88 protein-coding genes and 1 tRNA gene (1 of these 89 running past the window's edge) are annotated in these 115,343 nt (G+C 70.8%); 47 read left to right on the top strand and 42 right to left on the bottom strand.

The window, feature by feature from the left end:
* From U8525_RS19550 to U8525_RS19535, 4 genes are all read left to right on the top strand, one after another.
* A protein-coding gene (locus U8525_RS19550) for a YebC/PmpR family DNA-binding transcriptional regulator (RefSeq protein WP_374267781.1) crosses the window boundary here: on the top strand, positions 1-267 show its end. 483 nt of this gene lie to the left of the window's left edge; 267 of the gene's 750 nt are visible here — the last part of the coding sequence; the start codon falls outside the window, past its left edge; its stop codon occupies positions 265-267.
* Positions 268-301: 34 nt separating this feature from the next.
* Positions 302-883, top strand: a complete 582-nt coding sequence (gene ruvC, locus U8525_RS19545; RefSeq protein WP_374267780.1) for a crossover junction endodeoxyribonuclease RuvC — start codon at positions 302-304, stop codon at positions 881-883.
* On the top strand, positions 880-1,494 hold the full coding sequence (gene ruvA / locus U8525_RS19540; RefSeq protein WP_374267779.1) for a Holliday junction branch migration protein RuvA: 615 nt from the start codon (positions 880-882) through the stop codon (positions 1,492-1,494). Before ruvC ends, ruvA begins: the two co-directional genes overlap by 4 nt.
* Before the next feature lie 286 nt (positions 1,495-1,780).
* Complete coding sequence (locus tag U8525_RS19535; RefSeq protein ID WP_374267778.1) at positions 1,781-3,262, top strand: ELWxxDGT repeat protein; 1,482 nt, start codon at positions 1,781-1,783, stop codon at positions 3,260-3,262.
* A 13-nt stretch (positions 3,263-3,275) separates the two neighbouring features.
* Here U8525_RS19535 and U8525_RS19530 read toward each other — a convergent pair whose 3' ends face one another.
* Positions 3,276-4,361, bottom strand: coding sequence for a hypothetical protein (locus tag U8525_RS19530; RefSeq protein WP_374267777.1), 1,086 nt, complete (start codon positions 4,359-4,361; stop codon positions 3,276-3,278).
* A 119-nt stretch (positions 4,362-4,480) separates the two neighbouring features.
* Here U8525_RS19530 and ruvB point away from each other — a divergent pair, with 119 nt between their 5' ends.
* The 6 genes from ruvB (at position 4,481) to U8525_RS19500 (ending at position 11,576) form a co-directional block, all read left to right on the top strand.
* Positions 4,481-5,518, top strand: a complete 1,038-nt coding sequence (ruvB, locus tag U8525_RS19525; RefSeq protein ID WP_374267776.1) for a Holliday junction branch migration DNA helicase RuvB — start codon at positions 4,481-4,483, stop codon at positions 5,516-5,518.
* An 18-nt stretch (positions 5,519-5,536) separates the two neighbouring features.
* Complete coding sequence (locus U8525_RS19520; RefSeq protein WP_374267775.1) at positions 5,537-7,021, top strand: hypothetical protein; 1,485 nt, start codon at positions 5,537-5,539, stop codon at positions 7,019-7,021.
* Positions 7,022-7,467: 446 nt separating this feature from the next.
* Positions 7,468-8,412 carry a UDP-3-O-acyl-N-acetylglucosamine deacetylase gene (lpxC, locus tag U8525_RS19515; protein ID WP_374267774.1) on the top strand — a complete coding sequence of 315 codons (945 nt, stop codon included), beginning with the start codon at positions 7,468-7,470 and terminating at the stop codon, positions 8,410-8,412.
* Between the two features lie 56 nt (positions 8,413-8,468).
* Positions 8,469-9,563 (top strand): thioredoxin domain-containing protein, encoded by a 1,095-nt coding sequence (locus tag U8525_RS19510; protein WP_374267773.1) that lies wholly within the window; start codon positions 8,469-8,471, stop codon positions 9,561-9,563.
* A gap of 28 nt (positions 9,564-9,591) precedes the next feature.
* Entirely contained in the window at positions 9,592-10,830 is a 1,239-nt protein-coding gene (locus U8525_RS19505; RefSeq protein WP_374267772.1) for a DUF4388 domain-containing protein, read from the top strand.
* Positions 10,831-10,955: 125 nt separating this feature from the next.
* Positions 10,956-11,576, top strand: coding sequence for a hypothetical protein (locus U8525_RS19500; RefSeq protein WP_374267771.1), 621 nt, complete (start codon positions 10,956-10,958; stop codon positions 11,574-11,576).
* 50 nt (positions 11,577-11,626) lie between these two features.
* Here U8525_RS19500 and U8525_RS19495 read toward each other — a convergent pair whose 3' ends face one another.
* Entirely contained in the window at positions 11,627-13,213 is a 1,587-nt protein-coding gene (locus tag U8525_RS19495; RefSeq protein WP_374267770.1) for a leucyl aminopeptidase, read from the bottom strand.
* Between the two features lie 141 nt (positions 13,214-13,354).
* Between U8525_RS19495 and U8525_RS19490 the strand changes: the two genes are divergently transcribed.
* The 3 genes from U8525_RS19490 to U8525_RS19480 all read left to right on the top strand — a co-directional run bounded on the left by U8525_RS19490 (position 13,355) and on the right by U8525_RS19480 (position 15,638).
* The gene (locus tag U8525_RS19490; RefSeq protein WP_374267769.1) at positions 13,355-14,254 is read left to right on the top strand and encodes a hypothetical protein; all 900 of its coding nucleotides are present in this window, start codon (positions 13,355-13,357) and stop codon (positions 14,252-14,254) included.
* A 125-nt stretch (positions 14,255-14,379) separates the two neighbouring features.
* Positions 14,380-15,162 (top strand): sulfite exporter TauE/SafE family protein, encoded by a 783-nt coding sequence (locus U8525_RS19485; RefSeq protein WP_374267768.1) that lies wholly within the window; start codon positions 14,380-14,382, stop codon positions 15,160-15,162.
* Positions 15,159-15,638, top strand: a complete 480-nt coding sequence (locus U8525_RS19480; RefSeq protein WP_374267767.1) for a hypothetical protein — start codon at positions 15,159-15,161, stop codon at positions 15,636-15,638. Before U8525_RS19485 ends, U8525_RS19480 begins: the two co-directional genes overlap by 4 nt.
* 34 nt (positions 15,639-15,672) lie before the next feature.
* Here the strand turns inward: U8525_RS19480 and U8525_RS19475 are convergent, their stop codons facing one another.
* The 3 genes from U8525_RS19475 to fabF all read right to left on the bottom strand — a co-directional run bounded on the left by U8525_RS19475 (position 15,673) and on the right by fabF (position 19,717).
* Complete coding sequence (locus U8525_RS19475) at positions 15,673-16,542, bottom strand: tetratricopeptide repeat protein (protein WP_374267766.1); 870 nt, start codon at positions 16,540-16,542, stop codon at positions 15,673-15,675.
* 1 nt (position 16,543) lies between these two features.
* On the bottom strand, positions 16,544-18,151 hold the full coding sequence (locus U8525_RS19470) for a short-chain fatty acyl-CoA regulator family protein (RefSeq protein ID WP_374267765.1): 1,608 nt from the start codon (positions 18,149-18,151) through the stop codon (positions 16,544-16,546).
* Between the two features lie 312 nt (positions 18,152-18,463).
* Positions 18,464-19,717: a beta-ketoacyl-ACP synthase II gene (gene fabF, locus U8525_RS19465; protein WP_374267764.1), complete on the bottom strand. Its 1,254-nt coding sequence runs from the start codon at positions 19,715-19,717 to the stop codon at positions 18,464-18,466.
* A gap of 79 nt (positions 19,718-19,796) precedes the next feature.
* Here fabF and U8525_RS19460 point away from each other — a divergent pair, with 79 nt between their 5' ends.
* The 7 genes from U8525_RS19460 (at position 19,797) to U8525_RS19430 (ending at position 25,394) form a co-directional block, all read left to right on the top strand.
* Positions 19,797-20,321, top strand: a complete 525-nt coding sequence (locus tag U8525_RS19460) for a PaaI family thioesterase (RefSeq protein ID WP_374267762.1) — start codon at positions 19,797-19,799, stop codon at positions 20,319-20,321.
* Positions 20,322-20,326: 5 nt separating this feature from the next.
* Positions 20,327-21,085, top strand: a complete 759-nt coding sequence (locus U8525_RS19455) for a TetR/AcrR family transcriptional regulator (protein WP_374267761.1) — start codon at positions 20,327-20,329, stop codon at positions 21,083-21,085.
* Positions 21,086-21,199: 114 nt separating this feature from the next.
* Positions 21,200-22,621: a hypothetical protein gene (locus U8525_RS19450; protein ID WP_374267760.1), complete on the top strand. Its 1,422-nt coding sequence runs from the start codon at positions 21,200-21,202 to the stop codon at positions 22,619-22,621.
* 93 nt (positions 22,622-22,714) lie between these two features.
* Positions 22,715-23,338, top strand: a complete 624-nt coding sequence (locus tag U8525_RS19445; RefSeq protein ID WP_374267759.1) for a YceI family protein — start codon at positions 22,715-22,717, stop codon at positions 23,336-23,338.
* A gap of 58 nt (positions 23,339-23,396) precedes the next feature.
* Positions 23,397-23,660: a hypothetical protein gene (locus tag U8525_RS19440; RefSeq protein ID WP_374267758.1), complete on the top strand. Its 264-nt coding sequence runs from the start codon at positions 23,397-23,399 to the stop codon at positions 23,658-23,660.
* A 130-nt stretch (positions 23,661-23,790) separates the two neighbouring features.
* The gene (locus U8525_RS19435) at positions 23,791-24,639 is read left to right on the top strand and encodes a DUF692 domain-containing protein (RefSeq protein ID WP_374267757.1); all 849 of its coding nucleotides are present in this window, start codon (positions 23,791-23,793) and stop codon (positions 24,637-24,639) included.
* Positions 24,636-25,394 carry a DUF2063 domain-containing protein gene (locus U8525_RS19430; protein ID WP_374267756.1) on the top strand — a complete coding sequence of 253 codons (759 nt, stop codon included), beginning with the start codon at positions 24,636-24,638 and terminating at the stop codon, positions 25,392-25,394. Before U8525_RS19435 ends, U8525_RS19430 begins: the two co-directional genes overlap by 4 nt.
* Positions 25,395-25,416: 22 nt before the next feature.
* Here the strand turns inward: U8525_RS19430 and U8525_RS19425 are convergent, their stop codons facing one another.
* From U8525_RS19425 to U8525_RS19410, 4 genes are read right to left on the bottom strand one after another with little or no spacing between them, the layout of a single operon-like run.
* Positions 25,417-25,869: a hypothetical protein gene (locus U8525_RS19425; protein WP_374267755.1), complete on the bottom strand. Its 453-nt coding sequence runs from the start codon at positions 25,867-25,869 to the stop codon at positions 25,417-25,419.
* Between the two features lie 44 nt (positions 25,870-25,913).
* Entirely contained in the window at positions 25,914-28,919 is a 3,006-nt protein-coding gene (locus tag U8525_RS19420) for a tetratricopeptide repeat protein (RefSeq protein ID WP_374267754.1), read from the bottom strand.
* A gap of 7 nt (positions 28,920-28,926) precedes the next feature.
* On the bottom strand, positions 28,927-29,718 hold the full coding sequence (locus U8525_RS19415; protein WP_374267753.1) for a sigma factor-like helix-turn-helix DNA-binding protein: 792 nt from the start codon (positions 29,716-29,718) through the stop codon (positions 28,927-28,929).
* A 27-nt stretch (positions 29,719-29,745) separates the two neighbouring features.
* Positions 29,746-31,332 carry a C39 family peptidase gene (locus U8525_RS19410; protein ID WP_374267752.1) on the bottom strand — a complete coding sequence of 529 codons (1,587 nt, stop codon included), beginning with the start codon at positions 31,330-31,332 and terminating at the stop codon, positions 29,746-29,748.
* A 594-nt stretch (positions 31,333-31,926) separates the two neighbouring features.
* Between U8525_RS19410 and U8525_RS19405 the strand changes: the two genes are divergently transcribed.
* The 3 genes from U8525_RS19405 (at position 31,927) to U8525_RS19395 (ending at position 35,134) form a co-directional block, all read left to right on the top strand.
* Positions 31,927-32,490, top strand: coding sequence for a chalcone isomerase family protein (locus U8525_RS19405; protein WP_374267751.1), 564 nt, complete (start codon positions 31,927-31,929; stop codon positions 32,488-32,490).
* A gap of 229 nt (positions 32,491-32,719) precedes the next feature.
* Positions 32,720-34,855, top strand: a complete 2,136-nt coding sequence (locus tag U8525_RS19400; protein ID WP_374267750.1) for a M13 family metallopeptidase — start codon at positions 32,720-32,722, stop codon at positions 34,853-34,855.
* A 30-nt stretch (positions 34,856-34,885) separates the two neighbouring features.
* Complete coding sequence (locus U8525_RS19395; protein WP_374267749.1) at positions 34,886-35,134, top strand: GlsB/YeaQ/YmgE family stress response membrane protein; 249 nt, start codon at positions 34,886-34,888, stop codon at positions 35,132-35,134.
* Positions 35,135-35,151: 17 nt separating this feature from the next.
* Here the strand turns inward: U8525_RS19395 and U8525_RS19390 are convergent, their stop codons facing one another.
* Entirely contained in the window at positions 35,152-36,186 is a 1,035-nt protein-coding gene (locus U8525_RS19390) for a PA0069 family radical SAM protein (protein ID WP_374267748.1), read from the bottom strand.
* 50 nt (positions 36,187-36,236) lie between these two features.
* The gene (locus U8525_RS19385) at positions 36,237-37,895 is read right to left on the bottom strand and encodes a DUF4135 domain-containing protein (protein WP_374267747.1); all 1,659 of its coding nucleotides are present in this window, start codon (positions 37,893-37,895) and stop codon (positions 36,237-36,239) included.
* A gap of 187 nt (positions 37,896-38,082) precedes the next feature.
* Between U8525_RS19385 and U8525_RS19380 the strand changes: the two genes are divergently transcribed.
* On the top strand, positions 38,083-38,769 hold the full coding sequence (locus tag U8525_RS19380) for a hypothetical protein (protein ID WP_374267746.1): 687 nt from the start codon (positions 38,083-38,085) through the stop codon (positions 38,767-38,769).
* 58 nt (positions 38,770-38,827) lie between these two features.
* Here the strand turns inward: U8525_RS19380 and U8525_RS19375 are convergent.
* Both U8525_RS19375 and U8525_RS19370 read right to left on the bottom strand, forming a co-directional pair.
* Positions 38,828-38,900: transfer RNA gene (locus U8525_RS19375), tRNA-Gly, on the bottom strand.
* A 259-nt stretch (positions 38,901-39,159) separates the two neighbouring features.
* Positions 39,160-41,124 (bottom strand): ABC transporter substrate-binding protein, encoded by a 1,965-nt coding sequence (locus U8525_RS19370; RefSeq protein ID WP_374267836.1) that lies wholly within the window; start codon positions 41,122-41,124, stop codon positions 39,160-39,162.
* Positions 41,125-41,335: 211 nt separating this feature from the next.
* Between U8525_RS19370 and U8525_RS19365 the strand changes: the two genes are divergently transcribed.
* Positions 41,336-42,181: a hypothetical protein gene (locus tag U8525_RS19365; RefSeq protein WP_374267745.1), complete on the top strand. Its 846-nt coding sequence runs from the start codon at positions 41,336-41,338 to the stop codon at positions 42,179-42,181.
* A 39-nt stretch (positions 42,182-42,220) separates the two neighbouring features.
* Here U8525_RS19365 and U8525_RS19360 read toward each other — a convergent pair whose 3' ends face one another.
* The 5 genes from U8525_RS19360 to U8525_RS19340 all read right to left on the bottom strand — a co-directional run bounded on the left by U8525_RS19360 (position 42,221) and on the right by U8525_RS19340 (position 47,567).
* The gene (locus tag U8525_RS19360; RefSeq protein WP_374267744.1) at positions 42,221-42,613 is read right to left on the bottom strand and encodes a zf-TFIIB domain-containing protein; all 393 of its coding nucleotides are present in this window, start codon (positions 42,611-42,613) and stop codon (positions 42,221-42,223) included.
* A gap of 136 nt (positions 42,614-42,749) precedes the next feature.
* Entirely contained in the window at positions 42,750-44,021 is a 1,272-nt protein-coding gene (gene murA, locus U8525_RS19355) for a UDP-N-acetylglucosamine 1-carboxyvinyltransferase (protein WP_374267743.1), read from the bottom strand.
* 53 nt (positions 44,022-44,074) lie between these two features.
* On the bottom strand, positions 44,075-44,938 hold the full coding sequence (gene prmC, locus U8525_RS19350; RefSeq protein WP_374267742.1) for a peptide chain release factor N(5)-glutamine methyltransferase: 864 nt from the start codon (positions 44,936-44,938) through the stop codon (positions 44,075-44,077).
* The gene (gene prfA / locus U8525_RS19345) at positions 44,935-46,026 is read right to left on the bottom strand and encodes a peptide chain release factor 1 (RefSeq protein ID WP_374267741.1); all 1,092 of its coding nucleotides are present in this window, start codon (positions 46,024-46,026) and stop codon (positions 44,935-44,937) included. Before prfA ends, prmC begins: the two co-directional genes overlap by 4 nt.
* Before the next feature lie 284 nt (positions 46,027-46,310).
* Positions 46,311-47,567, bottom strand: coding sequence for a CapA family protein (locus U8525_RS19340; RefSeq protein WP_374267740.1), 1,257 nt, complete (start codon positions 47,565-47,567; stop codon positions 46,311-46,313).
* A 61-nt stretch (positions 47,568-47,628) separates the two neighbouring features.
* Here U8525_RS19340 and U8525_RS19335 point away from each other — a divergent pair, with 61 nt between their 5' ends.
* Complete coding sequence (locus U8525_RS19335; protein ID WP_374267739.1) at positions 47,629-48,444, top strand: tetratricopeptide repeat protein; 816 nt, start codon at positions 47,629-47,631, stop codon at positions 48,442-48,444.
* Between the two features lie 12 nt (positions 48,445-48,456).
* Positions 48,457-49,830 carry a hemolysin family protein gene (locus tag U8525_RS19330; protein ID WP_374267738.1) on the top strand — a complete coding sequence of 458 codons (1,374 nt, stop codon included), beginning with the start codon at positions 48,457-48,459 and terminating at the stop codon, positions 49,828-49,830.
* A 4-nt stretch (positions 49,831-49,834) separates the two neighbouring features.
* Here the strand turns inward: U8525_RS19330 and U8525_RS19325 are convergent, their stop codons facing one another.
* Entirely contained in the window at positions 49,835-50,494 is a 660-nt protein-coding gene (locus U8525_RS19325) for a hypothetical protein (RefSeq protein WP_374267737.1), read from the bottom strand.
* 360 nt (positions 50,495-50,854) lie between these two features.
* On the opposite strand from U8525_RS19325, the gene smc reads away from it, so the two are divergent.
* Positions 50,855-54,463 (top strand): chromosome segregation protein SMC, encoded by a 3,609-nt coding sequence (gene smc / locus U8525_RS19320; protein WP_374267736.1) that lies wholly within the window; start codon positions 50,855-50,857, stop codon positions 54,461-54,463.
* 102 nt (positions 54,464-54,565) lie between these two features.
* Here smc and U8525_RS19315 read toward each other — a convergent pair whose 3' ends face one another.
* From U8525_RS19315 to groES, 6 genes are all read right to left on the bottom strand, one after another.
* Positions 54,566-55,774, bottom strand: a complete 1,209-nt coding sequence (locus U8525_RS19315) for a hypothetical protein (RefSeq protein WP_374267735.1) — start codon at positions 55,772-55,774, stop codon at positions 54,566-54,568.
* A 47-nt stretch (positions 55,775-55,821) separates the two neighbouring features.
* The gene (locus U8525_RS19310; RefSeq protein ID WP_374267734.1) at positions 55,822-57,204 is read right to left on the bottom strand and encodes a sigma 54-interacting transcriptional regulator; all 1,383 of its coding nucleotides are present in this window, start codon (positions 57,202-57,204) and stop codon (positions 55,822-55,824) included.
* A 204-nt stretch (positions 57,205-57,408) separates the two neighbouring features.
* Complete coding sequence (locus tag U8525_RS19305; RefSeq protein WP_374267733.1) at positions 57,409-57,795, bottom strand: hypothetical protein; 387 nt, start codon at positions 57,793-57,795, stop codon at positions 57,409-57,411.
* Positions 57,796-57,893: 98 nt separating this feature from the next.
* Positions 57,894-58,151 carry a glutaredoxin 3 gene (grxC, locus tag U8525_RS19300; RefSeq protein WP_374267732.1) on the bottom strand — a complete coding sequence of 86 codons (258 nt, stop codon included), beginning with the start codon at positions 58,149-58,151 and terminating at the stop codon, positions 57,894-57,896.
* Between the two features lie 169 nt (positions 58,152-58,320).
* The gene (groL, locus tag U8525_RS19295; protein WP_374267731.1) at positions 58,321-59,973 is read right to left on the bottom strand and encodes a chaperonin GroEL; all 1,653 of its coding nucleotides are present in this window, start codon (positions 59,971-59,973) and stop codon (positions 58,321-58,323) included.
* Between the two features lie 47 nt (positions 59,974-60,020).
* Positions 60,021-60,311 carry a co-chaperone GroES gene (gene groES, locus U8525_RS19290; RefSeq protein WP_223644793.1) on the bottom strand — a complete coding sequence of 97 codons (291 nt, stop codon included), beginning with the start codon at positions 60,309-60,311 and terminating at the stop codon, positions 60,021-60,023.
* 441 nt (positions 60,312-60,752) lie between these two features.
* Between groES and U8525_RS19285 the strand changes: the two genes are divergently transcribed.
* The 3 genes from U8525_RS19285 to U8525_RS19275 are packed head-to-tail and all read left to right on the top strand — an operon-like array spanning position 60,753 to position 62,528.
* On the top strand, positions 60,753-61,352 hold the full coding sequence (locus U8525_RS19285) for a hypothetical protein (RefSeq protein WP_374267730.1): 600 nt from the start codon (positions 60,753-60,755) through the stop codon (positions 61,350-61,352).
* Positions 61,342-62,013 carry a hypothetical protein gene (locus U8525_RS19280; protein WP_374267729.1) on the top strand — a complete coding sequence of 224 codons (672 nt, stop codon included), beginning with the start codon at positions 61,342-61,344 and terminating at the stop codon, positions 62,011-62,013. The genes U8525_RS19285 and U8525_RS19280 overlap by 11 nt, the downstream gene beginning before the upstream one ends.
* Positions 62,014-62,051: 38 nt before the next feature.
* Positions 62,052-62,528: an NUDIX hydrolase gene (locus tag U8525_RS19275; protein WP_374267728.1), complete on the top strand. Its 477-nt coding sequence runs from the start codon at positions 62,052-62,054 to the stop codon at positions 62,526-62,528.
* Between the two features lie 6 nt (positions 62,529-62,534).
* Here the strand turns inward: U8525_RS19275 and rpoZ are convergent, their stop codons facing one another.
* Positions 62,535-62,774, bottom strand: coding sequence for a DNA-directed RNA polymerase subunit omega (rpoZ, locus tag U8525_RS19270; protein WP_374267727.1), 240 nt, complete (start codon positions 62,772-62,774; stop codon positions 62,535-62,537).
* Between the two features lie 433 nt (positions 62,775-63,207).
* Between rpoZ and U8525_RS19265 the strand changes: the two genes are divergently transcribed.
* Complete coding sequence (locus U8525_RS19265) at positions 63,208-64,077, top strand: SDR family oxidoreductase (RefSeq protein ID WP_374267726.1); 870 nt, start codon at positions 63,208-63,210, stop codon at positions 64,075-64,077.
* A 6-nt stretch (positions 64,078-64,083) separates the two neighbouring features.
* On the opposite strand, the gene U8525_RS19260 is transcribed toward U8525_RS19265, so the two are convergent.
* The 8 genes from U8525_RS19260 to U8525_RS19225 form a co-directional block, all read right to left on the bottom strand.
* A complete protein-coding gene (locus U8525_RS19260) occupies positions 64,084-64,440 on the bottom strand; it encodes a DoxX family protein (protein WP_374267725.1) in 357 nt (118 codons plus the stop codon).
* Positions 64,441-64,499: 59 nt separating this feature from the next.
* Positions 64,500-66,137 carry a phosphoglucomutase (alpha-D-glucose-1,6-bisphosphate-dependent) gene (pgm, locus tag U8525_RS19255; RefSeq protein WP_374267724.1) on the bottom strand — a complete coding sequence of 546 codons (1,638 nt, stop codon included), beginning with the start codon at positions 66,135-66,137 and terminating at the stop codon, positions 64,500-64,502.
* A gap of 145 nt (positions 66,138-66,282) precedes the next feature.
* Complete coding sequence (locus U8525_RS19250) at positions 66,283-67,572, bottom strand: AmpG family muropeptide MFS transporter (RefSeq protein ID WP_374267723.1); 1,290 nt, start codon at positions 67,570-67,572, stop codon at positions 66,283-66,285.
* 117 nt (positions 67,573-67,689) lie between these two features.
* Entirely contained in the window at positions 67,690-68,649 is a 960-nt protein-coding gene (locus tag U8525_RS19245) for a hypothetical protein (protein ID WP_374267722.1), read from the bottom strand.
* A gap of 11 nt (positions 68,650-68,660) precedes the next feature.
* Entirely contained in the window at positions 68,661-70,304 is a 1,644-nt protein-coding gene (locus tag U8525_RS19240) for a caspase domain-containing protein (protein ID WP_374267721.1), read from the bottom strand.
* Positions 70,301-71,089 carry an ACP synthase gene (locus U8525_RS19235; RefSeq protein WP_374267720.1) on the bottom strand — a complete coding sequence of 263 codons (789 nt, stop codon included), beginning with the start codon at positions 71,087-71,089 and terminating at the stop codon, positions 70,301-70,303. The genes U8525_RS19240 and U8525_RS19235 overlap by 4 nt, the downstream gene beginning before the upstream one ends.
* Positions 71,086-71,628 carry an RNA polymerase sigma factor gene (locus U8525_RS19230; RefSeq protein ID WP_374267719.1) on the bottom strand — a complete coding sequence of 181 codons (543 nt, stop codon included), beginning with the start codon at positions 71,626-71,628 and terminating at the stop codon, positions 71,086-71,088. The genes U8525_RS19235 and U8525_RS19230 overlap by 4 nt, the downstream gene beginning before the upstream one ends.
* 28 nt (positions 71,629-71,656) lie before the next feature.
* The gene (locus U8525_RS19225) at positions 71,657-72,655 is read right to left on the bottom strand and encodes a hypothetical protein (RefSeq protein ID WP_374267718.1); all 999 of its coding nucleotides are present in this window, start codon (positions 72,653-72,655) and stop codon (positions 71,657-71,659) included.
* A 242-nt stretch (positions 72,656-72,897) separates the two neighbouring features.
* On the opposite strand from U8525_RS19225, the gene U8525_RS19220 reads away from it, so the two are divergent.
* Positions 72,898-73,722 carry a nucleotidyltransferase gene (locus tag U8525_RS19220; protein ID WP_374267717.1) on the top strand — a complete coding sequence of 275 codons (825 nt, stop codon included), beginning with the start codon at positions 72,898-72,900 and terminating at the stop codon, positions 73,720-73,722.
* Positions 73,706-74,410 (top strand): metallophosphoesterase, encoded by a 705-nt coding sequence (locus U8525_RS19215; RefSeq protein WP_374267835.1) that lies wholly within the window; start codon positions 73,706-73,708, stop codon positions 74,408-74,410. Before U8525_RS19220 ends, U8525_RS19215 begins: the two co-directional genes overlap by 17 nt.
* Positions 74,411-74,417: 7 nt before the next feature.
* On the opposite strand, the gene U8525_RS19210 is transcribed toward U8525_RS19215, so the two are convergent.
* The 4 genes from U8525_RS19210 to U8525_RS19195 are packed head-to-tail and all read right to left on the bottom strand — an operon-like array spanning position 74,418 to position 78,995.
* Positions 74,418-75,878: a DUF4340 domain-containing protein gene (locus tag U8525_RS19210; RefSeq protein WP_374267716.1), complete on the bottom strand. Its 1,461-nt coding sequence runs from the start codon at positions 75,876-75,878 to the stop codon at positions 74,418-74,420.
* Positions 75,875-77,428 carry a GldG family protein gene (locus U8525_RS19205; RefSeq protein ID WP_374267715.1) on the bottom strand — a complete coding sequence of 518 codons (1,554 nt, stop codon included), beginning with the start codon at positions 77,426-77,428 and terminating at the stop codon, positions 75,875-75,877. Before U8525_RS19205 ends, U8525_RS19210 begins: the two co-directional genes overlap by 4 nt.
* A gap of 2 nt (positions 77,429-77,430) precedes the next feature.
* Entirely contained in the window at positions 77,431-78,234 is an 804-nt protein-coding gene (locus tag U8525_RS19200) for an ABC transporter permease (protein ID WP_374267713.1), read from the bottom strand.
* Positions 78,235-78,251: 17 nt separating this feature from the next.
* Positions 78,252-78,995 (bottom strand): ABC transporter ATP-binding protein, encoded by a 744-nt coding sequence (locus U8525_RS19195; RefSeq protein WP_374267712.1) that lies wholly within the window; start codon positions 78,993-78,995, stop codon positions 78,252-78,254.
* 42 nt (positions 78,996-79,037) lie between these two features.
* Between U8525_RS19195 and U8525_RS19190 the strand changes: the two genes are divergently transcribed.
* Together U8525_RS19190 and U8525_RS19185 are read left to right on the top strand one after the other, a co-directional pair.
* On the top strand, positions 79,038-80,231 hold the full coding sequence (locus U8525_RS19190) for an aspartate kinase (protein WP_374267711.1): 1,194 nt from the start codon (positions 79,038-79,040) through the stop codon (positions 80,229-80,231).
* A gap of 164 nt (positions 80,232-80,395) precedes the next feature.
* Positions 80,396-82,984 carry a N,N-dimethylformamidase beta subunit family domain-containing protein gene (locus tag U8525_RS19185; protein ID WP_374267710.1) on the top strand — a complete coding sequence of 863 codons (2,589 nt, stop codon included), beginning with the start codon at positions 80,396-80,398 and terminating at the stop codon, positions 82,982-82,984.
* Here U8525_RS19185 and U8525_RS19180 read toward each other — a convergent pair whose 3' ends face one another.
* Together U8525_RS19180 and U8525_RS19175 are read right to left on the bottom strand one after the other, a co-directional pair.
* Positions 82,985-83,926: an ATP-binding protein gene (locus U8525_RS19180; RefSeq protein ID WP_374267709.1), complete on the bottom strand. Its 942-nt coding sequence runs from the start codon at positions 83,924-83,926 to the stop codon at positions 82,985-82,987.
* Between the two features lie 80 nt (positions 83,927-84,006).
* Complete coding sequence (locus tag U8525_RS19175) at positions 84,007-84,657, bottom strand: hypothetical protein (protein ID WP_374267708.1); 651 nt, start codon at positions 84,655-84,657, stop codon at positions 84,007-84,009.
* Positions 84,658-84,952: 295 nt separating this feature from the next.
* Here U8525_RS19175 and U8525_RS19170 point away from each other — a divergent pair, with 295 nt between their 5' ends.
* The 11 genes from U8525_RS19170 (at position 84,953) to U8525_RS19120 (ending at position 112,843) form a co-directional block, all read left to right on the top strand.
* On the top strand, positions 84,953-88,552 hold the full coding sequence (locus U8525_RS19170) for a tol-pal system YbgF family protein (protein ID WP_374267707.1): 3,600 nt from the start codon (positions 84,953-84,955) through the stop codon (positions 88,550-88,552).
* Positions 88,552-89,991: an adventurous gliding motility TPR repeat lipoprotein GltE gene (gene gltE, locus U8525_RS19165; RefSeq protein WP_374267706.1), complete on the top strand. Its 1,440-nt coding sequence runs from the start codon at positions 88,552-88,554 to the stop codon at positions 89,989-89,991. Before U8525_RS19170 ends, gltE begins: the two co-directional genes overlap by 1 nt.
* A 143-nt stretch (positions 89,992-90,134) precedes the next feature.
* Positions 90,135-90,395 (top strand): adventurous gliding motility protein CglF, encoded by a 261-nt coding sequence (gene cglF, locus U8525_RS19160; protein ID WP_374267705.1) that lies wholly within the window; start codon positions 90,135-90,137, stop codon positions 90,393-90,395.
* A gap of 85 nt (positions 90,396-90,480) precedes the next feature.
* Positions 90,481-92,448, top strand: coding sequence for an adventurous gliding motility protein GltG (gene gltG / locus U8525_RS19155; RefSeq protein WP_374267704.1), 1,968 nt, complete (start codon positions 90,481-90,483; stop codon positions 92,446-92,448).
* Positions 92,449-92,563: 115 nt separating this feature from the next.
* Entirely contained in the window at positions 92,564-93,205 is a 642-nt protein-coding gene (gene cglE, locus U8525_RS19150) for an adventurous gliding motility protein CglE (RefSeq protein WP_374267703.1), read from the top strand.
* Between the two features lie 198 nt (positions 93,206-93,403).
* Positions 93,404-95,152, top strand: a complete 1,749-nt coding sequence (locus tag U8525_RS19145) for a tetratricopeptide repeat protein (RefSeq protein ID WP_374267702.1) — start codon at positions 93,404-93,406, stop codon at positions 95,150-95,152.
* Between the two features lie 108 nt (positions 95,153-95,260).
* A complete protein-coding gene (locus tag U8525_RS19140) occupies positions 95,261-107,536 on the top strand; it encodes a tetratricopeptide repeat protein (RefSeq protein WP_374267701.1) in 12,276 nt (4,091 codons plus the stop codon).
* A gap of 136 nt (positions 107,537-107,672) precedes the next feature.
* The gene (gene gltJ, locus U8525_RS19135; RefSeq protein ID WP_374267700.1) at positions 107,673-109,808 is read left to right on the top strand and encodes an adventurous gliding motility protein GltJ; all 2,136 of its coding nucleotides are present in this window, start codon (positions 107,673-107,675) and stop codon (positions 109,806-109,808) included.
* A gap of 235 nt (positions 109,809-110,043) precedes the next feature.
* Positions 110,044-110,931: a hypothetical protein gene (locus tag U8525_RS19130; protein ID WP_374267699.1), complete on the top strand. Its 888-nt coding sequence runs from the start codon at positions 110,044-110,046 to the stop codon at positions 110,929-110,931.
* 225 nt (positions 110,932-111,156) lie between these two features.
* Complete coding sequence (locus U8525_RS19125; protein ID WP_374267698.1) at positions 111,157-111,639, top strand: toxin-antitoxin system YwqK family antitoxin; 483 nt, start codon at positions 111,157-111,159, stop codon at positions 111,637-111,639.
* Positions 111,640-111,742: 103 nt separating this feature from the next.
* Complete coding sequence (locus U8525_RS19120; protein WP_374267697.1) at positions 111,743-112,843, top strand: TIGR04552 family protein; 1,101 nt, start codon at positions 111,743-111,745, stop codon at positions 112,841-112,843.
* Positions 112,844-112,954: 111 nt separating this feature from the next.
* Here U8525_RS19120 and U8525_RS19115 read toward each other — a convergent pair whose 3' ends face one another.
* Positions 112,955-113,551, bottom strand: coding sequence for a hypothetical protein (locus U8525_RS19115; protein WP_374267696.1), 597 nt, complete (start codon positions 113,549-113,551; stop codon positions 112,955-112,957).
* 41 nt (positions 113,552-113,592) lie between these two features.
* Positions 113,593-114,936, bottom strand: a complete 1,344-nt coding sequence (locus U8525_RS19110; protein ID WP_374267695.1) for an Ig-like domain-containing protein — start codon at positions 114,934-114,936, stop codon at positions 113,593-113,595.
* Positions 114,937-115,343: the final 407 nt, after the last annotated feature.

The raw sequence follows: 115,343 nt of genomic DNA, 5'->3' as shown, positions 1-115,343 counted from the left end.
GACGTCGTGGACCAGGGGCCGGACGGCTTCGAGGTGCGCACCGCGCCGGCGGACCTGCACGCGGTGGGCGCGAAGCTGGAGGCCGCGGGCCTGCCCCTGGGCGAACAGAAGTGGACCTTCGTGCCGCAGAACACCGTGAAGGTGGAAGGCGACAACGCGAGGCGCTTGTTGAAGCTGATGGACGCGCTCGACGACAACGACGACGTGCAGCACGTGCACGCCAACTTCGAAATCGACGAGTCCCTGATGGAGTCGCTGTCCACGTAACGCCCTGACGGGCGCGTGGGAAAGGAACGGGCCGGTGCGGGTACTCGGCGTGGACCCTGGCAGCCGCTTCATGGGCTTCGGGGTGGTGGAGGAGAAGAAGGGCCGGCTCGTGCACCTGGGCCATGGCGTCATCAAGGTGGTGGAGTCCGCGCCCCTCGCTGAGCGCCTGAAGGACCTGCACGCCGCCCTGAGCGCCGCGCTCCAGCGCTACCGGCCGGAGGCCGTGGCCGTGGAGGGCCTCTTCACCTTCCGCAACGCCCGCAGCGCCCTGGTGCTGGGACACGCGCGCGGCGTGGCGCTGCTCGCCGCGGCGCAGGCGGGCCTCACCGTGCACGAGTACGCACCCGCCAGCGTGAAGAAGTCCGTGGGCGCCAGCGGCGCGGGCGGCAAGGACGCCGTGGCGCGCATGGTGCGCACGCTGCTCGACGTGGATGAGGCGACGTTGGAGCGCGCGGACGCCAGCGACGCGCTCGCCGTCGCGCTCTGCCATCTCAACCACTTCCGCGTGGGCCTGCCCCGCGCCGTCGCGCCCGGAAGCCGCAGGCGCAAGGGGGCCGCGTCGGTGCTCGCGGACCGCCTGTCGTCCGCCTACCAGCGCCCGGAGGCCCGCCGATGATCGCCCGGCTGCGTGGCAACGTGTTGGAGAAGGGCCCCGAGGACGCCGTCATCGACGTGCACGGCGTGGGCTACCGCGTGAACCTGTCCACCGTCTCGCTGGGGAAGCTGCCCGCGGACGGCCAGCCGGTGGACCTGCGCATCCGCACCGTGGTGCGCGAGGACGCCTTCGAGCTCTTCGGCTTCCTCTCCCCGGCGGAGGAGGAGCTCTTCCAACTGCTCAACACCGTGTCCCGCGTCGGTCCGCGCATGGCCCTGGGCGTGATGTCCGGCATGGAGGTGGGTGAGCTCATCGCGGCGCTGTCTCGCGGCGAGGTGAGCCGGCTCGCGAAGATCCATGGCGTGGGCAAGAAGACCGCGGAGCGCCTGGTGCTGGAGCTCAAGGAGAAGGTGCGCAACCTCCACTCGGAGGGCATCGCGCGCGGCACCACCCCCCGCGCCCCCGTCACCTCGGGCAGCAAGGCGGACCTCGTCTCCGCGCTGCTCAACCTGGGCTACAAGCAGCCCCAGGCGGAGAAGGCCGCGGACGTCGTCATCGAGCGGCTGGGCCCGGACGCCCCCTTCCAGGCCCTCTTCCGCGAAGCCCTCAAGTCCCTGCGCTCCAGCCCGTGACTTCCAGACACCGCGCCGCGCTCCAGGGCGAGACGCGGTGCTCCGGGGGGTGGGAACTCCTCGGAAAATACGCGCAAGGCTTTTTCCTGTAGGAATCCGCTGTCGTCACACAGTGGACGCGCGCTTCGTCCGTTTGCCGTCAAAAGGCGATCCACGCCGCTCACGGCCTGACACCCCTGAGCAATCCTGGCCGGCCATGAGCTGGCCCATTCCGCTGAAAATATCAATTTCCAGCGCCGGCGCGGCGGTCCTCTCGGGACCGGGTCGTTCCGAGGAGGCGTGTGTCATGGCGGCGTGGCGCGGTGTTCCGGTCCTCGTACTGCTGCTCACGGGCGCCCTCGGGGTGGGGTGCGGCAGCGCGGAGGAGGGCGCGGACGTGTCGGCGGTGGGCGAGGCGTCGGGGGCGTTGGAGTCCTTCGGAGGACCGCAGCCCTGTGGCCCGTCGGCGCGGCCCGTGGGGGACCTGCGGAGCGGCGCGGAGGGCTCGGCGCCGGAGGCGCTGGTGGCGCTGAACGGGCGCGTCGTCTACGTGGCGAACGACGGCGTGTCGGGCCGCGAGCTGTGGGTGACGGAGGGGAGCGGCGCGGAGTCGCGGCTCGTGAAGGACCTGTGGCCCGGGGCGTATGGCAGCACGCCGCGCTTCCTCACGCGGATGGGCGGGCGGCTGTTCTTCGTCGCGGATGACGGCGCGCACGGGCCGGAGCTGTGGCGGACGGACGGCACGGCGAAGGGCACGGTGCTGGTGGCGGACATCCGGCCCGGGGCGCAGGGCAGCGCGCCGGACGGGCTGACGGTGGTGGGCGGGCGGCTGTACTTCACCGCGGATGACGGCGTGCGCGGCCGCGAGCTGTGGCAGACGGACGGCACGGCGAAGGGCACGCGGCTCACGCAGGAGTTCGCGCCCGGGGCGGCCTCGCTGTTCCTGGATGACCTGACGGAGTGGAACGGGAGCCTGGCGCTGGTGGCCTACGGCAGCACGGTGAGCCTGTGGGTGGTGGACGGGCGCTCCGGCAGCGCGCGGGTGCTCTTCAGCGCCTCGGAGCAGTCCGTCATCTTCTCGCTGACGCCGGCGGGGAAGGACCGCCTCTTCTTCCTCGCGGACACGGGCCTGGGCGAGGCGGACCTCTGGGTGACGCGGGGCCAGCTCCTCTCCACCTTCCCGCTCCTGCACTTCCCGGGGGACTACCCGGCGGAGCTCACGCCGCTGGGCAACGCCGTCTACTTCATGGCCGGCGCGGAGGGCTTCTTCGGCGAGCCCGGCGACCTGCTCCACGGCGGCGAGCTCTGGAAGAGCGACGGCACGCTGCTGGGCACCGGCCTGGTGAAGGACATCCAGCCGGGACCCGGGAGCTCGCTGCCCTCCGGGCTGACGGTGCTGAACGGACGGCTGTACTTCGCGGCGGATGACGGCGTGCACGGCCGCGAGCTGTGGCGCACGGACGGCACGGCGCAGGGCACGCTGCTCGTGCAGGACCTGGAGCCGGGCCCCCAGGGCAGCGCCCCGGCGGCCTTCGCGGCGGTGGACGGGTGGCTCTTCTTCTCCGCGACGACGTCCGGCCGGGGCCGCGAGGGCTGGTACTCCAACGGCGACCCGTGCCGCGTGGATCCGATGCGCGACATCGCGCTCGCGGGGCTGGACGCGAACCCCCGGGGCTTCGTGCGCGCGGGGGCTTCTGTCTTCTTCACCGCCACGCGTCCGGAGCAGGGCGAGGAGCCCTGGCTGCTGCCCTTCCTCCCCGCGGCCCGCTGCGCCCGCCTGGAGCGCTGAGGCGCCTCACGCCTCACGCCGCGCGCCGCACCGCGGGCGTGGGGTGCAGCTCCCCCGTGTTCGGCGCGGGCAGCACCAGGGTGGGCCCCAGGCCCGGGGCCAGGAGGTGCGCGGTGAGCTGCGACGACGGGTGGAAGTTCACGAACGACGGGTCGTGCGCGGACGGGCCCGCGAAGAGCTTCTCCACCACCATGGACGCGTACTGCTCCAGCGAGTCCTCGCGCGTGTTGCCGTTGAGCACCACCTCCCAGCCCATCTGCTCCGCGAAGCGGCGCACGCCGGGGATGCGCGACAGCAGCGGCGTGTAGCTCTCCGTGCTCACGCCGTTCTCGCTCACCACGAACACCTCGCTCGCGGTAGCCACCGCCAGGGACATGTTGCCCTGCGTGTGCCCGGGCGTGCTGAGCAGCGCCACGCCCTGGCCCAGCCACGTGTCCCCGTCCAGGAGCACCACGCGCTCCTCGGGGATGTCCGCGCCGCCGGGCACGAACCACACGTGCTGCATGGGGTGCAGGTGCTTCACCATGGTCCACTCCGCGCGCTGCACCAGCAGCTTCGCCCGGGGGAAGACGGGCGGGGTGCCGGCGCCGCCCAGCCAGCCGCGCAGGTCCTGGATGTGCAGGTGGTCGAAGGCCAGGTAGTCCACGTCCGACGGCGTCAGCCCCAGATGCTCCAGGTGGGCCTGCACCGTGCCGTGGCGGGTGGACATCACCTTGTCGGAGAGGAACGCGCCGTAGCGCTCGCGCAGCGCGCGGTAGAAGGGCGCCGCGTGGCCCCGCTCGTAGTCCGTGGGGTTGAAGAGCAGCGTGCGCCGCTGGCCCGTGCCTCCTTCCGCGAACTGCACCACCTGCATCCGGTTCGTCATCATCACGTAGGGGGCCGGGGACAGGGCCGCCCCGCTGAAGGCGAACAGGGTGGGGTAGGGGAACGTGATGAGGTCGCACGTGGCCACCGCGGCCACCGGCCCCTCCCGGGCGAAGGCCTCCCGGGCCTCCAGGGTGGCGCGGCGCAGCTTCTGCAAGCGGAGGCCGGGGGAGCGCTCGGCGCGGGCCTCCGGCAGCAGGGGGAGGGGACGGAACGGGGCAGAAGCGGAACTCATGACGCGACTCCCTTCGAGCAGGGGGGCAGCCCCCCTGGCTGGCCGGTCGGCGTGCCGCTCCGAGTCTAGCGCCGCCAGAAGGGCAGCGACACGCGCCCCCTTCGCTGTATAGGGTCGGAATGGCGATGGCGAGGAAGTCCGACGACACCCTCTCGGGAGATGTTCAGCCGGAAGACATCCGGCTGGAGGCCTCCCTGCGCCCTCGCACCTTCGACGAGTACGTGGGGCAAGGGGCGGTCGTCGGGAAGCTCAAGGTGTACGTGGCCGCGGCGAAGAGCCGGGGTGACGCGCTGGACCACTGTCTCTTCTCCGGCCCCCCCGGCCTGGGCAAGACGTCGCTCGCGCACCTCATCGCGAACGAGCTGGGCGTGGGCATCCACGTCACCAGCGGCCCCGCGCTGGAGCGCAAGGGCGACCTGGCGGGCCTGCTCACCAACCTCAACGAGCGGGACATCCTCTTCATCGATGAAATCCACCGCCTCAACGCCGCCGTGGAGGAGTACCTCTACCCGGCGATGGAGGACTTCCGGCTGGACATCACCATCGACACCGGGCCCGCCGCCCGCGCGATGAAGATCGACCTGCCGCCCTTCACGCTGGTGGGCGCCACCACGCGCACGGGCCTGCTCACGTCCCCGCTGCGCGACCGCTTCCAGATCCAGGAGCGCCTGGAGTACTACGAGCCGAAGTTCCTGGAGCAGATCCTGGACCGCTCCGCGCGCATCCTCGGCGTGCCCATGGACCGCGCCGCCAGCCGAGAGATCTCCACCCGCTCGCGCGGCACGCCCCGCATCGCCAACCGCCTGCTGCGCCGGCTTCGCGACTTCGCGCAGGTGGAGGGCAACGGCCGCATCACCTACGACCTGGCGCACGACTCGCTGAGCCGCCTGGGCGTGGACGCCAGCGGCCTGGACGCGATGGACCGGAAGATCCTCCTGACCATCCTGGAGAAGTTCGGCGGCGGCCCGGTGGGCGTGGAGACCATCGCCGCGAGCGTGGGCGAGCAGCGCGACACGCTCGAGGACGTCTACGAGCCCTTCCTCATGCAGGAGGGCTTCCTCATGCGCACGCCCCGGGGCCGCACCGCCACGCTGCGCACCTACCAGTACTTCAAGAAGACGCCGCCCCCGAGCTCCCCGCAAGGGGCGCTCTTCTAGCCCGCACCACCTCCCGCCATGAGCCAAGCCTCCGCGCCCGCCGTGCCCACGGTCCTCCCCGGTCCCCGCGACTTCTACGGCGACCTGATGCGTGCCTCGCAGGCCTCGCGCGCGGGCTTCCTCGCCGAGCGCGAGCGCTGGCTGCGCGGCGTCCCGGTGGAGGGCCGCGAGGAGCTGCTCTTCGAGTTCGAGATGTGGCTGCGCGCCGTGGAGCGCTACCTGAACCTCCACAACGCCGTGGTGGACGCCCGCGCGCGGCCGCTCGTCACGCGCGACTTCCACGAGGAGCTGGTGGACGTGCGCGACGCCATGGAGCGCGCGGTGCGCGTCGCCCGGAGCCTGCAGGACCCGGACAGCGACCCGAAGATGGTCTTCCGCAAGTACGTGGAGACCCAGCTCGCGGACGACCGGGTCCGCCGGCTGATGATTGAGGAGGAGCTGGACCAGGAGACCCCGCCGGAGAGCCTCTTCGTCGTGCGCGAGGCCTTCGACGCGCTGAAGAACCTGCTCGACAACCTGCTCCAGCTGCCGCTCATCGGCCTGTCGCTGTTCCAGGACGTGGGCAAGCTGACGCTGCGGGAGATCGTCCTCAACCGCTACTTCCGCCCCTTCCGCCCGCTGGAGTTCCGCGTCGAGTACGACCGGCTGCGCTCCGTGCGCCTGCTGGATGTCCTGGGCACGATGCCACAGGACACGCGGCCCCTCTTCACCACCGCGTTCCTGGGCCTCTTCCGCGTGCTGCACTACCTGACGCACGTGGACCCGGAGGCGCAGCCGCCCGTGCCCCGCCGGATGCGCGTGCTCTTGTCCCTGGTGCGCGGCGAGGTGTCCGCCGTCGCCAGCTACCTGCACACGGAGCTGTCCCCCAAGGCGGGCCCCAAGCACCTCCAGGCCGCCACGCTGCGCGCCGCGCGCGACCTGGCCCGCGAGGCGGACCGCATCTCCCGCGAGGTGCTGGTGGACCTGGACCGCGACCCCGCCGCTCCCCTGCGCGCCGCGGAGGCCTTCACCACGCTGCTGCGCCAGCAGATCGTCGCGCTGGTGGACGCGCTGGCCCCCAACGGCTCGCTGGGGGACGAGGCCTTCGCCCACCTCACCAGCGCCCAGGACGCCGCCCTGCGCCTGCGCAAGGACCTGTGGGTCTACGCCCAGCTGTGCCGCGCCGCCGAGAGCCACCTGCGCGCGGAGGACGTGCCCGCCGCCGAGCGCGTGCTGGAGGCCCTCAAGTCGTTCCTCGACTACTTCCACGACGGCGGCTACCAGCTCCTGCGCTACGCGGACTACGACGCCTTCGACCGCTTCACCTCGCTGCTGGTGGAGCTGCCCTGGCCCCCGGAGGGGCCCGGCATCCGCAGCCGCCTGGCGGAGGACCTCCGGCGCTTCTCACAGACGCTGGAGACCACCTTCCACGCCGTCAGCCGCCGCTCCCTGCTCCAGGGCCGCGGCTTCGACCGGCCGGACGCGGAAGCCCTGCGCGACCGCTTCCTGCCGCCTGCCCGCTGACCCACCCGCCCGGTCCCGATTCCCGTCAAGCCCCGGACTCCCCGTGAGACCGGGATAGGCGTTTGCTTCCGGGCAGTCGCCTGGGATAGAGACGCGCCCCTGTCACGTGGGCGACACGCACTCCCGGTTGGCGCGAGACCAGTCGGGTGCCCCGGAGTTCCAAGGGTGAATTCCGGACATCGCTGTCACGGTGGGAGGAGCGGTGGTGGGTTTCCCAAGAGGGGTGTCCGGGCCCTGGCCCCACGCGAACCTCGTCCCGGTGCCCAACGCGCCAGCAGTTCCAGGGGGTTGGGACGGACAGGTCCACCCTTGGAGGCAATTCTTGTGTCACGGCCCTGTGGCATGTTGATTGCTCAGATGTGCAGCGCGTCAGACCGCCGTGGAACGGCCTGACGGCCGTACCCCGCGTGCGTCAGTACGAAGCAGTCCCCAGAGGCGACACCGACATGCACCAGCTCACCGACTTCCAGCGCACCCTCTCCCAGCCGGCCATCTGCCGCGGCGTGGGGCTCCACTCGGGGGTGCCCGTGACGCTGACCCTGAAGCCCGCCCCGGCGGGTCACGGCATCGTCTTCGTGCGCACGGACCTGGCGCGGCCGGTGAGCATCCCCGCCCTGGCGGAGTACGTGGTGGACACGTCGCTGGCCACCACGCTGGGCCGCGACGGCGTGAAGGTGGGCACGGTGGAGCACCTGATGTCCGCGCTGGCGGCGCTGGGCATCGACAACGTGCGCGCGGAGCTGGACGGGCCGGAGGTGCCCATCATGGACGGCAGCGCGGCCCCCTTCACCCACGCCATCATGGAGGCCGGCTCCCGCGAGCTGGACGCCCCGCGCGAGTACCTGGTCATCAAGAAGAGCGTGGTGGTGGCGGACGGCGACAAGCAGGCCTCGCTCACCCCCGCCCGGCGCTTCCGCATCAGCTGCACCATCGACTTCGAGCACCCCGTCATCCAGGGCCAGTCCTTCGACGTGGACGTGAACGACCGGGGCTTCTCGCGGGAGATCTCCCGCGCGCGCACCTTCGGCTTCCTGCGCGACGTGGAGAAGCTCAAGACGCTGGGCCTGGCGCGCGGCGGCTCGCTGGAGAACGCGGTCGTCGTGGACGAGGCCGCCATCCTCAACCCGGACGGCCTGCGCTTCCCGGACGAGTTCGTGCGCCACAAGATCCTGGACGCCATCGGCGACGTGTCGCTGTTCGGCCGGCCCGTCATCGGGCACATGACCGCGTTCAAGACGGGCCACGCGCTCAACCACAAGCTCGTGCGCAAGGTGCTGGCGGATCCCTCGTGCTTCGACATCGTCACCGCGCGCCGCCGGGACGTGGAGGGGCGGGAGCCGGGCCGAGGGAGCCTCGCCGGCGCGTTGGAGCTGGAGCCCCTGGTCGCCTGAACGGCGGGCTGGCAATTCCTTGCCAGTCCCGGGGACCTCTATTAAGTCGGCGGCCTATGTCCATGCGCTCGACTCGCATCGCCCTGGCCGCCCTCCTCGCGGCATCCCTCACCGCCGGCTGCAACAAGGAGAAGGCGCCGGCCAATGCCCAGGCGCCCGCCGCGCAGGCCCAGGCCGCCAATGCCGCGGAGCCGTCGCCGGACACCGTGGTGGCCACCTTCGGCAACGGCCAGAAGGTGACGTTCGGTGAGCTGAACGAGCGCATCAAGGAGCCGCTGGCCAACCTGGACAAGCAGAAGTACCAGCTGCGCAAGCGTGGCCTGGAGGGGCTCGTCACCGAGCGCCTGGTGAAGGAAGAGGCCACCAAGCGCGGCATCACCGAGGACCAGCTGCTCAAGGCGGAGATCGACGACAAGATCCCCGCGCCGCCGGAAGAGAAGATCAAGGAGGTCTTCGAGGGCGCCAAGGGCCAGCTGCCGCCGGGAGCGACCTACGAGCAGATGAAGCCGCAGATCGTGGACTTCCTGTCCGGCCAGCAGAAGCAGGAGGTGGCCCAGAAGTTCTTCGACGGCCTGCGCCAGTCCGCCAACGTGAAGTACGAGCTGCCCGAGCCCCCGCGCGCGCCCGCGGAGCGCAAGCAGGTGGCCGCCGTCGGCCCGTCCAAGGGTCCGGAGAACGCGCCGGTCACCATCGTGGAGTTCAGCGACTTCCAGTGCCCGTTCTGCAGCCGCGCCATCGGCACGGTGGACCAGGTGACGAAGACCTACGGCGACAAGGTGCGCCTGGTGTTCCGCCAGTTCCCGCTGGACTTCCACCAGCAGGCGGAGAAGGCCGCCGAGGCCGCGCTGTGCGCCAACGACCAGGGCAAGTTCTGGGAGATGCACGACAAGCTCTTCGCCAACCAGCAGGCGCTGGGCGTGGATGACCTGAAGAAGTACGCGGGCGAGCTGAAGCTGGACACCGCCAAGTTCAACACCTGCCTCGACTCCGGCGAGAAGTCCGCGACGGTGAAGGCGGACCAGGCGGACGGCTCCAAGGTGGGCGTCAACGGCACGCCGGCCTTCTTCATCAACGGCATCATGCTGTCGGGCGCGCAGCCCTTCGACGAGTTCAAGAGCATCATCGACGCGGAGCTCAAGGACGCGAAGTAGTCCGGCGGTCCCCGCAGGGAGGGATGCGGTGGCGTCCAAACCCAGGGCCACGCCGCGCGTGAGCGGCGACGCGGCCTCGCTCGAGCTGGAGCGGCCGCTCGCCGCCGTCGTCTCTCCCACCCGGCCCCTCTCGGCGCACTTCCTGGCGCCGGAGGGGCTGGTGCTCCTCCCGGAGTCCCACGGCTCCGCCGGCTTCTTCGTCGGCAGCCTGGAGACGCTCTCGGTCGAGGAGGTCTTCGCCCAGATTCTCTCGGGCATCCGCACCGGCCAGCTCCTCGTGCAGCACGGCGGCGTGCGCCGCACGGTGGCCTTCCGCGACGGGCAGGTGGTGTTCGCCACCTCCAGCGAGCGCTGGGAGCGCCTGGGCGCGGTGATGGTGCGGCTGGGGCTGCTGACGGAGGCGAAGCTCACCCAGGCCCTGGCGCAGGTGACGCCCGCGCGCCGCATCGGCCAGGTGCTCACGTCGCAGGGCCTCGTCTCCGAGGCCAGCCTCTACAGCGCGATGACCTTCGTGGTGCGCGAGGTGGTGCTCAACCTCTTCGAGATGGTGGAGGGCAGCTTCCTCTTCCTGGAGTCGAAGACCCCGGCGGTGGACGCGGTGAAGCTGCCGGAGCGCACGCGCGACCTGGTGCTCACCGGCATCAAGCGCGCGGAGGAGACGGGCCGCCTGCGCCGCCGCTTCCCGGACGACCTGCGCGTGGCGCCCGGCCCCCAGGGCGCGCTGCCCGGAGAGGAGGCCCTGTTCGCGAGGCTGGGCGGGGGCGCGACGCTGGGCGCGCTCCGGGCCGCCTACGCGGGCAGCCAGTACGCCTTCTACAGCGGCGTGGAGGAGGCGGTGCGCGGCGGCCACCTGGCCGTCCGGGCCCCGGAGCCCCCTCCCGCGCCGGGCCCCGCCGTGGAGGGCATGGCCTGGGAGCTGCTGTCCGCGGAGGAGCGCTACAACCTCCTGCTGTCGCTGGTGCACCGCGCGCTGCGCGAGGCGGGCCGCGACGTGGACCTCCTGCGCGGCTTCGTGGACGCGCCGCCGCCGGGCCTGGAGGACGCGTACCAGGGCGTCACGCTGGGGCCGGACGGGCGCGTGGACGTGGCCCGGCTGCGCGCCAACGTGTCCACCAGCGGCGGCGAGGCGGTGGGCCGGGCCATGGCGCTGGAGGCGCTGGACGCGTTCGTGTCCTACGCCCTGTTCTCCGCGCGCAACGTGCTGCCCGCGGACGTGGCCGAGCGGCTGGCCAACACCTACCGCACCCTCCAGGGCGGCCTGACGTAGGCCGGGCCCGGGCGCGGAGTTTCCACCGTCGGACAGCGCACACCGCCCCCGTGTGCCCCTGGCGTGCCCGGAGGCGGGTGGCCACGTTCCTCCCCACGGCTGGCGGCAGGAGGGGGACGAGCGACATGGGCGCGATGCGGATGTTGGGGTGGGGAGTGCTTCTGCTGAGCACGGCGTGTGGCGCGTCCCGGACGGCGGTGACGCGGGCGGAGGAGCCCGGCACGGGCGGCTCCGGCGCGGCTTCGGGGGAGTCCGCCGTCGCGTCCACCACGCGGCGCTACGTGGACGAGGACCTGGGCTTCGAGATCATCCGGCCCACGGCCGAGTGGCAACTGGACGAGACGAACGAGCGCACGCCGGAGGGGCTGGCGATCCCCGTCATCCTGCGCCACCGCGTGACGGGGGCCCAGGTGGTGCTCCAGGTGGCGCCCGGCGTGGCCACGCCCGTGCAGTTCGCGGAGCGGCTGACGCAGGGGCTGCGCCAGCAGCCGGGCTTCACCACCACGGACCCGCAGCCCATCGCGCTGTCGGACAGCGCGGTGGGGTTCGACTTCCAGGTGGGGGAGGGTGTGCGCGGCAAGGTGGCCGTGCGCGAGGGCAACTCCGGCCGCGTGCTGATGATGCTGGCCACCTGGCCCACCGAGGCCTCCGCCGACATCACGGAGAGCGTGGACGCCCTGATGGCCGGCGTCCGTCCGCTCCCGGAGCCGAGCGTGGCCGTGCGCTCCACGCCGCGGACGCCCTGACGGCCGGGTGCCCCGCGCGGCTCACGCCCGGGGCCCGGCGGTAGCGCGGACTACGCGCGGGCGGACTTGCCCCTGGCGCGCTTCGGCGCGGCCTTCGCGGGCTCGGGCTGGGAGGCGACCTCCGCGGCCTTGCGGCGCACGAGCTCCACCAGCGTGCGCGCGCCCACGCCGGTGGCGCCCTTGTTGAGGTAGCCGCGCTCCTTGGGGCTGTTGGACGGGCCGGCGATGTCCAGGTGCACCCAGGGCGTGTCGCCCACGAACTCCTTGAGGAAGAGGGCCGCGTTGATGGCGCCGCCCCAGCGCTCGCCGGAGTTCTTCATGTCCGCCACTTCCGACCGCAGCGCGTCCTTCTGCAGGTCGCTGACGGGCAGGCGCCACATCTCCTCGCCCGCGGCGCGCGCGGCGGTGAGCACGCTGTTCACCGTGTCGTCGTCGTCGCCGAAGGCGCCCACGATGTAGTTGCCCAGCGCCACCATGCACGCGCCCGTGAGCGTCGCCAGGTCGATGATGGCGGACGGCTCGTGCTCGCCGGCCCAGGTGAGCATGTCGCCCAGCACCAGGCGGCCCTCCGCGTCCGTGTTGGTGATCTCCACCGTCTTGCCGGAGCGCGCGGTGAGGATGTCACCGGGCTTGTACGCCGTGCCGGAGGGCATGTTCTCGCACGCGCCGATGAATGCGTGCACGGGGAAGGGCGGCTTCACCACGGCGCCGATGACCTTCATCGCGGCCAGCACCGCGGCGGACCCCGCCATGTCCGTCTTCATGTCCACCATGCCCTCGGTGGGCTTGAGCGACAGGCCGCCCGAGTCGAACGTGATGGCCTTGCCCACCAGCGCCAGCGGGGCGCGCTTCGCGTCCTTCGCGTTCTTCGGCGTGTAGATGAGGTGGATGAGCCGCGGCTCCTGCACGCTGCCGGCGGTGACGCCCAGGAACATGCCCATGTTCAGGCGCTCGATCTCCCTGCGCCCGCCAATCTCCGCGGTGAGCCCGCCCTCCCTGGCGGCCTGCTGCGCGGCCTGCGCCAGCTTCGTGGGCGTCACCACGTTGGGGGGCTCGTTGACCAGGTCGCGCGCCCAGTTGACGGCCTCCGCCAGCTTCAGGCCCAGTTGGAGCGCGTCGTCCAGCGCGCGCGACCGCTCCGCGCCCTCGGGCAGGGACAGCGTGGCGCGGCCCAGCCTGGCGGCGCCCTTGTCCTCGCGCGCGGAGGACTTGTACTTGTCGAAGCGGTAGACGCCCAGCTTCAGGCCCTCCACCACCGCGCGCACGGCCGTGGCCGCGTCGTCCGTGGCGGGCACGCGGAAGCCGATGGCCGTGGCCTTCAGCCGCTGCGCCGTCTTCGCCGCGCGGCCCGCGGCCAGCCGCAGCACCTCCGGCTGGAAGCGCGCGCGGTTGCCCAGGCCCAGCAGCAGGACGCGATCCGCGCCCAGCTTCCCCAGGGTGTGCAGCAGGAAGGATTGATCCACCTTGCCCTTGAAGCCCTCCTGGGTGGCGGCGGCGCGCAGCTTCCCCTCCAGGGCCGAGTCCGCGGCCTTCAGCGGCGCGGGGGCGGAATCACCCAGCTCGCCCTCGAAGAGGGGGATGACGAGCAGCTCACCGCTCACCGGCGCGGCTTCACCGGAGACGAGACTGAATTGCATGGCGACGTGGACTCCTGGGACGAAGAGGGAGGGGGTGATCCGAGGGGCGCGACTGTAGACGCGCTGCGTGTTGCTCGCAAAGCGCTGGTTGCCACTCCGGCATTGCAATGACCGGGCGTGCTGGATAGCTGTGCACTCCCAATGCCCACCCTGCTGCTGCATCTGACGGCCATCGAACGGTTGGCCGCCCACCCGGACGGGCTCCCCGCCGACTGGGTGCGCGCGTTGTCCGAGGACCTGCCGTACGCGCGCTTCGGCGCGGCGCTGCCGGATCTGCCGCTGTGCGCCGGCGTGCGCGGGGGGCTGGGCGCGCTGATGCGGCCGGAGGCTGACTGGCCCCTCTTCGCGCGGCTGTACCACGAGCGCGCCCCGGTGGGCCTGGGCCTGAAGATGGCGGAGCTGGTGGCCTCGGGCGCCCTCGTGGGCACGGAGGCCGGCCTGGCCATCCTCGCCGGCTACTTCACGCACCTGAGCCTGGACCGGCGCCTCCACCCGCTGGTGGATCAGCTGGTGCTGCGCCACCGCCGCCGGGGCGAGCGCGCCTGGGACGCGCGGCGCCAGGTGGAGTGGGCCCAGACGCTCTTCTTCCTGCGCGAACAGGACGGCGCGGACGGGGTGGGGACGGCGCGGCTGCGGGAGAAGTTCCAGGTGGTGAAGAGCCCCGGCATCCCGCTGCGCGGCATCGGGCGGGGCATCTACGAGCTGGTTCGGCTGGCGTCCCAGGAGCGCGTGGGCCAGGCCCCCACCAAGGCGGAGCTGGACGGCTGGGTGCGCGGGCTCTACGTCTCCGGCCTCTTGCTCTCCAGCCCGCTGGGGCGCGTGCGCGCGCTGCCCGCGTTCTCACAGCTCTCCTTCCAGGAGCTGTACCGGAATGATCACTTCGACTTCGCGCGGGAGCTGGACGCCGCGCTGGAGGTGACGCGCGGGCTCCTCCGCAAGCTGCACGGCTACATGGCGCGCGGCACCTACACGCCGCGCACGCGCGCGCGGTTCCTGGAGGAGTTTCCAGAGGGGACGCTGGGCGCCACCGCCGCGCAGTGAACGGCTCCACACGGCCCGCGTCGCGGGGCCGCGTCCGCGTGCAGGGCGTCCAACCGAACGAGCAGGTTGCCCTCGGGGGCGAGCCGCTATCCGAAGCGAGGAGTGCCTCCTATCCTCGATAGGGAATGACGGTCTTGCTCCTCATGGCGGCGGGTGTGTTGGCGGGTGGGCTGGGGGCGCTCCTGGGCATCGGGGGCGGCATCGTCCTGGTGCCGGTGCTGGTGTTGGGTTTTGGAATCCCGCTGGAGCAGGCGGTCCCCGCGAGCCTGATGTGCGTGGTGGCCAACTCCTGCGCCGCCGCCGCCAGCTACGTGGAGAACAAGCTGAGCGACCTGCGGCTGGGGTTGACGCTGGAGCTGGCCACGGTGATGGGGGCCATCGCCGGAGGGCTCGTCGCGGCCTTCGTGGCGGAGGCGATGGTGGCCGTGGTGTTCGGCCTCTTCACCCTCTTCGTCGCGCTGCAGATGATGCTCCTGCGCAACCCCCTCCGGGAGCCCGCGACGACGTCCAACTACGTGCCCGGCAACTACCCGCTGGGCATCTCCGGTTCGTTCGTGGCGGGCGGCCTGTCCGCGCTCCTGGGCGTGGGCGGCGGCCCGCTGAAGGTCCCGCTGATGACCTACGGCATGCGCGTGCCGTTCAAGGTCGCCAGCGCCACCAGCAACCTGATGGTGGGCGTCACCGGCGCCGCCAGCGTCGCGGCCTACGCGTGGCGCGGCCAGCTGAACCTCGGGCTCGTGGCGCCGCTCGTCGTCGGGGTGCTGGCCGGGGCCTCCGTGGGCAGCAGGCTGATGCTGAGGACGCCGACCGCGGTGCTCAAGAAGCTCTTCGCGGTCGTCCTGTTGGTCGTGGCCGGACAGATGTTGTGGAAGGGAGGGGAGGGGTTGTGGCCGAGCGTATGGAAATGAGTGAAGCGGAGCCTGAGCTACCCGGTGTCCACCCGTCGGTGATGATTCCGGAGGCAGGACCCCCTCGTCGTCACGCGCGGGCGACGACGGTGGCGTTGGACGCGGGGCTCCACGAGGAGCTCCCGCATGAGCCCATCACCCAGCCGGAGGCGCTCCCACGCGAGCGCCGGGGAGCCAGGCGGCTCGCCGCCGGCGAGCGGTGGATCGCCCGCGTGCTGCGCGCCGGGGCCGTGGCGAGCGGGTGCATGTTCATCGCATCGCTGGGGCTGGAGCTGCTGCCGCGCGACGAGTCCGTGCACGTGGCCATCGACCTGCTGCGCAAGGGCGCGGCGTCCATGCTGCTGGTGACGCCGGTGGCGCGGTTGGCGATGGCGGGCACGCTCCTGGGCCTGCGCGGCGAGTGGCGCTACGCCGCCATCGCCGCGGGCGTCATCGGGTTGCTCGCGCTGGCGGTGGGCGCGGGCTTCCAGGCCTGACGCGGGGCCGGAGGAGACCCAGCCGCGCGCGGGGCTACACGCCGCGCGCGGCGAAGTGCGCGAGGACGTTCTTCACCTTCGCCACCTCGTCGTGCTGCTTCAGGTCCTCGTACATGGGCAGCACGGCCTCGAACTGCTCGCGGGCCGCGGCGTAGTCCTGGAGGTAGTAGCAGGACAGCCCCAGGTCCCAGCGGGCGCGGGCCTCGTAGACGTGGTCGTGCAGCTCCCCGTACACGTCCACCGCGCGCAGCAGGTGCGGCCGCGCGTTGTCGTGGTGGCCCAGCAGGCCCTCCGCCTCGCCCAGCAGCAGGTGCCCCAGCGCGAGCGCGTCCGGGTCCTCGCCCTGCTCCAGCAGCGGCACGGCCTCCAGGAAGCGCTTGCGGGCCGGCTCGTACTCGCCCTTGGCCATGCGCAGGTCGCCGATGTCCAGCAGCAGCCGCGCCATGCGCTCCGTGTTGCGCGTCTGGCGGAAGAGGATGAGCGCCTCCTGGTACTTCTCCTCGGCGCCGTCCACCTCGCCCATGGCGCGCAGGGACTCGCCGATGCAGGCGCGCGCGAGCGCCTCGCCATCGCGGTCGCGCGACTCGTTGAAGAGCAGGGCGGCGGTGGCCATGTGCTCGATGGCGCCCTTGTGATCCTCGAAGTAGGCCTTCACCACGCCCAGGCCGAAGAGGGCCTGCGCCTGGCCGGCCTTGTTGCCCGCGGTCTTGAAGAAGCCGTAGGCCTCCTCGTAGTGCTCGCGGCTCTGCGCGTGGTCCTCCAGCATCCCGTACAGCTCCGCGAGCGCCACCAGCCCCTGGCCCACCTCCGCGGGCGAGCCGGTGATGCGCAGCGGGGCGAGCGCGTTCTTCTGCTTCTGGATGGCGTCGGCGATGTGGGCGCGTTCGTTGTCGGACGGGTGCATGTCAGTTCTCGTGAACCTTGCGGCGGCGGGCGCCCCTGTCCAACGAATCGTGCTTCTCGCTGGATTCAGCGCCGTTGCCAGGGCCTTCCGCGTTTCCGTTGCGCTCGCCCTTCTCCTTCTCGTGGACGAGCAGCGGGGAGAAGAAGCAGTCCTTCTTCGTGTACTCGTCGAAGGCGAAGGCGAAGCGGTAGCTGGCGGCCGCGCGCTGGTTGCAGTCCGTGCGCTCGCAGAAGCGGCAGGAGATGCCGCTGGGGATGGCGTCCTTGCGCAGGTCGTTGGTGGGCAGGCCGTACGCCAGGTACTTCGCGTTCTCCGCGTGCGTGCCCAGGCCGATGGAGTACGCCGTGCCCTTCACGATGGAGCCTTCGATGGGCTGCAACTGCACCTTCGCGAAGCAGAAGTACGTCGTGCCGTCCGGCATGATGGAGTACTGGCGCGTGATCTGCGACGGGTTGAGGAACGCCAGGTGCACCGCCCACTTCGCGCAGGAGCCGCCGCCGGACGCGAAGCGGATGCCGGTGCCGCTGTAGCGCTTGGAGATGTTCCCCGCGATGTCCGCGCGCAGGAAGTGGAAGGGCAGGCCCTGGCGCTTGGGGTCGGACAGGTTGCAGATGCGGTGGGCCACCGTCTCGTAGGTGGTGCCGAAGATGTTGGAGAGCAGCTCCACGTCGTAGCGCGTGCGCTGCACCTCCTTGAAGAACTCGCCGTAGGGCAGCATCAGCGCGCCGGCGAAGTAGTTCGCCAGGTTCACCTTGATGAGGCGCTCCGTCTCCCCGTGGCGCATGCGGCCCGCGCCCAGGATGCGCTCCACCAGCTTCTCGCGGTCCATCACCATCAGGCCGATGGACGCGGCCACCTGGAACTTCAGCGGCTGCTCCGTGAGGTCCGGCGACAGCGTGAGCGTGCGCGCGTCCAGGTCCAACCGGCGCACCACGGAGGAGCCGCTGGCCGCGCGCTCGATCTGCACCTTGAAGTCGAAGCGCTCCTCCAGCATGCGGATGAGCTGGCTGCTGGTGAGCTGCTGCTCCAGGCGGAAGTCGCGGCGCAGTCCCTCCGCCTGCTCCTCCAGCTCCGGGAAGTAGTTGCGGTGCTTCTCCAGGAAGTCGCTGACCTCGTCGAAGGGCGAGTAGTCGAAGCGCACGCCCGGCGTCGTACCGCCCAGGCCGGAGGTGGAGCCCTGCGTGCGCGTGCGCTCCTCCACGTTGAGCTGCGCGAGCACGTTCTCCAGCTGCGTGCGCGTGTTCTTGTAGAGGTTGAACAGGGCCGCGACGGTGCCGGCCAGCTTCGGCTCCGCGGACAGCGACTGGAGCGACTCCGAGTCGATGTCCAGGCTCTTGAGGAGCGGCTCGTCGAGCAGCTTCGCCAGGGCCTCGTCCACGCGGCCCTCGCCCAGCGTGGACATGAACTGCTCGGGGTCCTGCTCGAAGTAGCGCAGCGCCTTCCACAGCAGCGGGAAGGGCATCACGCGCTTGCCCTTCTCGATGAGGTTCAGGTACGCGGGGGACACCCCCAGGTCCTTGGCCGCGTCCGCCTGCTTGATGTTGCGTTGCAAGCGCAGGCCCCGAAGCTTCAGCCCCACGTTCGCGTTCAGAGCGTTGTCGTTGTTCATGGCTCCAACCCCCGGCGGGCCGCGTCAGGAGGCGCGCTCCGACGCCGGGTCTCTGGAGCCACTCTGCAAATCGATTTACCGATTTGCAATCAACGTTTTCGCTCCGCCGGGGCGCTGTCCCGCAGGCGACGCGCGAAGGGTTGACTGCCCCCACCCTGGGCGTACAGGGACGTAATCCCATGTAATCACGGGGCTTTCAGGCACCCCGGGTGTGCGGCGCCGGCGCCCGCGCACCGCGCTGTCAACCCTTGACTGACGCGGCGCGATATCACTGGGGAAAAGTCAGTAAAAGGGCGCCAGATTTTTTACAGATTATGAACGGGGGTCCTGGAGTCGCTGGAAGACGAGCGCGACGTTGGTGCCGCCGAAGCCGAAGGAGTTGCTCATCACGGCGGTCACGCGCGTCTCGCGGGCGGTGTTGGGCACGCAGTCGAGGGGGATGCGCGGGTCCTGGTGCTCCAGGTTGATGGTGGGGGGCAGCACGCCGCGGGTGAGGGCGAGGATGCTGATGACGGCCTCGGCGGCGCCCGCCGCGCCGTTCATGTGGCCCGTCATGGACTTGGTGGAGGAGATGGCCAGCTGCCTCGCCGCGTCGCCGAACACCCTGGCGACGCCCTCCATCTCCAGCACGTCGCCGATGTCCGTGGAGGTCCCGTGGGCGTTGAGGTACCCGATGTCCGCGGGGGCGAGGCGCGCGTCCTTCATGGCGGCCCGCATCGCGCGCTGGGCGCCGTCGTGGCCGGGCGCGGGCGAGGTGACGTGGTAGGCGTCGGAGCTGGCGCCGTAGCCCGTCAGCTCCGCGAGGATGCGGGCCCCCCGGGCGCGGGCGTGCTCGTACTCCTCCAGGATGAGGATGCCCGCGCCTTCAGCGAGCACGAAGCCGTCGCGGTCCCTGTCGAACGGGCGGCTCGCGGCCTGGGGGGCGTCGTTGCGGTTGGACAGGGCCTTCATCGCGGCGAAGCCGCCCACGCCCAGCATGGAGATGGGGGCCTCCGCGCCGCCGGCCAGCGCCACGTCGAACTCGCCGCGCTGGATGCCGCGCATCGCTTCGCCAATGGCGTGGGCGCTGGTGGAGCACGCGGAGTTGGTGGACCAGGACGGGCCCTTGATGCCGTGGCGCATGGAGATGTAGCCGGGCGCCATGTTGATGATCATCTGGAGGATGAAGAAGGAGCTGATGCGGTCCGGCCCCTTCTCCAGCGCCTTGCGGTGGGTCTCCTCCAGGCTGCCGATGCCGCCGATGCCGGAGCCGATGATGGCCGCCACGCGCTCGGCGTTCTCCTCGGTGATGACCAGCCCCGCGTCCGCGATGGCCATGTCCGACGCGGCCACCGCGAACTGCGCGAAGCGGTCCATGCGGCGCACCTCGCGCCGTTCGAGGTAGGCCTCCGGGTCGAAGCCCTTCACCTCGCCGGCGAAGCGGCAGTCGAGCGCGCTCGCGTCGAAGAGGGTGATGGGCCCCACGCCGCTCTTGCCGTTCACCAGCGCGTCCCAGCTTGGCTCCACGCCGATGCCACACGGGCTGATGAGCCCCATTCCCGTCACGACGACGCGCCGCTGTCCCATCGCGAGCTCCTTGACTCCAGGCATTGACCGGGATGGTATTATGACCATCCTTCCATGAGTTCAAGCCCGAGGGAGCCCGATGAGCGAGCAGGCAGGGGATCCGCGCACGCGGACGGTGACGTGGAGGGACCCCCGGGAGGGGGCCTCCGCGGCGAAGAAGCTGTCGGGCCTGGAGTACCTGCGCGCCATCCAGCGCGGTGAGCTGCCGGCGCCGCCCATCGCGGAGCTGATGGGCTTCACGCCGGTGGAGGTGGAGGAGGGGCGGGTGGTGTTCGCCGTGAAGCCGGGCGAGCACCACTACAACCCCATCGGGATGGTGCACGGCGGGCTGGCCGCGACGCTGATGGACTCGGCGATGGGGTGCGCCATCCACACGATGCTGCCGGTGGGCGCGGGCTACACGACGCTGGAGCTGCACGTGAACTACGTGAGGGGCATCGCGCACGACACGGGGCCGCTGCTGTGCAGGGGCGAGGTCATCCACCTGGGCGGCCGCGTGGCGACGGCGCAGGGGCGGCTGGTGGACGAGCAGGGCACGCTCTACGCGCACGGCACCACGACGTGCATGGTGTTCCGGCCGCCGGGCGCGGCCGGCAAGGAGTAGGGGCGATGCGCTACACCGCCGAGCACAAGCAGGCCACGCACGCGCGCATCCTCGCGGCGGCGGAGCGGCTGTTCCGCGCGGAGGGCTTCAGCGGCGCGAGCGTGGAGCGGGTGATGCGGGCCGCGGGCCTGACGGTGGGCGGCTTCTACGCGCACTTCGCCTCCAAGGAGGCGCTGCTCGCGGAGTCGCTGCGCGCCTTCATGCAGGCGCGCAGGACGCGTTGGCTCGAGGGGTTGGGGGAGGTGCGGGGGACGGAGTTCCTGGAGCGCTTCGCGCGGCGCTACCTGGGGCAGTACGACCGGGACACGGGGGACACCACGTGCATGATGCCGTCGCTCCTGTCGGACCTGACGCGCGCCACGCCGGAGGTCCAGGCCGCGTTCGGAGAGGGGCTGGAGGACCTGGTGGGCGAGGCCCAGGCGCAGGTGCCCGCGCGCGAGGGCGCGACGCCGCGCCAGCAGATGCTGGCGACGGTGGCGCTGTGCTTCGGCGCGATGACGCTCGCCCGGGCCACCGCGACGCAGCCGCTGGCGGAGGAGATCCTGGACGCGGCGCGCGCGCTGCTCATCGCGGGTGCGCCCGGGGGGGAGGGGAGCGCCAGGAACGACTCACCCCGCACGGCTCACGCGCGCGCGGCGGCGCCCCGGCGGCTCCCCGCCTCGCGCAAGGAGGCGCCTTCCCGGAAGCGCCGTGTCGGCGCCATCGCGGGGGCGGGGAGCGCTCCCGCGCGCCGGGTCCGCTCGGCGCGGAAGAAGCCTCTCTAGGCGGACGTCCCGCCGGCGCGACCTCCAGCGCTCCGCATTCCGGGCTGGACGGCATGGGGCCCACCGTGGAGTCCTGTCGCGCGGACCGTGGACCGCGGGGGCAAGGTGGACGCAATGAAGACGACGGTGGTCCGCGCGGGGTGGGTGGGATGCGTGCTCGCGCTGTCCGCGTGCGCTTCCGCGCTGCTCCCGGCCCCCTGGGCCGAGGCCGCTCCCCTCCGCTACGCCGTCGCGTACACGCGTGACTCCACGCCGCGTCTGGACGTGGAGGTCTTCCTGCCTCGGGGGTTCCCGCGCGAGTTCCTCTTCCGGCAGCCAGGGCGGGTGGTGTCCCTGGCCGTCGTGGACGAGGTCGGCACCCGGTTCGAGGTCTTCCCCAGGGACGGCGTGGTGCGGGTGCCCGAAGGGACGCGCGTCATCCGCTACCACTACCCGCTGGCCTCTTCGCCTCGCGGCGGGGGCCGCCACCTGTTCGGAGGCATGGGCGAGGGGGACGCGTGGCACGTGGCCGGCAAGGCCTACCTGCTGACGCCCGCGCGCGTGACGCCTGGGATGCGCGTGGACCTCACCGTGTCCGGCGCGGACGCGCTCCTGCCCTGGAGGCCCGGTGACGCCGGCGTCTATCACCTGCGCGGCGAGGACCTCATCGACGCGGGCTTCCACGCCTTCGGCGGCAGGCGCTGCGAGGCGCACGTCGGCGCGTCCGAGGTGGAGGTCGCGCTGCTGGGCCGCTTCACGCACCTGACGGACGCGGAGGTCTGCGCGTGGCTCGCGCAAGCCGGGCGTGAAGTGCTCACCGTGCGCAAGGCCTTCCCGTATCCGCGCGTCACCGTGCGCGTCGTGCCCGTACCCGGCGAGAGCGCGCCCGGCGTCTTCGGCATGACCCAGTGGAGCGCTCCGCCCAGCATCTCCATCCTCGTGGGCCAGGACGCCACCGCCGCGTCCTTCGCGAAGGACTGGGTCGCCCTCCACGAGATGCTCCACCTCACGCACCCGGCCCTGGTGCCCCGGCAGGCCTGGCTCACCGAGGGGCTCGCCACCTACTACACGGAGCTCGCCCGCGCGCGCTCGGGGCGACAGACGGCCCCGCAGGCCTGGTCCGAGCTGACGGACGGCTTCGCGCGAGGCCGGGCCGCCGCGCGCTCACGCCCCATGAAGGAGGTCATCGCCGAGGAGGGGAACTTCCTGGGCATCTATTGGACCGGCGCGCTCTTCGCGCTCCACCTGGACGTGGAGCTGCGCCGCGTGACGCGGGGCAGGGGCCGCCTGGAGGACGTGCTGGAGCTGCTCGCCACGCGGGGCCCCACGGCGACGCTCGCCCGCTTCGGCGAGGCCGTGGACACGGTCGCGGGCCAGCCGCTCTTCGATGCGCTGCTTGCCCGTCACCTGGAGGCTCCTGCATTCTCTGAAGAGGGAGCTTTGCTTGAAAATCTCGGCGTCAGAATTGACCCAGGCGGCATCACGCTCCATGCTGCGCCGGGCAGTGGGTTGCGTGAGGCGTTGGAGGGCGGGCGAACCCCGGACGACGCGGGGTGAATCTCCGGAATGAGAAGGGGCCGTAACCGATTCCCGGTTGTCGCGTATCGCATGCATCCGCGAGGTTCGCGGCTTCCGTCGATGAGGTCCGCCATGTTCCGCAGCGTCCTGATGCTCGCCGCCACCCTGTCGCTGTCCGCGTCCGCCGCGGAGCCCGCGCCTTCCGAGAAGCACTTCGTCTTCCATGATCCGAACAGCCGCGACACGGTGATGTTCGTGCTGGACGCGCCGCTGGAGGTCATCAACGGCCTGTCCAACCAGGTGACGGGCCGCGTGGACGTGAAGGGGCAGAAGGCCAGCGGCCGCTTCCAGGTGCCGGTGCGCTCCATCAAGACGGGCAACGAGACGCGCGACGGCCACCTGCAGAACGACCGCTGGCTGGACGCGGCGAAGCACCCGGACATCGTCTTCGAGTTCAAGGACGTGGCCCTGCCCGCGCCGCTGGCCAACGCGAAGCCGGTGGTGCTGAAGACGAAGGGCACCTTCACGATTCATGGCGTCACGCGCGAGGAGCCCGTGGAGGTGACGGCCACGTACCTCCAGGAGACCGCCGAGACGAAGAACCGCGCCGCGGGCGAGCTCTTGCGCGTGCGCGCGAAGTTCCAGATCCCCCTGGAGGCCTACGGCATCCAGCGCACCGAGGCGCTGCTGCTGAAGGTGGGCGAGCGGGCCGAGGTCACGGTCGACGCCTGGGGCTCCACGCAGTTCAAGCCATAGTTGTCGTCGTCTGTCTCCCCCGTAGTCACACCCCACGCGGTACGAAAGGAAGCAACACATGAACGTCAAGGCTCTTGCGGCGGTTGTCGGCACCCTGTCCCTCGGCGCGCTGGCCACCGGCTGTGCGTCCAACAAGGCCTCGGAGGGCAAGGTGCACGCCGCTTCGCCGGGCGCGGCGGAGGGCGCCGAGGCCAGCTGCAGCAACAAGCCCGCCGACAGCGCCGCTCCGGCCGCCGCCCCCGCCGCGACCCAGGAGAAGGGCGCCGAGGGCAGCTGCGGCGCCGGTTCCTGCGGCGCCGGCTCCTGCAGCGGCAAGAAGTAGTCCTCCCCCGGGAGGGCCTGCGTGACAGGTCTCCTCCCAGGCTCGCGGGCGGCGGGAAGCGTTCTTCCTGCCGCCCGTGTTGTTTCCACCCGCCGCATCCGCAGTCTCCGACTCCCAGGAGGAGCGCCGCATGCCGTCCCCCCGCTACGCAGACCGCCATGGGTTGAAGCCACTGGGGGCGGGCATCGGGCTGCGCCGAGACTTCTACGAAGCGCTGCCCCGCACGCCGCGCGCGCTGGACTGGGTGGAGATCATCCCGGAGAACTTCCTCACCCTGGGCGGCCGCTCCCAGCGCGCCCTGGACGCGTGCCGCGAGCGCTGGACGCTCCTGCCGCACGGCGTGGGCCTCAACATCGGCGGGCCGGACGCGCTGGACGACGACTACGTCACCCGCTTGGCCGCGCTGGTGAAGCGGCTGGACGCGCCGTTCTTCTCCGACCACCTGTGCTACTCGCGCCTGGGCGGCGTGCACCTGCACGACCTGCTGCCGCTGCCCTTCTCCGAGGCCGCGGTGGAGCACGTGGTGCCGCGCGTGCGCGAGGTGATGGCGCGCGTGGAGCGCCCCTTCCTCCTGGAGAACCCCAGCTACTACGCGGCCATGCCGGGCGGCACGCTGAAGGAGGCGGACTTCCTGCGGCAGGTGGTGGAGGCCGCGGACTGCGGCCTGCTCCTGGACGTGAACAACGTCTGGGTCAACGCGAGGAACCACGGCTATGACCCGCGCGCCTTCGTGGACGCGCTGCCCCTGGAGCGCGTGGTGCAGATCCACCTGGCCGGCCATGACGTGCGCGAGACGGTCCTCATCGACACGCACGGGGACCGCGTCTGCGACGACGTGTGGGCGCTGTATCGCTACACCCTGGAGCGCACCGGCCCGGTGTCCACGCTGATCGAGTGGGACCAGGCCATCCCCTCGCTGGACGCCGTGCTGGACGAGGCGGACCAGGCGCGCGCCGTGCTCGCGGAGGGCGCGCGATGAAGCCGGCGCTGAAGCACTTCTTCGACAGCATGGACGCGTACCTCGCGGGCCCTCCTGGCGCGGAGGGGGTGTCGACGCTGTCCGCGTCGCACCCGGGCTGGGACGTGGACCCGGAGCGCATGGCGCTCTACGGCCAGTTCGTGCGCGGCCACGTGCGCTCCACCCTGGAGAAGCTCTTCCCGCTGACGCGCCGGGCGGCGGCGCCGGAAGCGTGGGACGCGCTGGTGGAGGGCTACACCCGCACGCGGCCCGCGAAGCACCACGAAATCAACCGCCTGGGCGAGGGCTTCGCCCCCTTCGTCGCGGACGTCGCGGCCCCCCGGTCGCTGCCGCCGTTCCTGCCCGCGCTCGCGCGCTTCGAGTGGACGGACTTCGCCGTCTTCGCCTCCGAGGAGGTCATTCCGGAGGCCGTGGAGCGCCTGACGCCCAACCCCACGCTCGCGGTGCTGGAGCAGCCCTACCGGCTCTGCGCCTTCGTGCGGGCCCGGGGCGCGCAGGACGTGCCCGAGGAGGGCCAGGAGCTGGCCCTGCTGTGGCGCCACCCGGAGCGGCTGGTGACCTTCTACATGGAGGCCACGCCGCCCGCGCTGCTGGTGCTGAAGATGGCCGTGGAGGGCCTGTCCGAACAGGCCGTCACCCAGGCCACCGGCATGGCCGCCGCGGAGGTCCACGCGGAGGTGGCGCGCTTCGCCAGGGAGGGGCTGGTGCTGCTCCCCGGGCCGAGCGCGTCGGGCGGCGATCCCCTGGGGGGCTGAGCGCCGCGGCGTCCGCCCCGCGTCAGAGGAAGGATTTCGACTTCTGGCCCGGAGTGGACTTCGCCTCGTCGGAGCCCTTCCCGCCGCCGAGGAGTCTCCGGATGAACCCCCCGGCTCCGTCGGCGACGACGCCGGCCCCTCCGGGCCTGCCGCTGGGGTCCTTGTGGCCCTGGCGGGCGGGGTCGTTGTCCAGGGGGCGGCGGTCCCGGGGCATGAGGCCGCACGTGGCGGTCCCCGGGGACGAGTACATGGCCACCCGGTCCGGATCGAAGCTGTCCACGGAGAGGCCCTGCCCGTTGCCTCCGGACGGATCCCTCCGCGCCTGCTGGTCCTCCGGCGGGACGGCGCGCGCGCCACTGCCAGGGGGCGGCGCCGCGCCATGGCCGGGCGGCCGCGCGTGGACACCCGCGTCCGGTGGGGGCTGGGGCCTGGGGGGAGGGGGAGAGACGGGCTTGAGGCGGGAGAGAAAGCTCATGGCCGCTCCTGAAGGGAAGAGTCTTCCCATTATCCAAGAATTGATCAGCGAGTTGCGGCGGCCGGGGCGGGACGCCGGGACTGCTTCCAATGCAACACATCCTCGGCCCGGGCGTGGTGGGTGGGGCCGGCCTGCTGGAAGGTGGCCAGCGCCTGGTCCGCGAGCGCGAGGGCCTGGGGCCGGTCCTCGCCCGCGTCCCACCGCGCGCGGGCGAGCTCGAACTGGAGCTCCGCGGTGCGCACCGCGCTCCAGCCGAGGGGCTGGATGATGGCCAGGGCGCGCTCGGCGGCCTCGCGGGCCCTCCTCGGCTCCCGCAGGTCCAGGTAGGTCCGGGCCAGCTCCGTCAGGCTGGAGACGAGCATCGCGTGGCCGGGGCCATCGGTGGCCTCGCGCGCGGCCAGCACCTGCTCCAGCTCCGCCGCGGCCTCGCGCGCGTGGCCGGTCCCGCGCAGCACCCGGGCCTGCTCCTCGCGCACGCGCAGGACCGCGTCGCTCCGGGGGCCGGACAGCCGCTCCTGGAGGGCCAGGACCTTCGCGTAGCGCGCCAGGGCCTCCGGCAGCGAGCCCTGCTGCTCCTCCATCTGGGCCAGGTATTCGAGCGACAGGGCGTACTCGACGTGGTCCGCCCCGAACGCCTGGACGGTCAGCGCCAGCGCGCGTTCATGCTCCTGGCGGGCGAGCGCGAACGTGCCCATGGCTTCGTGGAGGCGGCCCAGGTGGTTGTGCAGCCGCAGCGTGTCCAGGTGCGTGTCCCCGAGCATGGCGCTGCGGATCTCCAGGGCCTCCGTGTAGAGGGGCACGACGGACGCGGGCCCCTCCAGGCGCTCGCGGACCTCGCCCATCAGGACCAGCGTGTCCGCGACCGCGGGGTGGCGCGGGCCCAGCCGCTTGCGCTGGATGTCCAGCACCCGCTGGTAGAGCGCCAGGGCCTCGCCGGGCGCGTCCTGGCGCAGCCGCACCCGCGCGAAGTTGGTGAGGCTCTTCGCCGTGTCCGGATGATCCGCGCCCAGGACGCGCTCGCGGATCGCGGCGGCGCGCTGGAAGTGCTGCTGCGCCTGGGGCAGCAGCCCCTCGCCGAAGGCCACCGCGCCCAGGTTGTGCTCGATCTGGGCGTCCACCTCCTCCGCGGGGCCGGTGCGCTCCAGGAGCGCCCGCGCCTGCGCCGCGTGCTCCAGGCCCCGGTCGGCGTGCTCCAACTCGTAGCCCGTCACGAAGACGAGGTCCGCCTCCGAGCGCGCCGCGAGCAGGTCGTTCCGGCCGGCGAGCGCGGCGCGCATGCCCTCGGTCCAGCGCTGCTCCGCCTCCGCGTAGCGGGCCAGCCGCAGCTCGAACCACCCGATGGCGTGCAGGGCCTCCGCCTCCAGGGGCCGGTACGCCAGCTCGCGCGCCACCGCCAGCACCGCCTGCGCGTCCCCCAGGCCCTGGGCGTAGCGCCCCGTCTCCAGCAGCACCTGCGCGCGGGAGAGCCGGGCGCGAGCGTCCGAGAGCTTCGCGGCCACACCAGGGCCCTCCGGCGGCGGCACCACGGCGAGGAGCGACTCCACGCGCGCGCAGTCCGACACGCGCGGCAGCTTCTGCGCGGCCTCGGCCGCCTTCGCCACGAGCGGCGCGTCCGCGTGCTCCAGCACGTCCGCGAACACGCCCAGTGACTGCAGGCGCGAGTCCAGGCACGCCATGCGCAGCGCCAGCACGGACTCCGGCTGCTCCTGCCGCACGCGCGTGGCCTGGCAGGTCCGGACGTAGCCCTCCTCCCAGCTCCGGGCGTAGTCCTCCAGGGCGCGCACGACCGCGTCGGAGGCCTCCTCGGCCAGCGGGCTGCCGGTGGCGGCCAGGGCCTGCTTCACGCCCTCGCCCCGGGCCTTGCTCCAGACGGGCGCCAGGCGCTCGGGCGCGCCGCCGCACGGGTCGGACGCGCTCCGCGACGCGAGCGTGAGCGCCGCCACCGCCGCCAGGGCGCCCGCGCCGAGCGCCACCTGGGTGCGCCTGCGGGGCGGATCCCGCGCCAGCTCCGCCAGCAGCGCGTCCATGGAGGGGTGCCGGTCCGCGGGCGAGACGCTCAGCCCGCGCACCACGGCGCGGCGCACCCAGGCGGGCACGCCGGTCTCCCTGGGCGGGGCCTGGAGGCGGCTGAAGTCCGGAGGCTGGCCCCGCGCGAAGGGGCGGACGCCGAAGAGGGCGCCGTACAGCGCGACGCAGAAGCTGAACTGGTCTCCGCGCGCGTCGCCGGGCTCGCCCTGCCACTGCTCGGGGGGCATGTACGCGGGCGTGCCCATGAGCGTGCCCGTGCGGGTGAGGTCCACCGGCCCGGCGGAGGGCGTCAGGCTGGCCGGGAGCGTGTCCGCGGGCAGCGCCTGGGGGCTGTCTGGCAGCCGCGCGAGCCCGAAGTCCGTCACCCGCACGCGGCCCTGCCTGTCCACCAGGACGTTGTCCGGCTTGAAGTCGCGGTGGGTGAGGTGCGCCGCGTGGGCCGCCGCCAGGCCCTGGCCCGCCTGCTGGTACGCCGCCAGCACCTCGCGCCACGTGCGCGGCTGCTCCTGGATCCACTGGCGCAGCGTGCGGCCCTCGACGAACTCCATGGCCATGAAGAGCCGGCCGTCCACCGTGCCCACGTCGAAGACGGTGATGACGTTCGGGTGCGACAGCCGCGCCACCGCCTGCGCCTCGCGCAGCAGCCGCTGCTCCAGCTCCCGCGCGCCGGTGCCCTGGATCGAGTGCACCAGCTTCAGCGCCACCTTGCGGTCGAGCTGCGGGTCATACGCGCTCAGCACCACGCCCATGCCGCCGGCGCCCACCCGGTCGATGACGACGTAGCGGCCCAGCACGGTGCCGCGCTGGAGCTCCGCGTCGGGGACGCGGGGCCGGCCCGTGTCGGGGCGCTCCGGCGCCCGCGCGTCCGGCAGGGTGGAGGGCTCGCTGCCCCGCGCCGCCTCGGCCACGAGCGCGAGGCACGTGGAGCACGCGTCCACGTGCGCCTCCACGAGGCGCGCCTGCGCGGCGTCGAGCGAGCGCGCGCAGTAGGCCAGGAGGATGTTCTCGTCGGGGCAGGACATGGCGGCCTCAGCGCAGCAGGTGTCGCACGCTCAGGTCCAGGCCGCTCAGGAGCGACAGGGCCAGGCTGTGGAGTTCTGGATCCTCGACGTCCAGCCGGCGGCGCAGCTCGGCGTGCGTCCTCTCGGTGAGCGCGTCGCGCGCGGCCTTCAGCCAGCGCGTCATGGTGGCGCGGCTCACCCCGTACACCCGCCCGATGTCCTCCACGCCCACGTCCTCCACCAGGTGCAGCCGCAGGAAGGTGCGCTGGCGCGGCTCCAGCGCCGCGAGCGCCGCGGCGATGGACGCCTCGATGTCCGCGTGGTGGCGGTGCTTGAGCGCCGCGAAGGACGCGTCCCCGGCGGGCAGCAGCGTGGGGAGCAGCGCGTCGGTGGGGCGCGCGGCGCGCTCGCGCAGCTCGGTCATCGCCAGGCGCAGCGCGGCGGTGCGCACCCACGCCTCCAGGGGGCCCCGGCCGTCGTACTCCGCCATGCGCGGAGGCCCGTCCGGCCGGGGCAGCAGCAGCCGCTCCCGCAGCCTCTGTAGCGCCTCGTCCACCACGTCCGGGGCGATGCCCCGGCGGCCCAGGGCCTGGCGCGCGGCGGGGATGTGCTGGCGCTCGAAGTGGGCGAGCGCCTCGGGCAGTCCCCGCGCGCAGGCGCACGCCAGGAACAGGTCCTCCCCGTGCGGCACCGGGGCGCCGCCGGCGGCCGCCGTCCGCTCCCCGAGGTGGGCGAGGAAGTCCTCGCGCGTGAGCGCCACCCCGGGCCACGCGGCGCGGGCCCGGAGGTAGATGGCGTCGGCGGGGGCGGACGGCTCCATGGGGCGGGGAGTCTATCCGGAAGCGGCCTACCCGATGCCGAGCTGGCGGCGCACCTCGGCCGCGTAGTCGTACACCTGCCGGACGTACAGGTCGGAGTCGTTCTCCGACGGCGGCGCGTAGCGGTTGACCAGCGCCGTCCAGTCGCCGCTGTCCAGCTCGGTCCGGTAGTGCGTCCCCAGCAGCTTGAAGTACGCCTCGATGCCCTGCTCCAGCGTGGGCCAGCCCGCGAAGCTGCCGTAGGCGCCCGGGGACGAGAAGGCCTCGTAGGCGCCCTCCTGGCCCACGAACTTGATGTTACCCGGGTTGTTGGCCGCGACGGACGCGCCCGCGCTGCCCCACTGCGACTCCTTCCACAGCATCGCGAGCGCCAGGTCGATGGGCACGTCGTACTTCTCCGCCATGCGCATCAGGAACTCGCCCTGCCCCGCGAAGCCGGACTCCGCGAGCGACATGGCGCCCGGCGCCAGCCGCACGGACTCCAGCGCCTGCCCTTGCGCCGTGACGTCCGTCGACGGCGCGTCGGTGGTGGCCACGCCCGGGGGCGGGTGGATGGCGACGGAGAAGCCGCCGTACTGGTGCTCCCCGAGGAAGCGCTGGAGCTCCGAGGGCGTCAGCTCCGTCACGGTGCTGGACGGGTCATGCACGATGAAGTTGCCCTCGGGCGTCATCCCCGTGACGGCGATCCAGTGCCCGCCGCTGAAGCTGCCGGAGGTGAACGGCGGCGATTCGTTCTGGAGCATGACGTGGCTCTCGCCGTTGACGGCCACCAGGTTGCCGGCCGCGAGCTGCTGCTGGATCCAGCCCACGTCCGTCCCCGCGTTGACCTCCGACGAGAGGCCGTTGTTCGCGGCCATCTGCTGGATGTCCGCGTAGCCCACGCCCGCCGACGTGATGCCCACGCCCTGGCCCAGCTGGTTGATGAACGCGCCGTCGGACAGGTCCGTGCCGATGCCGTAGCCCTTGAGGATCATCGCCATCGTGGTGGGGCCGCAGTTGGACTGCTGGTTCCAGTCGTCCTCGGTCCCTTCGGAGGACATCTGCTTGATGGACGGCACGGGGTAGCGCTCTCCGGGACGCGCCGTGCCGCCGGAGCTTCCCGGCGTGGTCGGACCGCCCGCCGGCGGAGTGCCCGGCGTGCCCGCTGGCGCGCCCGGGGAGCCGACAGACGGGGTCCCCGCCGGCGTCCCTGGCGAGCCGCCGGGCGTGCCCGTCGGGGCGCCGGGGACGGCGGGGAGCTGGAGCGTCTCGCCCGAGATGATCAGGTCCGGGTTGGTGAGCCCGTTGAGCTGGACGATCTGGTTCGCGATGGCCTCCACCGGCCCCGGCACGCCCTGCTGCATCAGGTTCCACGCGATGTCGCCCACGGTGTCGCCCGGCTGGATGGTGTAGGTCGTCGTGGCTGGAGCCGCCGGTGGGAGGGCGTCGCGCAGGGCCTCCCCGGCGGCCCGCGCCGCGTTGCCGAGGGCGACCCGCTGGCCCAGGGCCTCGCCCGCGGAGCGCAGCCGCTCGCGAGCCACGGCGCGCCGGAGGGCGTCACCCAGCTCCGCCGGGGAAGGCCGCTCCTGCCGCTCGCGATACGCCTCCGCCGCCTCCTTGAGCTTCGAGCGCAGCACGGCCTCGCGCAGGTCCTCCACGGAGGGAGGGGCCGCGGGAGGCCTGCCGGGCCCGTTGGGCTCAAAGCCATCCGGCGCGCGACGGGCGCCGGAAGTCCCCCCCGCGGGGCGCGGAGCGGGGGGCGCTGAGGGGACGGGGCGGGAAGGGCGGGGAGGAACCAGGGAAGGAAGGAGAGAGCGGATGGTCATTTCAAACTCCGAAGCCAGCGTTTGAAATGTTTGTCGATGAAATGCGAATTGTTGTTTCGTGCCTCCGGGGCGATTTGGAGGAGCGGTGGCGGGGCTTGAATCCCAAGTGAATTCAGTGGCTTGGGAGAAAGTGAGGCCGGAAATGAGCCACTAATCCACCCCGCGCCGTCTCCCTGTCGGGAGAGGTGAAACAGTGTTTCATCGGGTGTCTGTATTTGATTGGAACCCGGGGCCGGACGCGCCCTCCGGGGTGGGGCGCGCGGGGCCGGGGCCGCGAGGAACGTCGTCTTCCGAGCGGTTTCGCCGCGGCACGTCAAGGCGCGAGCGTGCTTCGCGGATCCTTTCGTGAAGACGCATGGCTAGGTTTGCGTCCAACATCGCGCAGGAACCCACCGGAGGATTTCCATGAAGAAGACGCTGACCGCCGTGCTGCTGTCGTTGACCCTCGCCGCGCCCGTGATGGCCAAGGAGATCGCGGGGGTGAAGTACCCGGATACCGCCACCGTGGCCGGCAAGGAGCTGAAGCTCAACGGCGTGGGCCTGCGCAAGAAGGCCATCTTCAAGGTCTACACCCTGGGCCTCTACGTGGAGCACCCCACGCAGGACGCCACCGCGCTGCTCAACGCGGACGAGGTCAAGCGCGTGCGCATGTTCATGAAGCGCGACCTCAAGAAGGAGCAGATCACCGAGGCCATCGAGAACGGCTTCAAGAAGAGCGCGGGCGCGAACATGCCCAAGCTCCAGGGGCGCCTGGACAACTTCAAGGCCGCCATCCCCGCGGAGGTGAAGGAGGGCCAGGAGCTGACCCTGACCTACGTCCCCGGCAAGGGCACCACCGTGCAGGTGACCGGCGGCCAGTCCATCGACGTGGAGGGCAAGGACTTCGCGGACGCGCTCTTCTCCGTGTGGCTGGGCAAGGACCCCGTGGACAACGGCCTCAAGGACGGCATCCTCGGCAAGGAGGACTGACCCCGGGCTTCACCCGGCGTCCTTCGCGCGCCCCGCGAGCGTCCCCTCTTCACGCAGAGGGGGCGTCTTCGCGGGGCGCCGTCGTTTTCACGCGCGGCGCCATTGCTTCATCTGGTGGACAGCGGAGGGCGGCCCTGTCACACGCGAGTGACTTGAAGCTGGAATGCCCCCGCGCATCAGGGGTTGATGCGCGCCGGATTCTCACCCCTTGTCCGTGTTGGAGTACGCATTGAAGCGACTGGCCCTGTTCGCCGCCTCCTGTGTCCTTGGCGCCGCCTGCAAGACGGCGGAGCCCACCCCCGAGCCGCCCCAGGCCTCCCCCCCGGCCCCCGTGGCCGCCGCCGCGCCGGCCGCGCCCGCGCCGGAGGCTTCGGAGGTGCCCATGGCCGAGCGCCCCATGCCCCCGGGCCTGGACGCCGCGGTGATGGACCCGTCCGTGAACCCCTGTGACGACTTCTACCAGTACGCCTGCGGCGGCTGGCTGAAGACCACGGAGATCCCCGCCGAGCGCGCGCGCTGGAGCCGGGGCTTCGAGACGGTGGCCGAGCGCAACCAGGCCGTGCTGCGCGACATCCTCACGAAGGCCGCCGAAGGGCAGGGGGAGGGCACCCCGGAAGAGAAGCAGCTGGGGGACTACTACGGCTCCTGCATGGACGAGGCGAAGCTGGAGCAGTCGCTGCCCACGCTGCGCACGTACCTGGCGAAGCTCAACGGCCTGAAGAGCCCGCAGGCGGTCGCCAAGGCGGTGGCGTGGCTGCACGCGCGCGACGTGAACGCGCTCTTCCGCGTCGGGTCGGATCAGGACCAGAAGGACGCCACGCAGGTCATCGCCGTGGTGGACGCCGGGGGCCTGGGCCTGCCGGACCGCGACTACTACCTCAAGCCGGACGTGAAGATGCGCGAGGCGCGCGCCGCCTACCAGGCGCACGTGCAGAAGGTCTTCGAGCTGCTCGGCGACGCGCCCTTCGTGGCCAGCCGCAAGGCCACGGGCATCCTCGCCATCGAGACGCGCCTGGCCAACGCGCGGCTGCCCAAGGACGAGACGCGCGAGCCGGAGAAGGTCTACCACCGGCTGGAGCGCAAGGGCCTGAAGCAACTGGCGCCCGCCTTCCAGTGGGACACGTACTTCGCGGAGGTGGGGCTGCCGCCGGGTGAGGCGCTCAACGTGACGCAGCCGAAGTTCTTCTCGGAGGTGTCCGCGCTGGTGCGCCAGCAGCGCCCCAGCGACATCGGACCGTACCTCTCCTACCACCTGGTGAAGGCCGTCCAGATCGCCCTGCCCAAGGCGCTGCGCGACGAGTTCTTCCGCTTCGAGTCCTCGGTGCTCACCGGCGCGAAGGCGGACCTGGCGCGCTGGAAGAAGTGCGTGGACTCCACCGACGAGGCGCTGCCGCACCCGCTGGCCAAGCCCTTCATCGCGCGCACGTTCGGCGCGGACGGCAAGGCCACCACGCTGGACATGGTCCAGCAGATTGAACAGTCCTTCGAGCGCAACCTGGACACGCTGTCCTGGATGGACGCGGACACCAAGGCCCAGGCGCTGGTGAAGGTGAAGAAGATCACCAACAAGATCGGCTACCCGGACCAGTGGCGCAGCTACGAGGGCCTGGTGGTGAAGCGCGACTCGTTCCTGGACAACCTGCTGGCGGCGGACGCGTTCGAGCAGGCGCGCCAGCTCCGCAAGGTGGGCCAGCCGGTGGACCGGCAGGAGTGGTTCATGTCGCCGCCCACGGTGAACGCCTACTACAACGCGGCCACCAACGAGATCGTGTTCCCGGCGGGCATCCTCCAGCCGCCGTTCTTCGGACGGGACGCGTCCGCGGCGGTGAACTTCGGCGCCATGGGCATGGTGGTGGGCCACGAGATCACCCACGGCTTCGACGACGAGGGCCGCCAGTTCGACGCGGACGGCAACCTGCGCACGTGGTGGACCCCGGCGTCGGACAAGGCCTTCCGCGAGCGCGTGGCCTGCGTGAAGAACCAGTACGATCAGTACACCGCCGTGGACGACGTGAAGGTGAACGGCAAGCTCACCCTGGGCGAGAACGTGGCGGACCTGGGCGGCCTCAAGCTGGCGTACGCGGCCATGGAGGCGTACCTGGCCGGGCACCCCGACCAGGCGGCGAAGGCGAACTCCTACCGCTTCACGCCGGGGCAGCAGTTCTTCCTCGCGCACGCGCAATCGTGGTGCTCGAAGATTCGTAACGAGGCTGCGCGGCAGCGGGCGCTGACGGACTCGCACTCGCCGGCGTTCCTGCGCGTCAGGGGGCCGGACGTGAACCTGCCGCAGTTCCAGCAGGCCTTCTCCTGCCCCGCGGGGTCGCCGATGGTGGCGCCCGCCGCGAACCGTTGTGAGGTGTGGTAGGCCTTCGGGCGCTACCTGGAGGAGGACGACATGAATATCTGCTCGTTGCTGGTGTTGGGCGGTATCGCGGGCTGGCTGGCCAGCATCATCAAGGGCACCAACGCCCGGATGGGGATGTTCGCCAACGTCGTCGCGGGCGTCGTCGGCGCGATGGTGGGCGGCTGGGTGTTCAGGTTCTTCGGCGGCAGCGACGTGACGGGCTTCAACCTGTACTCGCTGCTGGTGGCCACGGTGGGCGCCGTCATCTTCCTCTCCATCCTCCAAGCCATCCGGAGATGACGCCCGGCGGTCGCTGCCTAGAAGAGCGACAGCTGGGGTGAGGTGGAGGGCCGCGCGGGGCGCCGGAAGGTGTCCGGCGCGGCCTCCGTGACGGACGAGGCGCGCATGCCCACCTTGCGCGCCGCCGTCGCGAAGAGCTGGTGGATGGTCTGGGCGTAGAGCCCTTCGCCGCGCATGCGGTGCTTGAAGCGGCCGTCGGTGAGCTGCCCGCCGCGCGTCTCGCGGATGCGGTGCAGCACCCGGTCCGCGCGCAGGGGCAGCTTCGCGCGCAGGCGCTCCTCGAAGACGGCCTGCACGGGGCCGGGGAGCCGCAGCAGCGTGTAGTGCGCGCGCGTGGCGCCGGCCTCGCGCGCGGCGGTGAGGACCCGCGCGATGTCCTCGTCGTTGAGGCCAGGGATGATGGGGGCCACGGACACGGCCACGTCGATGCCGGCCTCCGACAGCTTGCGGACGGTGGCCAGGCGCCGCTTCGGCGTGGCGACGAGCGGCTCCATGGCGCGCGCCAGCTCCTCGTTGTGGAAGGGGAGGCTGAGGCTCACGGACAGCTTCGTCTCCGCTGCGAGCCTCAGGAGCACGTCCAGGTCGCGCTCGATCAGCACGCCCTTGGTGATGATGCCCACGGGGTTGCGGTACTCGGCGCAGACCTCCAGGCACTGGCGGGTGAGCCGGAGCGACGCCTCCAGGGGCTGGTAGCAGTCCGTGACGCCGCTGAAGACGACGGTCTCGCCCTTCCACGACGGGCGGTCGAAGGCCTCGCGCAGCAGCGCCGGCGCGTTGGGTTTGACGACGAGGCGCGTCTCGAAGTCGGTGCCCGCGCCGAAGTCCAGGTACTGGTGCGTGGGGCGCGCGTAGCAGTAGGCGCAGGCGTGGAGGCAGCCGCGGTACGGGTTGACGCTCCAGGAGAAGCACACGTCCGGGCTGTCGTTGCTCGCGATGATGGTGCGGCTGTGGTCCTCCCAGACCTCGAGGCGCGCGGGAGGAATCTCGTCCAGGTACTCCACCGCGGTGCTCGCCCAGGGGTTGGGCGGATTGTCGACGGGCCGGGCCTTCACCTGGCAAGGGTGCGACTGAACGCCTGTCCAGTCAAGGTGCCCGTGCCCGGTCAGAGCAACGGACCACACCCGAGCGTCGTCTCCAGCGCGGTGCGCAGCTTCGTCTTGAGCTGCGGCCGACCCATGGTGCCCCGCAGGGGGTTCAGCTTGGCGCGCACCTCCGTGAGGTTCGCCACCGTCACACCTTGGCCGGTCGCGGTGACGTAGGTGACGCCCTGGGTGCGCAGGGGCGTGAAGAAGTGCTGGCGGTTGTGGGGTTCGAACAGGGCCCCGGGGACCGCGTTGTGGTGGCCGCCGTACCACGTCAGCCATTCGAACAGGCCCTGGCCCATGGCATGGGCCTCCGTCCCCAGGGTGCCGTTCATGTTCTGGGTCATGCCCTCCGCGTGCGCGCGGCACATGTCCGTCGTCATCAGGAGCACGCGCGCCATGGGGGCGATGGCCTGGAACTGGTTGAGCCAGGCGTCCACGCGGCCCGTGTTGAGGGCGGTGACGATGCGGTCCACCTCCTCGCGGATGCCGGCCAGGATTTCGTTGGGGTACGTGGCGGCCTGGACCCAGGCGCCGCCGTGCCCGGTGCTGAAGCCCGCGTTGACCTCCTGCTGGTTGTAGGGCGCGGACACGTTGCTGGCCTGCCACTGTCCCCGGTAGAGGTCGGTGGTGAAGACGCCACCCACCATGCTGTGCGGCGGCGGGGCGATGCGGAGCACCTGGGACAGCGCGGCGTGGGCGATGGGGTTGTCGTTCGGCCCCGGGTAGTTGAAGCCCATCTCCGCGTCGATGAGGTGGGGGCCCTGGGCCGTGGCCATCACGTTTTCGTGATGGAGGTCGGTGATGCCGAACACCGCTGACACCGTGATGAGCCTGCCCAGCTTCCGGAAGTACGCGGGTTGATCCACCAGGGCAATCTGCCGGGTCTTCGCGACCATCTGCATGTAGCCGTACTCACCGAGCGCGTGCGGCTTCGCGACGATGCGGATCGCCGGAAGGTCCGCGTCGAGCGTGGTGAAGAGGCTGTCGGTGTACGGCATCAGGGCGGGGTAGTGCATGCGGCAGACCTGGTACGACTGGGGGTCGCCCATGAGCAGCAGTTGGAAGGTGAGGTCCGACGGCTTGTAGACGACCCGGCCTCCGCAGGAGAACCGCAGCAGCGCGACGCGGTGGCCGGTGTGGTGGGGGTCGCTGCCGGTGACATCCACGTCGGCGAGGGCCCCGGTGATGCCGAAGGCGTTCTGCAGCAGGACGCGGTCCCCCATGACGCGGCTGATCAGCGAGGCGCCGAAGTCCACGTGGGCGCGGACCATGTCCTGGATCATCCGCCAGACGCGGTCTGTCGGCGTCTCCGCGAGCGTCGTCACGGAGCCCAGCGCGTTGCGGCCCAGGCTCCAGGCGAAGCTGAGGGGGCGCAGGTTCCAGGCGTTGTCCATCGCGCCCCACTCCCCGCGCTCGGACAGCCCGGCGGCCGCCGAGCAGGGGCCGTACAGGTCCATCGCCGTGCGGTGGAGGAAGTTGTTCGCCAGCAGGACGCCCGTCAGGTGTTGGAACCCCGCCAGCTTGAGCACGCCCGCCAGTTGATTCACGACCTGCTTGAGCGCGTCCTTGATGAACGGCTTGACCGCGTTCTCGTGCGGGGGCGCACCCTGGATGACCGCTGTCCCCATGAACGTCGTCACTTCGTTCAGCGCGTCGTTGATCTCGGTGTCGTACATGGCGGAGGGGCTCGGGGGCAGGACGGGGACCGTCCACGGGGCGCGCAGTCTAGCTGCCCTCCAGCGCGACCCACCCAGCCCTGGCGTCGCCATCCCTGGGAAAAAGATGGAACCCGGGAATCCGGGAGGGGTGTCCAAGGGGCTCACGACTGTCCGTGAGTCACATCCACCTGCTCGAGGAGTTCCCATGACCGCTCGCCGTGCTTCCATCTTCCGCATTTCATCGAGCGCCGCTGTCGCGTTGGCCCTGCTGTCTGGTTGCGGGGGTGGCCTCGCCACGTCCAACCCGCGCTACTTCACCGGTGGGAAGTGGAGCGCCGTGGATGGGCCCTACGCGCTCACCCCCATGCTCGCGTGCGCCTGGCCGGCGGAGGGCAACGACGAGGTGTACCGCAACATCGAGGACGCCCTGGCTCCGGCGCTCTGGAGCGCGTATGGCAAGGACGTCTCCGAGGTGCAGGTGAAGAAGGTGAAGGGAGACAGCCCGTGGTGCGAGGCGTTCCCCAACATCGCCACCGACAACTTCACCGTCCCGCCCCGGATGAAGAAGGAATTGGCCGAGTACGTGCAACAGTCCGGTGCCAAGGGGGTGATCATCCCGGTCGCGCACCTGTACCGCTCGCCCATCATGCGGGAGATCAAGGCCGCGGACGGGTCGACGATCGGCAGCGTGGAGACGGATCGCTTCGGTGCTGACGGCACGGCGGGCCTCTACGTCCACTACATCAACGAGAGCGGAGAGCTCGTCTACACCGGGCGTTCGAAGACCAATGGCCTGGGCGTGGTCGCGGATCCCGTCGGCTACATGCGCGCCCACGCGGCGGACTACGCACGGCAGATGACGCAGAACGCGCCCCCGGTCGTGCTCCAGTAGCCCGGAAACACGAAGGCCGGTGGTCCCTGGAGGGGACCACCGGCCTGTGTCTCTTCAGAGCGGCGGAAGGGATTCGAACCCTCGACCCCGAGCTTGGGAAGCTCGTGCTCTACCAACTGAGCTACCACCGCGAGTGCTGTGGGAAGCGAGGCCCAAAGTAGGGGCGGGGCCCGGCCTTGTCAACGGGAAGAAACGCCCTGTTCGTGGCGAACCTTTCCGCACGCGGCGCAGTCCCGGGCTTCAGGCGTCCGGAGCGGTCTACCGCGGGCCCCGACGAGCGGAACGCGGCGCGGTAGAGGCTCGGGACCTCCTCGAACTCCTCCTCGTCCAACATCGGCAGCTCCTGCCGACATCCCGAGCACCACCGCGGCTTCATCGCGGGCCCCCCTGCTATTCGCCCTCCTCGACGGTGAGCTGGTACGAGTCCTGGAAGTTCGCCTCGCGGTTCCTCGCGTCGCGCACTTCAAAGACGTAGACGCCGGGCTCGGCGCTGTAGCGGATGGTCTCCGGCTGGTCGCCCTTGGCGCGGTCGGACGTCTGCACGAGCGTCAGCTTCCCGTCCGGCTGCACCCGGTGCAGGTACAGCCCCACGTCCACCTTGAGGATGCCCAGCAGCGTCGCGGTGATGGCCGTGCGCACCGGCCGGTCGGACAGGTCCACCCGGAAGTAGTCCACGTCCTTCGCCGGGTACACCGTGCCCCGCACCGCCTTGCCCATCGTCAGGTCCTGCGCGCGGTCGGCCGTGTTGTTGGGCTCGCGCTCCTCGCTGCCGTTGTCCGGCACCGTCGTCACGCTGATGCGGTACGGCTGGTCCGCGTTCTCGAAGTCCTTCACGAACTTGCCGTTCACCTTGCGGTACGACCCCTCCACCCGGAAGTAGCAGGTGCCGTTGCACGCCACGTTGTTCAGCCGCTCCGGCTCCTTGACGGCGCCGTCGTTGGCCTTGAGCAGCACCGTCTCCTTCTGCCCGTCCCCCTGCGGCGGCTCCACCATCGACAGCGTCAGGTCCAGCCGCTCCACGCCCGACAGCTCCACCTTCGCCAGCACCGGCTCGCGCGTCGTCAGCACGTAGTGGTCCACGTCCGACTTCGGCGACAGGAAGCCCTCGCGGTAGCCCGCGCCCGTCAGCGGCGTGGCCTTGAGCAGCTCGTCGTTGGGCTCCAGCTCCGCGTGCGCCCCCGCCTCCTCCTGCGACACCGTCAGCGTGTACGGCACCTGCGCGTTGTACGTGCGCCGCTGCGCCTTGCCCGTCCCCGTCCAGCCGCCCTTCACCACCACGTAGACCACCCGGTCCGTGGCCCGCACGCCGATGTTGCGCAGCGCGAGCGGCTCGCCCTCCTTGCCCTGGAGCGTGAACAGCGGCGCCTCCGCGGCCGACAGCACGGAGAGCTCCGGCCGCACGCCCTCCACGGCGGACAGCTCGATCTTCAGCGCCACCGACGGCACCTCGGGCTCGGGCGGCGGGCCCGCGTCCACCGCCTGGGCTGCCATCGCCCCGCCCAGCTCGCCGGGCGCCGTGGGCGTCGCCCCCTCCGGCGGAGGCGCGGGAGGCTCTCCACCCCCGAACGTGCCCTCCGGGGTGGGGGAGGGCGCCGCGCCGTCGTCGATGACCGGCGTCTCGTCCGGCACTGACGGCGGGGGGATGGCCGCGGGCGTCGAACCCGGGGCCGGCGCCCCGGGCGCCGTGGGCTCCGAGCCCGGAGCCGGCGCCCCGCTGCCCTGCGCCGCGGGGACCTCGCCCTCGGGCGCGGCCGGGCCGGGCAGCTCCACCCGGTACCAGTCCTCATCCCCCGAGTGCCCCAGGAACGCCGTCACCGTCTGCCCCAGCGGCAGCGCGGCGGCGTCCACGGCCCGGTCGTTGGGCTCGCGCTCCTCCCCGTCGTTGGGCTGGCGGTACTTCACCTCCAGCGTGTACGCCCCGCCCGTGCCCTTGCGCGCGGGTGACACCACCAGCCAGCGCTCCTGCTCCACGTAGAGGTTCGGGAGGCGCTCGCCCTTGCCCTCGCCCTCGCTGTTGACGCCCACCAGCCGGTTGCGGTCCTGGTCGTAGACGTCCAGCTTCACGTCCCCACCGGGCAGGCCCGTCACCGTCACGTCCGCGATGCGCGGGGCGCCGGGGGCCAGCCGGTACCAGTCCTCGTCCAGCTTGTTGGGCTCCGCCGCCAGTCCCCCCGTCACCACGCTGTCGCGGGTGATCGCCAGCGCCTGGTCGGGCCGCTCGTTGGGCTCCTGCTCAGTGAGGGCCGCGGGACCGGTCTCCACCACGCCCGCGTCCGGCGCCTCCTGCGGCACATCCTTCTTGCACGAGGCCACCCCCAGCAGCCCCAGGACACAGACCCAGCCCCAACGTCGCATCACGCTTCCTCCTCGGTCGGTCCGCCTTGTCGGCCTGGGCGTATCCGGGTGTCAAGCGCCCCCAACCCCCGGCGGGCCGCTTTCATCCGCGCCCCCGGCCTTCACCGCCAGGGCCGCCAGCCCCCGTCGCGGCGCGCCGCGAGTCCGGTGTTGGCGGAAGGTGCGCACCTGGACTGGAGCCCCGGGGTGGGGCCGATCCAAGATGCGCCCCATGCGACGCCTGTCCCTGGCCTCCCTGCTCCTCGTGTCTCCGTCCGTCCTCGCCGCCGCGCCCGCCGCGCCCGGCTACGCCCAGGCGGAGGCCTGGCTGGAGAAGGAGGCGCGCCCGGACCACTTCGTGCCCCTCAACCTGCTGGACGGCCGGGACACCACCGCCTGGTGCGTGGAGGGGGAGAAGCCCGCCCCCGTCTTCATCGGCTTCAAGGAGCCCGTCACGCTGGACGAGGTGCGCGTCTACACGGGCGACGGCACGTCCCGGGACGCCTTCAAGGCCAAGGGCCGCGTGCGCAAGTTCACCCTCACCAGCGTGGACGCGTCCCGCAGCGTCACCGTGCAGGACAAGCGCGGCCTCCAGGCCGTCCCCCTGTCCCAGCCGCTCTTCGGCGCGCGCTTCATCCTGGAGATCGCGGACCGCTTCCCGGGCGCCCGGGAGGACGGCCCGGTGTGCCTCACCGACCTCGTCCTCTACTCGGGCGGAAAGCCCCTCAACGGCCCCCTGCTGGCCACCCGGTACAAGTACGACGCGCGCGTGGCGCCGCTCGTGGGCACCTGGTTCGGCGGCCACGAGGGCGCCCCCGAGCGCTTCCTGTCCTTCTTCGTGGACGGCACCTGGCGCTTCTCGCTGGAGCCCCTGGAGACGCCCGAGCCCACCACCGTCGTCACCGGCACCTACACCGTGTCCGGCAACAAGGTGACGTTGGACATCCCCAAGAAGGGCAAGGTGGCGGTCCGCTTCGAGCGGACCCCCGCTGGCCAGGGGCCGAGGGCGGCCGCCGGGCTGTCGCTGGACGGGGCGCTCCCCGAGGAGTGGGGGAGCACCTTCCGCAGCCTGCCGTGAGGGCGCCCGGGCGCCAGGACGGGCCCGGGCCTTCGCGGCCTAGATGGCGGCCCTGGCCTTCCGCTTCGCGTCGAAGTTGCGGAAGAAGGTGACGATCCCCTGCTCGGCGGCCTTGGCGTCCGCGGCGTCCGCGAACTCCGACTCCAGGAAGATGCCGCCGCACGACTCGCAGGTGTCGTAGTGCAGGGGGTGCTGCCGGTCGCCGCCATCGATGCGCACGAAGTCCACCTGGCAGTCCGGGCACTGCCCTGTCAGGGCCTCCGTGTCGACCTTGCCCCCGAGCTGCTCCAGACCGGGCAGGTTGTTGTGAAGGAGGATGCGGCGCAGGTCCGAGACATCGATCCACAGGCCTCCGCAGTCTCCACACTTCCGCAACGTCTCGTGATCTCCTTCGAGATCAGTCATCTCGACGCTGCAACCGGGGCAATTCATGGGGCGGCTCGTTCTCCTGAAAGGGGGAGCAACGGGTGCTCCCCAGTGAATGGAGAATGATAAGTCGCCCAAAAATTGGGATGCAACCCGTGCGGCCGCTTCTGTTGGCAACGTGCCGTCAGCCGGCCCCCAGGGCTCAGGCCCGCCCCTTCACGCGGCGGATGTCCGCCCCCAGGCCCCGCAGCTTGCGCTCCAGCCGCTCGTACCCGCGGTCCAGGTGGTAGACGCGGCTGACCTCCGTCTGCCCGTCGGCCACCAGGCCCGCCAGGATGAGCGACGCGCTGGCGCGCAGGTCGGTGGCCATCACCGGCGCCCCGCTGAGCATCTTCACGCCCTTCACCACCGCCGTGTGCCCCTGGATGGTGATGTCCGCGCCCAGCCGGTGCAGCTCCGGCACGTGCATGAAGCGGTTCTCGAAGATGTTCTCGCTGATGACGGACGTGCCGTGGCTCACCGTCATCAGCGCCATCAACTGCGCCTGCATGTCCGTGGGGAAGCCCGGGTGCTCCGTGGTGGTGATGTTCACGGACTGGAGGGACCTGGGCGCCTTGCAGCGGATGCCGCCGTCCTCCGCCGTGAGGGTGCAGCCCGCCTCGCGCAGCTTGTCCATCACCGCGTCCAGGTGCTCCGGCCGCGCGTGCTTCACCAGCACGTTGCCCCCGCTGATGGCCGCCGCGACGAGCAGCGTTCCCGCCTCGATGCGGTCCGGCAGGATGGCGTGGTCTACCGGGTCGAGCGAGTCCACGCCCTCGATGGTGATGACGGACGTGCCCGCCCCCTCCACCTTCGCGCCCATCTTGTTGAGCACGCGCGCCAGCTCCTCCACCTCCGGCTCGCGCGCGCAGTTCTCCATCACCGTGCGGCCCTTCGCGAGCACCGCCGCCATCATCACGTTCTCCGTGCCGGTGACCGTGATGACGTCGAAGTTCACCATGCCACCCTTGAGCTGCTTCGCCCGGGCCTCCACGTAGCCCTCCGTCAGGTGGATGTCCGCGCCCAGCGCCTTCAGCCCCTTCAGGTGCTGATCGATGGGCCGCGCGCCGATGGCGCACCCGCCCGGCATGGACACGCGCGCCCGGCCGAAGCGCGCGACGAGCGGCCCCAGCACCAGGACGCTCGCGCGCATGGTCTTCACCAGCTCGTAGGGGGCCTCCGGGGTGATGTCCCCCGCGATGCCGATTTCACACGTGTCCGCCTTCTTGCCGGTGAGCCGCGCGGCCTCGCAGCCCATGGTGCGCAGCACCTCCAGCATGGTGGCCACGTCCGCCAGGTCCGGCACGTTGCGGAAGGTGTTGGTGCCGTCCGCCAGCAGGGCGGAGGCCAGGATGGGCAGCGCCGCGTTCTTCGCGCCGGAGACCTCCACCTCGCCGTGCAGCGGGGTGCCACCCTTCATGACGATCTTGTCCATGTCTTTGCGTGCCTTCTTTGCGTGCGGCCCTGAAGCCGCGCGTGCCGTGGCTGTCAGGCCGCGGGCTGTGTCCCGAACGCCATGCGCTCACGCCGCTCCAGGTCCTTCTCCACGCGCGCGTCGGCGTATCCTGCGGCCCGCAGGAGCTCCAGGACGGCGCTGCCCTGGGTCTCACCCATCTCCAGTGCAAGCAGTCCGCCAGGCTCCAGCACCCGGCGGGCGCCCTGGATCACGCGCCGCAAGGCGGCCAGCCCGTCCGGCCCGCCATCCAGCGCCAGCCGGGGCTCGCGCCGCACCTCGGCGGACAGCCCGGCGATGTCGCCGGTGTCGATGTACGGCGGGTTCGACACCACCACCCCGAACGTCGCGTCCGGGGGCAGGGGCGCGAACAGGTCTCCCTCCAGCACGCTCACGCGGTCCGCCACGCCCAGGGCCTGCGCGTTCTCACGCGCCAGCGCGCACGCGTCCCGGGACAGGTCCGTGGCCAGCACCGTCGCCTGGGGCCGCTCGGCGGCCACGCTGATGGCGATGCAGCCCGAGCCCGTGCACACGTCCAGCACGCGGCCGGGCGCGTCCCTGGGCACCGCGCGCAGCACCGCCTCCACCAGCAGCTCCGTCTCCGGCCGGGGGATGAGCACGCGCGCGTCCACCTTGAACGCGCGGTTGTAGAACTCCTTGGTGCCCGTCAGGTAGCTGGTGGGCTCGCCCGCCATGCGGCGCTCGATGAGCGCCTTGAACGAGGCCAGCTCGTCCCTGGACAGCGGCCGGTCCAGGTCCACGTACAGGCGCACCCGGCCCGTCTTGAGCACGTGCGCGAGGAGGATCTCCGCGGTGAGCCGCGGGGCGTCCACCTGGCGCTTCTCGAAGTGCTGCGTCGTCCAGGTGAGGACCCGGCGGATGGTCCAGGTCTCGCTCATTCTTCGCTGGGGGGACGCCTGCCGTCCGTCTGCGACTTGAGGGCCTCGGCCTGGTAGTACGTGCGGCAGGCGGTGATCACCTCGTCCACGTTGCCCACCATGATGGCCGGCAGGTTGTGCACGGTCAGGCCGATGCGGTGGTCGGTGAGCCGGTCCTGCGGGAAGTTGTAGGTGCGGATCTTCTCGCTGCGGTCGCCGGTGCCCACCTGCCCGCGGCGCATGGAGTCGCGCTCGTTGCGGATGCGCTCCTGCTCGATCTCATAGAGCTTCGCGCGCAGCATGCGCATGGCCATGGCGCGGTTCTTCGTCTGGCTCTTCTCCTGCTGGCACTTCACCACGATGCCGGACGGCTTGTGGATGAGGCGCACCGCGGAGTCCGTGGTGTTGACGCTCTGGCCGCCGGAGCCCGTGGAGCGCATCACCTGCATCTCGATGTCCGCCGGGTTCACCTGCACGTCCACGTCCTCCGCCTCCGGCATCACCGACACGGTGATGGTGGAGGTGTGGATGCGCCCCTGCGTCTCCGTGGCCGGCACGCGCTGGACCCTGTGAACGCCGGACTCGTACTTCAGGTTGCTGAACACCGCGTCGCCGGACAGCGTCACCGTGGCGTCCTTCACGCCGCCGGCGTTGCCCGCGCTCATGTCCAGGATGTCCGCCTTCCAGCCCCGGCGGTCCGCGTAGCGCAGGTACATCTGCATGACCTCCTCGGCGAAGAGGGCCGCCTCGTCGCCGCCCGCGCCCGCGCGGATCTCCAGGATGACGTTCTTTTCGTCATTGGGGTCCTTGGGCAGCAGGAGGATCTTCAGCTCCCCCTCCAGCGCCTCGCGCTGCGCCTTCAGGCCGGGCAGGGCCTCCTTGGCGTAGGCCTTCTCGTCGGGGTCGGCGCTGGACAGCCACGCCTCCACTTCGTCCAGGTCCGCCAGCACCTTGCGGTAGGTGCGGTAGGTCTCGACGAGCTTCTCCAGCCCGGCGCGCTCCTTGGACACCTTCTGGAGCTTCGCCGTGTCGGCGAGGATATCGGGGTTGGACAGGTCGGCCGTGAGCCGCTCGAAGCGGCGCTCGACCTCTTGCAGTTTGTCGATCATGCGTGGTTCCCGGGGCGTCTTGCCCCGTTGGGCGCCCCGTGGCAAGGGCCGAGGGCGTCAAGGAAAACCTTGGCCGTATGGGCAGCGGCATGTAAGAACGGCCCCCGTCGCCGCCCGGTGCGGCTTGAATCACGCTCAACACGGAGTCCTTCCACATGGCCGCACAGAAGGGGAATCGTTCCAAGAAGAAGCTGAAGAACCGCGCCAAGACCCGGAAGGCGCAGCTGAAGCGCCGCCGCACGCGCTTCAAGCGCGGCCAGCGCAACAACAAGTAGTCCCGGCAGCTACTGCCCCCCTCTCACGCTGGAGGAGGGGGGCGGCGGGCTCCCCGCCCCCTCGGCCTCCAGCGCGGGGAGCAGCCGCTCCAGCCCCGGCGTCCCCTGCGACGCGGTGCGCAGCAGGGTCATCACCCCCTCGGCCTCGGCGCCCGTCACGGGCACCGGCTGGACGGGGAACTCGGGGTAGCGGTCGGTCCTGAGGGGCAGCACGTCGCTGGAGACGTAACCCGCGGAGTCGAAGCGCGCCCGCCACAGGACGCTGCGCTTGTCCCGGGGGTTCCAGTTCCCGCCGAACACGAAGTTGCCCAGCGAGTAGAGCACCGGCCTGCCCTGGTACAGCTCCATGGCCTGGAGCACGTGCGGGTGGCTGCCCAGCACCCCCGCCGCCCCCGCGTCGATGGCCGCGTGCGCCAGGCGCACCTGGTAGGGCTCCGGGGTGGTGTTGCCCTCGATGCCCCAGTGGAAGAAGGGCAGCACCAGGTCCGCCTGGGCCTTCGCGCTGGCGATGTCCTCGCGCAGCATCCGCTCCATCGCGTCCACGTCGGAGAAGTGCCCGGCCACGCCCGGCGTGGTGTCCGTGGCGTAGACCTCGCGAGGCTCGATGTTGCGCGTGCCCAGGAAGAAGTAGCCCAGGAACGCGACGCGCAGGCCCCCCACGGTGAGGAGGGCCGGGCGGCGCGCCTCCGCCAGGTCGCGGCCGGCGCCGAAGAAGGGGATGCGCGCGGCCTCCAGGGCGGTGAGGGTGTCCAGGAGCCCCTGCGCGCCGTAGTCCATCATGTGGTTGTTGGCCAGGCTCACCACGCCCACGCGCCCCGCGGTGAGCACGTTCACCAGCTCCGGCCGCGCGCGGAAGTTGAAGTTCTTGGGCAGCTTCTCCGTGCTGTCCGTGTACGGGCACTCCAGGTTCACGACGAACAGGTCGCCCGAGTCCACGATGGGCCGCACCTCGCGGAAGCCGTACGCGAACATCTCCTCGCGCGTCTTCCCCCTGGCCACCTGATCATCGAAGTACTCCTCGTAGTGGTAGCCCACCGTCACGTCGCCGCCCACCACCAGCGTCACCGGGCGGGCGGGGGCTGGAGGGGCCGGCTGGGCCTCGGGATGTCCGCTACTGGACCCGGGCGGCGCGGCGGGCGGGGCCTCGCGCGGCGGGCCCTCCGGGGGGGCGGTGGGCTCCCTGGCCGGAGGAGGGGCCGCGGGCGTCACGGGGCGGGGGTGACAGGCGGCGAGCGACAGCAGGAGCAACAAGGCGGCGTGGCGCATGGGCAAGGGGAAACTCTACCTTGCACGGGGAATCACGCGACGCGTAGATTGCCCCGCGTCCATGGCCCGGGAAAAGGACAACATCGCTCTGTCAGACGAGCACAACACCCGCGGCATCGAGCTGGCGGACCGGGGCTGGCTGGACGAGGCCATCAAGGAGTTCCGGAAGGCCATCGACCTGGACCCCACGTCGGCGCACGCGCACGACAACCTGGCCACGGTCTACGCGGAGAAGAAGCAGTTCCGCGAGGCGCTGGCGGAGTACCTCACCGCGCTGAAGCTGGAGCCGGAGAGCGCCACCGCGCACTACAACCTGGCCTGCTTCCTCTCCACCCACGCCAGCGAGATGGCCGTGGAGGAGTACAAGGAGGCCATCGAGCTGGACCCGGAGTACCCGGACGCCCACCTGAACCTGGGGCTCACCTACGCGGACCAGGGGCGGGTGGAGGAGGCGATGCGCGAGCTGCACGCCGCCATCGAGCTGGACCCCCAGGACGCCTTCCCCCGGCACGAGCTGGCGGCGCTGATGATGGACGAGGGGGACTACCGCTCGTCCATCACCCAGCTGAAGGAAGTGGTGCGGCTGGAGCCGGACAACTTCGAGGCGCAGCTGGACCTGGGCATCTGCTACGCGCAGAAGGGCTTCTACGCGGAAGCGGAGCGCGCCTACGAGCGCGCCCGGGCGCTCAACCCGGAAGACCTCCTGCTCAACTACAACCTGGCGGCGCTGTACGCGCTGTGGGGCCGGCCGAAGGACGCCGTGCAGTACCTGCAGAAGTCGCTGGCGGCGGACCGGCAGAAGGTCCTGGGGTGGCTGTCCGCGGACCCCATGTTCGACGTGCTCAAGGGCGATCCGGACTTCGAAGCCCTCTTCTGAGGGAACCACGCAATGGAATGGGTTTTCCTGGGGCTGGCGCTGCTGCTGGTCGTCGCGAACGGCTTCTTCGTGGCGACGGAGTTCGCCATCGTGAAGATCCGCGCCACGCGCCTGCAGTCCCTGGTGGACGAGGGCACGCCGGGCGCGGCCACGGCCCTGAAGATGGTCAGCGAGCTGGACGCCTACCTCTCCGCCACGCAGTTCGGCATCACGCTCGCGTCGCTGGGCCTGGGCTGGCTGGGGGAGCCCGCCTTCGAGCACCTGCTGCACCCGGTGGTGGACAAGGTGCTGCCGGAGGCGCTGGCGGCGAGGTACGGCTCCACCGCCGCGGGCATCATCGGCTTCAGCATCATCACGTTCCTGCACATCGTGATGGGGGAGCTGGCGCCCAAGAGCGTGGCCATCCAGCGCGCGGAGCAGACGACGCTCGCGGTGGCGCTGCCCATGCGCGCGTTCTACTTCCTCTTCTACCCGGCCATCCGGCTGCTCAACTGGCTGGCGGCGCTGGTGCTCAAGGCCTTCGGCCTGCACTCGGCCAGCGAGTCGCACGAGGCCACCAACGAGGACGAGCTGCGCGTCATCCTGCACAGCTCCGCGGAGGCCGGCGCCATCACCACGGCGCGGGCGGAGCTGCTGGAGCGCGCGCTGGAGATGGCGGAGAAGACGGCGCGGCAGGTGATGGTGCCGCGCAACCAGATGCGCTACCTGGACGTGGAGGAGCCGCTCGAGAAGAACGTCATCGACGCGCGCGCGTCCGGGCACACGTGGCTGCCGGTGTGCCGGGGCAACCTCGACGAGCTCGAGGGCGTGGTGAACGTGAAGGACCTGTTCTTCCTCCTGTCGCGTGGCGAGCTGCGCAGCCTTTCCCAGGTGCAGCGCCCGGTGCTCTTCATCCCGGAGAACGCGACGCTGGAGCAGCTGCTGGCGGAGTTCCGCCGCCGGCGCCGGCAGATCGCCATGGTGGTGGACGAGCACGGCGGCACGTCCGGGCTGGTGACCATCGCGGACGTGGTGGCGGAGGTGGTGGGCGACGTGGCGGAGCTGGGCCGGCGCGTGGAGGAGGTGCGGGCGCTGCCCGGCGGCCGCTTCGAGCTGCCCGGCACCGCGCAGCTGGACGACCTGGAGGCCCAGCTGGACGTCACCTTCGACCTGGACGACGAGGAGAAGGGCGAGGTCACCACCATCGCCGGCTACCTGATGACGAAGCTGGGCCGGGTGCCGGAGAAGGGCGACAGCTTCAAGCTCGACATGTGGCGCATCCTCGTGGAGGAGGTGGACGGCCCCCGCGTGGTGCGCGTCACGGTGGAGCCGCAGGCGCGCCCCACGGTGGGGCCCAAGGACGGCCGCCCCTCGGAGCCGCCCGTGCCCTCCGGCGAGACGGGCTGAAGCGCTAGCTCTTGGTGGGCTGCTTCACGGCCTTCTTCTTCGCGCCGCCCTGGACCGCCGCGGGCTTCACCTTGGCGTGGGGCCGGTCCACCTTGAGCAGCTCCAGGTTCGTCTCTCCGTCCGTGGTCAGCTTGAGGATGCCCACCTCCGGCGCGAACCACATGAAGCTCTCCATGGAGCGCCCCTCCGCGCCGGGGCGGCTGGCGCGGGCCGTGGTGATGTTCTTGATCTTCAGCGCCTTGAAGGTGCCCGCCTGGACGGTGATCTCCTCCTCGCCCACCACCGTGGCCTCCTTGTCGAAGGTCGTGGCGATGATGGGGCGCAGGCCGCCCTTCTTCGCCGGCGGCTGGAGCTTCACCGACAGGCTGTTCTTCCAGGTGCCCCCCGGCACCATCACGGACGGCGCCGGCACGGCCGCGCCCTCCGCGTTCACCACCTGCACGTCCATGCCGGACGCGGACAGGAGCGTGCCCTCCAGGCCGCCCAGGCCCGTGCGCACGCCGTCCGCGTCGCAGGTGAGGTCCGTCTTGCCGCTGCGCCCCTTGAGGCTCACCGCCAGCGTGGCCTTCACCGTCCCGTCCGCGGCCGGGGCGACGTCCTTCGTCGTCAGCACCAGCTCCGACGAGCGGCCGGCCCGGTAGGTCAGCGTCAGGCCGTCCTCCATGGGAAACCAGGGGTTCGGACAGGGGGCCGGCGCCGCCGCCACCACCATGTCAGACCGGGGTGCTACCTGGGACGTCGGAGACGCGCCCACGAGGAGCGACAAGGCAAGCAAGGGCTGGAACGTAGGACGCCTCCAGAAAGGTCAAGAGGAAGGTAGGGTGGGCCGGCTGCTTTGCAAGGGTGACGCAGGGACGCTCGCCTACCGGCCTGTAGCACGTCACATAGGGTCATGCGTGGCATGGTCACGCTTGATCCCCGGCGGGGTGGATTGGTACTCCTGCCGAACGCTGCGGAGCCGATTTTCCGGCCTCGCGCGCGTTTTCACCCGCTTCACCGTCGGCCTGTAGGGAGGCCCGCTGGCATGCGAATCAAGCGCCTGGACATCACCGGCTTCAAGTCGTTCATGGAGCGGAGCGTCTTCTCCTTCGACGAGGGGGTCACCGGCGTCGTCGGCCCCAACGGGTGTGGCAAATCCAACGTCGTGGACGCCATCCGCTGGGTGATGGGCGAGCAGAGCGCGAAGAACCTGCGCGGCCGCGGCATGGAAGACGTCATCTTCAACGGCTCGGAGAACAAGCCGCCCCTGTCCATGGCGGAGGTGTCGCTCACCTTCCTCGTGGACGACACGGATACGCTGGCGCCCCAGTACCAGGGCTTCAGCGAGATCACCGTGACGCGCCGCCTCTTCCGCAACGGCGACTCCGAGTACCTCATCAACAAGACGGCCTGCCGCCTGCTGGACATCACCGAGCTGTTCCTCGGCACGGGCGTGGGCACCAAGGCCTACTCCATCATCGAGCAGGGCCGCGTGGGCCTCATCGTCTCCAGCAAGCCGGAGGACCGCCGGCACCTCCTGGAGGAGGCCGCGGGCGTCACCAAGTACAAGGCCCGCCGCAAGGCCGCCGAGCGCAAGCTGGAGGCCACCGAGGCCAACCTCCTGCGCGTCAACGACATCACCGGCGAGCTGGAGAAGCGGCTCGACACGCTGTCGCGCCAGGCGAAGAAGGCGGAGAAGTACCGCAAGCTCAAGGCGCGCATGCGGGAGATTGATTTGCACTCCGCCAGCCACCGCTCCCTGGAGCTGATGGCGGAGAAGCGCGTGCTCCAGTCGCGCCTGGAGAACCTGGGCGGCGAGGAGCGCGAGGGCCTGGACAAGGTGAAGGAGCTGGAGGAGGTCATCACCCGGCGCCGCGCGGAGCTGGACGCGGAAGGGGCGGCCCTCCAGCAGTACGCCGGCGAGGTGCACGCGCTGGAGAGCGCCCTGCAGCGCGACGCGCAGGAGCTGGCCTACGGCCGCCGCGACTTCGAGGAGACCGGCGCGCGCGTGGAGTCCGCGCAGGCGGAGCTGGACGCGCTGCTCGCGCGGCAGGCCGAGGTCGTGCAGACCATGACGGCCCGCGAGGCGGAGCTGTCGGGCATCGCCGGCTCGTACAAGGAAGACGAAGTGGCCATGCAGGTGGCCCTGGAGGAGCAGCGCCGCGTCTCCGTGCTCCAGACAGAGGTCTCCCTGCGCCTGGAGCAGGAGCGGGCGGGGCTGGTCGCCGTGGCCACGCGCCTGGCGAACCACGAGAGCAACCTGGTCAACCTCGCGCGCCAGCGCGCGGACCTGGAGGCCCGCCGCGCGAAGCTCGCCGGTGAGCTGGAGGCCCTCCGCGCCCAGGAGCAGGCGCTGGACGCCGTGCGCACCCAGGCGGCCAGGCACGTGGAGGACACGCGCCACCTGGCCTCCGAGCTGGCCGAGCGCCGGGGCCACGAGGAGGAGGCCCTCACCCGCACGCGCGAGGCCTTCACGGAGAACGAGGTCCAGGTCATCGCGCTGCGCGAGGAGCTGAGCGACAAGCGCAGCCGCCTGTCCTCCCTGGAGGACATCCAGAAGAACTACGACGGCTTCGACCGGGGCGTGCGCGCCGTCATGGTGCGCGCCGCGGAGGCCGCCCGCGAGCAGGGCATCTTCGGCCTGGTTGCGGATGTCCTCACGGTCACCTCCTCGCGCTACGAGCGCGCGGTGGAGGCCGCCCTGGGCGAGCGGCTCCAGCACGTCATCGTGGACAGCCGCGAGAAGGGCGTGGAGCTGGTGGAGTACCTGAAGGGCCACGCGGAAGGGCGCGGCACCTTCCTGCCGGTGCCCTCCATGGAGCAGGCCCGGGCCTTCGTGGAGCCGGACCTCACGCGCCCGGGCGTGCTGGCGCACGCGCTCAAGGAGGTGTCCTGCGAGCCCGCGCTGGAGCCGGTGCTCAAGCTGCTCCTGGGCGACGTGGTCATCGTCCAGGACCTGGTCGCCGCGCGCGAGTACGCGGAAGGCACCTCCACGCCGGTGACGCTCGTCACGCTGGACGGCGAGGTGTTCCGCGCGGACGGCTCCATCACCGGCGGCGAGCGCGAGGGCGCGGCGGTGGGCGCGCTCCAGAAGAAGCGCGAGATCGCGGAGCTGGCGGCGGAGGTCGCCCGCGTGGAGGAGCGCTACAACGAGATCCTGACCCGCCACTACACGCTCCAGAAGCAGATGGGGCAGGCGGAGGCCGTCCTCAAGGGCCTGGGCAAGGAGCAGCACGCGGAGGAGGTCAACCTGGCCAGCCAGGAGAAGGACCTCCACAAGGCGAGCGAGGACCTGGCCCGGGTGCGCGAGCGGCTGCGCGCCCTGGAGGGCGAGGAGGGGCAGCTCGCGCAGAGCCACACCGCGCTCGCCAACGAGGAGGAGGCCAGCCGCGGCGAGGTGGCCCACGGCCAGGCGGACCGCGAGGCGCGCGAGGAGCGCGTGCGCCAGTACGCGGGGGAGCTGGAGGGCCTGCGCCAGCGCGCGGACACGGCGTCCGCGGACCTGATGGGCCTGCGCGTAAAGGTGGCCGCCGGCAGCGAGCGCGGCGAGTCCGCCCGCAAGGAGCTGGAGAGCCTGGTGGCGCAGCGCCGCGACATGGAGGCGCGCGTCAGCCGCCTGCAGGGCACGGTGACCGAAGGCCGCGCCAGGGTGGAGCTGCTGCAGGGCCGGCTCGCGGAGCTGGAGTCCACCCGCGAGCAGCGGGCGGAGGAGCACCGCGCGGCCGCGGAGACCCTGGAGGCCCGCCGCGCCGCGCACGCCACCGCCACCGCGGAGGTGCGCGAGCAGGACACCGCCTTCCGCGAGCTGCGCGGCCGCCTGGACGAGCTCATGCAGGGCCTGTCGCAGATCACCCTGCGCGAGAAGGAGATCGGCCTGGAGCTGGAGCACCTGGCCGCCGGCATCCGCGAGCGCTACCAGTTGGAGCTGGCCGCGGAGCTGCACAACTACCACCTGCTGGCGCCCCTCTCGCCGGAGGTGGAGAGCGAGCTCAAGGACCTGCGCGCGCAGGTGGAGAAGATGGGGGAGATCAACCTCACCGCCATCGACGAGCACGCGGAGCTGTCCAAGCGCTTCGAGTTCCTCTCCGCCCAGCGCCAGGACCTCACGGCGTCCATCAGCCAGCTGAAGGAGGCCATCGTCCGCATCGACGCGACCAGCCGCGAGCGCTTCAAGCAGACCTTCGACGTGGTGAACGACAAGTTCCAGGCCATCTTCCCGCGCCTCTTCGGCGGTGGCCGCGCCAGCCTCGTGCTGACGCAGGAGGGCCCCAACGGCGAGCCGGGCGTCGAGATCGTGGCCCAGCCGCCGGGCAAGAAGCTCCAGAGCGTCAACCTGCTCTCCGGCGGCGAGAAGGCCCTCACCGCCGTGGCGCTCATCTTCGGCATCTTCCTCATCAAGCCCACGCCCTTCTGCCTCCTGGACGAGGTCGACGCCCCGCTGGATGAGGGCAACGTGGGCCGCTACAACGACATGGTGAAGGAGATGAGCAACCAGTCGCAGTTCATCCTCATCACCCACAACAAGCGCACCATGGAGATCGCCGACACGCTCTACGGCGTCACCATGGAGGAGCCCGGCATCTCCAAGCTCGTCAGCGTGAAGATGCGCGAGGCCACCGCGCACAACGACGACAAGGTCCCCGCCGCGTCGTAGGGCGCGCGGCAGGGCAGGGCCCACCGCTGAAAAGCAGACGGGCGCTCCGGGATGTCCTCCGGAGCGCCCGTTCTCATTTCAGGAGCCGCGTGCCGCGAAGGGCTACTTCTTCTTCGTCGGGGCGTAGCTCTTCTTCGGGCAGGCGCCCTGGTCCGCGGCCAGCCGCTGCTGGGCGGCGGAGAGGTCCTTCTGGGTGTTGGCCAGGGCCTCCTGGCTGGCGGTCTCCACCGGGGCCCAGTCTTCCTTCTGGGCCTTGAGCTCCTGCACCAGCGTCAGCGTCGTCTGGTCCACGCTCTCCTGCGTCTTGAGCGCGTCCACCCACTGGGTGGCGGCCTCCACCAGGGCGTTGCACTTGGAGGACAGCTCGTCGAAGAGCTTGTAGTCCTTCGTCTTGGTGTACTTCTGCACGACGGCGTCATACGTGTCCGCCGCGTTGGTGCGCGCGCCGAAGGCGATGGCGGACGCGGCGGCCGTCTGGGTGCGCGCCAGCTCCAGCTGGAAGAAGCGCAGCTCCGGCGGCATGCTCGCGGAGGCCTCCACCGGGGCCTGCGAGTTGAAGAACACGAAGCGGAAGGGGAACTTCAGCTCGCCCGTCGTGGACGCCGGCATGGCGGCGATCTTCGCCTGCATGCAGGCCGCCAGCTGGTCGCCCTCGGTGCTACCGGAGGGCTTGAAGACGACCTCCGTCGGGTTGGGCTGGCCCTTCACGATGTGGATGTCGGCGCTCAGCACCGGCGGCGTGGACGCCTTGTAGCCGGCGAAGCAGTCACACCAGCTCTTCTGCGCCAGGCGCACCGCGCCGGAGAAGTCCGAGCCCTCGTTGATGCCCAGGGTGACGGACGGGTTGTTGGCGGTGGCGTGGTCGTACTCGTACGTGGCCTCCACGGGCTTGGCGTCCGCCGCCAGCGGCGCGGGCTTCACGCGCGTGTCCAGCACGTTCTGGATGCAGGCCGTGCCGGCCGGGGTGAGGTTGTCACCGGAGACGGCGTGCGTGGCGCCCTGGGCGTTGACGGTCGTCTTCACCGTCACCTTGGTGCTGGCCGCCGGGCCGCGGTGGGCCGGGTCCACCAGGCACTCCAGCACGTCCGGACGGACGCTCAGGAGCGCGCCCACGAGGACGCCCTCGTTGGCGGGGGCGGGCAGGGTCTGCTCGTGCGGGAAGCAGGTCGCCAGGTCGAACGGGGGCTGGTTGGTGATGCGCAGCCGCTCTTCCTTGGTCATCTGCTTCTGACCTTCGGTGGCATCGGTCTTCTGCTGGCCCGCACAGGCGGCGGTGAGGATGACGGAGGCGACGGCGAGACGCTTCAGCATGGTGAGGCTTTCTCCCGGTTGGGGTGGTGGGGACTGCGGTCGGGCGCTCACTTCTCCAGGCCCTCGGCGTTCTTGAGGTCCTTGAGGCGGAGCCCGTTCTTCTTCAACAGGCGGTAGAGGCTCTGCATGGACAGGCCGGTGCGCTGCTCCGCGGCCTTCATGTCGAAGGCCACCTCGCGCATCACCTCCGCGAAGTACAGCCGCTCGAAGTCCGCGAGCACCCGGTCCTTCGCTTCGTGGTACGGCATGCCGGTGACGATGGCGGCCACGTTGGTGGCGGGCTCCGCGCCTTCCGTGCGCTTGGGCGTGTGCGCCAGGAAGTCCAGCCAGCTGGTGTTGCCCGTCTCCTGCATCAGCGCGCCGCGCTCCAGCACGTTGCGCAGCTCGCGCACGTTGCCCGGCCAGTCGTAGCCCTCGAAGAGGGCCAGCGTCTGCGGCGTCAATTCCAGCGCGGCCTTCATGCCGCGCGACAGGGCCTGCGAGAGCGTGGGGATGTCGTCGCGGCGGGTGCGCAGGGGCGGCAGCCGCACGCGCGCCACCGCGAGCCGGAAGTAGAGGTCCGCGCGGAAGCGGCCCTGGCGCACGTCCTCCTCCAGGTTGCGGTGCGTGGAGGCGATGACGCGCACGTCCACCGCCACCGGCTGCCCGTCCAGCGACGGCACCTCGCGCGTCTCCAGCACGCGCAACAGCTTGCCCTGCACGGACAGGGGCAGCTCGCCCACCTCGTCCAGGAAGAGGGTGCCGCCGCGCGCCGCCTCGAAGATGCCGCGCGCGCCCTTGTCCTCGTTCTCCCCGGCGCGCAGCCCGCCGAACAGCTCGCGCTCCGCCTTCTCCTCGGAGATGAGGTTGCAGTCCACGACCTTGAAGGCGCCGTGGCGGCGCAGCGAGTGCTGGTGCACCGCGCGCGCGGCCAGCTCCTTGCCCGTGCCCGTCTCACCCTCGATGAGCAGGTTCATGTCCTCGCGCGCGATGCGGCGCAGCTCCGTGAAGACCCAGCGCATCTTCTCCGAGCTGCCCACGAGCTGCCCGAAGGACTCCGCGCCCGCGACCTCCACCTCCGTCGCGCGGGCGGCCACCTTCACCGCGAGCTTCGTCTTGCCCAGCTCCACCTTGTCGCCGCTGGAGACGAAGGCCTGCAGGATGCGGCGCCCGTCCAGGAATGTGCCGTTGCGGCTGCCGGTGTCGCGCAGCAGGAGGCCCTGCGGCAGCCGCTCCACCTCCAGGTGGCGGCGGCTCACCGTCGGGTCGCTCAGCACCAGGTCCCCCGCGCCGTCAGAGCCCACGCGCACCAGCGAGTCCCGCGTCGTGACCTTCTTGCCCTTGTCCGGGCCGGACACCACTTCCACTGTCCACTCATGAAGGGGAACGCGGGTGGCCTGGCCTTCGCGCTCCGCGTGGACGGTTTCGGTGACATCCGGTCTGTCAGTCATGTTCACGGACCCCTGGTCTCAACGGGGCGTGGGGGGCAAAAACACCCCTCGTCGCCCTGAGTCCCGCCTCTTTAGGGGGGACTGGACACAGGGGGCAAGCGGAAGAAGTGGATCCGGAAACGTCCGTTGAAGGTGAAGACAGAAGGGGCCCGTCCGCCCCTACCGGGGACGTCGGGCCGGCCTTCCAGCCTCTCTTCGCGCGCGTCAGTACGTCGCGGGTGCGTCGCTCGCGGGGAACGACTCCTTGGACTGCTCGTCCACCGCGTCGTCGCCGGGGCCTCCGCCCGAGCGCACGGTGGCGTTGGTGGGGCCCTTCACGTCGCGCGTGGGCCCCTTCCTGGCCGGGCCCTTCGCCGCGCGGCCCCGCGCGTTCATCATGCGCGCGCCCAGCAGGTTCTTGGCGCGCTCGGCCAGGTTTCGCTGCTCCTCCTGCCAGTCCCGGAAGAGCTGCGCCAGCTCCTGGTCCCCCGCGGCCTCCGCGTCGCGCAGGTACTGCTCGCTCACCGACGCGCCCTTGAGCAGGTGGTAGAGCGTGCTGATGAGGTCGTGGTGTTCATCCCGGGTCCCGGTGACTTCCTGTCCGCCCGCCATGATGTTCCTCCCGCGAAAGGGGTGAAGGTCCTGGCGGAGAAGGTAGGCACGCGGGGAAGCGGGTGGCGTCCGGACCCGGGGCCCGGCCGCCTGGCCGCCTATGCGTGGAGCATGGGATCCAGCTTGCCCTCGCGGTCGAGCGCGGCCATGTCGGAGTAGCCGCCCACGTGCGTGTCCCCGATGAAGATCTGCGGCACGGTGCGCTGACCGTTGCTCAGCTCCACCAGCTTCGCGCGGGCCTCGTCGTCCCCGGTGACGTCCACCTCCTCGTAGGCCACGCCCTTGCGCTTGAGCAGGTCCTTCGCCCGCACGCAAAAGCCACAATAGGTCGTCGTGTAGATCTTCACGGGCTTCATGGACTTCCTCCTGGCTCTCTTGATGCCAAACCTAAGGGTCGGTTGCACGCGGGGCCACGGCCTTCGCGCGCGCCTGGCTCCCTGAAAAAACACGACGGCCCCCGGAGCCAGGTGGGCGCCGGAGGCCGTCAAGTCCCGTCCCCTGGAGCAGCGGGGAAGGGTGGGGTGACTACATGCCCATGCCGCCCATGCCGCCCATCCCCCCCATGCCGCCCATGCCACCGCCGGCGGCGCCCTTGTCGTCGTCCGCCTTCGGGCGCTCGGCGACCATGGCCTCCGTGGTGAGCATCAGCGAGGCGACCGACGCGGCGTTCTGCAGCGCGGTGCGGCTCACCTTGGCCGGGTCGATGACGCCCGCGGCCAGCAGGTCCTCGTAGGTGCCCGAGGCGGCGTTGAAGCCGAAGGCGCCCGTGCCCTCCTTGACCTTGTTCACCACCACGCTGCCCTCCAGGCCGCCGTTGCCGACGATCTGACGCAGCGGCTCCTCGACGGCGCGGCGGATGATGTCCACGCCGGACTTCTCGCCGTCGGCGACCTTCAGGCTCTCCAGGGCCTTGAGGCAGCGGATGTAGGCCACGCCGCCGCCGGGCACCACGCCCTCCTCGACGGCCGCGCGGGTCGCGTTGAGCGCGTCCTCCACGCGGGCCTTCTTCTCCTTCATCTCCGTCTCGGTCGCGGCGCCCACGTTGATGACGGCCACGCCGCCCACGAGCTTCGCGAGGCGCTCCTGGAGCTTCTCACGGTCGTAGTCGCTGGAGGTCTCCTCCACCTGGGCGCGGATCTGCTTCACGCGCGCCTCGATCTCGTTCTGGCTGCCCGCGCCGTCGACGATGGTGGTGTTGTCCTTGTCGATGGTGACGCGCTTGGCGCGGCCCAGGTCCTGGATGGTCAGCGTGTCCAGCTTGATGCCCAGGTCCTCGGCGATCATCCGGCCGCCGGTGAGGACCGCGATGTCCTCCAGCATGGCCTTGCGGCGGTCGCCGAAGCCCGGCGCCTTCACCGCCGCCACGTTCAGCACGCCGCGGATCTTGTTCACCACCAGGGTGGCCAGGGCCTCGCCCTCGACCTCCTCGGCGATGATCAGCAGCGGCTTCCCGGCGCGCGCCACCTGCTCCAGGATGGGCAGCAGGTCCTTCATCGACGAGATCTTCTTCTCGTGGATGAGGATGAGGGCGTCGTTCAGCACGACCTCCATGCGCTCCGGATCCGTCACGAAGTACGGGGACAGGTAGCCGCGGTCGAACTGCATGCCCTCGACGACGTCCAGGGTGGTGTCCAGGCCCTTGGCCTCCTCCACCGTGATGACGCCCTCCTTGCCGACCTTCTCCATCGCGTCCGCGATGATCTGGCCGATGGTGGTGTCGCCGTTGGCGGAGATGGTGCCAACCTGGGCGATCTCCTTGTTGCCCTTGGTCGGCTTCGCCAGCGTCTTCAGCTCGGCGGTGATGGCGGCGACGGCCTTGTCGATGCCGCGCTTGATGTCCATCGGGTTGTGGCCCGCGGCCACCAGGCGCGCGCCCTCGCGGAAGATGGCCTGCGCCAGCACGGTGGCCGTGGTGGTGCCGTCACCGGCGACGTCCGACGTCTTGGAGGCGACCTCCTTGACCATCTGGGCGCCCATGTTCTCGAACTTGTTCTCGAGCTCGATCTCCTTCGCCACCGTCACGCCGTCCTTCGTGATGGTGGGGGAGCCGAAGCTCTTCTCGATGACGACGTTGCGGCCCTTGGGCCCCAGGGTCACCTTGACCGCGTCGGCCAGGGTGTTCACGCCGCGCAGGATGGCATCGCGCGCGCGCACTTCGAAAATGATGTCCTTCGCCATGGTCTGAAACCTCGAAAGGAAAGGGGTTGGAAAGCGACGGGGGCGGCCTACTTCTCGATGACGCCCAGCACGTCCTCTTCACGGAGGATGAGGTGGTCCTCACCGTCGATCTTGATCTCCGTGCCCGCGTACTTGCTGAAGAGGATGGTGTCGCCGGCCTTGATGTCCATGGGGCGCACCTTGCCGTCTTCCTGCACCTTGCCGTTGCCGACGGCGATCACCTTGCCCTCGAGCGGCTTCTCCTTCGCCGTGTCGGGGATGAAGAGGCCACCCTTGGTCTTGTTCTCCTCGGCGACGCGCTTGATGATGAGCCGATCCTGCAGGGGACGAATCTTCATGGCTTGCTCCTGTGAATCGCGGCCGCCGGAGGCGGACGGAAGGTCCGGACCGGGATGCCGCAAGGGTTGTTGAAAAAGAGCCTGTGGACCCCGGCGCTGGCACTCGCACCCGCCGAGTGCTAACGCCCAGGCGCGGCGGATAATAACCAGGGACTTCACCCCGTCAAGCGACGTCGGGACATCTGTCCGGATACGGCTAAGCACCCGTCCTGATTGGGCTTTTCGAAAAAAGATTCCCGCGCGCCACGCCTGCCCGCCAGGCCGTCCCCGGTGTCCGGAGGTTGGCACTCGGTCCTCCGGAGTGCCAGCGTAAGCCCTTGATAAGACTCGGGTCGGTTTTGCCTGCCCGGGGCTGGGTGACTAGGCTTGTCACCAGCGTGTCCTGGAGGGTCCGGGCGCTGGCCCGGGGGCCTTCCAGGCTTCATCCGGGAGGTGTGCTCGATGAGCGGACTGGTGTCGTCCTCTTCCTCGCTGAAGGAGTTCTTCCGGGAGCTCCTCTTGGAGGTCTCGGCCCGGCAACGGGTGGCGCTGGGCGAGTCCACCGAGTTCTATCTGGTGAACCTGCTGGCGGAGTTCGCGGCCTCGGACAAGCTGTTCAGCCGTGACGCGGAGGGTCGGCGCGACCACGAGCCGCTGGCGGAGCTGTACCACCGCGCGCTGCAGCAGGAGCGCGAGGAGCGCATCCGCACGCTGCGGCGGCTGGGCGACGTGTCGCTCTACAAGGTCGGCTTCTTCTCCGGCGCGCTCCAGCAGGGGATGGTGGGGCCGGACTACTACATCCAGATGGGCGGCGCGGCGTACGGGCAGGTGGCGGAGCTGGTGCCCGTGGGCGGCTTCACCGGCGTGTACCGCGAGCTGTGCGACAAGTTCCGCTCGCTCGTGGAGGTGCTGGAGGAGATCAGCGCGCGCGGGCTGGTGCGCGCGGGGCCCGCGGGGGCGCTGCGCGTCTATGAATCCTGGGCGCGCACGGGCAACGACAAGCTGGAGCGCGTGCTGGTGGACGCGGGCTGGGTCCCGCGCAAGGGGTCGCTTGCCAACTGACGCCGAGGACTTCCCGCTCGTGGGGCGGCTCCAGGCCCACCTGGAGGCCATCTACGGCTTCCGGTGCGAGGCCCGCGCGGAGGCCTTCGTGGTGATGGACGCGGAGGTCGCCGCGAGCCTGGGCGGCACCGGGCGCGTGCACGAGGAGCTCCTGGTCCTGGAGGCCCGGGGCGACCTGGAGGTGGCGCTCTACCTGGACGCCTCCCTGCGCGAGCGCATGGCGCGCTACGCGGGCAGCCCCCTGGGCTCCGTGCTGGAGGGCGACCTGGACGGCTACTGCCAGGTGACGGAGGGGGTCAGCCACTTCCTCTACGTGGCGCACACGGCGCACCACGAGCGCACGGTGTCGCTCCTGGAGCTGGAGGCGCAGGCGGAGGTGGACAAGTTCGTGGTCTGCCTGCTGCACCGCTGGGGGGAGGGCGTGGCCGCGTGGGCGCGGGAGCTCCTGACGCGCCTCTTCGACCGGGTCGCGTACCAGCCCCTGCTGTCGGCGGAGGAGCGCTGGCGCTACGAGGAGGCGAACCGGCTGTCGCGGCGCTTCTGCGCGCGGCTCATGCCGCACGTCCAGGGCCTGCGGTTGGACCGGCTCCTCGGCGACCTGCGTTATGCCTACCGGCTGGGGGCGGAGGCCAAGCTGCGCCACCTCGCGCACGGAGGTTGAGGGTCCCGGCCGCCGCCTGCTTCGGGTAGGGTGGGGCCATGCCACGCGAGGCGTCCTCAGGAGGCATCGTCATCCGCTTCCAGGACGGTGCCTGGCAGGTGGCCGTCATCCGTCCGCACGGGCGCCACCTGTGGGCGCTGCCCAAGGGCCACGTGGACCCCGGCGAGACGCCGGAGCAGACCGCGCGCCGCGAGGTGCGGGAGGAGACGGGCCTCACCGCGGTGGCGCTGCTCGCGCCGCTGGGGGAGATCCGCTACGTCTACCAGTTCCGGGGGCAGCGCATCTTCAAGCGCGTCCACTTCTTCCTCTTCCGCTACGAGGCGGGGGAGCTGGGGCCGCTGCCGGGGCCGCGCGTGGAGGTGGACGAGGTGCGCTGGATGCCGCTCGAGGGGCTGATTCCGGCGCTGGGCTACAAGGGTGAGAAGGCCGTCGCCGGCCGGGCGCTGCGGTGGATGCGCGCCCAGGGCCTGGCGCCCGGGGCTCCTCCCCTCGTGGAGGGGAAGGAGCGGGGGTAGGGGAAGCTACTTCCTGGCTTCCTCGCCCACGTACTTGCCGGACAGCGCCTCGCGCACGTCGCGGTCGAACTTCACGCGCTGGGTGGCGACCTCGCGCAGGGCGAGCACGGGCGGCTTGTTCTTCGAGGTCTCGATGATGGGGCGGGCGCCGGCCATCAGCTGGCGCGCGCGCTTGGCGCCCAGGAGCACCAGCGCGAACCGGTTGTCCACGTAGGGAAGGCAGTCTTCAACGGTAACGCGGGCCATGGAACATCCTTCTGGGCTCTTGGCGAGCCGGTGGAAGCCTCTGAACCTAAAGAGCACCTCCGGATCAGTCAAGGAAGGATGGCGGGCCTCACGAGCACCGCCGGGCCACCCGCCGGGCGCCGCCTCCCCGCCCGCCCCCACCCCTGGCGAGTGCCAGCCCGCCACCCCCCTCACACCCTGGGTGTTGGCTGGCGTACGCTCTATTCTCATCTTCCGGAATTTGAGAGCCAGCGCCTCAACGGATCCGGAGGGGCGCGTTTCTCTCGGCGTAGGGAAGGGGACGTCTGGGTAGGTCACTGTCACCCCGCCCCGGGCAGGTTTCCCGGGTGCGGGCTCGAAAGAGGAGGTTCCGCATGAGCGCAGGGGTGTTCCGCGGCGCCGGCCGTTCCGGGCGGGGGATGGCGGGTGGGGCGGGGGTTCGGGGGGCGCGGCCGTGGTGAGCGGGCCGGTGCTCGTCACGGGGCCCACGGGCAACGTGGGGCGGGCGGTGGTGCGCGCGCTCCTGGCGGAGGGGGTGGCGGTGCGCGCGGCGGTGAAGTCGCCGGAGCACACGGTGTCGCTGCTCCGGGAGCTGGACGGGGACGTGATGCCGACGCCGCTGGACTTCCTGCGGCCGGAGATGTTCCTCCCCGCGCTGGAGGGCGTGCGGGGCGTGTTCCTGATGCGGCCGCCGTCCATCGCGCACGCGGAAGGGGTGCTCCACGCGTTCATCGACGCGGCGGCCACGCAGGGCGTGAAGCAGGTGGTGTTCCTGTCCATGGCCGGCGCGGAGCGGCGCGCGTGGGCGCCGCACCACGCGGTGGAGGAGCACCTGAAGCGCTCCCGCGTCGGGTGGACGCTGCTGCGCCCGGCGTTCTTCGCGCAGAACCTGGGGGACGCGTACCGCGAGGACATCCGCCAGGACGACCGGCTCTACATGCCCGCGGGCCATGGCCGGGTGGCCTTCGTGGACGTGCGCGACGTGGGAGAGGTCGCGGCGCGGGCGCTGCTGGACACGTCGCTGCGCAACCGCGCCTTCACGCTCACCGGGCTGGAGGCGGTGACGTTCGACGAGGTGGCGTCCGTCCTGTCGGAGGTGCTGGGTCGGCCCATCCGCTACGTGCCCGCGTCGGTGGCCGGCTACGTGCGCCACCTGCACCAGCGCCGGCTGTCGTGGGTCCAACTGGGCATGCAGACGCTGATGCACGTGGGGCTGCGCTTCGGGAAGGCGGAGCAGGTGGACCCCACGCTCACGAACCTGCTGGGCCGCCCCACGCGCACGGTGCGTCAGTACATCGAGGACCACGCGCCGCTCTGGCGCTGAGGGCCCTCAGGCGTACCAGCGCGCCCAGGCGATGAGCACGACCTGGAGCGGCAGCCGCGCCCAGAGCAGCGCCGGGGGAACCTTCCGGAACCGCTCCGGGTGCCGGGCCATGTGGAGGTTCGCGGGGAACACCGCGACGAACAGCGCGACCAGCCCCCAGGCCGCGAGCCGCGTGGTGGCGGGCACCAGGAGGAAGACGCCCAGGAGCACCTCCGCCACGCCGCTCAGCAGCACCAGCTCCCGGTGCCAGGGCAGGGACGGCGGCATGATGCGCATGTACATGCGGGGCTTGAGGAAGTGGTTCACCCCCGCGGCGACCATGAACAGCGCGAGCACGTACTGGAGGAGGGTCTTCACGTCCATGGGCGGTGGGACTCCTCGCGCGGCGGCATCGAACCTCGCGCGAGGCGCCCCGTCCACGCCTACCTTCCAGCGAACGCCTCGCCCACGATGGCGCGCGCCTCCTGGACGATGGTGTCCAGGTGCGCCTGGTCGCGGAAGCTCTCCGCGTAGATTTTGTAGACGTCCTCCGTGCCGGACGGACGCGCGGCGAACCAGCCGTTCTCCGTCGTCACCTTGAGGCCGCCCAGGTCCGCGCCGTTGCCCGGCGCGCGCGTGAGGCGCTGGAGGATGGGCTCGCCCGCCAGCGACGTGGCCTTCACCGCCTCCGGCGACAGCTTCTTCAGCGCGGCCTTCTGCGCCGCCGTGGCCGGCTGGTCGATGCGCGTGTAGAGCGGCGCGCCGAACCGCTGCGTCAGCGCCTGGTAGTGCTCGCCGGGGTCCTTGCCGGTGCGCGCGAGGATCTCCGCCGCGAGCAGGTCCAGGATGATGCCGTCCTTGTCGGTGGTCCACACGGTGCCGTCCTGGCGCAGGAAGGACGCGCCCGCGCTCTCCTCGCCGCCGAAGCCCAGCGAGCCGTCCACGAGCCCGTCCACGAACCACTTGAAGCCCACCGGCACCTCCACCACGCGGCGGCCCAGGTCCTTGCCCACGCGGTCGATGAGGCTGCTGCTCACCAGCGTCTTGCCCACCGCCGCGTCCGCCTTCCAGCCCGGGCGGTTGCGGAAGAGGTAGCTGATGGCCACGGCCAGGTAGTGGTTCGGGTTCATCAGCCCCTGGCTGCGGGTGACGATGCCGTGGCGGTCGGAGTCCGTGTCGTTGCCGAACGCGAGCGCGTACTGGTCCTTGAGCTTCACCAGGTTCGCCATCGCGTAGGGCGACGAGCAGTCCATGCGGATCTTCCCGTCATGGTCCGCGGGCATGAAGCCGAAGGTGGGGTCCACGGTGGGGTTCACCACCGTGAGGTCCAGGCCGTACCGCGCCGCGAGCGGCTCCCAGTAGTGCAGGTTGGAGCCGCCCAGCGGATCCGCGCCCAGCCTCAGCTTCGCGCCCCGGATGGCCTCCAGGTCCACCACGTTCGCCAGGTCCGCGACATACGGCGTGATGAAGTCATGGGGCTGCACCGTGGCGCTCGCGCGCGCCTTCTCGTAGGGGACGCGCCGCACGCCCCGGTTGCCCTCGGCCAGGAGCGCGTTGGCGCGCTTCTCCACCAGCGAGGTGACGTTGGTGTCCGCGGGGCCGCCGTTGGGCGGGTTGTACTTGATGCCGCCGTCCTCCGGCGGGTTGTGGGACGGGGTGATGACGATGCCGTCCGCGAGCCCGCTCGCGCGGCCCCGGTTGTACGTGAGGATGGCGTGGGAGATGACCGGCGTGGGCGTGGCGCCGTCCGTGTAGCGGACCTCCACGCCGTGGGCGGCCAGCACCTCCAGCGTGGTGCGCTGGGCGGGCTCGGAGAGCGCGTGCGTGTCCATGCCCAGGAAGAGCGGGCCGGTATAGCCCTGCTGCTGGCGGTACTCGCACAGGGCCTGCGCCACCGCGAGGATGTGCGCCTCGTTGAAGCTGCGGCGCGCCGCGCTCCCCCGGTGACCGGAGGTGCCAAAGGCCACGCGCTGCTCGGCCACGGACGCGTCGGGCGTGTCGTCGTAGTACTGCGCGCGCAGCTTCTCGGGGTGGATGAGCTGCTCGCGCGGAAGGGGCTTGCCAGCGGAAGGGTGTGCCATGACGGGGCCACCCTAGCCGCGCGCGCCGCCCGAGGGGAGGCGAAGTCGCCGTCCGCTGTCCTGCGCCGCACCCGCCCTGGCGCGCTCCGTCCAGAAGCGGGCGGGAGCGCGGGCTGCCAGGACGGGGACGGGTGTCCTGAAGGCGTCAGCGCGCGGCGGCGACGGACGCGGAGGAGGACTCGGGCGGGGCGGCCTCGGGGGGCTCGTCCTCCTGGGGCTGGGCGGCGTTCTCCGGCAGGAACAGCAGCAGCACCAGCGCGGGGATGGCCGCCGCGGCGGTGAAGGCGAAGAAGGTGGGCCAGCCCATCCACGTGGCCAGGTACCCGGACACGGAGCCGATGAGCCGGTTGGCGATGGTGCCCAGCGCGGACAGGAGCGCGTACTGCGTGGCGCTGAAGCTCTTGTGGCACAGCGACATCACGAAGGCCGCGAACGCGGTGACGCCCAGGCCCGTGCACACGTTGTCCACGGCGATGGTGCTCGCGAGCATCAGGTCGTTCTTGCCCACCAGCGCCAGCGCCATGAAGGCCAGGTTGGTGAGGCCCTGCGCGGCGCCGAAGATGAACAGCGCGCGGCGCATGCTGAGCTTCACCATCAGCACGCCGCCCAGCAGGCCCCCGCCGATGGTGGCCAGCATGCCCAGCGTCTTGCTGAGCGCGCCAATCTCCGTGTTGGAGAAGCCCAGCTCGATGTAGAAGGGCGTCACCATGCTGGCGGCGATGGCGTCCCCCAGCTTGTAGAGCACCAGGAACGCGAGCACTCCCACCGCGTACTCGCGGCGGAAGTAGTCCACGAAGGGCCGCACCACCGCGTCCGCCAGGTTGCGCGGGGGCTTCACGCTCTGGGGCTCCGGGGCCAGCAGCGTGGCCACCACGCCCACGGCCATGAGCATGCCCATCACGTAGTACGTCCGGGACCAGCCCAGGTGGTCCGACAGGATGAACGCGAGCCCGCCCGCCGCCAGCATGCCCAGCCGGTAGCCGGTGACGTACAGCGAGTTGCCCAGCCCGCGCTCCTCCGTCGTGAGGATGTCCGTGCGCCACGCGTCCGCGACGATGTCCTGGCTGGCGGACAGGAACGTCACCACCACCGCCATGCACGCCATGGCGAGGGGCGTGTCCTTCGGGTTCACCAGCCCCATGGCGGCGATGGCGCCCATGAGCAGCACCTGGGTGAGCAGCATCCAGCCGCGCCGCCGGCCCAGGAAGGGCAGGGTGTAGCGGTCCATCAGCGGCGCCCACAGCACCTTGAAGGTGTAGGGGAGCGCCACCAGGCTGAAGATGCCAATCGTCTTGAGGTTGACCCCCTCGTTCTTCATCCACGCGGACAGCGTGACGCCGGTCAGCCACAGGGGGAGGCCGGACGCGAAGCCGACGGCCATCAGGAGCCAGACGCGCCGGCTCTTCAAGACGGTGAGAAGCGAGGAGTTGGGCATGGGGGCGCGGGGAGACAGCCGCCAGCATAGAGAATCCACCCCGCCCGTCACCTTCCGAGGGCCCGGGATTGTCCGCCCGGCTGCTGTCCGGGCCGAAGCCCGGGCGCCTCTTCGCGGCTACAGGTCCAGCGCGGACACGTCCGGGCAGGTGCTCCGGTCGCCCTCGGTGGGGTTGAGGAAGTCCCAGTTGCGCTGAATGAAGGTGATGCGCGTCCGGGCGTCCCAGCACTCCGTGTACTGCGCGCCCTTCGCGTCCCCGACCAGGATGTCGAGCACCAGCACGCCCCGGCCGTCCGGCGTCCAGCGCGCCACGATGTCCAGCGTCTCCAGCAGCCCGCCGGGAATCAGGTCCACTCCCGGCAGCCGGAACGCCATCTCCCCCAGCCCCTCCGGCGTCTGACGCGACGCATAGCGGGTGTCCGGGGCCGTGGCGCCCGCGCCCGTGAAGAGCAGCTCCACGCTCGTGGGCAGCGCCTTCGTCTGGTAGTCGATGTCCAGCCGGTCCACCGTGCTCGCTTCGCCGGTCTCGAAGCCGTGCGCGCGGGCCGCCTGGAGGTCCAGCGCGAGCGTGCCGGTCCCCTTGCGGATGCCGCCGTCGGCCTTGAAGGTGCCGGGGAGGTACGTCCACCACGCGTCCTCGCCGCCGCCCTGGGGCCGGAACTGGAGGAGGTAGGCGAAGGAGGCGCCCTGGCGCTCCATCACGAAGCGCATGTCGTGGCCCGGGTGGTCCCCGGAGGGGAAGGGGCCCCAGATGCGCCGGTCGCCTTCGCGCGTGGTGGGCGGGGCGTTGCGGAACACCTCCAGCAGCGCGAGCAGGGCGTCCACGCTGGTGTTGAACCGCGTGCCCGCCGTGTAGGCCTGGAAGGCCAGCTCCGACGCGCCGCCCAGCACCTGCGACGCGCCCAGCCGCTGGACGCGCGTGACCGGGCCCTGGCCGGAGCGGGCGGAGGCCGGCAGCTTCGCGGCCAGGTCCTCGCGCTGGGGCAGGGCGTTCTGGAACTCCAGGTCGTCGTTGGAGAAGTCTCCGCCGCACGCGAGCGCGAGGGCGCAGGGGAGGGCCAGGACAAGATTTCGCATCACGGGCTCCCTCATGGCTCGTACGTGAGGAGCGCGGCCAGCTCCCAGAACCCCAGGGAGCGCTGCGCGTCGACGGTGTATTGGAGGTACTGCAGGCGGGTCCTCGCGGTGAGGTTCAGGTGGCGCGAGAGCTGGAAGCGCGCGCCGGTCGCGAGGCCCGGCGACACCATGGCGTAGCGCTGGTCCGGGAACGCCCCGTCGTCGAACTTGCGGCCCATGAGGAGGTACGCGACGCGCACGCCCACGAACGGCGCGAAGCGGCCCACGGGCCATTCGGCGGTGAGGCTGGTGCCCACGTTCACCACGGAGTAGCGGTACGCGGGGCCCTCCAGTGTGGGCAGCGTCAGCACGCCGTTGGTGCCGCCCACCGCCGCGTCGAAGCCCCAGACCCAGTCGCGGCGGAAGTAGTCGTGCAGCTCGGCCTCCGCGCCGAGGAGGGGCACGGAGAGGAAGAGGGACTCGCGTGTCCGGGCGTCGAAGAAGGACTGGAAGCCGCCGGTGAGGCCGAAGGCCCACCAGGCGCCCCGGTCGCGCGGGGCGCCCTTCACCGGGTCGTCGGAGAAGGGCGCGTCCTGGAAGCGCGGCTCCTGGAGGATGGTGGTCCGGCCGCGCGCGACCTCCACCTCGCCGATGCGCAGCCGGTCGCTGAGCCGGCGCTTCACGCGGTAGGTGCCGGGCGCCAGCGCCACGCGGCGCTCGGTGTCCGCGGCCTTGTCCAGCTCCGCGACCACGAGGCCGCCCGGATCCACGAAGTAGTAGGAGCCCGCGGGGGCGTTGCCGGGGACGACCAGGCCCTCGGCGCTCGCGCGCAGGTCGGTGAGGACCAGGTCGCCGTTGCCCGCGAGGTCGTAGCTGAACGTGGGGTGCTGGGGGCCCGCGCTGCTGTCGGCCGTGTCCGCGACGGTGCGGGCGTAGGCGTGTGAATACGCCTCGAAGAGCGTCACGCGTCCGTCGCCGCTGCGGTCCGCGTCGCCCAGGAGGCCGCTGGCCAGGTGGTGGGAGAAGTAGCTGCCGCCCAGCGCGTCCGACTCCTGCGAGTCCTCGTCCGCGGCGCTGGAGGTGAGGATGACGACGCCTCGCGCGTCGCGCGCCGCGCCGGACTCCACGTCGAAGGCGGGGGCCTTGCGTGCGCCCTTGGTGCGCGTGAGCGCGCCGGAGCGGCAGGAGTCGAGGATGGCGATGCGGATGTCCACGGGCGCGTCGGCCAGCCGGCGCTTGAGCGCGTCGAAGGCGAGCCGCGAGTCGCCCAGCCGCAGCGCGCCGTCCTTCGCGTGGCCGGAGTAGTAGACGAACAGCGCGGTTCGCTCGCCGCGAGCCTGGGCCGCGCGGGCCCGCTGCTCCAGCTCCGACAGGGCGACGAGGAAGCCCTTCGCGTCGTCGTTCAGGAGGAGCTTCGCGTCGGACGGGGACACGCCGCCCAGCCGCGTGAGCAGGTCGTGCATCTTGCGCGCGTCGTCTCGCGCGTAGCTCAGGGGCCGCGTGTCCGCGCCGCCGGTGTCGTTGCCCGCGATGAGCGCGAAGCGGTGCAGGGGGTCCGCGTGCGCGGCGGTGGAGGCCAGCACGAGCGCGGGAATCGACGCCCGCACCGCGGAGCCGAGGGCCCGCGCCCAGCCCGCCACGGGCGCGAGCACCTGTCTCGAGGGGCCGTCGCTCATGGCTTCAGCAAGGTCCACTGCGTCTGCGCGCCCGCCACGTCCAATGGAGCCATGCGCGTGACGTCCCGGCCCGCCGCGGCGAAGGCCTTCCGGGCCGCGTCGCTCAGCACCTCCATGGACACGGGCGCGTCCGTCAGCACCAGCACCACGCGCTCCGCTCCCGCGCCGGTGAACTCCACGCTCTCCGGCAGCCAGTGCTGTCCCGCGCCCGACTCCACCGCCAGGCTGTCCCCGGACTCCGGATACAGCGGCGTCACCTCTCCCCGCGCATCCACCGACAGCGCCGCCACGTAGCGGTACGCGTCCGCCGTGTAGCCCAGCCGCACGCGCTCGCCGGGTCGCAGGGCCTCCGGTGCCTCCGCGCTCGCCACCCGCTGCGGCCCCACACCGCCGCCAATCCGCAGCTCCGCGCTCGCGCCGCCCTTGAGGCGGTTGCCCGCGACGGGCGGCTGGACCGGCTCCGTCCTCCCGCCGGTCTCCAGCAGCGGGCGCGCCAGCACCAGCACCCCCACGGACGCCGCCACCGCCATCAGCGGCCGGACCCACTGCGCGCGCGTCGCCGGTGCCTTCGGCTCCCGTCCCGCGCGGGCCCGCTCCACGCCGGCCTCGAAGCGCTCGAAGGGCACCTCCGCCTCGAAGGCGGCCTGCGCGTCCGCGAAGGACCGGAGCGCCGCGCCGCACGCCTCGCATGCCTCCGCGTGCCCCCGGGCGCGGTCTGCCTCCGGGGCGGGCAGCTCGCCGGCGTGGAGGCGGCGCAATGTCCAGCTCGACTCGTGCGCGCTCATCGGACGCTCAGCTCCTCTCCACCCAGCTCCGCGAAGTGCTCCAGCCGCTTGCGCACCGTGGGCACCGAGCGCCCCAGCACCGCGGCCACCTCTTCCAGGGTCATCCCGTCCACGTGGTAGTGGATCGCCGCCGCCTGCGTCTCCGCGTCCACCCGGGCCAGCAGCCTGCGCACCAGGTCGCGCGTCTCCATCGCCTCCGCGCCGCCGTGGCCCTCCGAGCGGGCCGCCTCGTCCCGCGCGAACCACCTCCGCCACGCCGCCCCCTCCGAGCGCAGCTGGTTGAGGCAGTGGTGCGTGGCGATCTTCATCAGCCACGTCAGCGGCGACGCCTCCGCCCGGAACGAGTCCCCGTGCGCGAGCGCGCGGGCGAAGACGTCGTGCATCGCGTCCTCCGCCCGGCTCGCGTCCTTCAGCAGGTAGCGGCAGCGCTCACGCACGCTGCCGCCGTACTTCACATAGAGCTCGCGCAGGACGGCCCGCCGGTCCTCGTTGGGACGGGGAGGCACCACCTTCAGGGCCAGCGGGGTCGGTCCGGTCACGCGCGGCGCAAGCCTACCGCGAGCCGGCTCACAGCGACGAGTACACCGCCGTCGTGAACCCGCCGCAGGCCACCTCCGCCTCGCCGTAGCCCAGCCGCGGGTCCAGGCTGACGCGGAAGTAGGTGCTGAGGAAGCTCGTGTCCCAGCACTCGTTCAGCGTGGCCTCGCCTGCCAGGTCGCCCCCCGTCACCTGGATGTCCGCGCGGCCCGCGCCCGTCGCCGCCCAGCGGCTCTTGATGGACAGCTTCTCCAGCTTCGCGCGCAGCGGGTCGCCGTTGTCGATGTCGTGGTACGTCGCGAACTCGAACTCGCCGCCCGCCGTCGCGGACGCCTTGTAGTGGTAGGTCCCGTCCACGCGCTTGCTGGAGTCGTTCTCGTCACGCACCTGGTGGAAGTCCGCGTCCACCGTGGCCTCCGCCGAGGCGCTCGGGCGCGCGTAGCGGATCTCCACCGTGCCCACGTGGTCGTCGGCGTCCGGCAGGGTGTGCGCCGCGTCCCAGTCGATGAACAGCTCGCCGGAGCCGTAGCCCTTCACGCGCTCGCCGTCCGCGTCCACCGCCACCTGTTGCGTGCCGGACAGCACCGCCCGGAAGGCGCTGTCCTCCTCCGCCTTCGCCTTGCCCTCCAGCACCCAGGAGAACGACGCCTCTCCCGACTTCGTCACCGTCAGCCGCCAGGTGGTGGGGCTCAGCGCCTCCGTGCTCGGGCCCCACACCGCCTTGTTCTCCTCCAGCGTCGTCGGCGGATACTTGGCGATCTGCTCGATGAGGTTGAGCACCCACAGCGTGCCGCCGTTCACCGCCACCGTGGCGTCCACCGTCGCCTGGTAGTACTCCGCCTTCTGCCCCTGGCCGTACTGCGCGGAGGGGCCGGCCGCCGTCAGGCCCTGGCCCTTCGCCTTCGGCGCCTGCACCTGCGTCATCTCCTTGGAGGGCAGGCCGTCACGGAACGTGTCCGCGTCATTGCTCTGGGCGTCGTTGCAGCCCACGAACAGCAGGGAGGCACACAGCAGGCTCTTGCGCAGCATGGTCGGGTGTCCTTTCTGGGCCCGTCGTCGCGGGCCGTGCGGCAGGGAATCCGCCCCTATGGACACAGGCCGGGCAGAAAACAGAAAAGGCGCTCGCTCGTCGTGGAAAAGCACTGTGAAACCAGGTGCTTGGCGTCTGGCTGGCTGCTCCCCGGCCGCCCGCGCCCGGCTGCCCGACGGCCGAAATGGGCCATCCCTACCTTTCGCCCATGGAAAAACGACACCCGAACCATCCCGGTGAGATGGGTACGGACGCCACGCTGGCCGAGCGGGAGCGTGCGCCGGACGAGATCAACGCCCGCGCCAGAGCCGTCGGTCTGCTGCATGAGGCCGGGGTGCCGTTCGTGGTGGGCGGGGCGTATGCCTACGCCACCTATACCGGCATCTACCGCGACACCAAGGACCTGGACCTGTTCCCGCGCAAGCGGGACGCCATCCGCGCCCTGGAGGTGCTGGAGAAGGATGGCTGGCGCACGGAGCGTCCGGACGAGGTCTGGCTCTACAAGGCCTACAAGGGTGACTACTTCGTCGACTTCATCTTCTCCTCCGGCAACGGCGTGGCGACGGTGGACGACGAGTGGTTCACGAACGCCAGGAAGGCCACCATCTTCGGCTACGAGTGCCTCATCGCGCCGGCCGAGGAGATGATCTGGTCCAAGGCCTTCGTCACCGAGCGCGAGCGCTACGACGGCGCGGACATCAACCACCTCATCCTCAAGGCGGGGCGGGAGATGGACTGGGACCGCATCCTCCGGCGCTTCGACCGCTACTGGGAGGTGCTGCTCAGCCACCTGATGATGTTCCGCTTCGCCTACCCCAGCGAGCGCGACATCGTGCCCAACTACGTGATGACGGAGCTGATGAGCCGCACGCTCCAGACGGTGCGCGACGGTCGCTGGGAGGAGCGCTTGTGCCGGGGCAACCTCGTGTCCAAGGTGAACTATCACGTGGACATCCACCACTGGGGCTTTGGGGACGGCAGGGCGTGGGACGAACAGGACAGACCCGAGGGGGAGACCCGTGGCGCGAGATCCGAGCTCGAAGATTCGGCTGGCAGCGGTCGGTGATCTGCACTGCCGGGATGACCAGCACGGGCGGTTCCGTCAGCTCATCAAGCAGGTGAACGCGTCGGCGGACGTGCTGCTCTTGTGCGGGGACCTGACGGACCGGGGGATGATCGAGGAGGGCAAGGTGCTGTCCGAGGAGCTCTCGGCCTTGCGCGTCCCCTGCGCCGCCGTGCTGGGCAACCACGACTACGAGCACGGACAGGTGAAGGAGATCAGCGCGGAGCTCTCCAAGGTGGGCGTGCACATCCTCGACGGGGACCACTTCATCTTCGAGAAGGTGCTGGGCGTCGCGGGGGTGAAGGGCTTCGGGGGCGGCTTCGGCAACGCGACGCTGCAGGCGTTCGGCGAGGGACAGACGAAGGCCTTCGTGCAGGAGGCCGTCACGGAGTCGCTCAAGCTGGAGGCCGCGCTCAGCCACCTGGACACGCCGAAGAAGGTCGTGATCATGCACTACGCCCCCATCCCGGACACGCTGGAGGGGGAGAACATCGAGATCCGCCCCTTCCTGGGGACGAGCCGCCTGTCGATGCCCATCGACCACTATGGCGCGGCCTACGTCTTCCACGGCCACGCGCACCACGGCGCGCTCGAGGGCAAGACGAAGAGCGGCATCCCGGTGTTCAACGTCGCGATGCCGCTGCTCACCAAGTTCACGCCCGAGCAGCGCTTCGCCCTGCTGGAGGTGTAGCGCCGCTTCAGGGCGCGGGAGCCCCGCCGTCCGCCGCGTCGGGCGGCGCCTCCTGGAGCTCCGAGGCGCGCGTGGGCAGGTCCGCCACCGCGCCCATGGACACCTCCACCAGGTCCGGCCCGGAGCCCCTAGCATAGAGCCGGTCCTCCGTGTCCGGCACGGCGTCGCCCAGCCACAACCGGGCCAGCTCGCGTCCGTCCCCATCGCGCAGCACGACGCCTCGCGACGCGTCGCGGATGCCGTAGCGCTCCCAGCGCTTCACCTTCGGCTCGCCGAACGCGGCGGCCTTCAGCGACTCCAACCGGCCCAGGAGCTTCACCACGCGGAAGTGCAGGGCGGGTCCGCCGTCGGGGCCCTCCACCTGCCACGCGTCGCTGCTCGCGGCGCCGCGAGTCACCACCACCGGAGCCGCCTTGCCCCCGGGGAAGAGCTCCAAGCGCCGCACGGCGTCGCGCGGGAACGACAGCACGCGCCGGTCCTTCAGCTCCTGCGCGCCCACGTCGAGCGTCGCCAGCGCGCGGGCCTCCACCTCCGCCAGCGTGGACCGCGAGCCCTGTTCGCGCAGCGCATGAACCACCGGCGCACCGTCGCGAGTCACCTGACCCAGCCGGACGCGGATGGGCTCACCGGAGGCCGGAGCGAAGCGCGCGTCCACGACGGGCGAGTCCAACCCCAGGGCCTTCCGGGTGGCGGCGGTGTCCTGCGGGAACGACAGGGCCTGATGTCCCGCGAAGGTCTTGAGCAGGTCCGCAAGCCGGCTGGCGTTGGCGCGGGTCGGCTCCGGCTTGTCCATCCGCCACGACCTGCCGTCCGCCTCGCGTGTCAGCACATAGGCGTGGTCCTTCGCCGTGACCTCGATGGACTGGAGCGACGCGAGGTCCAGCGGCCCCAGGAACTCCTTGGCGCGCAGCTCGAAGGGGCCCTTATCCAGCGAGTACCGCACGGCCCCGTCCGCCGCGTACACGGCCGCGTCGCCTTCGCGGCGCACGTAGACGGAGCCGTCGAAGGGGTTCTCATCACCCCCTGCCAGCGTCACCGTGCGCTGGCGGGAGGGCTCCTCCGCGCCCTCGCCGTTCGCGTCCGGGAGGTACGCCTTCGCCGTGACGGTGAATGTCGGAGACGTGAGCCCATACTTCTTCAGGTCCGCGTCCGTCGGCGACGCGTTGACGGTGGCCTTGAGCTTCGCCGAGGTGAGCTGCTGCACCAGGGCCTCCACGGCATATGGATCCGCCTTCGCCTCCACGGGCGACACGAGCCGCCAGCCGTCCGGCGTCCGCTCCAGCTCCGTGGTGGCGCCGTGCGCCTTGACCGTCAGGTGCGTGAAGACGGGCGATGGCTCCGGGGCCGTGCCCTGCCGCGGCCCGGCGGGCTCCGTCGCGAAGAGCTTCGGTGGCGCTGGAGGCTTCTCCGCGTCGCGCGAACAGCCCGCCGCCATCATCCCCAGCAACACGACCGTGGAGGTCCTCACCGGCTCCTCCTCGACAGCCAGACCGCGAGCCCCACGCCCAGCAGCGACAGGGGCAGCAGGTCGGTGGACACGAAGCGCAGGGCCCGCATCTGGTCCTCGGTGAGCTCCAGCGTGGACGTCTCACGGTCGGGGGGCCGCAGGGTGATCTTCTCCACCTGATGGGACGCCCAGCCCAGGGTGTTCATCACCAGGTTGCGGTTGGCCTCGTAGCCCCAGTTCGGATCCAGCAGCAGCTCCGACTCGCCTATCGCCACCAGCCGCGCCTCGTCGAAGCGCTTGTGCTCCGCCGCGCGCGTGTCCCGGGACGCGGCCGCCACGAGCGTGAGCTGCCCCATCTTCTCGCCGCTGGACGGCGTGGCGTCCTCCAGGGGCGTCGACTCCACCCACGCATAGGGCGAGCTCAGCAGCACGGGCTCCACCGTCACGCCGGGCAGCAGGAAGCCCTCGCGGACGAGCGTGAAGCTGCGCGCCGTGGGCAGCTGCACGTTGAAGCCGCGCTCCTGCAACGGGCGCGTGATGGCGTGCTTGCCGTAGAAGTTCGACACGAGGACGAACGGGTTGCCGGAGTTGAACTGCGGATCCGCCGCCACGCCCGCGTCCACCTGCACGCCGTAGTCCGCGAGGAGCAGGCCCAGCCCGTCCTCGGTGTTCGCGTCGGTGAAGTAGAGCAGCCGGCCGCCTTCGCCCAGGTACTCGCGCAGGGCCGCCACCTCCGGCGCCGTGTAGTCCTGCTTCGCGCCCGCGATGACCAGCAGCCCCGCGTCGCGCGGCACCTCCTTGCGGCCCAGGAGGTTGAGCGGCTCGGGGCGGTAGCCCTCGCGCAGCAGCTGGCGCCGGAGCTCCACCAGCCCGTCACCGGGTGTGTCCAGTGACCACTCACCGTGCCCTTCGAGGAAGTACACCTTCAGCGCGCCTGTCGCGCTCAGCTGGATGAGGGCGTTGGTCAGCTCCTGCTCGGAAGGGACGGGCAGGGCGGTGTGGGGCGCGGCATCGCCCTCGCCCCGGGACACGACGACCAGCGTCTGTCCTTCCTTGAGCTGATACCTCGCGGCCAGGGACGGCTCGCGGCGCGGATCCACGAAGGCGTAGTCGAAGGTCTCCGGCGCCGCCTCGCGGTAGCGACGGAACAGCTCCTCCAGCTCGCCATACGACGCATGCGTGGGAGGGACGAGCGCCAGCGCGTGGGCCTTCTCCTTCAAGCCCGCCAGCGTCTGCACCGTCTGCGGCGCGAGCGAGAAGATGCGCTCCCGCGTCAGGTCCCACCGCTGGTTCTTGCGGAACGCGAGGACGTTGAGCGCCACCAGCACGCCCAGCACCGCCAGCAGGGTGAGCGCGGAGGACGCGAGGAAGCGCCCCGTGCGGCGGGTCCCGGAGCGTCCCAGCTCCCGCCGGTGCGAGACGACATAGGCCGCGAGCATCGCCGCGCCCAGCACCGCCTTGCCCGCCGCGAGCGCGACGCTGCCGGAGGTGAGGAACAGCGTGAAGGGGCTGGACAGGAGGAGCAGCAGGCCGAAGGCGCCCAGCACCCGGGTGACGTGATTCGCTCTCATGGTCACGCGTAGCGCTGCGCTTCCACCGCGCGGTGGGTGAGCAGCAGCGAGAACAAGATGACGGACGCGAAGAACACCAGGGCCTGCACCTCCAGGACGCCCTGGAGCATCCCCTGCAACTGCGTATCGAAGGACAGGTAGGAGAGGAACGAGCGCAGCGGCTCCGCGGTGGACTGGGCCACGCCGCGCAGGAGCATCCACGGCAGCAGCACCGTGAAGGTGAGGAACGCCGCCAGCATCTGGCTCTCCGTCAGCGCGGAGATGAACAGCCCCACCGCCATGCAGGTCGCGCCCCACAGGAGCACCGCGCCGTAGCCCAGGAGCACCGTGGGCCACTCCAGCGCCGAACCCGACGGGCCGGAGCCCACCACGGACAGGAGCACCGGGAACACCAGCGTCAGCCCCAGCGTGACGAAGATGAGGCCCAGGCCGCCCAGGTACTTGCCCAGCACGATGTCCACCGGCCGCACCGGCGTGGTGAGCAGCAGCGCGAACGTCTTCTGGCGCTTCTCCTCCGCGAACAGCCGCATGGACAGGAAGGGCGCGACGAAGAGCGTGATGATCAGCACCACGCCCCACAGCTGCACCACCACGCCGTCGGTGAGGTTGCGGTAGACGATGGAGTCCGGCGGCAGCCGGCTCCAGCCGTGCTCGCGCGCCAGGGCCTGCACCTGCTGGAACTGCTCCAGCAGGCTGACGAAGAAGAAGGACGACAGCGCCCCCATCGCCGTGAACACGGCGTAGGCCCACGGGGTGGTGAAGGCGACGGCCAGCTCCTTGCGAGCGATGGCCAGGGCGGTGCGCATGCGCTGGAGGCTCCTGTTCAGGCGGCGGTCAGCTTGATGAAGACTTCTTCCAACGACGCGTGCTCGGCCTGGCCCTGGGCCTTCGCCAGCTGGTCGATGGCGTCATGGGCCACCACGCGTCCCTGGTGGAGGATGAGGACCTTCTCGCACGTCACCGTGACCTCCGGGAGGATGTGCGTGGACAGCAGCACCGTGTGCCGGCCCTTGAGGCCGCGGATCAACGCGCGCAGGTCCGCGCGCTGCGCGGGGTCCAACCCTTCGGTGGGCTCGTCGAGGATGAGCACCGGCGGCGAGCCGAGCAGCGCCTGCGCGATGCCCACGCGCTGCTGGTAGCCCTTGGACAGGTTCTGGAGCACGCGGCCCAGCACGTCGCTCACGCCGGTGAGCCCCGCCACCCGCTCCACCTCCGCCTTCACCGCGCGGCCGGGCACCTGCTTGAGCGAGGCCACGAACGCCAGGTAGCCGTGCACCGTCAGCTCCGGATACAGCGGCGGCGTCTCCGGCAGGTAGCCGATGCGCCGCTTGACCTCCATCGGGTGCGTGGACACGTCGAAGCCCGCGACCTTCGCGCTGCCCTCGGAGGGGGGCAGGAAGCCGGTGAGGATCTTCATCGTGGTGGACTTGCCCGCGCCGTTGGGCCCCAGGAAGCCCAGGAGCTCCCCCTCACCCACCGTGAAGGAGAGGTCCTCGATGGCCACGCGATCGCGATAGCGCCGGGTGAGGTTGCGCACCTCGATGATGGGCTTCTCGGTGATTGGCATGCGCGGGGGTGAACTCTACACTGCCCTGGAAGCGAGGCGTGGATGCCAATCGTGGTGCAGAAGTACGGCGGCTCATCGGTCGCTGACGCGGAGAAGCTCGGCAAGGTCGCGCGCCGCGTGAAGCAGAAGCGGGACGCGGGTTATCAGGTCGTCGTCGTCGTGAGCGCCATGGGCGACACCACGGATGACCTGCTGTCGCTCGCCAAGAGCGTGTCCCAGGACCCGCCCCGGCGCGAGCTGGACATGCTCCTCACCTGCGGCGAGCGCATCTCCATGGCGCTCTTGTCCATGGCGCTCCAGGAGCAGGGCGTGCCGGCCATCAGCTTCACCGGGAGCCAGAGCGGCATCATCACCAACGACGCGCATGCCCAGGCCCGCATCGTGGAGGTGCGGCCCTACCGCATCCAGGACGAGCTGGCGCACGGCAAGGTCGTCATCGTCGCGGGCTACCAGGGCGTCTCGTACAAGAAGGAGGTCACGACGCTGGGGCGCGGCGGCTCCGACACCACCGCGGTGGCGCTGGCGGCGGCGCTGGACGCGGAGGCGTGTGAAATCTACTCGGACGTGGACGGCGTCTTCAGCGCGGATCCGCGCATCGTGCCGGACGCGCGCAAGCTGGAGTCGCTGAGCTACGACGAGATGCAGGAGCTGGCGAGCGCCGGCGCCAGGGTGCTCAACGCCCAGGCGGTGGAGTGGGCCAAGGCGCGCGGCATCACCATCCTCGCGCGCACCGCGCACGGCCAGGGCACCGGCACCAGCGTGCAGGAGCTCGCCGTGCCCACCGACAGCCGCGTGAAGGGCGTGACGGCGGACGTGGAGATGGCGGTGCTCGTCGCCCACCCCACCGTGCCCCTCCAGGAGCTGCTGGAGTTCCTGGACGCGCGCGCCGTGCGGGGCCGCACGCTCGCCCATGACGGGCTGCCGGGCGCGCCGGGGCGCACGTTCCTCGCGGTGCCGCTCGCGGACCTCCACGGGCCGGAGGCGCTCCAGCGCGAGCTGTCCACGCGCTTCGGCGCGGGCGTGGAGTGGCGGGACGGCTGGGGCACCGTCACCTGCGTGGGCGTGGGCCTCAACGCGGACTGGGTGCCGCTGCGCAAGGCGCTCTCCGCCGCCGAGGCCCTGTCCGCCCGGGTGCACGCCGTGAGCACCTCGCCGCTCCAGGTGACCCTCCTGGTGGACAAGGCCCACTTGAAGACCCTCACCGCCCGGCTGCACCGGGAACTGCTCGGTAGCTGACACGCGCCGCGCTTCCGCGACCTCTGTTGATCCGAGGACTTGCGGGCTGTCCCTGGGGACAGGTCGACATCGCGTGGTGCACGGCCGTTCCCGGTCCGGGCAGGGCGCTTCCCTCCCTGAAGTCCATGCCTACCCTCGGGTCCTGAACACCTGGGAGGCGTGGCATGGGAGACGGGCGTCGCTGGATGGGGCTGGGGGTGGTGCTCGCGCTCCTGGTGATGGGCGCGGCGGGGTGCGAGGACTCCGGTCCGGCGCCCGGCACGCCTCCTCCGGGCGACCGCCACGATGAGCCACCCCTGACCCATGATGACGATGCGGGCGTCGTCGCTCCAGACGGCGGCCTCGTCGCTCCCGAATACGACGCGGGCAGCCCCGACGACGAGCCGGACGCGGGCACGCTGCCCGACGGCGGCAGCGCGCTGCCCGCGCGAAAGCCGGACGCCGTCCACCAGGAGAACCAGAAGAAGGGCACCACGGGCTGGCGCATCGACAAGAACGCCAACAGCCGGGAGATTGAAGGCTACGCCCTCAAGGCCACCCTGACGCAGGGCGAGTCGCTGCGCGTGGCGGTGTCCCTCTCCGAGGCGCGCGAGTTCAGCTGGTTCGTCTACCGCCTGGGCTACTACGGCGGCGTCGGCGCCCGCGAGGTCGCGCGCGGAGGCCCGGTGCGGGGCACCCGGCAGGCGGACTGTCCGGCGGATCCGGCGACGGGCGTCATCGCCTGCACCTGGTCCCCCACGCTGGAGATCCCCATCGGGGAGGACTGGGTGCGGGGCGTGTACGTGGTGAAGCTCGTGCGCGACGATCGGCCGTCGCGCTACGTGCCCTTCTTCGTGCGGGACGCGAATCCCCGGTCGGAGGTGGCGGTGCTCATCCCCACCGCCACCTGGGCGGCGTACAACACCTGGGGCGGCACCAGCCTCTACGATGACCAGAACGGCGTGATGAAGGCGCACGGCGTCTCCCGCGCCTTCCAGTCCTCCTACGACCGGCCCTACTACCGGGGCCAGGGCGCCGGGCACCTGATGACGGACGACCTGAGCCTCGTCATGTGGCTGGAGTCCCAGGACCTGGACGTGGGCTACTTCACCGACGAGGACATGGACGAGCGCTACGACTTCCTGCGTGGCGCGAAGGTCTTCGTGATGTCCGGCCACGACGAGTACTGGACGTCCAGGCAGCGCGACTTCGCGGACCGCGCGTTGTCGGAAGGGCGGTCCATCCTCAACCTGGGCGCGAACAACGCGTACTGGCAGGTGCGCTCGGAGCCCGCCGCCGACGGCCGCCCGCGCCGCGTCGTGACCTGCTACAAGGGCGCGCCCGAGGAGCCGTACAAGGATCAGCGCAAGACGGTGAAGTTCCGCGACCTGCCCGCGCCCCGTCCGGAGAACGCGCTGTTGGGCGTGCAGTTCGCCGCGCGCTGGCACCAGTGGCCCTTCCCCACCGTCATCACGAATCCAGACCACTGGGCCTTCAGCGGCACGGGCCTGAAGGCCGGGGACACGCTGTGGATGGCGAACGGCTACGAGATGGATCAGCTGGTGTCCAACGGCCGCCAGCCGTCCGGCGTGGACGTGCTCGCGGAGTCTCCCGCGCTGTCGCTCCAGGGAGGCTTCGGCTTCTCGCACATGGTGGTGCGCAAGCAGGGCGACGCGTATGTCTTCTCCGCGGGCGGCATCGACTTCGTGCAGAAGCTGGCCGGAGTGGGGGACCGCGTGGCGGATCCGCGCGCGGGCCGCATCGTGGCCAACGTGCTCTACAAGGCGCTGGGCCGGAGGCCGCCGAGCGACCTGGTGAAGTTCCAGCCGCCGGCCGCGCCACCCCGGGTGGGGCCGTTCGCCGCGTCCGTGACGACAGTGGCGGGACAGCCCGGCAAGCGCAGCCATGCGGGCGTGAAGGTGGCGCCGGACGAACTGGGCGCTCCCCTCGCGGTCGCGGTGCTGCCGGATGGCGGCTGGGCGGTGGCGGACGCGCTGGGCAACACGGTGAAGCGCGTGTCGCCGGACGGGAAGCTCCGCACGGTGCTCGACAACCTCTCGGGCCCCATGGGCATCGCCGCGGACGCGCTGGGGAACATCTACGTGGCCGACACCGAGAACGCGCTCATCCGCCGCATCTCCCCGGAGGGCAAGGCGGAGGTGTTCGCGGGCACCACCTGGGGCTACCAGGACGGTCCCGCGCTGTCGGCGGCCTTCAACCAGCCGGCGGGCCTGTCCTTCACGCCGGACGGCACGGCGCTGCTCGTCGCGGACCTGAACAACAGCGTCATCCGCCGCATCGACATGGTGACGCCCGGCAACCCGGTGACGACGCTCCCGGGCGACTGGCTCTACCGGCCCTCCGCGGTGGCGCAGGCGCGGGATGGCTCCGTCTATGTCGTGGAGAGCGGCATGGCGCGCGTGGTGCGCGTGCGCGACGGCGTCACCACCGTGATGGCGGGCTCCACGCCCGGCTTCCGCGACGGCGATCCGAAGGAGGGGCAGCTGCTGCCGTACCTGGGCCTGGCGCTGCTGCCGGACGGCTCGCTCGCCATCTCCGACCCCGGCAACTACCGCGTGCGCCGGCTCACCTTCAACGCGGCCGGCGAGCCGGAGAAGCTGACCACGCTCGCGGGCAGCGGCCGCTACGGCGCGGAGGACGGCCCGGGCAGGGAGGCCCAGCTGGTGCTGCCCGCCGGGCTCGCGGTGGGGCCGGACGGCACCCTCTACGTGGCGGACGCGGGCAACTCGCTCGTGCGCGCCATCCAGCGCTGATCAACGGCCCGGGCCGCGCATGCCGCCGAGCGGTGGCGGCGCGTCCATCTCCTGCCGCGTGCGCCGCCGGTCCGGGGTGTCGCGCGGCAGCTCCACGAAGGTGCACATCTCGCAGAGGCGGCTGTAGATGCGCTCGCCCACGCGCTCGCGCAGCAGCTCCGCGTCCTTCATGGCGGCCCGCGCGTCGTCCGTGGCGCGGTAGCCCGAGGGCGCGCTGCTGCGCGCGCCCTTGCGCTCCGGCTCCAGCGAGTAGTTCGTGGCGAAGAGCGTCGTGCGCCCCGCGTTGTAGCGCCGGGCGATCAGCTCATCGAGGGTCTCCATCTCGAAGGGGCTGCCGCGGCCCTTGCCCAGCTCGTCGATGGCGAGGACCTCCACCTCCGACAGCGGCCCGATGATCTCCCCGCCGCTCTTGCCGTCCTGGAAGCCGCGCCGGATGGTCGCGTAGAGGAGCGAGATCTCCACGTAGCGGGCCTTGACGCCCATCTCCAGCACCAGGTGCCCGAGCGTCGCCGCGACGAGGTGCGTCTTGCCCGTGCCCACCGGCCCGCTCAGCACGAAGCCCTTGTTGGTGGCGCCCTTCACGTACTGATGGGCGAAGTGCGTCGCCACGCCGCGGCCGCGGTCCTGCGCCTCGTTGAAGGGCCGGTAGTTGTCGAACGACGCGTGCGCCATGACGCCCGGCATCTGCACGTCGTTGTAGAGCGCCACGCGCGTGCGCCGGAGCGTGCACACGCACGGCTCCAGCACCTCATACGTCCGGGGGCCCACCTTCGCGCTGAAGGTGCCTTCCTTCTGCACCAGCCTGTGCCCGCGTCCACCGCACATCGGGCAGTCCACCGCGCACGGACACACCCGCGCGGTCGCGAGCTCTCCGCGCCGCTCGATGAGGTACGTCCGCCCGCCGCACTGCCCACACGCCTCGCCGTTCGCCTTGGCAGCCATCGCGCCCAGCCATAACACCGTCCCCCCTGGCCGTCAGCTCACTGGCCGTCCGTTCAGGCGGGCGAAGGGGGGACAACCCCTCAGGTCTCCTTCATGTCCAGCCGCCGTCTGACGGCCGCCTGGAGCCGGAAGCGCCGGGCCACGCGCCGCGCGCGGGCCGTCATCAGCTGCTGTTCACCGGTGCGCGCATCGCGCCACACCGTGCGTCGCTCCGCGAAGGGCAGGGCGCGCAAGAGCGCCATCAGCGCCCACGCCTCTTGATGATCCATGGCCGCGGGCTCGCTCGGCACGCACGCGAGCACCGTGTCCAGCATCCGGTGCACCCGCGGCGCCAGCGCGGCCTCGCGCTCCGTCAGCGCCCGCAGCGCCGCGCACAGCCGCGCGTGCCGCACCTCCTCCCACGAACGGGCCGGGCGCTTCTTCGAGGAGGGACGCGCCTCCTCGCCCTGGCCCGCGGACAGGTCGCGGTACTTGCGGATCTCCGTCTCCACCTGGCGCCGGCACGCGCGCAGCGAGCGCAGCACCGGCTCGCCGGGCCGCGCGTCCCACAGCGCCTTCTCCGCCGAACGCGAGATGCCGCGCGCCACGACCTCGAAGGGCACGCCCTCCCGCGCCCACGCGGTGACGAGCTCGGTGTCCAACGCGGACAACATCAGGCCCGCGCCGCGCACCGCGAGGAAGTAGTCCTGCACCAACTCCTCGAAGCTGGCGCTCTCCGGCAGAAGACTCATGATCCGACAGCGGCTCCAGGCTGGGCGGCCAGACGAACGGCCGCCAGCCTCCCATACCCGGTGGGGCGCGCGGTGCAACCTTCCTGTCGCTCGCTGGAGGGGCCCCGAAAACACAGCGGAATTGAAGTTTTCCCGCCTGCTATCCGACGGAGCTAACGTCCCGTCGTCTGAGTTGACCCGCCTTGCGCAAACCGCGCATAGTACGGCTCCCCTCATGGAAATTCCCGAAGATTCCCGGACACTTGCCAAGCAAGCAGGCATCCGCGAACGCCGGTTCCCCGCTCCTAGGAAGACCATGCGCCGCTCGCTACTCGTTTGCCTCGTTCTCCTGACTTCCATGGCTTCGGCCCAGGAGAAGAAAGCACTGCGCGACGCTGACCTGGGCAAGAAGTCCACCACCGTCGTGGACAAGTCCCTCGCTGGCGACATCACGCGCCCGAAGGAAGCCCAGCAGGCCGCCCCCGCGCTTCAATATGATCAGTTCCGCCTGGGCGTGGAGCTGCAAGTCGCCTCCAAGCGCCGCGAACAGATCGAATCGCTGAAGAAGATCATCTCGCTGTCGCCTGATCAGAAGGAGGCGCCCAGCCTGCTGTTCCGCCTGGGCGAGCTCTACTGGGAGGAGTCGAAGTTCTTCTTCTTCGAGGCCAACCGGAAGGACGACGAGCTCATCGTCGCCATGAACCGCAACGACGCCGCGGGCCAGCAGCGGGCCAAGGCGGAGAAGGCGGAGCTGATGGCGAAGGTGAAGGAGAACGGCAAGTACGCCGTCGAGCAGTACACGAAGATCGTCCAGGAGTACCCGAAGTTCGAGCGCACGGACGAGGTGCTCTTCTTCCTCGGCCAGTACCTGATGGAGGACGGCCAGGACAAGAAGGCGCTCGTCGCGTTCAAGCGCCTGGTGGAGAAGTACCCGCAGTCCAAGTACATCCCGGACGCGTACTTCGCCTTCGGCGAGTACTACTTCAACAACTCCAAGGGCAAGCGCCCGGAGCTGGAGAAGGCCCTCGCCGCGTACAAGAAGGCCGCCGAGTTCCCCGAGAACCAGGTCTACGCCTTCGCCCTCTACAAGCAGGGCTGGTGCTACTTCAACATGGGCGAGTACGAGCCCGCGAAGGACAAGTTCAAGACCGTGGTCCTCTACGGCGAGCTGGCCGGCGCCGCCGCCGTGGAGAAGGACGGCAAGGCCAAGGCCAAGGGCTCGCTGGTGCGTGAAGCGCGCGGCGACTACGTGCGCGCGTTCGCCCGCGAGGGTGACGTGACGCAGGCCCGCGCGGACTTCGGCAAGGTGGCCACCAACCCGGAAGACCGCTTCACGATGATGAAGCAGCTGGCCAACCTCTACTACGGCGACGGCAAGGACCGCGAAGCGGCCATCACCTTCAACTCGCTGATCAAGGAGAAGCCGCTGTCGCCGGAGGCCCCGGGCTTCCAGGGCAAGATCGTCGACTGCATCCTGCGCATGGGCAACAAGGAGCGCACCGTGGCCCAGGTGCGCCGGCTCGTGAAGATCATGAAGGACGTCGAGTCCTCCGGCGTCATCAAGGACGACAAGGACAAGAAGGCGCTCGCGGAGGCGAAGGAGCTGTCCGAGCGCACGCTCTCCAACCTCGCCGTCACCTGGCACAACGAGGGCAAGAAGACGCGCAACGAGGAGACCTTCAAGTACGCGGACGCCGTCTACAGCGACTACCTCACGCTCTTCCCGGAGAACCCCAAGGCGTACGACCTGCGCTTCTTCTGGGCGGAGCTCCTCAACGACAACCTCCAGAACTTCGACAAGGCCGCCGCCAACTACACGCTCGTCGTCCTCCAGGACGCCAAGGTGCTGGAGGCCAAGGACGACAAGGGCAAGCCCAAGCCGGGCAAGCCGGGCAAGTGGCTGACCAACGCCGCCTACAACGCCGTGCTCGCCTATGACGAGGTCGTCAAGGCGGCGGAGGCGCGCGGCGAGGCCAAGTCCGAGTCCGCCGGCACGGACATCCAGAAGAAGATCGCCATCCCCGCGCTGAAGAAGTCGCTGCTCGACGCGTGCGAGCGCTACCTCAAGTACGTCCCCAAGGGCGACAAGCGCGTGGAGATCGCCTTCAAGGCGGCGAACATCTACTACCGCCACAACCACTTCGACGAGGCGGTGCTGCGCTTCTCCGAGATCGCGCTCGGCTACCCCGAGTACAAGTTCGAGGACGGCCAGCGCGCGGCGGAGATCGCCGCCAACCTCATCCTGGACTCGTACAACCTGCTGGGCGACTTCGCGAAGGTCAACGAGTGGGCCCGCCGCTTCTACGCCAACGACAAGCTGGCCACCGGCAAGTTCCGCGACGACCTGGCGAAGCTGATTGAGCAGTCGTCGTTCAAGCTGGTCAGCCAGCTGGAGGAGAAGAAGGAGTTCTCCAAGGCGGCCGAGGCGTACCTGAACTTCGTCCACGACTTCCCGCAGACGGAGATCGCGGACCTGGCGCTCTACAACGCGTCCGTCGACTATTACAAGGCGAAGAGCCTGGACAAGGCCATCGAGGTCCGCAAGCGCCTGTTCGCCGAGTACCCCCGGTCCAAGTACGTGCCGGACTCCATCTACGCGAACGCGGAGGCGCTGGAGGCCATCGGTGACTTCGAGGAGGCCGCGAGCACCTACGAGCTCTACGTGCGCGGCTACGAGCGCAACCTGAGCGAGAAGGGCGGCGCCCCGGCGGCGAAGGCCAGGGCCAAGGCGAAGGGCAAGGCCAAGGGCCGCGCGAAGCAGGCCTCCAACGACGACGCGCCCGCGAAGCCCGCGGTGGTGCAGAAGTGGGACGAGTCCAAGGCGCAGATCGCCCTGTTCAACGCGGCCACCTACCGCGAGGGCCTGGGCCAGCTGAAGGCCGCGCTCAAGAACCGCGAGCACTACATCGAGCTGTGGCCCAAGTCGAAGGACTCCGAGGACGTCTTCCTGTCCATCGTGGACCTGCACGTGAAGCAGGGCGCGTACATGAAGGCCATCAAGCTCCTGGAGGAATACGAGCGCGACAACATGCGCTCCTCCAGCAAGTTCCTCATGGCCGAGGGCCGCATCGTCGGCATCTACGAGAAGATGAAGAAGACGCGCGACGTGTCGCGCATGAACAAGCGCATCTTCGAGTACTTCGACCAGCTGCCCCGCCGTCAGCAGACCGCGCTGGAGAAGCCGGCGCTCGCCGCCGCCGCGCAGGCGAACCTGCTGGCCATCGAGCCGGACTGGCATGAGTTCAAGCGCCTGAAGCTGTACTGGGGTGTGCCGCCGTCGCCGGAGCGCTTCAAGGGCTCGCTGGCGGACAAGGGCCGCGCGCTGGAGGTGGTGCAGAAGAAGTACGTGCAGACCGTGGCCCTGGGCGCCCCGGAGCCGGCCATCTGCGCGCTGCAGCGCATCGGCCTCGCGTATGACCACATGGCGGAGCTCGTCGTGAACGCGCCCATGCCGCGCGGCCTGGACGAGGAGTCGCAGCAGGCCCTGCGCGACGAGTTCGCCAACCAGGCCCAGCCGCTCAAGGACAAGGCCACGGAGGCCTTCTCCAGCGCGGTGGCCAAGAGCCGCGAGCTGGGCGTGTTCAACGACTGCGCCGCGGCGAGCCTGAAGATCCTCCGCACCACCTACGCGCCGGACCGCTACCCGGAGGTGCTGGAGGAGAGGCTCGCGCTGAAGAACAAGGAGCTGGTGCTGGGCGGCGACCTGCTGGCCGCCGTGCAGGACATCCCGCCCCCGGTCACCAAGGTGGAACCGGAGAAGCAGGCCAGGAGCGAGGCGCTCAACGAGGACCTGTCCGCGCTGACCAACGCGCTTCGTCAGCAGACCGAGTCCGAGGTCGCCAAGCCCGCCGCCGCGTCCAAGGACGGCGCCCCCAAGAAGACCGTTGATGATCAGGAGCCGGAGGACTTCCTCTAATGAATCGCCGCATGCATCCGTTCCGCCCCCTCCTGCTGGCCACGCTGGCGCTGACCGCTGTCGGCTGCTCCACCACGAAGCAGGCGGCCCCGGCGCCCGTCGCCAAGCCCGTGGCCGCCCCCACGGGGCCGGTGTCCATCTCCAACCGCGCCATGCTGCTGTTCGATGACGCGGTGAAGTCCTTCGACGCGCAGAAGAAGGCCAAGGCGTTCGACTACCCGTCGCTGGAGCGCAAGTTCAAGGCCGCCCTGGAGGCGGACCAGAACCTGGCGGAGGCCGAGTACAACCTGGGCGTCATCGCCGAGCGCATGGGCAAGGCCGACGAGGCCAAGGCCCGCTACGCGTCCGCGCTCACCAAGAAGCCGTCCCTGCGCCAGGCCTCCGACAACCTGGCCATCATGAAGCAGAACAGCGGCGACGTGGCCGGCGCGGTGGCGCTCTACCAGGACGTGCTCACGCGCTACCCGGACGACGCGGGCTCGCGCGCGCGCCTCGCGGAGATCTACCGGCAGAACAACGACCACGACAAGGCGATGGAGCTGTCTCGCGCCGCGCTCATGCGCGACCCGATGAACACCAACGCCCTCAAGGTGATGATCCGCAGCTACCTGGACCGCAAGCAGCTGGCCATGGCGAAGCTGGTCGCGCTGCGCGCGGTGAAGCTGGACGGCGCGGATCCGGAGCTGCACCAGGCCGTGGGCCTCATCCTCCTCAAGGAAGGCGACACCGAGGGCGCGCGCCTGCAGTTCAAGAGCGCCCTGGAGGCGAAGGCGGACTACGTGCCCGCGCACGTGGAGCTGGCCCAGCTGGCGCTCGGTGCCGAGGACTTCCCCGGCGCGGAGGAGCACCTGCGCCGCATCCTGCAGGCGGATGGCAAGAACGCCGCCGCGCACGTGGACCTGGGCATCGCGCTCAAGGGCCAGGGCCAGTACGACAAGGCCATGCAGGAGTACGACGAGGCGGAGAAGCTCAACCCCGACCTGGGCGCCACGTACCTCAACCGCGGCATCATCCTGCACAAGGTGAAGGACGCCCCCGAGCGCGCGGTGGAGCTCTACAAGAAGTACATCGCGCTCGCCGGCGGCGAGGTCGCGCTCAACGCGGAGTCGCCCGTCTTCGGCCTCATGCGCGAGGCGGAGAGCATCGTGCAGGCCAAGCGCGAGGCGCAGGCCGCGGAGGCGCAGGCCAAGCAGATGGAGGCGCTCCAGGCGCAGCAGCAGGCCGCGATGAAGGCGGAGGAGGCGAAGCAGAAGGGCCAGACGCCGCCGGGTGGCGCGACGCCCGCGTCCGGCACCACCCCCGAGTCGCAGGCCACGCCGGCCTCCGCCTCGGGCGCGCAGCAGCCGGCGGCCACCCCCGCGGGGGGCACGCAGACGGCCCCTGCCCAGAAGAATGCAGCCCCGGTGGACTCGGACGAGCCCACGGACGACCTGCTGTGATGTGGGAGACGCCCGCCAGTGGGTTCACGCTGGCGGCGCGGCTCGGGATGATGCGAACCTTGTGAGCCCCTCGCGCCTCAGGCGCGGGGGCCCACCATGCGGAAACACCAGTGGGCCAAGGGAAGGCCCCACGTGGAGGCAGGATGCGGACGTGGCTGATGCTGTGCGTGACGCTGTCGGTGGCCCCGGCCTTCGCCCAGGACGAGGGCGGCAAGGGTGAGGGTGGTGGCGCGAAGATGCAGAAGACGACCAACATCGACTTCGAGGACGACACCATCGAGGGTGACCTCACGAAGCCGGATGGCGAGTACGTCGAGGCGCGCAAGACCGTGAAGCACTCGAACCTCATCCGCATCCGCGAAGACTTCGAGGACAAGGTGATGCAGTCCGTGGGTGAGCTGTAGTCCCCCCACCACGGATTGAACCGGCGGCGGGAACCTTCCGCCGGCACCGTTGTCCAAGAGCGCCAAAGCCTACCGGGAGCCCTCCATGGCCGTACCCCTGACACTCAAGGTCTTCAAGGGCGACACGCTGGTCGCCTCCAAGGACTACGAGCGCGACATCATCAAGATTGGACGTCTCTCCTCCGCGCACCTGTGCCTGGAGGACGACAAGGTCAGCCGCATCCACTCCGTCATCGAGGTCGCCGCCGACGGCACCATGTCCATCATCGACATGGGCAGCGTCGAGGGCACCTACGTCAACGGCAAGCGCGTCAACAAGGGGCAGGTCTCCTTCGGTGACGAGGTGCGCGTGGGCGGCACCACCATCCGCCTGGAGAACCCGGCCGCCGTCGCCGCGGTGAACCTGGCCGCCGCCGTCGCCACGGCGGACGCGCCCACGGACAAGAACGCCACGGTCGCGCCGGTGGCCCCCGCCGAGGCCATCGCGCAGGCCGCCGCCGCGCCCGCCCCCGTGGCGGCCGCGCCCGCCGCGACGCCGTCGCCGGCGCCCGTCGCCGCGCTGGATCCGTCCGTCGCGCCCACGCAGAAGAACGCCGTGGCGCCCGCCCGGGCCCCCAGGGCCGCCCCCGTGGAGGACGACGCGCCCGAGGAGCGGGAGGCCGCGCCGCGCGTGCGCACCGTGCGCAAGACGAAGTCCAACGGCCCGCAGGGCGTGTCGCTGCGCCTGCTCTGGGGCGACCAGCGCGTGGGCGAGTTCTTCGTGCCCCCTGGCGCGAAGAAGGCCTTCACGGTGGGCAGCGCCAAGGGCGTGGACTTCGTGATGGGCGACGCCAGGCTGGGCGGCCCCACGTTCGAGGTGCTGCGCACCGACGGCCAGTCCTTCACCGTGCGCTTCGCGCGCAAGATGAAGGGCGAGCTCACCCGCAAGGGCGAGACGCTGGACCTGGAAGCGGTGATGGAGTCCGGCAAGGCGTCCCAGGACGGCGACGCCTACGGCCTCACGCTGGAGGCGGACGACTTCGTCTGGGTGGACCTGGGCGGCCTCACGCTGGAGGCGCAGTTCCAGCCGGTGCCCAAGCGCGTCGTCGTGCCGGTGGGCGAGAACATCGACTACACGGCGCTCAACATCTTCCTGGTGATGTTCTTCATCGCCACCGCGTTCGTCATCCACTCCATGAACCGCTCGGGGGAGGGGGACGAGTACGCGGATGAGCTCGCGGGCAACGACGCGCGCATCGCGAAGCTGATCATCAAGCCTCCGGAGACCCAGAAGAACAAGTTCCTGGAGAAGCTGAACCAGCAGAAGGAGAAGAAGTCGGGCGAGATGGCCCAGAAGTCCCGCGGCGACGAAGGTCAGATGGGCAAGAAGGACGCGCCCAAGACCAACAACCGCACCGCGCCCAAGGGCGACCCGAACAAGAAGGACGAGGCGCGCGCCCTCACCGCGAAGATCTTCGGCGGCGGCAAGGGCGGCATCTCCACCATCTTCGGCAAGTCCGGCCTGGGCGGTGAGCTCAAGAGCGCCATGGGCAACATGTTCGGCGCCAAGGCGGGCGACGCGGGCGGCTTCGGCGGCCTGGGGCTGCGCGGCAGCGGCGGCGGCGGCGGTGGCACCGGTGACAGCATCGGCATCGGCGGCATCGGCACCAAGGGCCGTGGCGGCGGCAGCGGCACCTACGGCACCGGCGTGGGCACGCTCGGCGGCAAGCAGAGCGTGGACGTGGGCATCACCTCGTCGGATCCGGAGGTCATGGGCTCGCTGGACAAGGAGCTCATCCGCCAGGTCATCCAGCGCAACCGCGGGCAGATCCGCTACTGCTACGAGAGCCTGCTCAACCGCTTCCCGAAGCTGGGCGGCAAGGTGTCCGTGAAGTTCATCATCAGCGCCAACGGCTCGGTGGCCACGTCCAACGTCGCGCAGTCCACGGCGGGCAACTCGGACCTGGAGACCTGCGTGGCCGGCCGCGTGCGCACCTGGAAGTTCCCGGAGCCCAAGGGTGGAGGCTCCGTGATCGTCACCTACCCGTTCATCTTCAAGCAGGCCGGTGACTGACGTAGAATCAACACCACTGTCGTCGTCGCGGGCGGCCCTGGAGACAGGGCGGCCCGCTTCTTCACTTCAACCTCCCGCCCCCGCGGGAGGCCTGCCCCCCACCAGGCCGCCTTCCATGCAGAAAGTCCTTGCTCCTCTTGCCCTGTGCGCCGCGTTCCTCCTTCCCGCGATGGCGGGCGCCCAGGACACTCCCAGCGCTGGCTCCAACGCGATGAAGGACCGGCCCGCGGTGACCTTCAACGAGGTCGAGCGCGGTGTGTACTTCGGCGTGTACGGCGGTCCCTCGTGGATCACCAACCCGCCCGCGGACAGCGGCCCGCGGCCCTTCTCGTCCGGCCAGATGGCCCAGGTGGAGCTGGGCGTGGACCTGGGCGAGCGCCTGTCGCTGGGCGTCTTCTTCATGGGCTCCGCCAACCGCGCGGGCGCAGAATACGTGGGCTACTCGCAGGGCGCCGCGTCCGGTGACTTCACCATGCTGGTGCCCGGCGCCGTGCTGCGCGCCCGCCTGGTGGGCTTCGCCGACAGCCAGGAGGTCAAGCGCACCTGGATCTACGCCCGCGCTGGCGTGGGCTACGCGATGTTCTCTCCCAAGAAGCTCCTCCCTGATTCCGACATTCTTGTGTTTGCCGGGCCCGGAGTGGAGTACTACACGCGGCTGCGCCACTTCTCAGTGGGGCTGGAGGTCGTGGGGAACTACCTCGCCTCCAAGGGCGCCTTCGGGTTCGCGGTGGCGCCCAACATTCGCTACGCGTTCTAGCGGGAGATTGACGTGGCTCAGGAGAATGGAAGCGGTGGATCGCGTCCGGGTGGACGCGGTCCGAACGGGGGCGCGCCGGGCCAGGGGCCCCGTCGTGACGGACCGGGAGGCTTCGGAGGTCGTGGCGGTCCTGGTGGTGGCCGGGGAGAAGGGCGCGGTCGGGGTGAAGGCCGGGGCCGTGATCGCGATGCGGGCCCGGTGGGGCCCGGCCAGCGCGTCATCGCCGAGCTGAGCGTCCTGGAGAAGGCGCTCTCCAAGAACGACTTCGCCGCGGAGAAGGGTCCGCTGGAGTCCATCGTCCGCTCGCTGCGGACCATGAACCTCAAGTCGCTGGAGGACCTGGACCTCAACACGCGTGGCCGTCTCATCACCACGCTCCTGCGCGTGCAGCGGCAGCCCAAGCCGGCCCAGCCGGAAGCGGGCGCGGAAGCCGCCGCGCCGGAAGCAAGCGCCACCACCGAAGCCGCTCCCGCGGAGGCTCCGGCCACCGAGGGCGCTGCTCCGGCCGAGGGCGCTGCTCCCGCAGAGGGTGCTGCTCCCGCAGAGGGCGCTGCTCCCGCAGAGGGTGCTGCCGCCGAAGGAGGCGCGCCCGCCGAGGCCGCCCCCGCGAAGCCGGCCGTGGACCCGGCGAAGGAGAAGTACGACGGCTGGGTGGACGTGATGTCGCTGGTGGGCCGCGTCTGGCGCGCCGCGGGCGACGCGGACCGCTCCCAGGCGGCCTTCACCCTGAGCGGCCGTGAGCCGACGCCGGAGCCCGCGGCCCCGGCACGCGAGGAGCGCGCCGAGCGTCCTCCGCGCGGTGACCGCCCGGAGCGCGGCGAGCGCCGGGACCGGGGTGAGCGCGGTGAGCGTCCTCCCCGGGGCGAGCGTCCGGAGCGGGGCGCGGCCGGTGAGCGGCGCGAGCGTCCTCCCCGGGCCGAGCGTCCTCCGCGGGGTGAGCGCCCCGAGCGCGCGCCGATGCCGGAGCTGACGGGCGACTGGAAGGAGCAGGCGACGCAGTTGGAGGGCATGGGCCGCACGCGCGACGCGGCGCGCCTGCACGAGCGCAACAACAGCTTCGCGGATGCCACCCGCTTGTTCGAGGCGGGCGGTGACCTGAAGAGCGCGCTGCGCACGGCGCTGTCCGGCCAGGACAACGACGCGGCCCGCCGCCTCGTGGGCACGCTGCCCGCGGAGCAGATCGGCTCCACGCTGGAGAAGGCCGGCGCGTACGAGCTGCTCATGGAGCACTACGTCGCCAAGGCCGACTTCGAGAACGTCGCCCGCCTCTATGAGCGCGCGCGGCAGTTCGACCAGGCGGCCCTCGCGTACGAGCGCGCGAACAAGCTGACCCTGGCGCGCAAGGCGTACGAGCGCGCCCGGGACATGGCCAGCGCCAACCGCATCCGGGGCATGGAGGTGAAGGCCCTGGTGGAGCGCGGTGACCGGCTGGGCGCGGCGACCCTGCTGGTGGCCGTGGGCCAGCGGCGCGAGGCGGTGGAGGTGCTGAGCCCCCTGCCTCCCCCGAAGGCGTTCCACTTCATGCAGCGGCTCACCCTGGAGGACGAGGCGAAGGAGCTCGCGAAGCGCGAGCTGGCCCGCGCCGAACAGGAGCAGAAGCCCGCCGGCCGCGCCCGGTGGCTGGAGCTGCTGGGCGACGTCACCGCCGCCGCGGAGACGTGGATGCAGGCGGGCCGCAAGGACAAGGCGCTGCCCCTCTACGAGAAGCTCGGTGGGGAGCACCTGCCCCGCGCCGCGCAGCTCGCGGAGGAGCTGCAGCAGCGCGACAAGGCCATCGCCCTCTACACGCAGCTCAACGACAGCGCCGGCGTGGAGCGCGCGAAGGCCCTCCCCGAGGCCCCCGCGGCGCCCCCTGCGGGCAGCAAGCCGGAGGCCGCGGAGGATGCTGAGTCCGCGGATCCGTCGGCGGACAACGCTTCCTCGGTTGGCGAGCAAGAAAGCCAATAATTCCCGCCGTTTGACGGGTTTTGCATGATTGCCCGGGGGCGCCCGCGGCCGGTACACTCCGGCCGCAGGCGCCCTCGCTTCATTCCCCCCTTTTGTCCAACGAGCCTCATGGAACAGCCTTCCACCCCCACGCGTCCCACGCTGCGCGTGACCGATGACCGCTCCTTCGTTGAAACCGAAGCGGCCCTGGAGAAGACGGGCCGGGTCGAGGAGCTGATCCGCCTGTATGAGGGGCGCTCGCGGGACGTGCCCACGGAGGAGGCGTCGCGCCTGTTGTGCCGCGCGGCGGAGCTGGCCCACGAGCGTCAGCGCAACGCGCCGCGCGCGGAGGATCTGCTCAAGCGCGCGCTGCTGGTCTCCAGGGATCCGATGCCCGCGCTGCGCGGTCTCAAGCGACTGCATGAGATCCGCCAGGACTCCTCGTCGCTGGTGGACGTGCTGGAGCGGCTGGGCGCGGCGACGCAGGGCGAAGAGAGCGCGGGCTACTACCTGAAGGCCGCGGACCTCTACGAGCAGAAGCTCTTCCGGCGCGACCGCGCGGTGCTGTGCCTGCAGCGCGCGGCGCGAGTGAAGCCGGACCGCGCGACGTTCCGGCGCGTGCGCCAGCTGCTCTTGTCCGAGGAGCGCTTCCAGCCGGCGTTCGAGGCGTTGCAGCGCGAGCGCGCCGCGCTGGGCGACGCGGGCATGGCGGAGGAGTACGCCGCGCTCGCGGAGCGGCTGGTGGATGATCCCACCGAGCACTCGCTGGCGCAGCAGGTGCTGGACGTGGCGCGGGAGCTGGATCCGCAGAACGCGCGCGCGGACAAGGCCGCCCGCGCGATGCAGCGCTTCGAGCAGGTGTGGCGCGACAAGGTCCGCATGCTGCGCGGCATGTCGCTGGAGGAGCGCGACCGCAAGAGCGCCGCGCGCCTGTCGCTGCTCGTGGCCAAGCTCTTCGCCTGGTATGACCCGGGCTCCGCCGCCAAGGTGAAGGAGGCGCTGGATCGCTGCTTCCTGCTGTGGCCGGGCATGCCGGAGGCGCTCACCCTCATCGAGCGGATGGCGGCGCGCGCGGGGGACTACGGCCCGGCGCTCGCGCAGCTGGAGGCGATGGCGGGCGAAGCGCGTGACCGCACGGCCCAGGTGGACCTGTGGCTGCGCGTGGGCACGCTCAAGCTGGGGCGGATGAACGACGCGGCCGGGGCGCTGGCCGCCTTCGAGAAGGCCGTCGCGGCGGACGCGTCGCGCGCGGACGCGGCCAGCCTGGCCGCGGAGCTGATGCTGGGGCAGGAGCGCTACGCGGACGCGGTGGCCACGCTGGAGCGGTACCTGGGCACCGTGAAGGACCGCGCGCAGCAGGCCAGCCTGCGCCTGCGCCTGGCGGACCTGTGCATGCAGCAGCTGAAGGACGCGGACGCGGCGCGCGCGCACCTGGAGGCGGCGCTCAAGCTGGAGCCCACCAACGCGCTCGCGGCCTTCCAGCTGTCGCGCCTGCTGGCGGAGGACGAGAAGCTGGACGAGGTGCTGCCGCTCCTGGAGCTGGCCATGCTCGCCCCGCGTCCGCGCGCGGAGCGCGTGGCGTTCTGCGAAGCGCTGGCGCTGATGTTCGAGGAGCAGGAGAACGCGCGGGGCGCCTTCGAGGTGCTGGCGCGCGCGCTGGAGCTGGAGCCGGGGCGGCCGCTCCTGCTCAACACGGTGGTGGAGCACGCGGAGAAGGCCAACGCGCAGCCTGCGCTGGCGCACGCGCTGCTTCGCGCGGCGCAGGGGGCGACGCCTCCAGCCGTGGCGGTGGCGCTGTGGCGGCACCTGGCGCAGCTGCTCCAGGGGCCGCTGGCGGACCCCGTGCGGGCGGAGGCCGCGTGGCGCGAGGTGCTCTCGCGCGCGCCGGGAGACACCGCGGCGAGCGAGGCGGTGAAGGCGCTGCAGGCGGCCGCCGCGCTGGCGGATGATCCGAAGACGCGGCTGGAGACGGACATCGCGCGGCGCGAGGCGGCGGGTGCCTCGCCCGTGGAGCTGGAGCCGTACGTGCGCCAGTGGGTGCAGCTGGCGCCCGAGGACGCCCAGGCGGTGCAGCGCCTCCAGTCGCTGTGCGTGGCGCTGTCGAAGTTCGAGGAGGCGGCGGCGCTGGCGGGGAAGCTGGCGACGCTCTCCGAGACGCAGCTCGAGCGCAACGAGTGGACCGCGCGGCAGGCGAAGCTGTACGCGGAGCGGCTGAACCGCCAGGAGGACGCGGCGGACCTGTTCCTCGCCCTCCTGGCGGAGAACGTGTCCACGGGCGTGGTGGTGGGGGGCCTGGAGCGGCTCGCGGCCGGCGGCGTGCGCACGACCGAGCTGACCGAGGCCCTGGCGAACCACTACGGCCGCACGGGCGACCACCAGCGGCAGGTGGCGGCGCTCCAGCAGCAGCTGGACTCCACGACGGACGCGCCCACGCGCAAGCGGCTGCTGACGGTGCTGGCCGGCATCCACGAGAAGCAGCTCGCGGACAGCCGCGCCGCCTTCGACACGCGGCTGCGCATGGTGCGCGAGGAGCCGAAGGACGAGGCGGGACGCGCGGAGACGGCGCGCCTGGCGCGCGACCTGTCCGCGCACGCGGAGCTGGGCCGCGTGCTGCGCACGCTCGCCACCGAGTCCGAGGATCCCCTCCTCGCCGTGCAGCTGCTCTCCGAGGCGTCGTCGCTGGCGGAGGAGGGCGGGATGGCGGCGGAGGCCATCACGGCGCTGGAGGCCGCGCTGTCGCGCTCGCCCGAGTCGCCGCAGGTGCTCCAGCGCCTCGTGCGGCTGTACGGGCGCGCGGGCCGCTCCGCGGACGCGGAGACGCTGCTGCGCAAGCGCATCCACGCCACGCGCGGGCCGGAGCGGCTGGACCTGCTCCTGCGGCTCGTGGACCTCAACGTGGAGCTGGGCCGTCCGCAGCAGGCCGCCGAAGCGCTCCAGTCCGCCATCACGCACGGCGGCGAGGAGGGCCGGCACCTGCCGCGCCTGGCGGAGCTCTACGAGAAGGCCGGCATGCAGCGCGAGCTGGGGGACACCCTGGCGCGGATGATCGGCCTGGCGGAGACGGCCGGTGACGCGGACCACGTGTCGCGGCTGAAGCTGCGCCGCGCGCAGCTGCTGCAGGGCTCGCAGGACGGCAGCGCGGAGGCGGTGCAGAGCTACGCGGACCTCCTGCGGCAGCGTCCGTCGGATCCGGACGCGCTCTCGGCGCTGGAGGCGATGCTGGCCTCGGGCCCGTCGCGCGAGGCGGCGGCGCGGGCGCTGATTCCCGCGTACGAGCGCACGAAGGAGCACCGCAAGCTGGTGGCGACGCTGGATGTCCTCGCGGAGGTCGCGCGCGACGACGCCGGGCGGGTGCAGGCGCTGCGCCACGCGGCGCAGGTGCACCTGGCGCACCTGCGGCAGCCGGAGCTGGCGTTCGCGTCGCTCGCGCGGGCCCTGCGCCTGGCCCCGGCGGACGCGGGCCTGCGGGCCGCCGCGCGTCAGGCCGCGGAGGACGCGGACTCGCTCGACAGCTTCGCGGAGATCCTCTCCGAGCTGACGGAGGAGGGCGACGTCGGCCCCGCGCGCGCGGCGCTGCTGCGGGAGCTGGCGGAGGTGCAGGAGAAGAAGCTCGACGACCGGCCCGGCGCGGTGAAGGCGCTGCGCGCGCTCCTGGAGCTGGAGCCGGGCAACCTGGACAGCCTGAGGGCGCTGCAGCGGTTGCACCGCGCGGGCGAGGAGTGGGCGGCGCTGGCGGAGGTGCTGGAGAAGCTGGCGGCGGCCATCCAGGAGCCCGCGGATCAGCTCGTGTGCCTGCGCGAGGCCGCGCTGCTGCACGAGGCGAAGCTCACCGACAAGGAGAGCGCGGCGGCCGCGTGGCGCGCCATCGCGGAGCGAGACCCCGCGCAGCGCGAGGCCGCCACCGCGCTGGACCGCCTCTACACGGACCTCAACCGTCCCAGGGACCTGGCGTGGACGCTCACGCTGCGGCGCAACCAGGAGGGCCAGAGCCCGCAGGGGCGCGAGGTGTCCTTCCGCCTGGCGGAGCTGCTGCGCACGGTGCTGGACGACGCCAACGCGGCGCTGGGCCTCTACAAGCGCATCCTCACGGAAGACCCCGGACACCCGGGCGCGCGGGCCGCGCTGGAGGCCTGGGTGAAGGCGTCGGTGCCCATGAGCGGCGCCGCGCTGGAGGTGCTGGACAAGGTGCTCGCGCAGGTGGGCGACCATGCCCGCCGCGTGGCGCTGCGCGAGACGCGGATGGAGTCCGCGCTCACGGTGGAGAAGATCATCCTCGCCGGAGAGGTCCGCCGCATCTACGAGCGCGACATGCAGCAGCCGTCGCTCGCGTTCATGTCTGCGGTGAAGGCGTTCGCCAACGACCTGGACCGCGAAGGCGTGCGTCCGGACCTGGAGCGGCTGGCCCGCGAGACGGGCAGCCACGAGGTGCTGGCGGAGATCTACGAGACCACCGCGGTGGAGCTCACCGCGGGGGACCCGGCGACGCTGGACCTGCTGCGCCGCGCGGCGGAGCTGCGTGAGAGCCTGGACCAGCCGGAGGAGGCCACGCGCCTCTGGAAGAACCTGCTGGCGGACGCGCCGCAGGACCGCCAGGCGCTGGAGGCCCTGTCCCGGCTCTACGAGAAGGGTCAGAACGCCAAGAGCCTGTCGGAGGTCTACGCCCGCCAGGCGCAGCTCTCCACCGACCCGGAGACGCGGCTGGGGCTGCTGCTCAAGGCCGGCGAGGCCTACGCGAGCGCGGGCGAGGACGCGAAGGCCATCGAGGTGCTCCGCTCCGCGCTGGCGATCCGCAAGGTGCCGGAGGGCCTGCTGGCGCTCGACAAGCTGTACGCGAAGACGCGCCACTTCGTGGAGCAGGCGGACGTGTTGGATCAGCTCGCGGAGCTCGCGCCGGACGAGCCCGGGCGCCGCGCGTACCTGCTGCGCCGCGCGCAGCTGCTGGAGAAGGAGGTCGGCCCCGCCGAAGCGCTGCCGGTGTACCGCCGGCTCCTGGAGCTGTCGCCGGGCGACGGCCAGGTGGTGTCGGGCCTGGAGCGCCTGCTCGCGCACGACGGCCCCCGCCTGGAGGCGGCGCGGCTGCTGGAGCCCGTCTACCGCGGCCTCAACGACACGCGGAAGCTGGTGGACGTGCTGGAGGTGCTGCTGCCGGGCGTGCCGCCGGAGCGGCGCCTGGAGCGGCTGCAGGAGATCGCCGTCCTGCGCGAGGGCCTGGGCCAGACGTCGCTGGCCTTCGTCGCGCGCCTGCGGGCGTTCAACGAGCTGCCCGCGGAAGCCAGCGTGCGCGACGACCTGGAGCGGCTCGCGGCGGACTCGGGCTCGTTCGAGGAGGTCGCGGCGGCCTACGAGGATCAGCTGGAGCTCGACCCCGCGGAGCCCCTGGCGGGCGACCTGTGGCGGCGGCTGGCGGCCATCTACGACAACCGCCTGAAGCGCTACGACCTGGCGGTGCGCGCGCTGGAGCAGGTGAGCCGGCGCGACCCGATGAACAAGCCGGTGCTGGAGGCCATCGCCCGCGTGCATCGCCGCACGGGCGCGCACCGGGAGCTGGCGCTCGTCATGCGCCGGCAGGTGGCCGCGGAGACCAACCCGTCGTCGCAGATCAACCTGCTCTTCGAGCTGGCGCACCTGGCCGAGGAGACGCTGGCGGACAAGTCGCTGGCGGCGCAGGCGTACCGCGAGGTGCTGGAGCGCCGCCCGGAGAACGCCAACGCCCTGAAGCTCCTGGGCCGCGTGCTCGCGGACATGGAGCGCTGGGCGGAGCTCGCGCAGCACGTCGAGCGTGAGATCCAGATGGCGGACGCGCGCGACGCGCAGGAGGAGGCGTCCGACCTGCGCGTTCGCCTGGGCCGGCTGAAGGTGTCGCGCCTGGATGACCCGCGCGGCGCGCTGGAGCTGTACCAGGAGGTGCTCGCGCGGCGTGCCGGACACCCGGGCGCGGTGGGCGCGCTGGAGGAGCTGGCGCGCTCGGAGAGCCCGCTGCGCGGCGCGGCCGCGAGCGCCCTGGAGCCCATCTTCGCGTCGGTGGGCAACCACCTGAAGCAGGTGGAGATGCTGGAGTCGCGCGTGTCCGCGGAGCCCGTGCCGCAGGAGCGGGCCGCGCTCCTGCGCCGCATCGCGGAGATCTACGCCACGTCGCTGGAGAACGCGGAGATGGGGTTCCTCTCCGCCACGCGCGCGCTGCGCGAGCTGCCGGAGGACCCGCGCTCGCTGGAGCTGTGCATCCAGCTGGTGGACAAGGCGGAGGCGCCCGAGGAGCTGTGCGCGGTGCTGACCGAGGTGGCCCCCAAGGCCAGCGACGTGGCCCGCGCGGAGCTGTACCGCGCGCTCGCCCGGATGCAGGTGGACCTGGGCGAGCCGGCGGAGGCGCTCCAGTCGTGGAAGCGCGTGCTGGAGCTCAAGCCCACGGACACCGAGGCGCTGGACGGCACCGCGCGGCTGGTGGCCTCGCAGGGCCGCCCCTCGGAGCTGCTGGAGGTGCTGCGCCGGCAGCTCGCGCTGTCGGAGGAGCCGGCGCGTCGCGCGGCGGTGCTCCATCAGATTGGCGCGCTACAGGAGGAGCAGCTCAAGGATCCGCTGGGCGCGCTGGCCACGTTCCGCCGGCTCCTGGAGCTGCAGCCGGACGACACGGTCGCGCTCGCGCGGATGGATGCCCTCTGCCAGAAGCAGGAGCGCTGGCCGGAGCTCGCGGACGTCCTCGCGCGGCGCATCGCGCTGATGCCGCCGGAGGAGGGCCTGGAGCTGAAGTTCCGCCTCGCGACGGTGCGCGAATCCAAGCTGCTCGACAAGGCGGGCGCGCTGGCGCTGTTCGGCGAGGTGCTGTCCGTGCAGCCCAACCACCCGGGCGCCGTGAGCCGCATGGAGGCCATCGTCGCGCGCGAGCCTCAGAACCTGCTCGCGGTGGAGACGCTGCTGCGCTCCTTCCGCGCGAGCGGTGACGTCGCGCGGCTGGCGCAGCTGATTGAAACGCGCGTGGGCGTGTCTCCGGACGCCGTCGAGCGCAAGCAGCTGCTCGGCGAGCTGGCCACGCTGCGCGAGACGCAGGGCGAGGGCGAGCTGGCCTTCCTCGCGCTCTACCGCGGCTTCAAGGAGGACCCGAACGACAGCGAGGTCCGCCGCCGCCTGGAGAACGCCACCGACGTCGCGGGCAGCTACGACGAGCTGGTGGTGCTCTACGAGGAGGCCCTGCCGCGCATCGCCGAGGCCGCCGACGCGGCCCAGGTGTGCCTCAAGCTGGGCCAGGTGCTGGAGACGCGCCTGCGCGATCCAGACCGCGCGGTGTCCTACTTCGAGCGCGCGCGCACGCTGCACGCCTCCGTGCAGCAGGCCTCGCTCGTCGCGCTGGACCGCCTCTACCTGCACCTGGAGGCGTGGCCGGAGCTGGCCGGCGTGCTGGAGGCGCTGGCCACCGGCGCGACGCAAGCGGCGGACAAGATCGGCTTCCTCTTCCGCCTGGGGCAGCTCTACCAGGAGCGGATGGACAGCCCGGACCGCGCCGCGGGCGCCTACGAGGCCGTCCTCGCGCTGGATCCGGAGCACCTCGCGTCGGCCCGGCTCCTGGAGGGCATCTACGAAGGCGCGGGCGCGTCCGAGAAGCTCTACGCCATCCTGAAGCTCCAGGCGGACAAGGTCACCGGCAGCGAGCGCGACCGCGTCCTGGGCAAGATGGCGCAGGTGTCCGCCGAGGGGCTGTCGGACCTGGGCCGCTCCATCGAGCTGTACCGCGAGCTGCTGGCGAAGAACCCGCGCAACGAGCAGGTCTTCTCCGCGCTGGAGTCGCTGTACGAGCGCGCGGGCCGTCCGCAGGACCTGCGCGAGATGCTCGAGGGCCGCCTGGCCATCACGCTGGATCCGCGCGAGGTGGTCCGCCTCAACGAGCGCCTGGGGCGCGTGGTGTACCGCCTGCTCAAGCAGCCGGAAGCGGCGGTGCCGTACTTCAAGGCGGCGCTGGACCGCGACGCGCGCCACCGCGTCGTGCTGGACACCCTGCGCGAGCTGTACGACGAGACGGGCCAGCGCGAGGAGCTGGTGGGCGTGCTGCGTCGCCTCATCCCGCTGCAGGACAGCAGCGACGGCGTGAAGGCGCTGCGCCTGCGGATGGCGGAGGTGCTCGCGGGCATGGGCCGGCGCGAGGAGTCGCTGGACGCGGCCCGCCGCGCGCTGGAGGTGGAGCCGCACGTCGTCGCCGACCTGGAGCGCGTGTACGCGCTGTCCGTGTCGCTGCGCGCGTGGAACGACGCCGTGCGCGCCCTGGAGCTCAAGGTCCAGGTGCACCTGACGGAGGAGGAGCGCGACCCGGCCATCGCCGCGTACTTCACGGTCGCGGACCTGTGGGAGGGGCAGGGGGGCAAGCCGGAGCTGTCCGCCGGCGCGCTGGAGAAGGTGCTGGAGCTCGACCCCGCCAACCGCACCGCCTACGAGCGCGTGTGCGGGCTGTACCGCGCCAACAACGACTGGCGCGCCTACGCCACGGTGATGGACCGCTACATGCCCCACCTCGTCACCGGCGAGGAGAAGCTGGCGGCGCTGCGGGAGATCGCCCGGGTGCAGGAGGAGCGCCTGGGCCAGAAGGACGTGGCCTTCCTGGCGCTGTGCCGCGCGCTGCAACTGGACGCGGCCGAGGACGCGCTGCGCGAGGAGGTGGAGCGCCTCGCGGACGAGACGGGCAGCCACGAGGAGCTGGCGGCGGTCTACGAGGAGGTCGCGGACGAGCTGCCGCGCGGCCCGCTCGCGGAGCGCATCTACGCCACGCTCGCGCGCATCCACGACACGCGGCTGGATGATCCGCAGGCCGCGGAGGCCGCGTTCCGGAAGATCCTGGAGTTCGACCCCACCAACGCCACCGCGCTGGACGGGCTGGCGGCGGTGTTCCAGCGGCGCGGCCGCGACCGCGAGTACGTCGTCGCGCTGGAGCAGAAGCTGGAGGCGGCGGGCTCCATCGAGGCGCGCAAGGGCATCCTCAAGGAGATCGCCCGCGTCTGGGACGAGACGCTCGACGACCCCACCGAGGCGGCCAGCGCCCTGCTGCGCGCGCTGGAGCTGGAGCCGGACCTGGAGACGCTCGGCGTCCTCACGAACCTGTACCGCCGCGGCAACGCGTACCGCGACGTGGCCACCACGCTGCTCCGCGCGCGGGACCTGTCGCCCAGCAACGAGGAGCGCGCGCGCATCCAGGTGGAGGTGGCGACGGTCTACGAGCGCGACCTCAAGGACGACGAGTCGGCGGTGGCCGCGAACCGCATGGCGCTGGAGTTCGACCCGTTCAACCGCGAGGCGCTGGAGGCGCTGGAGCGGCTGCACACGCGGTTGGATCAGCCGGCGGACCTGCTCGCCATCTACGAGCGGATGCTGGAGCTGTCGCAGGACTACCGTGAGAAGGTCCGCGTCCTCTTCCGCAGCGCGACCATCTGGGAGGACACGTACCAGAACCCGGCCAACGCGGACGCGTGCATCGAGGGCGTGCTCTCCATCGACCCGCAGAACGTGCCGGCCATCAAGTCCCTCATCCGGCTGCGCCGCGCGCAGTCGCGGTGGGAGGACCTCATCCTCGCGTACGAGCGGCAGCTGGCGCTCGCCACCAGCCCGCAGGAGCAGGCGGAGCTGTACGTGGAGATCGGCAACGTCCAGTACCAGAACCTCAAGGCGGTGGACCGCGCGGTGAACAGCTACCACGCGGCGCTCGCCACCGACCCCGAGTCCCGTCAGGCGCTGCACGCCCTGGGCAACCTCTACGAGCGCAGCGGCAACTGGCCCTTCGCGTTGGAGATGCTCCAGAAGGAAGCGCAGGTCGTGGGCACCGACCCGGCGGCGGTGGAGCTGTGGCACCGCCTGGGGAAGATCAACGAGGACATGCTCGCGGACATGTCGAGCGCGAGGAACGCCTACCAGCAGGCGCTCTCCATCGACCCGGGCCACCTGCCCACCATCCGCGCCCTCAAGGGCATCCAGGAGCAGGAGAAGGACTGGGGCGGCTACGAGCAGACGCTGCTGCAGGAGGCGCAGCAGACGGAGGATCCGGCCGCCAAGGGCCGCGCCCTGCTGGACGTCGCGCGCTACCACGCGGAGACGCGCGAGGACCGCGAGACGGCCACGCCCTACTGGGAGGAGACGCTCAAGCACATCCCGGACAGCCTGGAGGCGGCTCGCCCGCTGGCGGACGTCTACATCGCGCGCGAGGACTGGGCGTCCGCGGAGCGGATGCTGGACATCGTCACGCGCAAGATGGCGGAGAAGGCCATGGCGGAGAAGGACGCCGCCATCGCGCAGGACCTCTGCCGCCAGCTCTACCGGCTGGGCTACGTGACGGAGAAGCTGGGCCGCCGCGACAAGGCCCTGTCCTCCTACGAGAAGGCCTACGGCCTGGACGCCACGTACCTGCCCGCGCTCGAGGGCTACGGCAACCTGCTGGTGCAGGCCAAGCGGTACGAGGATGCGCTCAAGGTCTTCCAGACCATCCTCATCCACCACCGCGAGGAGCTGACGGACCTGGAGGTCGTGGAGGTCTACTGGCAGCTGGGCGACGTGCACGCCGCGCTCGGCCAGACGGACCGCGCGCAGAACCACTTCGAGAAGGCGCTCGCCATCGACCCGCAGCACGAGCCGACGCTGCGCGCGCTCGTCGCGCTGATGGACAAGGCGGGCAACTACGAGAAGTCCGCGGAGCTGCGCCAGGAGCTCGTCAACAGCCTGGAGGGCGAGGCCAAGGTCAAGGTCTACCTGGAGCTGGGCCGCATCGCGCGCGACGAGCTGCATGACCCGTACATGGCCATCGACGCGTTCACCGGGGCGCTCAAGACGCAGCCGGACGCGCCGGAGGTGATGGACGCGCTCTACCGCCTGCTGCGCGAGACGCGTCAGGGCCAGAAGGCCGCGGACGTGCTGGGCCGCATGCTGGCGCTGCCCGCGCTCGCCCTGGAGCCGCACAAGGCCAAGCGCGTGTGGTTCGCGCTGGGAGAGATCCGCCGCGACGAGCTGAAGGACGTGGAGGGCGCGACGCAGGCCTTCAACGCCGCGCTCGACCTGGACCACCGCTTCGTGGAGGCCTTCAGCGCGCTGGAGGCGATGCTCGGCCGCGCGCGCCAGTGGAAGACGCTGGAGGAGAACTACACGCGCATGCTCGCGCGGCTGCCCAAGACGCCGGACACGCACCCTGCGCGCATGACGCTGTGGCGCGCGCTGGGCGACCTGTACCTCCAGGTGCTCAAGCACCCGGAAGGCGCGGTGGCCGCCTACGGCGTCGCGGCGAAGGGCCTGCCGGACGACGCCTCCATCCAGGAGACCTTCGCGGAGGTCGCGGGCCAGATGCCGGGCCGCGAGGAAGAGGCCATCGTGGCGCTGCGCCGCGCGCTGCCCAACACGGAGAACGCGCGCAAGGTGGTGGGCCACCTGGTGCGGCTGTCCGCGGTGCGCAAGGACTACGACGCCGCGTGGCTCGCCGCGCAGGCGGTGTCGGGCCTGCTGGGCGAGGCGGGGGAGGACGAGCAGGAGATCCTCACCAAGCTGGGGCCCTACGCGAAGAAGAAGGAGCTGGCGCAGCGTCCGCTGACGGACCGGCTGTGGCAGACCGCGCTCTTCCACCCGAAGGTGCGCGGGCCGCTGTCGGAGCTCCTGGGCCTGCTCTTCGAGAAGGCGGGGCACCTGTACGCGGTGCCCTTCCCGCAGTACCAGCTGGTGCCGAAGCGCCACCGCATCGACGTGGCGACGGCGCAGGAGTACCACGTCAACCACTACCGCTACGTCGCGCGGCTCTTCGGCATGGAGGCGGTGGAGCTGTACTCGCCCTTCCTCGTGGCCACCCGCGAGCGGCTGGCGAAGCGCTCCAACGAGCCGGCCCCCGAGCCGCTCGTGAACGTGGACCTGCTCCAGACGCATCCCGCGTGTGTGCGTGTGGGTGGCAAGTACTTCGCGGAGCAGGGGCAGAAGGAGGTGTACTACCTCCTGGGGCGGACCCTGGCGCTCGCGCGTCCGGAGCTGGCGTTCAGCCAGCGCGTCGCGCCCGAGCGGTTGGAGGCCGTGGTGCAGGCCGCGCTCAGCCTGGTGGTGGGCAACGTGCGCTACACGGTGGATCCGCGGCTGGTGGACGTGGAGCGGCAGCTCCTCCAGAAGAGCCTGAGCGAGCCGGACCGGGCCGCCCTGGCGAAGGTGGCGAGGGCCTACCTGCCCACGGCGACGCCGCAGGATGTGCGCACGTGGCTGGAGGGCGCGGAGCTGACCGCGTCGCGCGCGGGCCTCTTCGCGGCGGGCGAGATGGAGCCCGTGCGCCGCATGGTGCAGGGCGAGACGGGGTCCTCCTTCCGCGTCGCCCCGCGCACCAAGCTGCGGGAGCTGCTGGTGTTCGCCACCTCCGAGGATCTGCACGAGCTGCGTGTGGCCGTTGGCACACACGTCGAGGTCCAGGTACGAAAGTAGGGCCCTCAGACCGCCGCGAGGGTTCAAGCGTTGAAAGCAGGCGGGCGTTCAAGGCAGGTGACCTTGATCTCCGCCGGTGGCCACTTCTACGATTCCGACGGGATTTCGCCCGTCATTTCTGAGGCTTGCGGGAACGATGCGTTTCGTCTGCGACAGCTGCCGCGCGCAGTACATGATCAGCGACGACAAGGTTGGCCCGAAGGGGGTCAAGCTGCGTTGCAAGAAGTGCGGTCACACCATCCTGGTGAGGCCCGCCGGTGCAACGGCGGCGAAGGAGGGCGGGGCGGAAGCCTCCGCGTCCACGGAGAACCCGGGCAGCACCGCGGAGGCGAACGCGCCGCGCATCGTTGAGCCGACGGGCAACGGGATGCCCGCCACGCTGGGCACGCCGCCCGAGGGTGGCCTCTTCACGGACGTGGAAGAGGATGAAATCGGCGCGGTCTTCGACCAGGTCCTGAGCACGGGCTCGCAGAAGCTCAAGGCCGCGGAGGCGGAGGCGGAGGCCAAGGCCGCGAAGACGGAGGCCGTGCGCAAGCTCGCCGAGGCCGAGGCCGCCGAGCCATCGCCGGAGGAGAAGGCCGCCGCCACGCAACACGAGTGGTACGTCGCCATCGACGAGAAGCAGGTCGGCCCCTGGACGGTGGAGAAGGTGAAGGACGCCTGGGACCGCGGCGAGGTGGGCCCGGACAACCTCTGCTGGCGTTCGGGCTTCAGCGACTGGATTCCCCTGTCGGAGACGGCGGAGCTGGCGTCGGTGCTGGCGCCGCGTCCGGCCAAGCCGGTCATCGTCGCGCCCGCGCCGGTGTCCACGTCGTCGCCCACGCTCCCCGCCGGTCCGGTGGAGTCCGCCTTCAGTGCGGGCAGCTCGCGTCCGGGCGCGGGGGGCAACTCGGCCGTGGCCGAGGAGCCGGTGGGTTGGAAGCCTTCGGCCGCGAGCGTGCTGGCCTCGCTGGTGAAGGAGGAGAACGACGCCCTCAGCAAGCCGCCGCCGCGTCCGGCGCCGTCGCTGGAGCGCGAGCCGTTGTCACAGTCGCGCCTCCTGGACGTGCCCATGCCGCCGCCGGAGCCGGTGTCCTCCCCGGCGATGCCTGGGGCGATGATGGCCGCCGCGCCGGCGATGGCCGCGCCCACGGCCTACGCGTCGCCGCAGCCGCAGGGCTATGCGCCGCAGCCGCAGGCCCCGCAGCAGTACGCGCCGCAGCCGCCCGTGGCCTATGCGCCGCCGCAGGCGCAGATGCCGTACGGGCAGCAGCCGCAGGGCTATCCGCCTCCGGGGTATCCGGCGGCCTATCCGCCGCCCGCGGCGGCACCCGCGGGCGGCAAGGGTCGCTCGGGGGTGATGATGGTCGCGGTGACGGCGGGCGTGCTGGTGATGGCCGGCGCGGCGGTCGTCTTCGTCGCGCGCGGCAATTCGGCCGAGCGCCCGGCGGAGCCGCCGGCTCAGGTCGCGGCCGCGCCGACGCCCAAGGCCGAGGTCCCGCCCATGCCGCCGCCTCCCGCGGCGGTGCAGACGCCGCCGGCCGCTGCGGCGGTGCAGCCCGCGGCGACGCCGCCTCCGCCTGCCGGGACGCCTCCGGAGGGCACCGCGGCGACCGCTGCCGCGGGGACGCCCACCGCCGCGGGCACTCCGCCGGCGGGAACGCCTCCGGCTGCGGCGCCTGCCGTCGCGACGGCTCCTGCCGCCACGCCGACGCCTCCTCCGGCCACGGCGGAGGTGAAGCCTGCTTCCGCGGGGACGGCGGTGGCGCGGGTGGATTCACGCAACCATCGCAAGTCGGGCTCCAGCGGAAGCCGAGGCTCGCAGCGGGATGACGATGAGGGCGACGCGATCACCGTGTCGAAGCCATCCTCTTCGTCGTCCTCATCGAGCTCCAGCAGCGGGGATGACGATTTCGACGAGCTGTTTGGCACGAAGAAGGCGCCGGCGAAGCCCGCGAGCAAGCCGACGGCGACGGCGTACATCCCGCCCGAGCCGGGAGGCGGCACGCTGGAGCGCCTGCAGCAGTCGGACATCATGCAGGTGGTGCTGAACAACAAGCCGGCCATCGTGAAGTGCGTGAACGAGCAGAAGCAGAAGGATCCGTCGCTCAGCGGCAAGCTGGTGATGCGCTGGACGGTCCAGACGAGCGGCAAGACGAGCAACGTGTCGTGCCGCACGGATGAGTTCCGCTCGAGCTACATGGCCACGTGCATCACGGGGCTCATCAAGAGCTGGTCGTTCCCGAAGCACCAGAAGCAGGGAGAGCCCATCGACTTCCCGTTCACGTTCTGAAATTCAGGGGCGACATCGCCGTCACGTATGACGGCGATGTCGTTCTGTCGTGCGTCAGGACTGTGCGCTTTCGTGAACAGTGAATTTCCCTGGGGGGGAGCCGTAGGAAGGTCGGTCAACACTCGTTGACACGTCTGGAGCGAGGGGACTAAAGCCCGCTCGACTTCAAACCCGGTGTCTGGAGTCAAGTGGCCGGAGACACAGGGTGACGTAACCCTCCAGGAGGAAGTTCCGAATGCAGCTGCGCAAGATGATGGTGATGCTCGCCGCTTTGAGCTCGATGAGCCTGGCCCTGACGGCCTGTGGCGATGACACGACGGGGGCTCTCGACACCTGTACGTCGAACACCGACTGCTCCTCCGGTTTCTGCAACACGGCGGCCGGCGTGTGCATGGACACCTGTGAGAGCGGTTCGGACTGCCCGGATACGGAGAAGAACTGCGCCGTGCTGGCCGGTTCGTCGAGCACGCAGAAGGTTTGCCAGTGCCAGACCAACCAGCTGTGCAACACGGGCGACTCCACGGACCTGGTCTGCGGCACCGTGTCCAAGCGCTGTGAGGAGCCCGGCTCCACCCCCGCGGGCTGCACCAAGGACTCTGACTGCGGCGCCGGCAACACCTGCGACGAGACGACGGGTGTGTGCAGCCCGGCCGCGACGACCTGCACCGGTGAGGGTCAGGCCACTTGCGCGTACGGCTCTGCCTGCTACAGCGGCACCTGCTCGGCGCCCCCGGCCCCTACCTGCAAGAACTACGAGAACTTCGGAAACAAGTCGGCACTCGGCACGACCGGGCCAATCATCTTCAAGGTCGCGACCACAAGCTCTACCACGGACACGGCCTTCTGCGGCAACACCTACACCAAGCGCGTGAAGGTTACGGTCTCCGCGTACTCGGATACGGCTTGGCCTGCGACGTCGAAGGAACTCAATGGGTTCTTCTACGTCGTCGTGGACGGCACCCCGCAGGATCCGTCTATCAGCACGTCCACTGGCAACTACACCGTTTCTGGTAAGCGTGCGGACATCGTGGCCAACCTCTGCGTGCTGCCGTCGTCCACCACGGCCTCCTTGGGTTACTATTTCACGAGTGGTAATTTCTTCTGCTACCAGTCTAATTTTTGAGACTTGGCAGAAGGGTCCCTGAGATTCAGGGCTCCAGTTAGTCGAACGAGTTTGGAGCCCTGCCCAAGAAACCCTGGGCAGGGCTCGTCGTTTCATGTGAGCCCAGTACGTCTGAAATTTCGATTGGGCACTCAGTGGGCCGGGGAAACTCGCTGAATTTCAGTCAGTCTTTCTCCGTCTTGTCATGTGCGCCCACGGGCGTTCCTGCGACTCAAAGGAGACTCCATGCAGTCCAAGAAGCTGATGCGGATGTTCACCCTGGGCTTTGCTCTCGCTTCTCCCGTCGCCTTTGCTGGCGATGCCAAGGCTGAACTGACCTGCCCGGAAGGCACCAAGCAGTCCGGCTCCAAGGAGGAGGGGCTGTTCTGCCGCAAGAGCGCACTCCTCGGCGGGAACTTCGTGGCGGAGGGGCCCTATAGGTCGTTTCATGCCAACGGCAAGAAGGCGGCCGTTGGCCAGTATGCGAACGGCTTCAAGACCGGCACTTGGTACTTCTACGACGAAGCCGGTAACCAGTACGGCAAGACGGAGTTCCGCGAGAACAACTACCACGGCACGCGGACGCTCTACTTCGCCAGTGGCAAGCCCCACTTCATCGAGCAGTATCAGAACGGCCTGAAGGACGGTGTGGTGCAGGAACTGAGCGAGGACGGCAAGGTCGTCCATGAGAGCCGCTTCGAGAAGGGCAAGGAAGTCGCCGCCAAGTAGCCAAGCGGACGTGGTCAAGAGGGCCCCAGCCGGCTTTCCAGGCCGGGGCCCTTCGCGCTCGCGGGGCTTTCCCTTGGCGCTCCAGGCAGGTAGGAACAATGCTGTGAAGGCCCCCTCTCTCGTTCCAGTCCTTGCCGCTGTCCCTGTCTGCACGGTGTCGCAGATGGGACTGCGCGAGCTTGAGCGTATCCGGCTCATCCTGAGAGGTGGCTCGGTCATCGACTGGAGGCGCATGCACTTCCAGACTCGGGACGAGGTGGATCGGTTTCTTCGCCTCTGCCAGTTGGATGTGTCGCGGCCCTATGACGATGCCTGGGCCCGCACGGTGCTCGCGGATGCGGTGGAGTATCTGCGCAAGACCTTCGACTACCGGGTCGCGGATGCGGTGGCCCAGCCGGAAGAGCTCCATGATCTCTTCCTTTTTGCCTCGGGCGCGAAGGGGCTTGCTCGCTACCGGCGGATTGCCTGCATTGTCTTGAAGGTGATGCATGTCATCCAGCACATCGAAGGGCGTGACCTTATCTTCCGGCTGGCTGCTTCCGAGGCTGAACTGGCGGAGATGGTCACGGAGAAGGTGTTGGGCGTTGCTCGCGAGATGAAGGAGATGGGCTTGCCCATCGTGGAGTTTGCCCACTCCATCAAGACGCGGGACTCGCTGGTCACGAAGCTGATAGCGAAGAAGGAAACCGTGGCGGCGCAGGTCTATGACCGCACGCGATTTCGCGTCATCACCCGTAAACGAGAGGATCTGTTGCCGGTTCTCTACTTTCTGACGCAGCGTCTGTTCCCCTTCAACTTTGTTGTCCCGGGGCAGACGGAGAACACGTTGCTGCCGTTCAAGGGGCTGCTGGAGGAGAACCCCCATTTCGAGCAGTTCATCCCGCAGCTCCACCTGGACAGGGACTTCGAGGACCGCGAGGACCGGACGGGGAACGCCTTCTCTGGGGGTTCCTACCGGGTCCTCAACTTCGTGGTGGACCTTCCTCTGCGGATGGACCCCTACCTGCCCCCGCCCGAAAGTGATACCCGCCCTCGAAAAGGGCGGGTCACCTTCTCGCTTGTCGAGTTTCAAATGGCGGATGAGGAGACGGCACGTCGCAATGAGCTGGGTGACAACGCTCATGAGAGCTATAAGCGACGGCAGAAGCGGCGCGTCCTCAACCGCCTGAGCCGCGGACTGGTTGTGCCGAAGCGTCAGGGATGAGTCCCAACTGAGGGTCCTGACTGCGAATCACTGGTGCGTGCCCGCAGTGCCACGCCATGGGATGTTATCGCGTCGCCACATCCTTGCATGGGTGGCTTTCCGGTATCTGCTCTACGAGGCGGTAACACAGACCTCATTGCCGCCGACGAAGAAGAATCCGGCGGTATAGCTTGCTGTCCCAGACGGAAAGCACAGGCTTACGTCGAAAGTAATGTGTTTATTGCCGTTGGTCGTCATGATGTTCTGAACGGTCGTTATATTGATCTCACCCCCGCTGGGGGTGACGAGGACCAATCGGCCACTGAACCCCTCTATCGAGGTGGGCAGATCCGCGGTTGGCGCGTACGCCTTGAGTCTGAATGTTGCCCTGGTCGGATAAGCGTGACCGCAGTAGGTTGCGTCGGACGTGAACCTGATCGCCTTGGCTTCGTAGATGACTGGGCCGGTTGATGTGTCGGCATTCCAGATTCTGCCGTAGATTGAAAAGTTGTTACAAGTTGGGTACGGAACCCTCGTGCATTGGCTGGTGATTGTCTGGCAGTAGTCCCCGTAGTTGCATATTCCAGGCTGGCCTTCGGATTTGAAGCAGGCCTCTCCAACGCTTGCTTTCTGGGAATGAATATCGTTGTCGACTCCTTCTGTGGGGTAGGGGCCGCAGCCTGGAATGGCGAGCGTCATGGATGTGAAAAGTGTCAGTGTGTTTTTCATGTTTAAGTGCCGATCAGCTATTGTGCTGCTCTTGGGGGTGATTACGGATATTCGTAAGTGACAAGCAGTGTTGCCAGGACGGGATTGTCTATGGAGTCTGAGTAGACTTGATCCTTGAACTGGTCTGAATTGTTGGGTGATTCGAACCGCAGTCTGTACTGGGTCCTCTTGTTGCGAAGATTGCGGTTTTCCCAGTCCTGGACGGTCCATGACGTGACGTCGAACTCCCCTCGAAGTGGCTTGTCGAGTAGGGAGACGGCGACAGCCGGAGCAAGCGCGGGCGTTTGGTAGTCAGCTACAGTCTCTGGATTCACGTCGTTGTACGATAGTTCAATGCTGTTTCCAACATCGACTGGCTCGATCAGAAGAGCGCCAAACTTCGAGAATGGATCCCCGATGATCTTGCTGACGGGCCACTTCAGTCGGGAAGAAACCAATCGGGTCAGATTCTCAGGTAGGCCGTTGAGTTGAAAGCCGAAGAAGAGCCTCTCGATATTGGATCCGCTGTCATCTCCCACCCACGCGACGTTGTAGAATGTCGTTTGCCGGAAGTAGCTCGGTGCTCCAAATGAGCCGCTCGTTTCAGGGTCGAACTCAATGACGGCTGTGTAGATTCGAAGTGTTCTGAAGTTCTTTGTTACTTCGTCGGGGAGCGCGTTGCCTGCTGCGTCCTGCGCTGAATTGGCGATGCGCCATGCGACGCTGGTTCCATGGACAAACTCGCTGGTTGACGTGAAGCTGACTTCCGTGCTGGCGGCGTTCCAGGAGAACTCTTCCGGTGTGATTCCGGCTGGGGTTGTGAAGGAGATGGCCGCCTCGGTTTCGGCCCTGTTCATGGGCTCCGAGAAAGTCACCTTGATGGTGGGTTTGCGCTCAACCCCAATGGCGCCACTGCTTGGCGTGGTCGAAAGAACCGACGGTGGCAAGGTGTCTGGCTGAGGGCCTGCGGTAGTGAAGCTGAAGGCATTGGCGCCTTCAATCGCGTTCCCGGCTGGGTCCGTTCCTTGAACTGTCAACGTGTACGCCGTGTCCTCGGCGAAGTGAGACTGCATCTGGATCGTGACCTGCGTATGGTTTTCTGCCCAGGTCAGGGTTTCCGGTGCCGCTGGCGGAGAAAACGAAACCTGCAGCGAATTGGGGTCCATGGACTTGGAGAAGGTGAACCCGAGCGTTGAATCAATGGGAACTCGGGTACTTCCATCCGCAGGTACGGTGGTCAGCAGCCGGGGCCCTTGCTGATTGACAGCTCCTCCATCCTGGAATGTCCCTGCATCCAAGTTCGTGCCCGGGGTGGGGTTTTCAAGGGGGGGAATCTCCAGGCAGGCCGGGAGCAGCGCGAGCAGGAGCAGCAGATTGCGTGGGTGAATTACTCGGGGATTGGGCATGGGGGCGCGTTCTGCAAGGTGGGGTCCGTTCCGGTCCCGAGTGAGAAGACTGCCATGCTCGTCCGAGGAACAGGACGGGTGTCCGGGCCGGGAGGCGCTGGAAACACGTCTGCCCGCCGCCCCCGGACTTCAGGTGGGGAGGACGGAGGGGAGGGAGGGACGCGGGTCGTGTCCCTATAAGTGTGTAGATGGCGAGGAGGGACGAGCGGGAAAGAGGGAAGCTCCTCGGTGAAACCAACCGAGCCGGTCTCCTCCTGGCAGAGGAGCCGAGGAGGAGTTCGGTCGTGTCCCTATAAGTGTGTAGATGGCGAGGAGGGACGAGCGGGAAAGAGGGAAGCTCCTCGGTGAAACCAACCGAGCCGGTCTCCTCCTGGCAGAGGAGCCGAGGAGTTCCCCGACGTGGACGT

Origin of the sequence: Corallococcus sp. RDP092CA (assembly GCF_041903675.1) — a bacterium.
In the GTDB taxonomy this organism is placed as follows: domain Bacteria; phylum Myxococcota; class Myxococcia; order Myxococcales; family Myxococcaceae; genus Corallococcus.
The sequence above is the reverse complement of the archived record's forward strand: the minus strand, read 5'-3'. Positions and strand labels throughout refer to the sequence as shown.

Bases quoted from the DNA above. Each gene is read 5' to 3' on its own strand.
- ruvA (WP_374267779.1), top strand. From the start codon at position 880: ATGATCGCCCGGCTGCGTGGCAACGTGTTGGAGAAGGGCCCCGAGGAC.
- U8525_RS19535 (WP_374267778.1), top strand. From the start codon at position 1,781: ATGGCGGCGTGGCGCGGTGTTCCGGTCCTCGTACTGCTGCTCACGGGC.
- U8525_RS19530 (WP_374267777.1), bottom strand. From the start codon at position 4,361: ATGAGTTCCGCTTCTGCCCCGTTCCGTCCCCTCCCCCTGCTGCCGGAG.
- ruvB (WP_374267776.1), top strand. From the start codon at position 4,481: ATGGCGATGGCGAGGAAGTCCGACGACACCCTCTCGGGAGATGTTCAG.
- U8525_RS19520 (WP_374267775.1), top strand. From the start codon at position 5,537: ATGAGCCAAGCCTCCGCGCCCGCCGTGCCCACGGTCCTCCCCGGTCCC.
- lpxC (WP_374267774.1), top strand. From the start codon at position 7,468: ATGCACCAGCTCACCGACTTCCAGCGCACCCTCTCCCAGCCGGCCATC.
- U8525_RS19510 (WP_374267773.1), top strand. From the start codon at position 8,469: ATGTCCATGCGCTCGACTCGCATCGCCCTGGCCGCCCTCCTCGCGGCA.
- U8525_RS19500 (WP_374267771.1), top strand. From the start codon at position 10,956: ATGGGCGCGATGCGGATGTTGGGGTGGGGAGTGCTTCTGCTGAGCACG.
- U8525_RS19495 (WP_374267770.1), bottom strand. From the start codon at position 13,213: ATGCAATTCAGTCTCGTCTCCGGTGAAGCCGCGCCGGTGAGCGGTGAG.
- U8525_RS19490 (WP_374267769.1), top strand. From the start codon at position 13,355: ATGCCCACCCTGCTGCTGCATCTGACGGCCATCGAACGGTTGGCCGCC.
- U8525_RS19485 (WP_374267768.1), top strand. From the start codon at position 14,380: ATGACGGTCTTGCTCCTCATGGCGGCGGGTGTGTTGGCGGGTGGGCTG.
- U8525_RS19480 (WP_374267767.1), top strand. From the start codon at position 15,159: ATGAGTGAAGCGGAGCCTGAGCTACCCGGTGTCCACCCGTCGGTGATG.
- U8525_RS19475 (WP_374267766.1), bottom strand. From the start codon at position 16,542: ATGCACCCGTCCGACAACGAACGCGCCCACATCGCCGACGCCATCCAG.
- U8525_RS19470 (WP_374267765.1), bottom strand. From the start codon at position 18,151: ATGAACAACGACAACGCTCTGAACGCGAACGTGGGGCTGAAGCTTCGG.
- fabF (WP_374267764.1), bottom strand. From the start codon at position 19,717: ATGGGACAGCGGCGCGTCGTCGTGACGGGAATGGGGCTCATCAGCCCG.
- U8525_RS19460 (WP_374267762.1), top strand. From the start codon at position 19,797: ATGAGCGAGCAGGCAGGGGATCCGCGCACGCGGACGGTGACGTGGAGG.
- U8525_RS19455 (WP_374267761.1), top strand. From the start codon at position 20,327: ATGCGCTACACCGCCGAGCACAAGCAGGCCACGCACGCGCGCATCCTC.
- U8525_RS19450 (WP_374267760.1), top strand. From the start codon at position 21,200: ATGAAGACGACGGTGGTCCGCGCGGGGTGGGTGGGATGCGTGCTCGCG.
- U8525_RS19445 (WP_374267759.1), top strand. From the start codon at position 22,715: ATGTTCCGCAGCGTCCTGATGCTCGCCGCCACCCTGTCGCTGTCCGCG.
- U8525_RS19440 (WP_374267758.1), top strand. From the start codon at position 23,397: ATGAACGTCAAGGCTCTTGCGGCGGTTGTCGGCACCCTGTCCCTCGGC.
- U8525_RS19435 (WP_374267757.1), top strand. From the start codon at position 23,791: ATGCCGTCCCCCCGCTACGCAGACCGCCATGGGTTGAAGCCACTGGGG.
- U8525_RS19430 (WP_374267756.1), top strand. From the start codon at position 24,636: ATGAAGCCGGCGCTGAAGCACTTCTTCGACAGCATGGACGCGTACCTC.
- U8525_RS19425 (WP_374267755.1), bottom strand. From the start codon at position 25,869: ATGAGCTTTCTCTCCCGCCTCAAGCCCGTCTCTCCCCCTCCCCCCAGG.
- U8525_RS19420 (WP_374267754.1), bottom strand. From the start codon at position 28,919: ATGTCCTGCCCCGACGAGAACATCCTCCTGGCCTACTGCGCGCGCTCG.
- U8525_RS19415 (WP_374267753.1), bottom strand. From the start codon at position 29,718: ATGGAGCCGTCCGCCCCCGCCGACGCCATCTACCTCCGGGCCCGCGCC.
- U8525_RS19405 (WP_374267751.1), top strand. From the start codon at position 31,927: ATGAAGAAGACGCTGACCGCCGTGCTGCTGTCGTTGACCCTCGCCGCG.
- U8525_RS19395 (WP_374267749.1), top strand. From the start codon at position 34,886: ATGAATATCTGCTCGTTGCTGGTGTTGGGCGGTATCGCGGGCTGGCTG.
- U8525_RS19385 (WP_374267747.1), bottom strand. From the start codon at position 37,895: ATGTACGACACCGAGATCAACGACGCGCTGAACGAAGTGACGACGTTC.
- U8525_RS19380 (WP_374267746.1), top strand. From the start codon at position 38,083: ATGACCGCTCGCCGTGCTTCCATCTTCCGCATTTCATCGAGCGCCGCT.
- U8525_RS19370 (WP_374267836.1), bottom strand. From the start codon at position 41,124: ATGCGACGTTGGGGCTGGGTCTGTGTCCTGGGGCTGCTGGGGGTGGCC.
- U8525_RS19365 (WP_374267745.1), top strand. From the start codon at position 41,336: ATGCGACGCCTGTCCCTGGCCTCCCTGCTCCTCGTGTCTCCGTCCGTC.
- U8525_RS19360 (WP_374267744.1), bottom strand. From the start codon at position 42,613: ATGAATTGCCCCGGTTGCAGCGTCGAGATGACTGATCTCGAAGGAGAT.
- murA (WP_374267743.1), bottom strand. From the start codon at position 44,021: ATGGACAAGATCGTCATGAAGGGTGGCACCCCGCTGCACGGCGAGGTG.
- prmC (WP_374267742.1), bottom strand. From the start codon at position 44,938: ATGAGCGAGACCTGGACCATCCGCCGGGTCCTCACCTGGACGACGCAG.
- prfA (WP_374267741.1), bottom strand. From the start codon at position 46,026: ATGATCGACAAACTGCAAGAGGTCGAGCGCCGCTTCGAGCGGCTCACG.
- U8525_RS19340 (WP_374267740.1), bottom strand. From the start codon at position 47,567: ATGCGCCACGCCGCCTTGTTGCTCCTGCTGTCGCTCGCCGCCTGTCAC.
- U8525_RS19335 (WP_374267739.1), top strand. From the start codon at position 47,629: ATGGCCCGGGAAAAGGACAACATCGCTCTGTCAGACGAGCACAACACC.
- U8525_RS19330 (WP_374267738.1), top strand. From the start codon at position 48,457: ATGGAATGGGTTTTCCTGGGGCTGGCGCTGCTGCTGGTCGTCGCGAAC.
- U8525_RS19325 (WP_374267737.1), bottom strand. From the start codon at position 50,494: ATGGAGGACGGCCTGACGCTGACCTACCGGGCCGGCCGCTCGTCGGAG.
- smc (WP_374267736.1), top strand. From the start codon at position 50,855: ATGCGAATCAAGCGCCTGGACATCACCGGCTTCAAGTCGTTCATGGAG.
- U8525_RS19315 (WP_374267735.1), bottom strand. From the start codon at position 55,774: ATGCTGAAGCGTCTCGCCGTCGCCTCCGTCATCCTCACCGCCGCCTGT.
- U8525_RS19310 (WP_374267734.1), bottom strand. From the start codon at position 57,204: ATGACTGACAGACCGGATGTCACCGAAACCGTCCACGCGGAGCGCGAA.
- U8525_RS19305 (WP_374267733.1), bottom strand. From the start codon at position 57,795: ATGGCGGGCGGACAGGAAGTCACCGGGACCCGGGATGAACACCACGAC.
- grxC (WP_374267732.1), bottom strand. From the start codon at position 58,151: ATGAAGCCCGTGAAGATCTACACGACGACCTATTGTGGCTTTTGCGTG.
- groL (WP_374267731.1), bottom strand. From the start codon at position 59,973: ATGGCGAAGGACATCATTTTCGAAGTGCGCGCGCGCGATGCCATCCTG.
- groES (WP_223644793.1), bottom strand. From the start codon at position 60,311: ATGAAGATTCGTCCCCTGCAGGATCGGCTCATCATCAAGCGCGTCGCC.
- U8525_RS19285 (WP_374267730.1), top strand. From the start codon at position 60,753: ATGAGCGGACTGGTGTCGTCCTCTTCCTCGCTGAAGGAGTTCTTCCGG.
- U8525_RS19275 (WP_374267728.1), top strand. From the start codon at position 62,052: ATGCCACGCGAGGCGTCCTCAGGAGGCATCGTCATCCGCTTCCAGGAC.
- rpoZ (WP_374267727.1), bottom strand. From the start codon at position 62,774: ATGGCCCGCGTTACCGTTGAAGACTGCCTTCCCTACGTGGACAACCGG.
- U8525_RS19260 (WP_374267725.1), bottom strand. From the start codon at position 64,440: ATGGACGTGAAGACCCTCCTCCAGTACGTGCTCGCGCTGTTCATGGTC.
- pgm (WP_374267724.1), bottom strand. From the start codon at position 66,137: ATGGCACACCCTTCCGCTGGCAAGCCCCTTCCGCGCGAGCAGCTCATC.
- U8525_RS19250 (WP_374267723.1), bottom strand. From the start codon at position 67,572: ATGCCCAACTCCTCGCTTCTCACCGTCTTGAAGAGCCGGCGCGTCTGG.
- U8525_RS19245 (WP_374267722.1), bottom strand. From the start codon at position 68,649: ATGCGAAATCTTGTCCTGGCCCTCCCCTGCGCCCTCGCGCTCGCGTGC.
- U8525_RS19240 (WP_374267721.1), bottom strand. From the start codon at position 70,304: ATGAGCGACGGCCCCTCGAGACAGGTGCTCGCGCCCGTGGCGGGCTGG.
- U8525_RS19235 (WP_374267720.1), bottom strand. From the start codon at position 71,089: ATGAGCGCGCACGAGTCGAGCTGGACATTGCGCCGCCTCCACGCCGGC.
- U8525_RS19225 (WP_374267718.1), bottom strand. From the start codon at position 72,655: ATGCTGCGCAAGAGCCTGCTGTGTGCCTCCCTGCTGTTCGTGGGCTGC.
- U8525_RS19220 (WP_374267717.1), top strand. From the start codon at position 72,898: ATGGGTACGGACGCCACGCTGGCCGAGCGGGAGCGTGCGCCGGACGAG.
- U8525_RS19205 (WP_374267715.1), bottom strand. From the start codon at position 77,428: ATGAGAGCGAATCACGTCACCCGGGTGCTGGGCGCCTTCGGCCTGCTG.
- U8525_RS19200 (WP_374267713.1), bottom strand. From the start codon at position 78,234: ATGCGCACCGCCCTGGCCATCGCTCGCAAGGAGCTGGCCGTCGCCTTC.
- U8525_RS19195 (WP_374267712.1), bottom strand. From the start codon at position 78,995: ATGCCAATCACCGAGAAGCCCATCATCGAGGTGCGCAACCTCACCCGG.
- U8525_RS19190 (WP_374267711.1), top strand. From the start codon at position 79,038: ATGCCAATCGTGGTGCAGAAGTACGGCGGCTCATCGGTCGCTGACGCG.
- U8525_RS19185 (WP_374267710.1), top strand. From the start codon at position 80,396: ATGGGAGACGGGCGTCGCTGGATGGGGCTGGGGGTGGTGCTCGCGCTC.
- U8525_RS19180 (WP_374267709.1), bottom strand. From the start codon at position 83,926: ATGGCTGCCAAGGCGAACGGCGAGGCGTGTGGGCAGTGCGGCGGGCGG.
- U8525_RS19175 (WP_374267708.1), bottom strand. From the start codon at position 84,657: ATGAGTCTTCTGCCGGAGAGCGCCAGCTTCGAGGAGTTGGTGCAGGAC.
- U8525_RS19170 (WP_374267707.1), top strand. From the start codon at position 84,953: ATGCGCCGCTCGCTACTCGTTTGCCTCGTTCTCCTGACTTCCATGGCT.
- gltE (WP_374267706.1), top strand. From the start codon at position 88,552: ATGAATCGCCGCATGCATCCGTTCCGCCCCCTCCTGCTGGCCACGCTG.
- cglF (WP_374267705.1), top strand. From the start codon at position 90,135: ATGCGGACGTGGCTGATGCTGTGCGTGACGCTGTCGGTGGCCCCGGCC.
- gltG (WP_374267704.1), top strand. From the start codon at position 90,481: ATGGCCGTACCCCTGACACTCAAGGTCTTCAAGGGCGACACGCTGGTC.
- cglE (WP_374267703.1), top strand. From the start codon at position 92,564: ATGCAGAAAGTCCTTGCTCCTCTTGCCCTGTGCGCCGCGTTCCTCCTT.
- U8525_RS19140 (WP_374267701.1), top strand. From the start codon at position 95,261: ATGGAACAGCCTTCCACCCCCACGCGTCCCACGCTGCGCGTGACCGAT.
- gltJ (WP_374267700.1), top strand. From the start codon at position 107,673: ATGCGTTTCGTCTGCGACAGCTGCCGCGCGCAGTACATGATCAGCGAC.
- U8525_RS19130 (WP_374267699.1), top strand. From the start codon at position 110,044: ATGCAGCTGCGCAAGATGATGGTGATGCTCGCCGCTTTGAGCTCGATG.
- U8525_RS19125 (WP_374267698.1), top strand. From the start codon at position 111,157: ATGCAGTCCAAGAAGCTGATGCGGATGTTCACCCTGGGCTTTGCTCTC.
- U8525_RS19115 (WP_374267696.1), bottom strand. From the start codon at position 113,551: ATGAAAAACACACTGACACTTTTCACATCCATGACGCTCGCCATTCCA.
- U8525_RS19110 (WP_374267695.1), bottom strand. From the start codon at position 114,936: ATGCCCAATCCCCGAGTAATTCACCCACGCAATCTGCTGCTCCTGCTC.